This window comes from Sediminihabitans luteus (assembly GCF_002797595.1).
Classification (GTDB): domain Bacteria; phylum Actinomycetota; class Actinomycetes; order Actinomycetales; family Cellulomonadaceae; genus Paraoerskovia; species Paraoerskovia lutea.
In genome coordinates, this window is the sequence record NZ_PGFE01000006.1 from 57,672 (window position 1) to 173,014 (window position 115,343).

The 115,343-nt window shown below is 73.9% G+C and carries 103 protein-coding genes (2 of these 103 cut by a window edge); 73 read left to right on the plus strand and 30 right to left on the minus strand.

Annotation, left to right across the window (positions count from 1 at the left end; all coding sequences use genetic code 11):
• Positions 1–2,374, plus strand: the 3' portion of a protein-coding gene (gene infB / locus CLV28_RS14060) for a translation initiation factor IF-2 (protein WP_100423968.1). It extends 473 nt beyond the left edge of the window; the window shows 2,374 of its 2,847 coding nt (coding positions 474–2,847); its start codon lies beyond the left edge, outside the window; the stop codon is at positions 2,372–2,374.
• A gap of 178 nt (positions 2,375–2,552) precedes the next feature.
• On the plus strand, positions 2,553–2,993 hold the full coding sequence (gene rbfA, locus CLV28_RS14065) for a 30S ribosome-binding factor RbfA (protein ID WP_100423969.1): 441 nt from the start codon (positions 2,553–2,555) through the stop codon (positions 2,991–2,993).
• A gap of 190 nt (positions 2,994–3,183) precedes the next feature.
• Here rbfA and CLV28_RS14070 read toward each other — a convergent pair whose 3' ends face one another.
• The gene (locus CLV28_RS14070; RefSeq protein WP_100423970.1) at positions 3,184–4,656 is read right to left on the minus strand and encodes a DHA2 family efflux MFS transporter permease subunit; all 1,473 of its coding nucleotides are present in this window, start codon (positions 4,654–4,656) and stop codon (positions 3,184–3,186) included.
• Positions 4,657–4,730: 74 nt separating this feature from the next.
• Between CLV28_RS14070 and CLV28_RS14075 the strand changes: the two genes are divergently transcribed.
• From CLV28_RS14075 to CLV28_RS14115, 9 genes are all read left to right on the plus strand, one after another.
• On the plus strand, positions 4,731–5,372 hold the full coding sequence (locus CLV28_RS14075; protein WP_239073244.1) for a TetR/AcrR family transcriptional regulator: 642 nt from the start codon (positions 4,731–4,733) through the stop codon (positions 5,370–5,372).
• Positions 5,369–6,427, plus strand: coding sequence for a tRNA pseudouridine(55) synthase TruB (truB, locus tag CLV28_RS14080; protein WP_100423972.1), 1,059 nt, complete (start codon positions 5,369–5,371; stop codon positions 6,425–6,427). Before CLV28_RS14075 ends, truB begins: the two co-directional genes overlap by 4 nt.
• Before the next feature lie 103 nt (positions 6,428–6,530).
• The gene (locus tag CLV28_RS14085) at positions 6,531–7,514 is read left to right on the plus strand and encodes a bifunctional riboflavin kinase/FAD synthetase (protein ID WP_100423973.1); all 984 of its coding nucleotides are present in this window, start codon (positions 6,531–6,533) and stop codon (positions 7,512–7,514) included.
• 177 nt (positions 7,515–7,691) lie between these two features.
• Positions 7,692–9,227 carry a chitinase gene (locus CLV28_RS14090; protein ID WP_100423974.1) on the plus strand — a complete coding sequence of 512 codons (1,536 nt, stop codon included), beginning with the start codon at positions 7,692–7,694 and terminating at the stop codon, positions 9,225–9,227.
• Between the two features lie 223 nt (positions 9,228–9,450).
• Positions 9,451–9,720, plus strand: coding sequence for a 30S ribosomal protein S15 (gene rpsO / locus CLV28_RS14095; protein ID WP_100423975.1), 270 nt, complete (start codon positions 9,451–9,453; stop codon positions 9,718–9,720).
• A gap of 201 nt (positions 9,721–9,921) precedes the next feature.
• Positions 9,922–12,171 (plus strand): polyribonucleotide nucleotidyltransferase, encoded by a 2,250-nt coding sequence (locus CLV28_RS14100; protein ID WP_100423976.1) that lies wholly within the window; start codon positions 9,922–9,924, stop codon positions 12,169–12,171.
• A gap of 1 nt (position 12,172) precedes the next feature.
• Complete coding sequence (locus tag CLV28_RS14105) at positions 12,173–13,495, plus strand: M16 family metallopeptidase (protein ID WP_100423977.1); 1,323 nt, start codon at positions 12,173–12,175, stop codon at positions 13,493–13,495.
• A gap of 178 nt (positions 13,496–13,673) precedes the next feature.
• Positions 13,674–14,432 (plus strand): 4-hydroxy-tetrahydrodipicolinate reductase, encoded by a 759-nt coding sequence (gene dapB / locus CLV28_RS14110; RefSeq protein WP_100424075.1) that lies wholly within the window; start codon positions 13,674–13,676, stop codon positions 14,430–14,432.
• Positions 14,429–14,923 carry a hypothetical protein gene (locus tag CLV28_RS14115; RefSeq protein ID WP_100423978.1) on the plus strand — a complete coding sequence of 165 codons (495 nt, stop codon included), beginning with the start codon at positions 14,429–14,431 and terminating at the stop codon, positions 14,921–14,923. Before dapB ends, CLV28_RS14115 begins: the two co-directional genes overlap by 4 nt.
• Before the next feature lie 150 nt (positions 14,924–15,073).
• Here the strand turns inward: CLV28_RS14115 and CLV28_RS14120 are convergent, their stop codons facing one another.
• The 3 genes from CLV28_RS14120 to CLV28_RS14130 are packed head-to-tail and all read right to left on the minus strand — an operon-like array spanning position 15,074 to position 16,655.
• The gene (locus CLV28_RS14120; RefSeq protein WP_100423979.1) at positions 15,074–15,583 is read right to left on the minus strand and encodes a GNAT family N-acetyltransferase; all 510 of its coding nucleotides are present in this window, start codon (positions 15,581–15,583) and stop codon (positions 15,074–15,076) included.
• Between the two features lie 26 nt (positions 15,584–15,609).
• A complete protein-coding gene (locus CLV28_RS14125) occupies positions 15,610–15,930 on the minus strand; it encodes an AzlD domain-containing protein (RefSeq protein WP_100423980.1) in 321 nt (106 codons plus the stop codon).
• Entirely contained in the window at positions 15,927–16,655 is a 729-nt protein-coding gene (locus tag CLV28_RS14130) for an AzlC family ABC transporter permease (RefSeq protein WP_100423981.1), read from the minus strand. The genes CLV28_RS14125 and CLV28_RS14130 overlap by 4 nt, the downstream gene beginning before the upstream one ends.
• A 104-nt stretch (positions 16,656–16,759) precedes the next feature.
• Here CLV28_RS14130 and dapA point away from each other — a divergent pair, with 104 nt between their 5' ends.
• From dapA to CLV28_RS14150, 4 genes are all read left to right on the plus strand, one after another.
• The gene (dapA, locus tag CLV28_RS14135; protein ID WP_100423982.1) at positions 16,760–17,695 is read left to right on the plus strand and encodes a 4-hydroxy-tetrahydrodipicolinate synthase; all 936 of its coding nucleotides are present in this window, start codon (positions 16,760–16,762) and stop codon (positions 17,693–17,695) included.
• A gap of 20 nt (positions 17,696–17,715) precedes the next feature.
• Entirely contained in the window at positions 17,716–19,401 is a 1,686-nt protein-coding gene (locus tag CLV28_RS14140; protein ID WP_100423983.1) for a ribonuclease J, read from the plus strand.
• Positions 19,402–19,549: 148 nt separating this feature from the next.
• Complete coding sequence (locus tag CLV28_RS14145; protein ID WP_100423984.1) at positions 19,550–20,473, plus strand: DUF4328 domain-containing protein; 924 nt, start codon at positions 19,550–19,552, stop codon at positions 20,471–20,473.
• A 73-nt stretch (positions 20,474–20,546) separates the two neighbouring features.
• Entirely contained in the window at positions 20,547–23,273 is a 2,727-nt protein-coding gene (locus CLV28_RS14150) for an FtsK/SpoIIIE family DNA translocase (protein ID WP_100423985.1), read from the plus strand.
• Positions 23,274–23,293: 20 nt separating this feature from the next.
• Here the strand turns inward: CLV28_RS14150 and CLV28_RS14155 are convergent, their stop codons facing one another.
• On the minus strand, positions 23,294–24,637 hold the full coding sequence (locus tag CLV28_RS14155) for a CapA family protein (protein ID WP_100423986.1): 1,344 nt from the start codon (positions 24,635–24,637) through the stop codon (positions 23,294–23,296).
• Positions 24,638–24,741: 104 nt separating this feature from the next.
• On the opposite strand from CLV28_RS14155, the gene pgsA reads away from it, so the two are divergent.
• The 3 genes from pgsA to CLV28_RS14170 all read left to right on the plus strand — a co-directional run bounded on the left by pgsA (position 24,742) and on the right by CLV28_RS14170 (position 26,433).
• Complete coding sequence (pgsA, locus tag CLV28_RS14160) at positions 24,742–25,368, plus strand: CDP-diacylglycerol--glycerol-3-phosphate 3-phosphatidyltransferase (RefSeq protein ID WP_100423987.1); 627 nt, start codon at positions 24,742–24,744, stop codon at positions 25,366–25,368.
• Entirely contained in the window at positions 25,368–25,907 is a 540-nt protein-coding gene (locus CLV28_RS14165) for a CinA family protein (RefSeq protein WP_100423988.1), read from the plus strand. Before pgsA ends, CLV28_RS14165 begins: the two co-directional genes overlap by 1 nt.
• A 190-nt stretch (positions 25,908–26,097) precedes the next feature.
• Positions 26,098–26,433 carry a helix-turn-helix domain-containing protein gene (locus tag CLV28_RS14170; protein WP_100423989.1) on the plus strand — a complete coding sequence of 112 codons (336 nt, stop codon included), beginning with the start codon at positions 26,098–26,100 and terminating at the stop codon, positions 26,431–26,433.
• Between the two features lie 177 nt (positions 26,434–26,610).
• Here CLV28_RS14170 and CLV28_RS14175 read toward each other — a convergent pair whose 3' ends face one another.
• On the minus strand, positions 26,611–31,404 hold the full coding sequence (locus CLV28_RS14175; RefSeq protein WP_100423990.1) for an ATP-dependent helicase: 4,794 nt from the start codon (positions 31,402–31,404) through the stop codon (positions 26,611–26,613).
• A gap of 84 nt (positions 31,405–31,488) precedes the next feature.
• Between CLV28_RS14175 and CLV28_RS14180 the strand changes: the two genes are divergently transcribed.
• The 5 genes from CLV28_RS14180 (at position 31,489) to CLV28_RS14200 (ending at position 36,812) form a co-directional block, all read left to right on the plus strand.
• Complete coding sequence (locus CLV28_RS14180) at positions 31,489–31,737, plus strand: DUF3046 domain-containing protein (protein WP_100423991.1); 249 nt, start codon at positions 31,489–31,491, stop codon at positions 31,735–31,737.
• A 4-nt stretch (positions 31,738–31,741) separates the two neighbouring features.
• A complete protein-coding gene (locus CLV28_RS14185) occupies positions 31,742–33,910 on the plus strand; it encodes an alkaline phosphatase family protein (RefSeq protein ID WP_100423992.1) in 2,169 nt (722 codons plus the stop codon).
• Positions 33,907–34,707, plus strand: coding sequence for an MBL fold metallo-hydrolase (locus tag CLV28_RS14190; RefSeq protein WP_239073246.1), 801 nt, complete (start codon positions 33,907–33,909; stop codon positions 34,705–34,707). Before CLV28_RS14185 ends, CLV28_RS14190 begins: the two co-directional genes overlap by 4 nt.
• 231 nt (positions 34,708–34,938) lie before the next feature.
• Complete coding sequence (gene recA / locus CLV28_RS14195; RefSeq protein WP_100424077.1) at positions 34,939–36,054, plus strand: recombinase RecA; 1,116 nt, start codon at positions 34,939–34,941, stop codon at positions 36,052–36,054.
• 164 nt (positions 36,055–36,218) lie between these two features.
• Positions 36,219–36,812, plus strand: a complete 594-nt coding sequence (locus tag CLV28_RS14200) for a regulatory protein RecX (protein WP_100423993.1) — start codon at positions 36,219–36,221, stop codon at positions 36,810–36,812.
• A 135-nt stretch (positions 36,813–36,947) separates the two neighbouring features.
• Here CLV28_RS14200 and CLV28_RS14205 read toward each other — a convergent pair whose 3' ends face one another.
• From CLV28_RS14205 to CLV28_RS14220, 4 genes are all read right to left on the minus strand, one after another.
• Entirely contained in the window at positions 36,948–37,895 is a 948-nt protein-coding gene (locus CLV28_RS14205; protein ID WP_100423994.1) for an amino acid ABC transporter permease, read from the minus strand.
• Positions 37,892–38,581 carry an amino acid ABC transporter permease gene (locus CLV28_RS14210; protein ID WP_100423995.1) on the minus strand — a complete coding sequence of 230 codons (690 nt, stop codon included), beginning with the start codon at positions 38,579–38,581 and terminating at the stop codon, positions 37,892–37,894. The genes CLV28_RS14205 and CLV28_RS14210 overlap by 4 nt, the downstream gene beginning before the upstream one ends.
• A 90-nt stretch (positions 38,582–38,671) precedes the next feature.
• The gene (locus CLV28_RS14215; RefSeq protein WP_100423996.1) at positions 38,672–39,517 is read right to left on the minus strand and encodes a glutamate ABC transporter substrate-binding protein; all 846 of its coding nucleotides are present in this window, start codon (positions 39,515–39,517) and stop codon (positions 38,672–38,674) included.
• A 41-nt stretch (positions 39,518–39,558) separates the two neighbouring features.
• The gene (locus CLV28_RS14220) at positions 39,559–40,287 is read right to left on the minus strand and encodes an amino acid ABC transporter ATP-binding protein (protein ID WP_203968187.1); all 729 of its coding nucleotides are present in this window, start codon (positions 40,285–40,287) and stop codon (positions 39,559–39,561) included.
• 266 nt (positions 40,288–40,553) lie between these two features.
• Here CLV28_RS14220 and miaB point away from each other — a divergent pair, with 266 nt between their 5' ends.
• Positions 40,554–42,182: a tRNA (N6-isopentenyl adenosine(37)-C2)-methylthiotransferase MiaB gene (miaB, locus tag CLV28_RS14225; RefSeq protein WP_100423998.1), complete on the plus strand. Its 1,629-nt coding sequence runs from the start codon at positions 40,554–40,556 to the stop codon at positions 42,180–42,182.
• A gap of 36 nt (positions 42,183–42,218) precedes the next feature.
• On the opposite strand, the gene CLV28_RS14230 is transcribed toward miaB, so the two are convergent.
• Positions 42,219–42,728 carry a type III secretion system chaperone family protein gene (locus CLV28_RS14230; RefSeq protein ID WP_100423999.1) on the minus strand — a complete coding sequence of 170 codons (510 nt, stop codon included), beginning with the start codon at positions 42,726–42,728 and terminating at the stop codon, positions 42,219–42,221.
• Positions 42,725–43,330 (minus strand): type III secretion system chaperone family protein, encoded by a 606-nt coding sequence (locus CLV28_RS14235; protein WP_239073247.1) that lies wholly within the window; start codon positions 43,328–43,330, stop codon positions 42,725–42,727. Before CLV28_RS14235 ends, CLV28_RS14230 begins: the two co-directional genes overlap by 4 nt.
• Before the next feature lie 53 nt (positions 43,331–43,383).
• Here CLV28_RS14235 and CLV28_RS14240 point away from each other — a divergent pair, with 53 nt between their 5' ends.
• The 3 genes from CLV28_RS14240 to dapF are packed head-to-tail and all read left to right on the plus strand — an operon-like array spanning position 43,384 to position 46,225.
• Positions 43,384–44,295 (plus strand): hypothetical protein, encoded by a 912-nt coding sequence (locus CLV28_RS14240; protein WP_100424000.1) that lies wholly within the window; start codon positions 43,384–43,386, stop codon positions 44,293–44,295.
• Positions 44,292–45,242 (plus strand): tRNA (adenosine(37)-N6)-dimethylallyltransferase MiaA, encoded by a 951-nt coding sequence (gene miaA, locus CLV28_RS14245; protein ID WP_100424001.1) that lies wholly within the window; start codon positions 44,292–44,294, stop codon positions 45,240–45,242. The genes CLV28_RS14240 and miaA overlap by 4 nt, the downstream gene beginning before the upstream one ends.
• Positions 45,239–46,225 carry a diaminopimelate epimerase gene (dapF, locus tag CLV28_RS14250; protein ID WP_100424002.1) on the plus strand — a complete coding sequence of 329 codons (987 nt, stop codon included), beginning with the start codon at positions 45,239–45,241 and terminating at the stop codon, positions 46,223–46,225. The genes miaA and dapF overlap by 4 nt, the downstream gene beginning before the upstream one ends.
• Positions 46,226–46,285: 60 nt before the next feature.
• Here the strand turns inward: dapF and CLV28_RS14255 are convergent, their stop codons facing one another.
• Complete coding sequence (locus CLV28_RS14255) at positions 46,286–46,930, minus strand: class I SAM-dependent methyltransferase (RefSeq protein WP_100424003.1); 645 nt, start codon at positions 46,928–46,930, stop codon at positions 46,286–46,288.
• A gap of 179 nt (positions 46,931–47,109) precedes the next feature.
• Here CLV28_RS14255 and hflX point away from each other — a divergent pair, with 179 nt between their 5' ends.
• The 3 genes from hflX to CLV28_RS14270 all read left to right on the plus strand — a co-directional run bounded on the left by hflX (position 47,110) and on the right by CLV28_RS14270 (position 51,944).
• Positions 47,110–48,621, plus strand: a complete 1,512-nt coding sequence (gene hflX / locus CLV28_RS14260) for a GTPase HflX (protein WP_100424004.1) — start codon at positions 47,110–47,112, stop codon at positions 48,619–48,621.
• Between the two features lie 335 nt (positions 48,622–48,956).
• Positions 48,957–50,930, plus strand: a complete 1,974-nt coding sequence (locus CLV28_RS14265) for an ATP-dependent DNA helicase (protein WP_100424079.1) — start codon at positions 48,957–48,959, stop codon at positions 50,928–50,930.
• A gap of 30 nt (positions 50,931–50,960) precedes the next feature.
• Positions 50,961–51,944, plus strand: coding sequence for an L-lactate dehydrogenase (locus CLV28_RS14270; RefSeq protein WP_239073248.1), 984 nt, complete (start codon positions 50,961–50,963; stop codon positions 51,942–51,944).
• Positions 51,945–51,990: 46 nt separating this feature from the next.
• Here the strand turns inward: CLV28_RS14270 and lexA are convergent, their stop codons facing one another.
• On the minus strand, positions 51,991–52,710 hold the full coding sequence (lexA, locus tag CLV28_RS14275; RefSeq protein ID WP_100424005.1) for a transcriptional repressor LexA: 720 nt from the start codon (positions 52,708–52,710) through the stop codon (positions 51,991–51,993).
• A 466-nt stretch (positions 52,711–53,176) separates the two neighbouring features.
• Between lexA and CLV28_RS16145 the strand changes: the two genes are divergently transcribed.
• The 3 genes from CLV28_RS16145 to CLV28_RS14290 all read left to right on the plus strand — a co-directional run bounded on the left by CLV28_RS16145 (position 53,177) and on the right by CLV28_RS14290 (position 55,040).
• A complete protein-coding gene (locus CLV28_RS16145) occupies positions 53,177–53,755 on the plus strand; it encodes a hypothetical protein (protein ID WP_239073249.1) in 579 nt (192 codons plus the stop codon).
• 502 nt (positions 53,756–54,257) lie between these two features.
• Positions 54,258–54,755: a transcriptional regulator NrdR gene (gene nrdR / locus CLV28_RS14285; protein ID WP_100424006.1), complete on the plus strand. Its 498-nt coding sequence runs from the start codon at positions 54,258–54,260 to the stop codon at positions 54,753–54,755.
• A gap of 99 nt (positions 54,756–54,854) precedes the next feature.
• Positions 54,855–55,040 (plus strand): DUF5302 domain-containing protein, encoded by a 186-nt coding sequence (locus CLV28_RS14290; RefSeq protein ID WP_100424007.1) that lies wholly within the window; start codon positions 54,855–54,857, stop codon positions 55,038–55,040.
• Between the two features lie 141 nt (positions 55,041–55,181).
• Here the strand turns inward: CLV28_RS14290 and serA are convergent, their stop codons facing one another.
• Positions 55,182–56,381, minus strand: a complete 1,200-nt coding sequence (gene serA / locus CLV28_RS14295; protein ID WP_100424008.1) for a phosphoglycerate dehydrogenase — start codon at positions 56,379–56,381, stop codon at positions 55,182–55,184.
• 64 nt (positions 56,382–56,445) lie between these two features.
• Positions 56,446–58,704, minus strand: a complete 2,259-nt coding sequence (locus CLV28_RS14300) for a HelD family protein (protein WP_100424009.1) — start codon at positions 58,702–58,704, stop codon at positions 56,446–56,448.
• Positions 58,705–58,913: 209 nt separating this feature from the next.
• Between CLV28_RS14300 and CLV28_RS14305 the strand changes: the two genes are divergently transcribed.
• From CLV28_RS14305 to CLV28_RS14325, 5 genes are all read left to right on the plus strand, one after another.
• Positions 58,914–60,182, plus strand: coding sequence for a PP2C family protein-serine/threonine phosphatase (locus CLV28_RS14305; RefSeq protein WP_239073250.1), 1,269 nt, complete (start codon positions 58,914–58,916; stop codon positions 60,180–60,182).
• Positions 60,179–61,762: a sensor histidine kinase gene (locus CLV28_RS14310; RefSeq protein ID WP_239073251.1), complete on the plus strand. Its 1,584-nt coding sequence runs from the start codon at positions 60,179–60,181 to the stop codon at positions 61,760–61,762. The genes CLV28_RS14305 and CLV28_RS14310 overlap by 4 nt, the downstream gene beginning before the upstream one ends.
• Positions 61,763–61,795: 33 nt before the next feature.
• A complete protein-coding gene (locus tag CLV28_RS14315) occupies positions 61,796–62,236 on the plus strand; it encodes a response regulator (RefSeq protein WP_100424010.1) in 441 nt (146 codons plus the stop codon).
• A gap of 110 nt (positions 62,237–62,346) precedes the next feature.
• A complete protein-coding gene (locus tag CLV28_RS14320; protein ID WP_100424084.1) occupies positions 62,347–63,279 on the plus strand; it encodes a proteasome assembly chaperone family protein in 933 nt (310 codons plus the stop codon).
• A 193-nt stretch (positions 63,280–63,472) separates the two neighbouring features.
• A complete protein-coding gene (locus CLV28_RS14325; protein WP_100424085.1) occupies positions 63,473–63,676 on the plus strand; it encodes a cold-shock protein in 204 nt (67 codons plus the stop codon).
• 93 nt (positions 63,677–63,769) lie between these two features.
• On the opposite strand, the gene CLV28_RS14330 is transcribed toward CLV28_RS14325, so the two are convergent.
• Positions 63,770–64,708: a spermidine synthase gene (locus CLV28_RS14330; RefSeq protein ID WP_157802662.1), complete on the minus strand. Its 939-nt coding sequence runs from the start codon at positions 64,706–64,708 to the stop codon at positions 63,770–63,772.
• 103 nt (positions 64,709–64,811) lie between these two features.
• Here CLV28_RS14330 and CLV28_RS14335 point away from each other — a divergent pair, with 103 nt between their 5' ends.
• Together CLV28_RS14335 and CLV28_RS14340 are read left to right on the plus strand one after the other, a co-directional pair.
• The gene (locus CLV28_RS14335) at positions 64,812–65,279 is read left to right on the plus strand and encodes an SAV_6107 family HEPN domain-containing protein (protein WP_100424012.1); all 468 of its coding nucleotides are present in this window, start codon (positions 64,812–64,814) and stop codon (positions 65,277–65,279) included.
• A 122-nt stretch (positions 65,280–65,401) separates the two neighbouring features.
• Positions 65,402–65,797 (plus strand): DUF3040 domain-containing protein, encoded by a 396-nt coding sequence (locus tag CLV28_RS14340; protein WP_100424013.1) that lies wholly within the window; start codon positions 65,402–65,404, stop codon positions 65,795–65,797.
• A gap of 214 nt (positions 65,798–66,011) precedes the next feature.
• Here the strand turns inward: CLV28_RS14340 and CLV28_RS14345 are convergent, their stop codons facing one another.
• The 3 genes from CLV28_RS14345 to CLV28_RS14355 are packed head-to-tail and all read right to left on the minus strand — an operon-like array spanning position 66,012 to position 70,472.
• Positions 66,012–68,219, minus strand: coding sequence for a transglutaminase TgpA family protein (locus tag CLV28_RS14345; RefSeq protein ID WP_100424014.1), 2,208 nt, complete (start codon positions 68,217–68,219; stop codon positions 66,012–66,014).
• Positions 68,216–69,478, minus strand: coding sequence for a DUF58 domain-containing protein (locus CLV28_RS14350; protein ID WP_100424015.1), 1,263 nt, complete (start codon positions 69,476–69,478; stop codon positions 68,216–68,218). Before CLV28_RS14350 ends, CLV28_RS14345 begins: the two co-directional genes overlap by 4 nt.
• A gap of 1 nt (position 69,479) precedes the next feature.
• Entirely contained in the window at positions 69,480–70,472 is a 993-nt protein-coding gene (locus CLV28_RS14355; protein ID WP_170062683.1) for an AAA family ATPase, read from the minus strand.
• 348 nt (positions 70,473–70,820) lie between these two features.
• On the opposite strand from CLV28_RS14355, the gene mraZ reads away from it, so the two are divergent.
• The 22 genes from mraZ (at position 70,821) to dnaE (ending at position 96,076) form a co-directional block, all read left to right on the plus strand.
• Positions 70,821–71,264 carry a division/cell wall cluster transcriptional repressor MraZ gene (gene mraZ / locus CLV28_RS14360; protein WP_100424086.1) on the plus strand — a complete coding sequence of 148 codons (444 nt, stop codon included), beginning with the start codon at positions 70,821–70,823 and terminating at the stop codon, positions 71,262–71,264.
• Positions 71,265–71,402: 138 nt separating this feature from the next.
• Entirely contained in the window at positions 71,403–72,437 is a 1,035-nt protein-coding gene (gene rsmH, locus CLV28_RS14365) for a 16S rRNA (cytosine(1402)-N(4))-methyltransferase RsmH (RefSeq protein ID WP_100424017.1), read from the plus strand.
• Positions 72,434–72,844 (plus strand): cell division protein FtsL, encoded by a 411-nt coding sequence (gene ftsL / locus CLV28_RS14370; RefSeq protein WP_100424018.1) that lies wholly within the window; start codon positions 72,434–72,436, stop codon positions 72,842–72,844. The genes rsmH and ftsL overlap by 4 nt, the downstream gene beginning before the upstream one ends.
• A gap of 233 nt (positions 72,845–73,077) precedes the next feature.
• Positions 73,078–74,841: a peptidoglycan D,D-transpeptidase FtsI family protein gene (locus CLV28_RS14375; RefSeq protein WP_239073252.1), complete on the plus strand. Its 1,764-nt coding sequence runs from the start codon at positions 73,078–73,080 to the stop codon at positions 74,839–74,841.
• A gap of 67 nt (positions 74,842–74,908) precedes the next feature.
• A complete protein-coding gene (locus CLV28_RS14380) occupies positions 74,909–76,516 on the plus strand; it encodes a UDP-N-acetylmuramoyl-L-alanyl-D-glutamate--2,6-diaminopimelate ligase (RefSeq protein ID WP_100424020.1) in 1,608 nt (535 codons plus the stop codon).
• Positions 76,513–77,925, plus strand: a complete 1,413-nt coding sequence (locus CLV28_RS14385; protein WP_100424021.1) for a UDP-N-acetylmuramoyl-tripeptide--D-alanyl-D-alanine ligase — start codon at positions 76,513–76,515, stop codon at positions 77,923–77,925. Before CLV28_RS14380 ends, CLV28_RS14385 begins: the two co-directional genes overlap by 4 nt.
• Positions 77,922–79,004, plus strand: a complete 1,083-nt coding sequence (mraY, locus tag CLV28_RS14390) for a phospho-N-acetylmuramoyl-pentapeptide-transferase (protein ID WP_100424022.1) — start codon at positions 77,922–77,924, stop codon at positions 79,002–79,004. The genes CLV28_RS14385 and mraY overlap by 4 nt, the downstream gene beginning before the upstream one ends.
• Complete coding sequence (gene murD / locus CLV28_RS14395; RefSeq protein WP_170062684.1) at positions 79,004–80,470, plus strand: UDP-N-acetylmuramoyl-L-alanine--D-glutamate ligase; 1,467 nt, start codon at positions 79,004–79,006, stop codon at positions 80,468–80,470. Before mraY ends, murD begins: the two co-directional genes overlap by 1 nt.
• A 4-nt stretch (positions 80,471–80,474) precedes the next feature.
• Positions 80,475–81,755: a putative lipid II flippase FtsW gene (gene ftsW / locus CLV28_RS14400; protein WP_239073253.1), complete on the plus strand. Its 1,281-nt coding sequence runs from the start codon at positions 80,475–80,477 to the stop codon at positions 81,753–81,755.
• 7 nt (positions 81,756–81,762) lie between these two features.
• Positions 81,763–83,001 (plus strand): undecaprenyldiphospho-muramoylpentapeptide beta-N-acetylglucosaminyltransferase, encoded by a 1,239-nt coding sequence (murG, locus tag CLV28_RS14405; protein ID WP_100424024.1) that lies wholly within the window; start codon positions 81,763–81,765, stop codon positions 82,999–83,001.
• Positions 82,998–84,434: a UDP-N-acetylmuramate--L-alanine ligase gene (murC, locus tag CLV28_RS14410; RefSeq protein ID WP_100424025.1), complete on the plus strand. Its 1,437-nt coding sequence runs from the start codon at positions 82,998–83,000 to the stop codon at positions 84,432–84,434. The genes murG and murC overlap by 4 nt, the downstream gene beginning before the upstream one ends.
• Before the next feature lie 329 nt (positions 84,435–84,763).
• Positions 84,764–85,636 carry a cell division protein FtsQ/DivIB gene (locus CLV28_RS14415; protein WP_157802663.1) on the plus strand — a complete coding sequence of 291 codons (873 nt, stop codon included), beginning with the start codon at positions 84,764–84,766 and terminating at the stop codon, positions 85,634–85,636.
• Between the two features lie 163 nt (positions 85,637–85,799).
• Complete coding sequence (gene ftsZ / locus CLV28_RS14420; protein ID WP_100424027.1) at positions 85,800–87,053, plus strand: cell division protein FtsZ; 1,254 nt, start codon at positions 85,800–85,802, stop codon at positions 87,051–87,053.
• 5 nt (positions 87,054–87,058) lie between these two features.
• On the plus strand, positions 87,059–87,865 hold the full coding sequence (gene pgeF / locus CLV28_RS14425; RefSeq protein ID WP_239073254.1) for a peptidoglycan editing factor PgeF: 807 nt from the start codon (positions 87,059–87,061) through the stop codon (positions 87,863–87,865).
• Between the two features lie 189 nt (positions 87,866–88,054).
• Positions 88,055–88,534: a cell division protein SepF gene (locus CLV28_RS14430; protein ID WP_100424028.1), complete on the plus strand. Its 480-nt coding sequence runs from the start codon at positions 88,055–88,057 to the stop codon at positions 88,532–88,534.
• A gap of 46 nt (positions 88,535–88,580) precedes the next feature.
• Entirely contained in the window at positions 88,581–88,871 is a 291-nt protein-coding gene (locus CLV28_RS14435; RefSeq protein ID WP_100424029.1) for a YggT family protein, read from the plus strand.
• 167 nt (positions 88,872–89,038) lie between these two features.
• Positions 89,039–89,689, plus strand: a complete 651-nt coding sequence (locus tag CLV28_RS14440; protein ID WP_100424030.1) for a DivIVA domain-containing protein — start codon at positions 89,039–89,041, stop codon at positions 89,687–89,689.
• A 123-nt stretch (positions 89,690–89,812) separates the two neighbouring features.
• The gene (locus tag CLV28_RS14445) at positions 89,813–90,274 is read left to right on the plus strand and encodes a TraR/DksA family transcriptional regulator (RefSeq protein ID WP_100424031.1); all 462 of its coding nucleotides are present in this window, start codon (positions 89,813–89,815) and stop codon (positions 90,272–90,274) included.
• Positions 90,275–90,337: 63 nt separating this feature from the next.
• The gene (locus CLV28_RS14450; RefSeq protein ID WP_100424032.1) at positions 90,338–91,003 is read left to right on the plus strand and encodes a signal peptidase II; all 666 of its coding nucleotides are present in this window, start codon (positions 90,338–90,340) and stop codon (positions 91,001–91,003) included.
• Positions 91,003–91,932 carry an RluA family pseudouridine synthase gene (locus tag CLV28_RS14455; protein WP_100424033.1) on the plus strand — a complete coding sequence of 310 codons (930 nt, stop codon included), beginning with the start codon at positions 91,003–91,005 and terminating at the stop codon, positions 91,930–91,932. Before CLV28_RS14450 ends, CLV28_RS14455 begins: the two co-directional genes overlap by 1 nt.
• A complete protein-coding gene (locus tag CLV28_RS14460; RefSeq protein ID WP_239073255.1) occupies positions 91,929–92,435 on the plus strand; it encodes a GNAT family N-acetyltransferase in 507 nt (168 codons plus the stop codon). Before CLV28_RS14455 ends, CLV28_RS14460 begins: the two co-directional genes overlap by 4 nt.
• A 95-nt stretch (positions 92,436–92,530) precedes the next feature.
• The gene (gene dnaE / locus CLV28_RS14465) at positions 92,531–96,076 is read left to right on the plus strand and encodes a DNA polymerase III subunit alpha (RefSeq protein WP_100424034.1); all 3,546 of its coding nucleotides are present in this window, start codon (positions 92,531–92,533) and stop codon (positions 96,074–96,076) included.
• Between the two features lie 70 nt (positions 96,077–96,146).
• Here the strand turns inward: dnaE and CLV28_RS14470 are convergent, their stop codons facing one another.
• Positions 96,147–97,529, minus strand: coding sequence for a carbohydrate-binding protein (locus CLV28_RS14470; protein ID WP_100424035.1), 1,383 nt, complete (start codon positions 97,527–97,529; stop codon positions 96,147–96,149).
• A gap of 246 nt (positions 97,530–97,775) precedes the next feature.
• Between CLV28_RS14470 and CLV28_RS14475 the strand changes: the two genes are divergently transcribed.
• Positions 97,776–98,177, plus strand: a complete 402-nt coding sequence (locus CLV28_RS14475) for a pyridoxamine 5'-phosphate oxidase family protein (RefSeq protein ID WP_100424036.1) — start codon at positions 97,776–97,778, stop codon at positions 98,175–98,177.
• A gap of 86 nt (positions 98,178–98,263) precedes the next feature.
• Here the strand turns inward: CLV28_RS14475 and CLV28_RS14480 are convergent, their stop codons facing one another.
• Entirely contained in the window at positions 98,264–98,491 is a 228-nt protein-coding gene (locus tag CLV28_RS14480) for an RNA-binding S4 domain-containing protein (protein WP_100424037.1), read from the minus strand.
• Between the two features lie 75 nt (positions 98,492–98,566).
• Here CLV28_RS14480 and hisD point away from each other — a divergent pair, with 75 nt between their 5' ends.
• On the plus strand, positions 98,567–99,892 hold the full coding sequence (gene hisD / locus CLV28_RS14485; RefSeq protein WP_100424038.1) for a histidinol dehydrogenase: 1,326 nt from the start codon (positions 98,567–98,569) through the stop codon (positions 99,890–99,892).
• Positions 99,889–100,470 (plus strand): GNAT family N-acetyltransferase, encoded by a 582-nt coding sequence (locus CLV28_RS14490; protein WP_239073256.1) that lies wholly within the window; start codon positions 99,889–99,891, stop codon positions 100,468–100,470. Before hisD ends, CLV28_RS14490 begins: the two co-directional genes overlap by 4 nt.
• A 192-nt stretch (positions 100,471–100,662) precedes the next feature.
• Here CLV28_RS14490 and CLV28_RS14495 read toward each other — a convergent pair whose 3' ends face one another.
• Both CLV28_RS14495 and adhP read right to left on the minus strand, forming a co-directional pair.
• On the minus strand, positions 100,663–103,137 hold the full coding sequence (locus CLV28_RS14495) for a RecQ family ATP-dependent DNA helicase (protein ID WP_239073257.1): 2,475 nt from the start codon (positions 103,135–103,137) through the stop codon (positions 100,663–100,665).
• Positions 103,138–103,297: 160 nt separating this feature from the next.
• Positions 103,298–104,326 (minus strand): alcohol dehydrogenase AdhP, encoded by a 1,029-nt coding sequence (gene adhP / locus CLV28_RS14500; protein ID WP_308440387.1) that lies wholly within the window; start codon positions 104,324–104,326, stop codon positions 103,298–103,300.
• Between the two features lie 227 nt (positions 104,327–104,553).
• Here adhP and CLV28_RS14505 point away from each other — a divergent pair, with 227 nt between their 5' ends.
• The 7 genes from CLV28_RS14505 (at position 104,554) to CLV28_RS14535 (ending at position 109,619) form a co-directional block, all read left to right on the plus strand.
• The gene (locus tag CLV28_RS14505) at positions 104,554–105,033 is read left to right on the plus strand and encodes a Rieske (2Fe-2S) protein (protein ID WP_100424039.1); all 480 of its coding nucleotides are present in this window, start codon (positions 104,554–104,556) and stop codon (positions 105,031–105,033) included.
• A 124-nt stretch (positions 105,034–105,157) separates the two neighbouring features.
• A complete protein-coding gene (locus tag CLV28_RS14510; protein ID WP_100424040.1) occupies positions 105,158–106,339 on the plus strand; it encodes a histidinol-phosphate transaminase in 1,182 nt (393 codons plus the stop codon).
• On the plus strand, positions 106,336–106,950 hold the full coding sequence (hisB, locus tag CLV28_RS14515; protein WP_100424041.1) for an imidazoleglycerol-phosphate dehydratase HisB: 615 nt from the start codon (positions 106,336–106,338) through the stop codon (positions 106,948–106,950). The genes CLV28_RS14510 and hisB overlap by 4 nt, the downstream gene beginning before the upstream one ends.
• Positions 106,947–107,477, plus strand: a complete 531-nt coding sequence (locus CLV28_RS14520; RefSeq protein ID WP_100424042.1) for a hypothetical protein — start codon at positions 106,947–106,949, stop codon at positions 107,475–107,477. Before hisB ends, CLV28_RS14520 begins: the two co-directional genes overlap by 4 nt.
• A complete protein-coding gene (gene hisH / locus CLV28_RS14525) occupies positions 107,474–108,118 on the plus strand; it encodes an imidazole glycerol phosphate synthase subunit HisH (RefSeq protein ID WP_100424043.1) in 645 nt (214 codons plus the stop codon). The genes CLV28_RS14520 and hisH overlap by 4 nt, the downstream gene beginning before the upstream one ends.
• Before the next feature lie 50 nt (positions 108,119–108,168).
• Positions 108,169–108,900 (plus strand): bifunctional 1-(5-phosphoribosyl)-5-((5-phosphoribosylamino)methylideneamino)imidazole-4-carboxamide isomerase/phosphoribosylanthranilate isomerase PriA, encoded by a 732-nt coding sequence (gene priA / locus CLV28_RS14530; RefSeq protein WP_100424044.1) that lies wholly within the window; start codon positions 108,169–108,171, stop codon positions 108,898–108,900.
• A complete protein-coding gene (locus CLV28_RS14535) occupies positions 108,897–109,619 on the plus strand; it encodes an SseB family protein (RefSeq protein WP_100424045.1) in 723 nt (240 codons plus the stop codon). Before priA ends, CLV28_RS14535 begins: the two co-directional genes overlap by 4 nt.
• 93 nt (positions 109,620–109,712) lie before the next feature.
• Here CLV28_RS14535 and CLV28_RS14540 read toward each other — a convergent pair whose 3' ends face one another.
• From CLV28_RS14540 to CLV28_RS14565, 6 genes are all read right to left on the minus strand, one after another.
• On the minus strand, positions 109,713–110,354 hold the full coding sequence (locus CLV28_RS14540; RefSeq protein WP_157802664.1) for a hypothetical protein: 642 nt from the start codon (positions 110,352–110,354) through the stop codon (positions 109,713–109,715).
• A 10-nt stretch (positions 110,355–110,364) separates the two neighbouring features.
• Entirely contained in the window at positions 110,365–111,114 is a 750-nt protein-coding gene (locus CLV28_RS14545; RefSeq protein ID WP_100424047.1) for a S1C family serine protease, read from the minus strand.
• Positions 111,111–111,647: a hypothetical protein gene (locus CLV28_RS14550; protein ID WP_100424048.1), complete on the minus strand. Its 537-nt coding sequence runs from the start codon at positions 111,645–111,647 to the stop codon at positions 111,111–111,113. Before CLV28_RS14550 ends, CLV28_RS14545 begins: the two co-directional genes overlap by 4 nt.
• A gap of 101 nt (positions 111,648–111,748) precedes the next feature.
• Positions 111,749–112,141 carry a DUF1844 domain-containing protein gene (locus CLV28_RS14555; RefSeq protein WP_100424049.1) on the minus strand — a complete coding sequence of 131 codons (393 nt, stop codon included), beginning with the start codon at positions 112,139–112,141 and terminating at the stop codon, positions 111,749–111,751.
• Between the two features lie 109 nt (positions 112,142–112,250).
• Positions 112,251–113,759 carry a catalase gene (locus CLV28_RS14560; RefSeq protein ID WP_100424050.1) on the minus strand — a complete coding sequence of 503 codons (1,509 nt, stop codon included), beginning with the start codon at positions 113,757–113,759 and terminating at the stop codon, positions 112,251–112,253.
• Positions 113,760–113,925: 166 nt separating this feature from the next.
• The gene (locus CLV28_RS14565; RefSeq protein ID WP_100424051.1) at positions 113,926–114,369 is read right to left on the minus strand and encodes a Fur family transcriptional regulator; all 444 of its coding nucleotides are present in this window, start codon (positions 114,367–114,369) and stop codon (positions 113,926–113,928) included.
• Positions 114,370–114,850: 481 nt separating this feature from the next.
• Between CLV28_RS14565 and infC the strand changes: the two genes are divergently transcribed.
• Positions 114,851–115,343, plus strand: partial view of a translation initiation factor IF-3 gene (gene infC / locus CLV28_RS14570; protein WP_373314297.1) — the 5' portion only. It continues 488 nt past the right edge of the window; only the first 493 of its 981 coding nucleotides appear in the window; its start codon is at positions 114,851–114,853; its stop codon lies beyond the right edge, outside the window.

Sequence of the window (115,343 nt, forward strand, 5' to 3'; positions counted from 1 at the left end):
CCCGTTCGCCCCGAGCCAGGGCATGCCCCGTCAGGGCGGCCGTCCTGCGGCCGGCGGCGGCGCACCGCGTCCGGGCAACAACCCGTTCGCCTCGAGCCAGGGCATGCCGCGTCCGGGCCAGCGTCCCGAGCGCGCCGAGCGTCCCGAGGGCGCGGCTCCGGCCGAGCGCTCCGGCGGGCCGCGTCCGGGCGGCCCCCGTCCGGCCCCGCGTCCCGCGGGTGCCGGCCCCCGCCCGAACCCGGGCATGATGCCCGGCAAGTCGAGCATCGGTCGCCCCGGTGACCGTCCCGCCCCCGGCGGTCGTGGCGGAGGCCGCGGCGGCCAGGGCGGCCCCGGTGGCGCGCCCGGTGCCGGTGGCGGCGGTTTCGCCGGCCGTCCCGGCGGTGGCGGCGGCTTTGCCGGTCGCCCCGGCGGTCGTGGCGGTGCCGGTCGTGGATCGACCCAGGGTGCGTTCGGTCGCGCCGGCGGTCGTCCCGTGCGCGGGCGCAAGTCGAAGCGTGCGAAGCGTCAGGAGTTCGAGCAGATGCAGGCCCCCTCGCTGGGTGGCGTGCAGGTGCCCCGCGGCAACGGGTCGACCACGATCCGCCTGCGCCGCGGTGCCTCGCTCAGCGACTTCGCCGACAAGATCGACGCGAACCCCGCGAGCCTGGTCACGGTGCTGTTCCACCTCGGTGAGATGGCGACCGCGACCCAGTCGCTCGACGAGGACACGTTCGGCACGCTCGGCGCCGAGCTCGGCTACCAGATCGAGATGGTCTCGGCCGAGGACGAGGACCGCGAGCTGCTCGAGCAGTTCGACATCGACCTCGACGCCGAGCTCGAGGGCGAGGGCGACGAGGAGCTCGCGCCGCGTCCGCCGGTCGTGACCGTCATGGGTCACGTCGACCACGGAAAGACGCGACTGCTCGACGCGATCCGCTCGACCGACGTCATCTCCGGCGAGGCCGGCGGCATCACGCAGCACATCGGTGCCTACCAGGTGCGCCACGAGCACGAGGGCGTCGACCGTGCGCTGACCTTCATCGACACCCCGGGTCACGAGGCGTTCACCGCCATGCGTGCGCGTGGTGCGAAGGTCACGGACATCGCGATCCTCGTCGTGGCCGCCGACGACGGCGTCATGCCGCAGACGATCGAGGCCCTCAACCACGCGCAGTCGGCGAACGTGCCGATCGTCGTGGCGGTCAACAAGGTCGACAAGGAGGGCGCAAACCCGGCGAAGATCCGGCAGCAGCTCACCGAGTACAACCTGGTGGCCGAGGAGTACGGCGGCGACACGATGTTCGTCGACGTGTCCGCGAAGCAGAACCAGGGCATCGACAGCCTCCTCGAGGCCGTCCTGCTCACCGCGGACGCCGCGCTCGACCTCCGGGCCAACCCGGACAAGGACGCACGCGGTGTGGCCATCGAGGCCAACCTCGACAAGGGCCGCGGTGCGGTCGCGACCGTCCTGGTCCAGTCCGGCACGCTGCACGTCGGCGACGCGATCGTCGCGGGCACGGCCCACGGCCGTGTGCGCGCCATGTTCGACGAGCACGGCGAGTCGGTCGAGGCCGCGACGCCGGCCCGCCCCGTCCTCGTGCTCGGCCTGACCTCGGTGCCCCGCGCCGGCGACACGTTCATCGTGGCGCCGGACGACCGCACCGCGCGTCAGATCGCCGAGAAGCGCGAGGCCGCCGAGCGTGCCGCGACGCTGGCCAAGCGCCGCAAGCGCATCAGCCTCGAGGACTTCACGCAGGCTCTCGAGCAGGGCAAGGTCGAGACGCTCAACCTCGTCCTCAAGGGCGACGTGTCGGGTGCCGTCGAGGCGCTCGAGGACGCGCTGCTCAAGATCGACGTGGGCGACGAGGTCGACCTGCGGATCATCCACCGCGGCGTCGGTGCGATCACGCAGAACGACGTCAACCTCGCGACGGTCGACAACGCGATCATCCTCGGGTTCAACGTCAAGACGGCCGAGCGGGTCACCGAGCTCGCCGACCGCGAGGGCGTCGACATCCGGTACTACTCGGTCATCTACCAGGCGATCGACGACGTCGAGGCGGCCCTCAAGGGCATGCTCAAGCCGGAGTACGAGGAGGTCGAGCTCGGCACGGCGGAGATCCGCGAGATCTTCCGTTCGTCGAAGTTCGGCAACATCGCCGGTTCGATCGTCCGCTCGGGCGAGATCCGACGGAACACCAAGGCGCGCGTGCTGCGCAACGGGTCCGTCATCGCGGACAACCTCACGGTCGAGTCCCTCAAGCGGTTCAAGGACGACGCGACCGAGGTCCGCGAGGGCTTCGAGTGCGGTATCGGTCTCGGGTCGTACAACGACCTGCAGATCGGCGACACGATCGCGACGTTCGAGATGCGGGAGAAGCCGCGCAAGTAGCGGTCGCTCGTGAAGGCCCGCCGCCGCTCCACGTGAGGGGCGGCGGGTCTTCCCTCCGCACGACTCGTTCCTCGTCGTGCTCCCGCCAGACCCGCCACGACCCGCCGCCCCTCACGTTCCGGGCGGCTTCATCGTTCCTCGCCGCACGCCGGCGGGGGAGGCAGAGAGGACCAGAGAGATGGTCGACAGCCCCAGGGCCCGCAAGCTCGCGGACCGCATCAAGGTGATCGTCGCGCAGATGCTCGACACGCGGATCAAGGACCCGCGCCTCGGGTTCGTCACGGTGACCGACGTCCGCGTGACCGGCGACCTGCAGAACGCCTCGGTGTTCTACACGGTCTACGGCTCCGACGAGGACCGCGCGGGCACCGCGGCGGCGCTCGAGAGCGCCAAGGGCCTCATCCGCTCCGAGGTCGGCAAGCAGACCGGCATCCGCCTGACCCCGACCCTCGAGTTCCACCTCGACGCCGTCCCCGAGACGGCGGCGCACCTCGACGCCGCGCTGCTCGAGGCCGCACGTCGCGACGCCGAGCTCGAGGCGCTGCGGTCGTCCGCGACGTACGCGGGCGACGAGGACCCGTACCGCAAGCCCGCGACGCCCGAGGACGAGGACGACTGACCCTCGGCGCGCGCACGACGACGGCCGGGCACCTCCTGCGGGAGGTGCCCGGCCGTTCTCGTCCTGCGCCGCTCCTTCCTGCGCCGCTCCGTCCCGCGTCCGCCCGGCCCACGCCCGTCCGTCCCACGGTGGTCGGACGGCGCGTCGTCCGCACCCGCGTCGTCGGACGTCGCGTGGCCGGGACGCGTCGTCAGGCGGCGGGCGCCATTCTTCCGGCGGGCGCCATGCTTCCGGCGGACGCCCCGTTCCCGGCCGGCGAGCGGCGCGGGAGCCACAGGGCGCTGACCGCGCCGACGGCGACGATCGCGGCGCCGACCCACAGGGCGGCGGGGAGCCCGGTCGCGTAGTCGGCGGGCGTGAGCGCACCACCCGCGGCCTGGAACACGGCCATGAGCAGCGCGACGCCGAGGGCCACCCCGACCTCGCGCACGGTCGCATTGGTCGAGCTCGCGACCGCGTGGTCGTCCTCGGCCATGTCGGCGAGCACCGCGGTCGCGGACGGCGCGAACGTCAGGCCCATCCCGATCCCGGCGAGCACGAACGACGGGACGAGCGAGGCGTACGTGGGGTCGCCGTCGGTCACCACCGCGAGCCAGGCGAGCGCGGCGGCCTGCAGCACGAGGCCGCCCAGCAGGAGCGGCCGGATCCCGGTGCGCGGGGCCAGGGCGCCCGCCAGGGGTGCGACGACCATCGGCGCCGCGGTCCAGGGCAGCGTGCGCACGCCGGCCTCGAGCGGGCTGTAGCCCATGTCGACCTGCAGGTACTGGGTGAGCAGGAACACGGCGCCGAACATCCCGACCGCGAACGCGAGCGACGTGGTGTTGGCGACGCTGAAGCTGCGCGAGCGGAACAGCCGCAGCGGCACGAGCGGGTTCGGCACACGCCGCTCCCACGCGACGAACGCGGCGAGGAGCACGAGCGAGGCCCCGAGCATGGTCAGCACGCGGGCCGAGCCCCAGCCGTCGTCGTCCGCCCGGATGATGCCCCACACGCCCAGCAGGACTCCCACCCCCGCGAGCAGCACGCCCACGAGGTCGAGGCGCTGCGCGCGCCCGCGGGACTCGCGCAGCGCGACGAGCACGAGCGGGATCGCGACGACCGCGACGGGCACGTTGAGCCAGAAGATCCCGCGCCACGACATGCCCTCGACGACCGCGCCGCCGATGAGCGGCCCGAGCGCGATCCCGAGCCCGGAGACCCCGCCCCAGACGCCGATCGCCATGGGCCGCAGCCGCTCGGGCACCGCGCCCGCGAGCAGCGTCAGGGACAACGGCAGGATCGCGGCGCCACCGACGCCCTGCACGGCACGGGCGGCGATCAGAGAGGCCGGGTCCTGGGCGAGCGCGGCCGCCGCGGAGGCGACCGTGAACAGCGCGATGCCGATGACGAACACGCGACGACGTCCCCACCTGTCGCCGAGGGCGGCGGCGACGAGCATGAACGCCGCGAAGCTCAGCGTGTACGCGTTGACGAACCACTGGAGCTGTTCGACCGACGGGGCGAGGGAGCGCTGGATCACGGGCAGCGCCCCGGTCATGACGAGGTTGTCGAGGGTTGCCATGAACATGGGCAACGACGCCGCGACGAGGGCGAGCCAGACCGGCACCGGTCGGCGCGACCGTGGCGGGGCGGGCGGTGGATCGAGGGCGAGGGTCGTGGACATGAGGGCTCCGATTGGTAAGCATCGAATGATTACTTGCGGACCCATCGTAGGCATCGACTGATAACCTTGTCACCATGAGCAGTCCGCAGAGTGAGACGAGCGACCGTGCGGTCGCCGGGGCCGACGGGCAGCGACGCATGTCGCGCGACGAGCGCCGCGAGCAGATCGTGCGCGCCGCGCTCGGGGTGTTCGCCGCGGGCGGGTTCCACGGCACGAGCACCGACCAGGTCGCGCGCGCCGCGGGCGTCTCGCAGCCCTACGTGGTGCGCATGTTCCGCACCAAGCAGGAGCTCTTCCGCGAGGTCTTCGCGAGCGTGGGCGACCGCATCGTCGAGGTCTTCGACCAGGTGCCCGCCGGGCCGGACGCGAAGGCGCAGCTCGGTGCGGCGTACACCGGGCTGCTGAGCGACCGCGACGTGCTCAAGGTGCTCATGCACGGGTTCGTCGAGGGCGGCGACCCGCAGGTCGGGCGTCGGGCGCGCGAGGTGCTCGTTCGGGCGTTCGAGACCTACGTCGACCGCACGGGCGGCACGCCCGAGGAGGCCCGCGCGTTCGTCGCGCAGGGGATGCTCATCAACACGCTGCTGTCGGTCGGGGCACCCGAGCACACCGACGAGCCCGGGGTCGCGGCGCTCGTGGAGTGCTCGTTCGGCGACGCGCTCGGCGCGGTGGGCGTGGCCGCCTGCCGTCCCGTCGACGAGGGGAGCACCCGATGAGCGCGCCGGCGAACCGCCCGCCCCGCCGCCCGACCGCCCCCGACGGCCTGCTCGTGGTCGACAAGCCCGCGGGCTGGACGAGCCACGACGTCGTCGGGCGCGTGCGCCGGCTCGCCGGGACGCGCAAGGTCGGCCACGCCGGGACGCTCGACCCGATGGCCACCGGCGTCCTCGTGCTCGGCGTGGGCCGTGCCACGCGGCTCCTGACCTACGTCGTGGGCGCCGACAAGGACTACGACGCGACCGTCCGGCTGGGCGTGACGACCACGACCGAGGACGCCGAGGGGGAGGTCCTCGACGTGCGTGACGCCTCGCACCTGGACCGCGCGAGCATCGACGACGCCGTCGCCGCGCTCACGGGCGACCTGCAGCAGGTCCCGAGCGCGGTGAGCGCGATCAAGGTCGACGGGCAGCGCGCCTACGCGCGCGTGCGGGCGGGCGAGACCGTCGAGCTCGCGGCGCGGTCCGTCACGGTCTCGCGCTTCGAGGTGCTCGCGGTGCGCGAGGCGCGCGATGTCGGTGATGTCGGCAATGTCGGCAATGTCGGCAGCGAAAGCAGTGAAGGCAGTGAAGGCGGTGAAGGCGGTGTCGACGGTGGAGGCGCGGTCGGCGGGTCGGTCACGGTGCTCGACGTCGACGTCACGGTCACGGTCTCGTCCGGGACGTACGTCCGGGCGCTCGCGCGTGACCTGGGCGACGCGCTCGGCGTCGGGGCGCACCTGACCGCGCTGCGGCGCACGCGCGTAGGCGGGCTCGCGCTCGACCGCGCGGGGACGCTCGGCGAGCACGAGGCGCAGGCGGACCGCGACGGCGTGCTCGCGACCACCCCGCTGGCGGACGCGGCGCGCGCGATCTTCCCGGTGCGCGAGCTCACCGAGCCCGAGGCTCGGGCGCTGTCCTACGGGCAGCGCGTGGCGGCGTCCGGCACGGGCACGGGCACGGGCACGGTGACCGCGGGCATCGGGCCGGACGGCGCGCTCGTCGCGCTGCTCGAGGACGAACGGCGGAAGGGCGAGGACGTCGCCCGCCCCGCGATCGTCTTCGCCCCGGCCTGAGCGCACGGTGCGGCGCGGGGGAGCGGTTCGGTCGTCGCCCCCCGGCGTGGCACGCTTGTCCCTGCCGCCCGCCGGCGGTCCCAGCACTCCCGAGGAGCAGCACGTGCACGTGTGGAACGGCCTGGACGAGGTGCCCGAGGACTTCGGGCCGTCCGTGGTGACGATCGGCAACTTCGACGGCGTGCACCGCGGTCACGCCGCGGTGCTGCGTCGTATCGTCGACCTCGCGCACGGCTCCGACGCGCGCGCCGTCGCGGTGACGTTCGACCCGCACCCGTTGCAGGTGCACCAGCCCGGCTCGGCGCCCGAGCTCATCACGGGGCTCGCCGACCGCACGGAGCTCCTGGCCGGCACGGGTCTCGACGCCGTCCTCGTGCTCGAGTACACGCTCGACCTCGCCCGGCAGACGCCCGAGCAGTTCGTCGTCGAGTGCCTCGCGCGCGGGCTGCGCGCCCGGACCGTCGTCGTCGGCCACGACGTGCGGTTCGGCCGGGACAACTCCGGGACCATGGAGACCATGGTCGCGCTCGGGCGCGAGCACGGCTTCGACGTCGTGCCCGTCGACGACGTGGGCCAGGCGCCGGGCGCGGACGGGCCCGGCGCCGACCGCTGGTCGTCGACGCTCGTGCGCGAGCTGCTCGCTGCGGGGCGCGTCGACGAGGCCGCGGCGGTGCTCGGGCGCGACCACCGTGTGCGGGGGACCGTGGTGCACGGCGACGCCCGGGGGCGTGAGCTCGGGTTCCCCACGGCCAACCTCGGCGACGTCGTCGGGATGGTCCCTGCCGACGGCGTCTACGCGGGGCGGCTCGTGCGCCCGGGCCGGCTCGCGCGCGGCGAGGCCGACGCCGTGCTGCCGGCCGCGGTGTCGATCGGCACCAACCCGACGTTCGACGGCGACGAGCGGCGGGTCGAGGCGTACGTGCTCGACCGTACCGACCTCGACCTGTACGACGAGGAGGTCGTCCTCGAGCTCGTGCAGCGGCTGCGGCCCACGGTGCGGTTCGACGGGATCGACCCGTTGGTCGCCCAGATGCACGCGGACGTCGCACTCGCACGTGCTGTTCTCGGCCGTGCGGGGAACGCGTAGCCTCCGCGGGAATACCCGTACTTTTCGGACGATGAGTGCGCTGATCACTTATTGATCGGGGCAAGCAACGGTGGGACGTTCGACGGTGCAGGGGGCTGCCGGTCCTCTGCTGCCCGGGACGCGACGCGGACCGGGCCCGACCGTCACCCCTCGGGGTGCACCCACCGGAGGTCCATCATGTCCCGTCGATCCCGAGCGACCGCGGTGCTCGCCGCGGCCGTGCTCGCGGGCACGGCGCTCGTCGCCGCCGCCCCCGCGCAGGCCGCGCCCAAGCCGCTGCCGCCGCAGGTCTTCGCGCCCTACTTCGAGGTCTGGAACGAGCAGGACCCCGCCGTCCTCGCCCAGCAGTCCGGGGCCTCGCACCTGACGCTGTCGTTCCTGCAGACCGCCCGCAAGGGGTCCTGCGACCTCGTGTGGGACGGCGACGCCTCGCGTCCCGTGAGCCAGGCCGAGTACGGCGCGTCGATCCAGACCATCCGCGACCGCGGGGGCGACGTCATCCCCGCCCTCGGCGGGTACGGCGCCGGCTCGACCGGCACCGAGCTCGCGGACAGCTGCACCGACGTCGACAAGATCGCCGCCGCCATGCAGAAGGTCGTCACCACCTACGACGTGACGCGCATCGACATCGACGTCGAGGACGCCTCGCTCACCAACACCGCGGGCATCGACCGACGCAACAAGGCCATCAAGAAGGTCGAGGACTGGGCGGCGTCCACCGGACGCACGGTCCAGTTCGTCTACACGCTCCCGACGACCACGCGCGGGCTCGGCGAGTCCGGCATGAACGTCATGCGCAACGCCGTCTCGAACGGTGCGCGCATCGACATCGTCAACCTCATGACGTTCGACTACTACGACAACCAGCCGCACGACATGGCCGAGGACACCAAGACGGCCACGACCGGTCTCGTCGCGCAGCTCGGCCAGCTCTACCCCGGCAAGACGCAGGCCGAGCTGTGGCGCATGGTCGGCATCACCGAGATGATCGGCATCGACGACTTCGGCCCGGCCGAGACGTTCACGCAGGCGAACGCCGCCCCCGTGCTCGCCTGGGCGCAGGCCAAGGGCGTGTCGTACCTGTCGTTCTGGGCGCTGCAGCGCGACAACGGCGGGTGCCCCGGCGTCGCCGGATCGAACGACTGCTCGGGCATCAGCCAGCCGACGTGGTTCTTCACCAAGGCCTTCGAGCCGTTCACCTCGGGCACGACGCCGAGCCCCACGCCGACCGTCACCCCGACCGTGACGCCCACGGTGACGCCGACCGTCACGCCCACGGTGACGCCCACCGTGACGCCCACGAACGGGACCTGCACCGCGGCCGCGTGGTCGTCGAGCAAGGCCTACGCGGGCGGCGCGCAGGTCTCCTACGCGGGGCACGCGTGGTCCGCGCGCTGGTGGACCCAGGGCGACGTGCCGGGCGCCAGCTCGCAGGACGTGTGGACCGACAAGGGCGCCTGCTCGGGCGGCACGCCGACCGTCACGCCCACCACGACGCCCAAGCCCACCACGACGCCCACGGTCACGCCGACCGTGACGCCCACGGTGACGCCCACGAACGGGACCTGCACCGCGGCCGCGTGGTCGTCGTCGAAGGTCTACACGGGCGGCGCGCTCGCGTCGTCGGCCGGGCACACCTGGCGGGCCAAGTGGTGGACCCAGGGCGAGACGCCGGGCTCGTCGGACGTCTGGGCCGACCAGGGCGCCTGCTGACCCTCGGGTGCTCGTGCGCGGCGCCCGTCGGGCCGTCGTCCTGAACCGCCCGGCGGGTGCCTCCGCGCCCGCCGGGCGGCACGGCTGCTAGAATGGTCGAGCCGTCAGAACGGCCGCGGAGGCCCTTGCGGGTGCAGCTCATGGGAGCAGCGCCGGCAGGCCAGCCCAAGAGCCCAGGGATTTCAGCCCTGGTGCGCCGCGCAACGACACCCGAAGGAGAGCCATGCCGCTCGACTCTGCCACCAAGCAGCGCATCATGTCCGAGTACGCGACCAGCGAGGGCGACACCGGCTCGCCGGAGGTCCAGGTTGCGATGCTCACGCAGCGCATCCTCGACCTGACCGAGCACCTCAAGGAGCACAAGCACGACCACCACAGCCGTCGTGGTCTGCTGCTCCTCGTCGGTCAGCGTCGTCGTCTTCTCGGCTACCTGCAGAAGGTCGACATCAACCGCTACCGCAGCCTCATCGAGCGCCTCGGCCTGCGTCGCTGACACACCCGGTCCAGCCCGGTCCCCGTGGGGACCGGGCTGGTCTGGTTCGATAGAACCGCACCAATCCCCACGCGCCGCCGGTCGCAGCCCGTCCGGTCCTCGGTAGTGGCCCCCGGACCTCGCACGCGCGAGCAGCCGTGGACCTCGATCGAAGACCGCCGGATGCCGTGCGCGGCGCGTCGACGAGACAGGAGGGCACCCGTGGAGGGTCCCGAGATCCAGTTCGCCGAGGCCGTGATCGACAACGGTCGCTTCGGCACGCGCACCATCCGCTTCGAGACGGGCCGTCTGGCCAAGCAGGCCGCCGGCACCGCCGTCGCCTACCTCGACGGCGAGACCATGCTGCTGTCGGCCACGACGGTCGGCAAGCACCCCAAGGACCACTTCGACTTCTTCCCCCTCACGGTGGACGTCGAGGAGCGCATGTACGCCGCGGGCCGCATCCCCGGCTCGTTCTTCCGCCGCGAGGGCCGCCCCTCGACCGAGGCGATCCTCGCGTGCCGTCTGATCGACCGCCCGCTGCGCCCCCTGTTCGTCAAGGGCGTGCGCAACGAGGTCCAGGTCGTCGTGACCGTCCTCGCAAGCCACCCGGACGACGCGTACGACGTCCTCGCGATCAACGCGGCCTCGCTCTCGACGCAGCTCTCGGGCCTGCCCTTCTCGGGCCCCGCGGGCGCCGTGCGCATCGCGCTCGTCGACGGCCAGTGGGTCGCGTTCCCCAAGTACAGCGACAAGGAGCGCGCCGTCTTCGAGATGGTCGTCTCGGGTCGCATCGTGACCGACGCGCAGGGCAACCCCGACGTCGCGATCGCGATGATCGAGGCCGAGGCCACCGACGACTCGTGGAACCTCATCAGCGAGGGCGCGCAGGCGCCCACCGAGGCCGTCGTGGCCGAGGGCATCGAGGCCTCCAAGCCGTTCATCCGCGCGCTGTGCGAGGCGCAGATCGAGCTCGCCGACAAGGCCCGCAAGCCGATCAAGGAGCTCCCGCTCTTCCCCGACTACCAGGACGACGCCTACGCGGCGGTCGAGGCGCAGGCCACGGCGGCGCTCGGCGAGGCCCTGCAGATCGCGGACAAGCAGGACCGAGAGGCCCGCATCGACGAGGTCAAGGCCGAGACGGTCGAGGCGCTCGGCGCGAGCTTCGAGGGTCGCGAGAAGGAGCTCTCGGCGGCGTACCGCTCGCTGCAGAAGAAGCTCATCCGCCAGCGCATCCTGACCGACGGGTTCCGCATCGACGGCCGTGGGCTCGCCGACATCCGCACGCTGGGTGCCGAGGTCGAGGTCCTGCCGCGCGTGCACGGCTCGGCGCTGTTCGAGCGTGGCGAGACGCAGATCCTCGGCGTCACGACGCTGAACATGCTGCGCATGGAGCAGCAGATCGACTCGCTCGGTCCGGTCACGCGCAAGCGCTACATGCACAACTACAACTTCCCGCCGTACTCGACCGGCGAGACCGGCCGCGTGGGCAGCCCCAAGCGTCGCGAGATCGGCCACGGTGCGCTCGCCGAGCGTGCGCTCGTGCCCGTGCTCCCGAGCCGCGAGGAGTTCCCCTACGCGATCCGTCAGGTCTCCGAGGCCCTCGGCTCGAACGGCTCGACCTCGATGGGCTCGGTCTGCGCCTCGACGCTGTCCCTGCTCAACGCGGGCGTTCCGCTCAAGGCCGCGGTCGCGGGCATCGCGATGGGCCTCGTCTCCGACACGGTCGACGGCGAGACCCGCTACGCGGCGCTCACCGACATCCTCGGTGCCGAGGACGCGTTCGGCGACATGGACTTCAAGGTCGCCGGCACGCGCGAGTTCGTCACGGCCATCCAGCTCGACACCAAGCTCGACGGCATCCCCGCGTCGGTCCTGGCCGGTGCGCTCACGCAGGCCCGCGAGGCCCGCATGACGATCCTCGACGTGCTCGCCGAGGCGATCGACGTGCCCGACGAGATGAGCCCCAACGCGCCGCGCGTCATCGCGGTCAAGGTCCCCGTGGACAAGATCGGCGAGGTCATCGGCCCCAAGGGCAAGATGATCAACCAGATCCAGGAGGAGACCGGCGCCGACATCTCGATCGAGGACGACGGCACGGTCTACATCGGCGCGACCGACGGTCCGTCGGCCGAGGCCGCCCGGGCCGCGATCAACGCGATCGCGAACCCGCACGTCCCCGAGATCGGTGAGCGCTTCGTCGGCACGGTCGTCAAGACCACGTCGTTCGGCGCGTTCATCTCGCTCTCGCCGGGCAAGGACGGCCTGCTGCACATCAGCCAGATCCGCAAGCTCGTGGGCGGCAAGCGCGTCGAGAACGTCGACGACGTGCTGTCCATCGGGCAGAAGGTCCAGGTCCAGATCGGTGAGATCGACCCGCGCGGCAAGCTCTCGCTGCACGCGGTGACCGAGGACGAGGACAAGGCCGCCGAGGCCGCGTCGACCGAGGCCCCGGCCTCGGCCGACGCCTGAGGTGCCCTGGGACCTCCCGCTCGTCGCGGCCGGTGAGACCGGCAGCGAGCTGACCGCCGGGCAGGACGGCGCGACGATCCGTCGCTCCGTCCTGCCCGGCGGCGTTCGGGTGCTGACCGAGGCGATGCCCGGTCAGCGCTCCGCGACGGTCGGCGCCTGGGTCGGCGTCGGCTCGCGCGACGAGACGAGCGGCCACTTCGGCTCGACGCACTTCCTCGAGCACCTGCTCTTCAAGGGCACCCCGACGCGGTCCGCGATGGACATCGCCGAGGCGTTCGACGAGGTCGGTGGCGAGGCGAACGCGGCGACCGGCAAGGAGCACACGTGCTACTACGCGCGCGTGCTCGACGCCGACCTGCCCATGGCGGTCGACGTGATCTGCGACATGGTCACCTCGGCGGTCATCGACGCGGACGAGCTCGAGACCGAGCGCGGGGTCATCCTCGAAGAGCTCGCGATGAACGACGACGACCCGACCGACGTCGTCCACGAGGAGTTCGCTCAGGCGGTGCTCGACGGGCACCCGCTGGGACGCCCGATCGGCGGGACGCCCGCGACGATCACGGCCGTGCCGCGCGACGCGGTGTGGGAGCACTACACCGAGCACTACCGTCCCGAGACGCTCGTCGTCTCGGCCGCGGGCGGGGTCGACCACGACGTGCTGTGCGCCCAGGTCTCGGCCGCGCTCGCCACGGGCGGGTGGGACGTGTCCACGCCACGCGTGCCGCGCGGGCGCCGCACCGGGGTCGCCCCGGCGTCGCACACCGCCGCGGTCGAGCTCGACCTGCACCGGTCGGTCGAGCAGGCCAACGTGATCGTCGGCGGCACCGGGCTCTCGGCGACCGACGAGCGCCGCTTCGCGCTGTCGGTCCTCAACGGGGTGCTCGGCGGCTCGATGAGCTCGCGGCTCTTCCAGGAGATCCGTGAGCGCCGCGGCCTCGCGTACTCGACGTACTCGTTCGCGTCGGGGTACGGCGAGACGGGGACGTTCGGCCTGTACGCCGGGTGCGCGCCGGGCAAGATCGACGAGGTCACCAAGCTCCTCGGCGAGGAGCTCGACCGGCTCGCGCACGACGGCATCACGGCCGCCGAGCTGCGCCGCACGGTCGGCCAGCACACGGGGGGCATGGTGCTCGGCATGGAGGACTCGGGCGCCCGCATGAACCGCCTCGGCAAGTCCGAGCTGGTGCACGGTCGCCTGCTGAGCCTCGAGGACTCGATCGAGCGGATCCGCGCGGTCACGGCCCAGGAGGTCCAGGACCTCGCGGCCGATCTCGCGTCCCGCCCCCGGTCGGTCGTGCGCGTCGGACCGTTCGGCGCCTGACGACCTGCCCGCGTCCTGCACGTCGCACGACCCCCGTCCTGGTCAGGGCGGGGGTCGTGCCGTCGCGGGCCGATAGGCTGGGTGCGTGAACGCGCAGACCCCCACGTCCCCCGCCCACCCCGCCGACGCGTCGACCGCGCAGCCCGACGCCCGCTCCGGCGACACCCCCGCGGCGCCCGTGATCCGCGTCGCGGTCCTGGGGGCCGCGGGCCGCATGGGCAGCACCACGTGCGCCGCGATCGAGGCCGCCCCGGACCTCGAGCTCGTCGCGCGCGTCGACGACGGTGACGACCTCGCTGCGGTGCTCGCGGGGTCGGGCGCGCAGGTCGCGGTCGACTTCACCGTGCCGTCGGTCACGGAGGCCAACGTGCACGCCCTGATCGACGCGGGCGTGCACGCCGTCGTCGGGACGACCGGGTGGACCGACGAGAGCCGCGCACGCCTGCGCGAGCACCTCGCGCGGCGCGCGGCCGAGGGCGTCGAGGTGGGTGTGCTGATCGCCCCGAACTTCGGTCTCTCGGCGGTGCTCGCGATGACGTTCGCGGCGAAGGCCGCACGCTACTTCGAGTCGGCCGAGGTCGTCGAGCTGCACCACCCGACCAAGGTCGACGCGCCCTCGGGCACGGCCACGCACACCGCCACGGCGATCGCCCGCGCCCGCCGGGAGGCGGGTCTCGGCCCCTCGCCCGACGCGACCGAGCAGGGCTGGGAGGCGCGCGGCGCCGACGTCGACGGCGTGCGCGTGCACGCGGTGCGGCTGCGCGGCCTGGTCGCGCACGAGGAGATCCTGCTCGGCAACGAGGGCGAGCAGCTCGTGATCCGCCAGGACTCGTTCGACCGCGTCTCGTTCATGCCGGGCGTGCTGCTCGGGGTGCGCGAGGTCGCGTCGCGGCCCGGCCTCACGGTCGGCCTCGAGAACGTCATGGACCTGTCGTGAGGAAGGGCCTGCTCGGCGCGGTCCTCGTCACGGCGCTGCTCGCGCTGTACGTGTGGCAGATCGGCGGGCGGGCCCTCGCGCTCGTGCGGACGGGCGAGCCACTCGCGGTCGGGATCGGCGTCGGGGTCGCGGTGATCCCCGTGGTCGCGGTGTGGCTGATCGCCAAGGAGTTCCTGCTCGCGCGCACGGTGCAGCGCATGGCCGACGAGCTCGCGGGGGCGGGTGAGCTCCCGGTCGACGACCTGCCGCGCTCGCCCGGCGGCCGGATCGACCGGGCGGCCGCCGACGCCGCGTTCGGTCCCTACCGGGACGCGGTCGACGCGGCGCCCGAGAGCTGGCGCGCCTGGTACCACCTGGCGTTCGCGTACGACGCCTCGGGCGACCGCAAGCGCGCCCGGGGTGCGTTGCGCCGGGCGGGCGCGCTCTACCGGTCGAGGTCGGACGACGCGCCGGCGGCCCCGCGCGACGGCGGCGGCCCGGCCGAGGCGTAGTCAGGGCCGGTCGTGGCGTCGACCGGTCGTGGCGTCGACCGGCGGTGGCGTCGACCGGCGGTGGCGTCGACCGGGTTCGGTGGCGACGTGCTCGGCTCGGCCCCGGGGTCGGTGAGGACGCGGGGTCGGTGAGGACCCGGGGACGCCGCCTCAGATCGTGGCGGACCAGCGGCGCTCGACGACGTCGCGCACCCCGGTCGCGAGCGTGCGCTCCCGGCCGTCGGGGCCGAGGCCCGCGCCCGCGAGGAACTCCTCGCGCGCGGAGTCCTGGTCGAGCACCCAGGCGACCACCTCGTCGGCGCCGTCACGGCGCAGCCGGTCGACGGCCGCGCCGAGCAGCCGTGATCCGTGCCCGTGGCGCTGGTGCGCGGGCAGCACCTCGAGCGCGAGCACCTGGCCGGGGGACAGCGCGACGAACCCGACGACGTCCGCGGCGTCGAGCGCGACGAGCACCGCGAAGCCGGGGCCGGGCGGGGAGTCGATCGCGTCGGCCCACTGGCCGCGCATGCGCTCGGTGTCGAGCAGGTCGAGCACGTCCTCGCCGAGCGTCGTCGCGTGCGCGACGCGCCACGCGGCGACCTGGACCGCGGCCACCGCAGCGTCGTCCCCCGCGACGGCGGGGCGCACGGAGACGTCGGCGGTATCGGTGAACAGTGCCATGCGGCGGACCCTACCGGACGCCGCGCTCAGCCCCACCCGAGCGCGCGGAGCCCCGCCGCGGTCGCCGCGGCGAGCACCACCACGACGAGGAACGGCGCCCGCAGCGCGAGCGCGAGCGCCGCGACCGCGAGCGCGGGCAGGCGGGCGTCGACGCTGATGGAGCGCCCGCCGTCGACGGTCTGGACCACCACGAGCGCGGCGAGCAGCGCCGCGGTGACGAGCGTCGCGGTGCGCACCACGCGCGGCGAGGAGGCCCAGTGCTCGGGCGCGTACTGCCCGACGAGCTTGATCGCGAGGCTCACGAGCGACGCGACCACGACGGTCACCCACAGCGCGGCGTCGCTCATGCGGCCACCCCCGGCCCGGCGTCGTCCGCGGCCGGACGCCGGCCCGCCGGGGTCCGCGAGATCACGACCGCGAGCGCGGCCGCGGCGAGCACGGGAACGCCGGGCGGGGCGAGCGGCACGAGGACGAGCGCGAGCGTGCCCGCGGCGAGCACGACGAGGCGCACCTCGCGCGTGCTCAGGCGCGGCCAGAGCAGGCCCAGGAACGCGGCTGCGGCGGCGGCGTCGAGGCCCCAGCGGCCGGGGTCGGCGAGCGCGTCGCCCGCGAGCGCACCCGCGAGGACGAACGCGTTCCACAGCACGAACACCCCGACGCCGGTCCACCAGAACCCCGCGCGGGCCGCGCGGCGGGTGGACTGCGCGGTCGCGACCGCGGTCGACTCGTCGATCGTCAGGTGGGCCGCCAGCACGCGTCGCCACCCGTGCAGCGCGAGCAGGGGCCCGAGCCGGATCCCGTACAGCGCGTTGCGCACCCCGAGGAAGCTCGCGCTGAGGATCGCCGAGACCGGTGCGCCGCCGCCGCCGACCACGCCCACGAGCGCGAACTGGGACCCGCCCGAGAACATCAGCAGGCTCAGCACGGCCGTCTGGGCCAGGCTCAGGCCCGCGACCGTCGACAGCGCCCCGAACGACACGCCGTACAGCCCGGTCGCGAACGAGACCGACAGGGCCTGCCGGACGGCGTCGCGCACCCCGGGGTCCGGGGGAGGGGAGCCGTCGTCCGTCACCGCGTCAGGCTACCCGCCGCGTCGGTCGTCGGCCGTCGTGCCGGCGTGGTTCCGTCGGCGGTCTCGCCGCACGTCGGAGCCCCTCGGCACGGTAGGTTGGACCCATGGCTTCCCCTGCTTCTCCGGCGCGCCCGTTCGGGGCCGTGCTCACGGCGATGATCACCCCCATGACCGCGGACGGCGCGGTCGACCTCGACGCCGCGGCACGCCTCGCGACGTACCTCGTGGACCAGGGCAACGACGGTCTCGTCGTGAGCGGGACGACGGGCGAGTCGGGCGCGACGCACGCCCCCGAGAAGGCCGACCTGGTGCGTGCCGTCGTCGCGGCCGTGGGCGACCGTGCCCGCGTCGTCGCGGGCGCCGGGTCGAACGACACCGACCACGCGGTCCGGATGGCCGAGCAGGCCGCCGAGGCCGGGGCGCACGGGCTCCTCGTCGTCACGCCGTACTACACGCGACCGACCCAGGACGGCCTGTACCAGCACTTCGCCGCCGTCGCGGGCTCGACCGACCTGCCCGTCATGCTCTACGACGTGCCGGGCCGCACGGGCCTGCGCATCGGCGCCGGCACGCTCGACCGCATCGCGGCGCACGACAACGTCGTCGCGGTCAAGGACGCCACGGGCGACGTCGCGACGGTCGCCGCGGCCTCGGCCCGGACCGGCCTCGCGTGGTACTGCGGCGACGACTCGCTCTACCTCGCGATGCTCGCGCAGGGCGCCGTCGGCCTCGTCGGCGTCGCCACGCACGCCCTCGCGCCGCAGTACGCCGCGCTGACCGCCGCCTGGGACGCCGCCGACCACGCGCGCGCGCTCGAGATCATGCGGTCCGTGCTCCCCGTGGTCGACGCCTTCAACGGCGCCGGCGCGCAGGCCGTCATGGCCAAGGCCGCCGCCGAGGTGCTCGGCGTCATCAGCAGCCGCGCCATGCGGCTGCCCAACGTTCCTGCGAGCGACGCCGAGACGGCGGCCATGCGCGACGCGCTGGCCGCCGCGGGCGTCCTCGACCCCGCACGGCCCCTCAGCGGGGCCGCGCACTGACATCAAGGCCAGGAGGCCCTGTGAGCCACCCTCACCCCGAACTCTCCCTCCCTCCCGCGCTGCCCGACGGCGGTCTGCGGATCGTCGCCCTCGGCGGCCTCGGGGAGGTGGGCCGCAACATGGCGGTCCTGGAGCACGCCGGCCGGCTGCTCGTCATCGACTGCGGCGTCCTCTTCCCCGAGGACAACCAGCCCGGCGTCGACCTGATCCTGCCGGACTTCGACTACATCAAGGACCGTCTCGACGACATCGAGGCGATCGTCCTCACGCACGGCCACGAGGACCACATCGGTGCCGTGCCGTACCTGCTGCGCCTGCGCCGCGACATCCCGATCCTCGGGTCGCGGCTCACGCTCGCGTTCGTCGAGGCCAAGCTCAAGGAGCACCGCATCACGCCGGTGACGCGCGTGGTCGTCGAGGACGAGACGCTCCAGGCGGGCGTGTTCGGCCTCGAGTTCGTCGCGGTCAACCACTCGATCCCGGACGCGCTCGCGGTCGCCGTGACGACCGCCGCGGGCACGGTGCTGCACACCGGTGACTTCAAGATGGACCAGCTCCCGCTCGACGGGCGCATCACCGACCTGCGCGCGTTCGCGCGCCTCGGCGAGAAGGGCGTCGACCTGTTCATGGTCGACTCGACCAACGCCGAGGTCCCCGGGTTCGTGACGCCCGAGGTCGAGATCGGCCCCGTGCTCGACCAGACGTTCGGCCAGTCCGACAAGCGCATCATCGTCGCGTCGTTCTCGTCGCACGTGCACCGCGTGCAGCAGGTCCTCAACGCCGCCGCGAACCACGGCCGCCGCGTCGCGCTCGTGGGGCGCTCGATGATCCGCAACATGGGCATTGCCGCCGAGCTCGGCTACCTCAAGGTGCCGGACGGCGTCCTGATCGACCTCAAGAAGGTCGACTCGCTGCCCGACCACGAGGTCGTGCTCATGTGCACCGGCTCGCAGGGCGAGCCCATGGCGGCCCTGAGCCGCATGGCCAACGGCGACCACAAGATCTCCGTCAGCATGGGCGACACCGTGATCCTCGCGTCGTCGCTCATCCCGGGCAACGAGAACGCCGTGTTCCGCATCATCAACGGGCTCATGCGCCTGGGTGCGCGCGTCGTGCACGGCGGCAACGCCAAGGTGCACGTCTCGGGGCACGCCAGCGCGGGCGAGCTCGTCTACTGCTACAACATCCTCAAGCCCAAGAACGTCATGCCCGTGCACGGCGAGGTCCGCCACCTGCTCGCCAACGCGGCGCTCGCGGTCAAGACCGGCGTGCCGGCCGACCGCGTCGTGCTCGCCGAGGACGGCGTCGTGGTCGACCTCGTCGACGGCAAGGCCTCGGTCGTGGGCGCCGTGCCGTGCGGGTACGTGTACGTCGACGGCTCGAGCGTCGGCGAGATCACCGACGCCGAGCTCAAGGACCGCGTCGTGCTCGGCGAGGAGGGCTTCGTGTCCATCTTCGCGGTCGTCGACTCGGCGACCGGCAAGGTCATCGCGGGTCCGCAGATCCTCGCCCGCGGCATCGCGGAGGACGCGAAGGTGTTCGACGACGTGCGCCCGCAGGTCGTGCAGGCCCTCGAGGACGCGATCGCCGGCGGTGCGACCGACATGCACCAGCTCCAGCAGATCATGCGCCGCGTCGTCGGCCGCTGGGTCGCGACGCGCCTGCGTCGCCGCCCGATGATCGTCCCGGTCGTCGTCGGCGCCTGATCCCGGCGTCCGATCCCGGCGCGGGCCCCACGGGGCCCGCGCTCGGCGATCCTCCGCGGACGCAGGGGTCGACTCCGAGGGGTGGACACCGCCGTCGGCGGGCGGCGGCCCGCCCCTACGCTGGCGGTCCACCCGACGAGGAGGCCGAGTGTCCACGAACGACCCCGCGCACCACCCTGCCGTGCCCGTGCCGCCGCAGTCCGGCGCCACGCCCGCGCCCTCCGGCGAACCCACGACGTCGCCCTACGGCAGCGCGCCCGTGCCGCCGCCCTACGGCGCACCCGGAGGTGCGCCCTACGGCACGGCGCCCTACGGCACGGCGCCCTACGGCACGGCGCCCTACGGCACGGCGGCCTACGGGCAGCAGGCCCCGCCTGCCCCGACGTACGGATCGCCGCACCCGGCACCGCCCGGGTGGCACGCGCCCTGGGGGGCCAGGCTCCCGAGCGTGCCGCGGTCCCTCGGCACCGTCTCGGTCGCGCTGTGCGCGCTGGTCGCCGCGATCCAGGTGATCGCCGCGATCCTCTCCGTCGGGGCCGTCAGCGAGGTCGAGGACTACGTCGCGGGACGCTCGGACTCGCTCGCGACGGTCAACGCCTACGACGCGGTGAACGCGTTCTACGTCCTGGCCCTGATCGCGGCGGGCGTCGTGAGCATCGTCTGGCTCTGGAAGAGCCGTCGCTTCGCGGAGGCACACTCGCCCGGGTGGCACCATGCACGGTCGCGCGTGTGGGTGTGGCTCGGTTGGTTCGTGCCGGTCGTGTCGTTCTGGTTCCCGCTGCAGGTCGTGCGGGACGTGCGCGCGGCGAGCGTCGAGCGGCGCAGTGCCCCGCTCGGGCTCTGGTGGGCCGGGTGGCTCGGCCTCGGCGTCTCGGCGAACCTCTCGCGGAACCTGCTCCGGTCCGCCGATCTCGACTCCTGGTCCGCCCTCCCGCTCTTCGAGACGCTCGGCGCGCTTGCGAGCCTCGCCGCGCTCGTCGGGTGGGCGCTGCTCGTCCGGGAGATCGGCCGGGGACAGCTCGACGCATCCCTCGCCGCGCGCGGCGCCGGGCCGGGCCCCGCGCCGTACTGACCCTCGGGCGTGGCGAGGGACACGGCCCGGCCTCCCGGGGCTCCCCGGCGTCGGCGGGTACGGTGAAGCCACTATGGCGACTCGACCGTCCTCCTCCGCCCGGTCCACCACGGCACGGGCGTCGGCCTCGCGCGTCGGCGGGCGGTCGACGACGGCCAAGCCCCGCACCTCCGGCGCGTCCGGGCGGACGTCGTCGGGCCGGGCCCAGGCGCAGCGGACCACCGCGGCCCGCAAGCCCGCCGCCCGCAAGCCTGCCGCCCGCGCGCAGCGACCCTGGCCGGTGCGTGCGGTGTCGGGCCTCTGGCTGGGGGCCGCGCACGCCGTGGGCGGCACGACTCGAGCGATCGGCAAGGGAGCGAAGGACCTGGACCCCGCACATCGGCGCGACGGCGTCGCGTTCCTGCTGATCGGCCTCGCGGTCGTCGTCGCCGCGCGCGAGTGGTGGGGCATCGAGGGCGTGTTCGGCGACGTCGTGCACGCGGTCTTCGCGGGCACGTTCGGCGTGGTCGCGGTCGCGCTGCCCGTGCTGCTGATCTGGCTCGCGGTGCGCGTCATGCGTCACCCGGAGCGCTCGCAGGCGAACTCGCGCGTCGCGATCGGCCTGGGGTTCCTCACGGTCGCGGTCTGCGGCCTCGTGCACGTCTCGGCGGACCTCCCGGCGCCGCGCGACGGCTTCGCGGCGGTCCAGGACGCGGGCGGGATCGTCGGCTACCTGAGCGCCACGCCCCTCGTGGCGGCGCTGACCGTCTGGTTCGCGGTGCCGATCCTCGCGCTCGTCGGCTTCTTCGGCCTGCTGGTCGTGACCGCGACGCCCGTGCACGCGATCCCGTCGCGGCTCGGGGCCCTGTACGAGCGGCTCACGGGCGGCCACGCGTCGTCCGACGTCGTGGACGACGACGACCTGCAGCTCGCCGAGGGCGTCTCGCGCCACGACGGCTCGGAGGACGTGACCGAGAAGGTCCGCCGCCCGCGCCGCCGCCGCAAGACCCCCGAGCGTGCCGAGGCGCCGGCCGCGGTCGACTGGCCGGGCGGGTTCTCGGGCGACGAGGCGTTCGAGCGTGCGGCCGAGATCGAGCGGGTCGCGCAGGAGGAGCAGGACGCGGCCGAGGCCGCCGCGACCGAGGTCCTCGAGGCGGACGACGCGACGCGGGCCGTCCCGCGTCCTGACGGCCCGGCCGGGGCCGAGGTCGTCGTCGGCGCCGGCACCGCCGTGCGGCCCGCCGGGGCACCCGAGCACCAGCCCGTGCCGCAGGGCGTGCAGGGCGTGCTCGAGGGCGACATCGTGTACCTGCTGCCGAGCGAGGACTCGCTCGTCAAGGGGGCCCCGCACAAGGTGCGCTCGGCCGCGAACGACCGCGTCGTGGAGTCGCTCACGCGGGTCTTCGAGCAGTTCACGATCGACGCGAAGGTCTCGGGCTTCACGCGGGGGCCGACGGTCACGCGCTACGAGGTCGAGGTCGGTCCGGCCGTCAAGGTCGAGCGGATCACCTCGCTGTCCAAGAACATCGCGTACGCGGTCGCGAGCGCCGACGTGCGCATCCTGTCGCCCATCCCGGGAAAGTCGGCGATCGGCATCGAGATCCCGAACTCGGACCGCGAGACCGTGGTGCTGGGCGACGTGCTGCGCTCGTCGGCCGCGCGCCGCACCGAGCACCCGCTCGTCATGGGCGTCGGCAAGGACGTCGAGGGCGGCTACGTCGTGGCGAACCTCGCCAAGATGCCGCACATCCTGGTCGCGGGAGCCACCGGCGCCGGCAAGTCGAGCTTCATCAACTCGATGATCACGTCGATCCTCATGCGTTCGACCCCCGAGCAGGTGCGCCTCGTGCTCGTCGACCCCAAGCGCGTCGAGCTCACGATCTACGAGGGCATCCCGCACCTGATCACGCCCATCATCACGAGCCCGAAGAAGGCCGCGGAGGCGCTCGAGTGGGTCGTGCGCGAGATGGACGCGCGCTACGACGACCTCGCGATGTTCGGGTACAAGCACGTCGACGACTTCAACACCGCGGTGCGTGCGGGCAAGGTCACGCCGCTGCCCGGGTCGGAGCGCAAGATCGCCCCCTACCCGTACCTCCTGGTCGTCGTCGACGAGCTCGCGGACCTCATGATGGTCGCCCCGCGCGACGTCGAGGCGTCGATCCAGCGCATCACGCAGCTCGCCCGTGCCGCCGGGATCCACCTGGTGCTCGCGACGCAGCGCCCGTCGGTCGACGTCGTCACGGGCCTCATCAAGGCCAACGTGCCGTCGCGGCTCGCGTTCGCGACCTCGTCGCTCGCGGACTCGCGCGTCGTGCTCGACCAGCCGGGCGCCGAGAAGCTCATCGGTCAGGGCGACGCGCTGTTCCTGCCGATGGGCGCCGCCAAGCCGATGCGCGTGCAGGGCGCCTGGGTGTCCGAGCGCGAGGTGCACGCCGTCGTCGAGCACGTCAAGGCCCAGCTCAAGCCCGTCTACCGGGAGGACGTCGCGGTCGCGGCGGGCGCCAAGAAGCAGGTCGACGAGGACATCGGCGACGACCTCGACCTGCTGCTGCAGGCCGCGGAGCTCGTCGTGACGAGCCAGTTCGGCTCGACCTCGATGCTGCAGCGCAAGCTGCGCGTCGGGTTCGCCAAGGCGGGACGGCTCATGGACCTGCTCGAGTCCCGCGAGATCGTCGGTCCCTCCGAGGGGTCGAAGGCGCGCGAGGTGCTCGTGCAGCCCGACGACCTGCCGGGCACGCTCGCGATGCTGCGCGGGGAGCCCGGCGCGGAGGTCTACGACCAGGCCGCCCCGGCCGACGGGGACGACCCGCTCGCCTGACCGGTGAGCGCCCGATCGCCTCAGGCGTCGGGCGAGGCGGAGTCGGGCGAGGTGGGCACCGACGGTGCCGTCGCCGTCGGGACGGGGGTCTCCTCGCGGGGGACGACGACGGGCGGCGGGCCCGTGGGTGTCGGCGGCGTCGTGCGCTCGGGCGCGTCGGTGCCGACCACGGAGCGCACCGCGGCCAGACGGTCCGCGACGGTGGCCGCGCTGAGCGTCCCGACGCCGCCCGCGACGTCCTCGAGCACGTGCACGTGGTGGTGGTCGGCCGTGTCGACGGTCGTCGCCGACCACTCGACGCCCGTGACGTGGGCAGGAGCCCCCGGCTCCTGGACCACGGTCGCGGTCATCAGGATCCCGTTCGACGTCGCGGGCGAGCAGCAGCTCGCGTCCTGGTTCGAGACGTAGTTGCCGAGCCCGTACGCGACCCACAGACCGGCGCCGTCGGGGCCACCGTCGAGGCGCTCGATCGCCTGGGGCACGTGCGCGTGGTGCCCGATCACGAGGTCCACGGCCCCCGAGGCGGCGAGGTCGTGCGTGACCTGCACCTGCTGGTCGGTCAGCGTCGTCGTGTACTCGACGCCCGCGTGCAGGCTCACGACCACGAGGTCGGCCCCGGCGGCGCGCGCGGCGGTCGCCTGCTGGACGATGGCGGCCGTGTCGATGAGGTTCACCGACCACGGCTGCTCGGCGGGGACGGGCAGGCCGTTGGTGCCGTACGCGGCCGAGATGTGCGCGACGGTGAGCGTGCGCCCGGCCCGCTCGAGCCGGTACAGCTGGGGGAGCGCGGCCTCGGCCGCGGTCCGCGCCGTCCCGGTGTGCCCCAGGCCAGCGGCGTCGAACGTGTCGAGGGTGGCCTCGACGCCCGCGAACCCGCGGTCGACCGAGTGGTTCGACGCGGTCGAGCACCCGTCCCACCCCTGCTCGGCGAGGTCGCCGACGATCTGGGGGAGGGCGGCGAAGCGGGGGTAGCCGCTGGCCTGCTCGCCCGCCGGGGTCACGGGGACCTCCATGTGGCACAGCGCCAGGTCGGCGCCGGAGACCCACGGGTCGGCCCCGGCGAGGAGGTCCGAGAAGTCGTACCCGCCGTCGGCCGTGCGCGCGGACGCGTTGACCGGGGTGTGCGGCAGGACGTCGCCCGTCGCGACGATCGTGAAGGTCGCGGCCTGCGGCGTCGGCGTCGGGCTCGGCTCCTGGGTCGCGGCGACCGCGACCTGCGGCGACCCGGACGCCTGCACGCTCGCGGGCGGCTCGTCGAACAGGACCGTGCCGAGCGCGCCCCCGACGACGAGGGCGAACGTCGCGACGACGGTGCCGGCGACGAGACGTCGCGGCCGACGACGGCGACGGAAGTGACGGGTCATCCGCGCAGGATAGTGGCGGCAGGCGCCGATCCGGCACCTGCGGCCGAGGGGCGGGACGTCGCGCGCGGTCCTCGGCACGCCCCTGCTGGCCCTAGGGTGGTGCTGTGGTCGTCGCACTCAAGTCCTCCTGGAACGCCGCCAACGCCGTCACGGTCGTGCGGATCGCCCTCGTGCCGTTCTTCGCCTGGGCGCTGCTCGCCGACGGAGGGCACGAGGCAGGATGGCGCTGGTGCGCCGCCACGATCTTCCTGCTCGCCGCGGCGACCGACCGGCTCGACGGCTGGCTCGCGCGCCGGTCGGGCCAGGTCACCGACCTCGGCAAGCTGCTCGACCCGATCGCCGACAAGCTCCTCGTCGGGACGGCGCTCGTGCTGCTCTCGTGGCTGGGCGACCTGTGGTGGTGGGTCACGGCCCTGATCCTCGTGCGCGAGCTCGGGATCACGCTGATGCGGTTCGCGGTGCTCAAGTACGCCGTCATGCCCGCGTCGCGCGGCGGCAAGCTCAAGACCGTGCTGCAGGCGGCCGCGATCGGCCTCTACCTCCTGCCCCTGGACACCCTGCCCGGCTGGATCGCGGTGCTCGCCGCGATCACCATGGGTGCGGCGCTGGTGGTCACGGTGGTCACGGGGGTCGAGTACGCGTACCAGGGGTGGCGCCTGCGCCGCGCGGGGAAGCGCGAGCAGCGGCGCGAGCGCGCGGCCGACCCCGACGCCGGGCCCTCCGGCGCCTGATGTCGACGGCCGCGCGAGCCACGGACCTCGGTCCTGTGCCCTCCGCCCCGGCACCGGCCGCCGCCGAGCTCCTGGAGCTCGCGCGGCGCTCCGGGACCACGATCGGGGTCGCCGAGTCGCTCACGGGCGGCCTGGTCACGGCCGCGCTCGTCGCGGTCCCCGGCGCGTCGGACGTGCTGCGCGGCGGCGTGACGGCCTACGCGACCGACCTCAAGACCGAGCTGCTCGGTGTCGACCGCGCACTGCTCGCCGAGCACGGCCCGGTGCACCCCGACGTCGCGCGCGCCATGGCCGAGGGCGTCGCGCTGCGCACGGGGGCGCTCGCGGGGCTCGCGACCACGGGCGTCGCCGGACCGGGCCCGCAGGACGGGCACCCCGCGGGCACCGTCCATGTCGCGGTGAGCACCGCGGCACGGACCGTCGTCCGGTCGCTGCGGCTGGACGGCGGGCGCGACGACGTGCGGCTCGGTGCCGTGCGGGCGGTGCTGGCGCTCGCGGTCGAGGAGCTGCGGGAACAAAGTGCGCCGGACGACCGTTGAACCGCACGTGAACTCCACCCGCCCGAAGAATCGGACTCTGCACGTCGGCCCGCGACCCGCGGGGTACGGTAGGAGCACCCCCGACCGGGGCACGGATTCGAGAGCAGCTGCTACGAGAAGCATGGATACGAGAACTGTCGTCGGTACGGCTCCGGCACCGACGGCCACAGACACGGGAAGGGGGCGCCAGATGATTGTTCTTCGTCGTGAGATCGGTGATGTGCTGCGGGATGCTCGCCAGCGTCAGGGGCGCACCCTGCGTGAGGTGTCGTCCGACGCGCGCGTCTCGCTCGGGTACCTGAGCGAGGTCGAGCGCGGCCAGAAGGAAGCGTCGTCCGAGCTGCTGGCCTCGATCTGCGAGGCCCTGGACACGCCGATGTCCCTCGTCCTGCGCGAGGTGAGCGACCGGATCGCCGTGAGCGAGGGGCTCGCGATCCCGGACACCATCCCTGCGGACTTCGCGATGACGAGCCTGGGTCGCCCCGGGCCGTCGCGCGCACCGGAGGATCTCCAGCCGGTCGGCTGAGCCTCAGGGACCCACGACGAAGGGCGCGCCGCACGAGCGGCGCGCCCTTCGCGCGTCCCGGCTCCCCGGCAGTCCCGGCTCCCGGCATCCCCGGTATCCCCGCCGTGCTGGCGTGCGCGCGGGCCTGTGCAGCGCGGGCGGGCCCGGTCAGCGCGGGCCCGGTCAGCGCGGGCCTGTTCAACGCGGTGCGCGCACCCCGCGCGGGGTGATCGTGAACCCGGCGTCGAGCAGCGCCGCGACCGCGCCCTCGCGGGGCATCCGGCCCGCGGCGGCGAGCGTGTCGAGGCCGTCGACCCGCGTGATCACGCTCGACGGCAGTCGTCCGGCACGGCCCGCGGCGGCGAGCTCGGCGCAGGCCGCGGCGAGCTCGCCCGCGTCGCCCGACGTCAGCAGCGATCGCCCGCCGCGCTCGAGGTAGAGCACGAGCGCACCGTCCACGAGCACGACGACGGCGCCGGCCTTGCGGCCGGGGCGGTGCCCGCCGTCGCGGGTGCGGTCGGGCCACGGCAGCGCCGCGCCGTAGGGGTTGGCGGGGTCGGTCGCGGCGAGCAGCAGCGCACGCCGTCGCGGTGCGGCCCCGTCCTGCCGGGAGTCGTCGCGCGACCGGGCACGGTCGGCCGCCCCGGAGCGGAGCTGGTCGACGGCCCCCGGCAGCGCGAACTGTGAGGCGCCCAGGTGCTCGACGAAGTAGCCGCGGCGCACGGTCCCCGTCCCCTCGAGCTCGCCCAACGCGCGGTACACGCCCCGGAAGTAGTCGGGCACGCCTTCGGCGTGCGCGGTGCCGCGCGTCAGCAGCCCGTGCCGGTCGAGCAGCACGCGCGTGAGCGCGGCGGTGCGGCGGGTCGGGTCCGGCTCGACGGCGGGCAGCGCCGACCACCGCCCCCCGCCCGCCGGGAGGGTCTCGTCGGGGCGGCCGGGCCGGCCGAGGTGCGCGAAGCGGGCTCGCGCGAGCGGCCGTGGCCGGGCTCCGGGGCGGGGTGCGCGGTGGCCGCCACCGCGGACGCCGAGCCGGTCGCGCAGCGCGCCGAACCCGTCGTTGGTCACGCGACCCGCCCAGACCAGGTCCCAGAGCGCGTCGAGCGTGCTCGCGGCGTCGGACCCTGCGAGCGAGGCGAGGCGCGGGAGGAAGTACCCGCCGGTGCCGGTCAGGAGGTCGAGCACGACGCGGTGCAGGTCCGAGTCGAGCGGTCCGCCCTCCTCGATCGGTGCGGGAGCGGGCAGCGTGAGGTCGGCGCCGTCGGCGAGGTGCAGGCTCACCAGTCCGTCACCCGCGCCCGGGAGCGGCCCGTGGCCGGCCCAGAGCACCTCGCCCGCGGTCGTGAGGCTGTCGAGCATGGTCGGCGCGTAGTCGCTCACGCGGGCGGGCAGCACGAGCGTCTCGATCGCCGAGGCCGGCAACGCCAGGCCGGCGAGCTGCTCGACGGCCTCGAGCAGGCCGTCGGTCCCGCGCAGCGTCCCGAGGCGGTGCCAGCGTGGGGCGAACACCCCCAGGGCCTCCTGCTCGACGGGCTCGATCTCGGAGCGCAGGGCGGCGAGCGAGCGGCGCCGCAGCACGCGCAGCACCTCCGCGTCGCACCACTCGTCTCCCGTGCCGCCGAGCGGTTCGGGGCGCAGGCGGCCGTGCACCACGGTGCGCGACCGTTCGAGCCGGCGCAGCACCTCGGCGACGGGGTGCACGCCGAGCCCGAGCCTCGCGGCGAGGTCGGTCGCGGCGAACGGCCCGTGCGTGCGCGCGTGGCGGCGCACGAGGTCGCCGAGCGGGTCATCGACGGGCGCGGTCAGCGCGGCGGGCAACCCGGCGGGGAGGGCCACGCCCAGGGCGTCGCGCAGGCGTCCGGCGTCCTCGACGACGGCCCAGGCCGGACGGCCGGCGACGCGCACCTCGATCACGCGGCGGGCGTCGACCATCGCGGTCAGCCAGGCCGTGACGTCGGGGGCGTGCTCGGGGTCGGTGCGCGCCGCGGCCTCGTCGAGCGTGAGCGGCCCGGTGCGGCGCAGCACGTCGACCATGCCCTCGGCGTCGCGGGCGCGCCGCCCCGGCGCGCGCAGGGCGATCTCGGCCTCGGTGCGCTCCACGACGTCGGGGTCGAGCAGGTCCGCGAGCTGCGACGCGCCGTCGGCGGTGCCGAGCAGCTCGGCGAGCAGCGTGGGGTCGAGCGTGAGCGCGGCGGCTCGTCGCTCCGCGAGCGGCGAGTCGCCGTCGTAGAGGAACTGCGCGGTGTACCCGAACAGCAGCGACCGGGCGAACGGCGACGGCGTGGGCGTCTCGACCTCGACGACCCGCACGCGCCCCGCGGCGAGGTCGGTCATGAGGGTGCGCAGCGCGTCGACGTCGAAGTCGTCCTGGAGGCACTCGCGCACCGCCTCGAGCACGACCGGGAAGTCGTCGTGCTGCGCCGCGACCGCGAGCAGCTGCGCGGACCGGTGCCGTTGCTGCCACAGGGGCTGACGCCGGTCGGGGCGCCGGCGCGGCAGCAGCAGCGAACGGGCGGCCGCCTCGCGGAACCGGGCGGCGAACAGCGCCGACCCGGCGATCTCGGCGCGCACCGCGTCGAGCACGTCGTCGGGGTCGATCAGGAGGTCGGCGGCCGTGACGGTCGTCGTCCCGCCGCCCGACTCCCAGTCCTCCGCGGTGTCCGGCAGCCGCAGCACGATCCCGTCGTCGGCGTGCACCGCGGCGGCGTCGAACCCGAACCGCTCACGCAGCCGCCCGGCCAGCACGAGCGCCCACGGCGCGTGCACGCGCGCGCCCCACGGGGAGTGGATCACGACGCGCCAGTCGCCGAGCTCGTCGCGGAACCGCTCGACCACGACCGTGCGGTCGTCGGGCAGCCGGCCCGTGGCCGTGCGCTGCTCACGCAGGTACGCCGCGACGTTCTGCGCGGCCCACGGGTCCAGGCCGCCCGCGGCGAGCCGGCGAAGGACGGCGCCGGGCTCTGCCGGGTCGTCGGCCGCGGAGGTCTCCCGCACCCACGTGCCCACGGCGCGGCCGAGCTCGGCAGGCCGTCCGGGCTGGTCGCCCTTCCAGAACGGCAGCCTCCCGGGCGCGCCGGGCGAGGGCGTCACGAGCACGCGGTCGGGCGTGATGTCCTCGATCCGCCAGGTGGAGGACCCGAGCGTGAACGTGTCGCCCACGCGCGACTCGTAGACCATCTCCTCGTCGAGCTCGCCCACCCGGCGCCCGCCGCGCGGTCCGGGCACGCGGTCGCCCGCGGCGTCCGCCCCGGGCTCGTCCTGCGCCCCGGCGAGGAACACGCCGTACTGGCCGCGGTCGGGGATCGTCCCGCCGCTCGTGACCGCGAGGCGCAGCGCGCCGGGCCGCGCGCTCAGCACGTCGTGCGCGCGGTCCCAGACCACGCGCGGGCGCAGCTCGGCGAAGTCCTCGCCGGGGTAGCGGCCCGCGAGCATGTCGAGCACCGCGTGCAGGGTCGCGTCGCCGAGGTGCTCGTACGGGGCCGCGCGACGCACGAGGGCGGCGAGGTCGGCGACCGACCAGTCGTCGAGCGCGACCATCGCGACGACCTGCTGCGCGAGCACGTCGAGCGGGTTGCTCAGCACCCGCACGTGCTCGATGAGCCCCGCGCGCATGCGCTCGGCCACGACCGCGGCGGGCACGAGCTCGCCGCGGAACGTGGGCAGCACGACGCCGTGCGAGACCGCGCCGACCTGGTGCCCCGCACGGCCGATCCGCTGCATCGCGCTCGCGACCGACGGCGGCGCGCCGACCTGGACCACGAGGTCGATCGCGCCCATGTCGATGCCGAGCTCGAGCGACGAGGTCGCGACGACCGCGGGCAGCCGCCCGGCCTTGAGCTCGTCCTCGGTGCGGGTGCGCTCGGCCCGGCTCATCGAGCCGTGGTGCGCGCGCGCGAGCACGGGAGCGACGCCCGCGCCCACCCCCGACTGGCCCGGGACGAGGGCGGCCTGGACCGACCCGACGTCGACGGGCTCGCCGCGCCGGGCGGAGGCGACCTCGTTGACCCGGGCGGTCAGGCGCTCTGCGCTGCGCCGGGCGTTGGTGAACACGAGCGTCGACCGGTGCTGCTCGACGAGGTCGACCACGCGCTCCTCGACGTGCGGCCAGACCGACGCGGCCCGCCGGCCGTCGTCCGCCCCACCGTCGGGCGTCGGGGGCGCCGGCGCCGACGCGAGGTCGGTCAGGTCGGGCACCGGCACGGCGATCTCGACCTCGATGCGCTTGGTCGCGGGCGGCTGGACCACCACGACCTCGCGCCCGCCGTCGGCGGGCGACCGGGTACCGGCGAGGAACCGCGCGACGTCCTCGACCGGGCGCACGGTCGCCGACAGGCCGACCCGCTGGGCCGGTGCGGGCAGCATCGCGTCGAGCCGTTCGAGCGAGAGCGCGAGGTGCGCCCCGCGCTTGGTGCCCGCGACCGCGTGGATCTCGTCGACGATGACCGTGCGCACGCCCGCGAGCCCGGCGCGCGCGGCCGACGTCAGCACCAGGTAGAGGGACTCGGGCGTCGTGATGAGGACGTCGGGCGGACGCCGACCGAGCTGCCGGCGCTCGGACGCGGGCGTGTCCCCGGTGCGCGTGCCGACCACGACGTCGGGGGTCGTCGCGCCCAGGCGCTGCGCGGCGTGCCGGATCCCGGCGAGCGGCGCGCGCAGGTTGCGGTCGACGTCCGCCGCGAGGGCCTTGAGCGGCGAGACGTACAGCACGCGGCAGCGTGCGAGCGGGTCCTCGGGCGTCGGGGTGCTCGTGAGGTCGTCGATCGCCGAGAGGAACGCGGCGAGGGTCTTGCCCGACCCGGTCGGCGCCACGACGAGCGCGTGCCGCCCGCTGCGCACCGCGTCCCACGTGCCGCTCTGCGCGGGCGTCGGCGCCTCGAACGCGCTCGCGAACCAGGCGCGCGTGGGCTCCGCGAAGCCGCCGAGACCCGCAGGGACGCCGTCCGGACCCGCAGGGACGGCCTCGTGGCTCGCGGGCTCGTCGCGGTCGGGTGACATGCTGGCATCGTCGCAGGCGCCACCGACGCGCGCAGCCGAGCGCGCTGGTCGCCCGGGGCGTCCCGGGCGTGGGAAGGTGGGGGAGTGCGACACCGCGAGTTCTGGCTGCTGGTCGAGGAGGTCCTCGGCACCGGGTACGGGCGCGTCCTCGCGCACGACCTGTCCCTGACCGAGCTCGGGAGCCGGACGGCGGCGCAGGCCCTCGACGACGGCGTCGAGCCGCGCGTCGTCTGGCACGCGCTGTGCGACGCGATGGACGTGCCCGACGAGCGGCGCTGGGGACACGACCACCGCCGTCCTGCCCCGCCCCGGCGAGGTTCTGCGGCATCATGACCGCATGAGCGCAGCCGACCGCTGGATCGTCCCGACGGTGCGTGACCTTACGGGGGTCCTGTGGTCCCTGCTCGTGACCGCGCTCGGGGTCGGGGTCGCGCTGCTCGTCGTCCCGCGCACGGGGGCGGACGGCCCGCAGTGGGTCCTGCTCGTCGCGGCCGTCGTCGCCCTGGGCGACGCGCTCCTGCGCCCGCTCCTGCGTCTCGTCGCTGCCCGCGTCGGCGCGGTCGTCGCGATCGTGCTCGCCCTCGCCGCACAGCTCGTCGTGGCGCTCGCGGCCCTGCGCCTGCTGCCCGGGATCGACAGCGGCGGCTGGGGCCGCACGCTCGTGGTGCTGCTCGTCGCGGCCGTGGTCATGGCGGTCGGCCAGGCCCTCGTGGGGGCGGACGACGAGGAGTACGTCGTCGCGGACGTGCTGCGTCGCGCCCGCCGGGCCGAGCGGGCGCGCGTGCGGCGCGGCGGCGAAGGTGCCCCCGAGGGCGCACGCCCGGGCCTGCTCGTCGTGCAGCTCGACGGCGTCTCCCGCTCGACGTTCGACCACGCCGTGCAGGCCGGTCTCGTCCCGCACGTCGCGTCGTGGCTCGAGGCGGGCACGCACACCGCGGGGTCGTGGTGGGCGCGCGTGCCGTGCACGACCCCGGCCAGCCAGGCGGGCCTCCTGCACGGCGAGAGCCGCGAGGTGCCCGCGTTCCGCTGGTGGGACCGCGGCGAGCGCCGGCTCGTGGTCACGAACCGGCCGGCCGACGCGGCCCTGGTCGAGGCGCGGGTGTCGGACGGCGCGGGCCTCCTCGCGCACGACGGCGTCGCGGTCTCCACGATGTTCTCGGGCGACGCCCCCACGAGCCTGCTCGTGATGTCCCGCACCGCGGGCCGCGGCGGCCTCGGCCCGGGTCACCTGTTCGTGCACTTCTTCTCCTCGCCCTTCGTGCTCGCGCGCGCGATGGTCGGCACGGTCGGCGAGACCCTCAAGGAGTACTACCAGGGCTGGAAGCAGGCCGTGCGGGGCGTGCGGCCGCGCGTGCGGCGGCTCGGCTGGTTCCCCGTGCTGCGCGGTGTGTCCAACGTCGTGCTGCGCGACCTGAACGTCTCGCTCGTCGCCGAGCAGCTCGTGCACGGCGCGCCGGTCGTGTTCGTGGACCTCGTCGACTACGACGAGATCGCCCACCACGCGGGGCCGCTGCGCCCCGAGTCGCTGCGTGCGCTCGAGGGCCTCGACCGTGTCGTCGGGCTCTGGGAGCGCGTCGCGCAGGCCGCGCCCCGGGACTACCGGATCGTCGTGCTCTCGGACCACGGCCAGTCGCTCGGAGAGACGTTCGCGACCGTCGTCGGGCGGACGTTCGGCGAGGAGGTTCGACGGCTCGTGGCGGACGCGCCGGGCCCGGCGCCGTCCGACGTCCTGTCCGCCGACCTGGGGTCCGCCGAACTGCCGTCCGCCGACCTCGCTCCGGCCGCAGACGTCGCCGGGCGCCGTCCGAGGCCCGCGGACGACGAGGCCTGGGGTGCGGTCAACACCGCGCTCAACGCGTTCTCGCGCGCGCCCGAGGGGCGCGTCGTGGTCGGTCGGGAGAGCCGGCACCGGTCCGGGGACGCGGACGGCACCGAGGTCCCCGAGGTCGTGGTCGTCGGCTCGGGGAACCTCGGCCTCGTGTGGTTCCCCCGGCTCGACGCCCGGCCGCGCGGCGACGAGATCCGCGGCAGGTGGCCCCGGCTCCTGCCGGGCCTGCTCGCGAACCCGACCGTCGGCGTCGTGGTGACCCGCGAGGCCCCGACGCACGTCGAGCGCGGCGACGAGCCCGTCGACGTCGTCGCCCACGGACCCGCGGGTCGGCACAACCTGACCACGGGCGTCGTCGTCGGGGTCGACCCGCTCGCACGGTACGGCGCGCGCGCCGCGCCCGACCTGCTGCGCGCCGCGCACCTCGAGCACGCGGGCGACGTCCTGCTCGTCTCGGCGGTCGACGGCGCCGGGCTCGTGCACGCGTTCGAGGGCCTCGTCGGGTCGCACGGCGGGCTCGGCGGCGCGCAGAACGAGGCCCTGCTCGTGCGTCCGGTCGACCTCGAGGTGCCCGCCGCGCTGCTCGAGGACGTCGACGGCACGCCCATGCTCGTCGGCGCCGAGGCCGTGCACGAGCGGCTCGTCGCCTGGTCGCGCGAGCTCGGGCTGCGGCCGTGAGCGAGACGCTGCGGGTAACCTGGGTCGGGCACTCGACCGTCGTGATCGACGTCGCCGGCGTGCGGCTGGTCACCGACCCGCTCCTGCGCCGCCACGCCGGCCTGCTGCGACGCCGCGGCGGCGCGCCCTCCGGGGCCTGGCGGGGGAGCGACGCCGTCCTGCTCTCCCACCTGCACCTCGACCACGCCGAGGTCGCGTCGCTGCGCATGCTGCCCGACGCCCCCGTGCTCGCCGCGCCCGAGAACGTCCCGTGGCTCGAGCGCCACGGGCTGCGGGGCGTCGCGCTCGCCCCGGACGAGTGGACGAGCGTCGGCGACGCCACCGGCGCGGGTCGCGTCGAGGTGCGGTCCGTCCCGGCCGTGCACGGCGACCGACCCATGCCGCACCGGCCCAACGGGACGATCGGCCACCTCGTGCGCTGGAGCCGTGGCGACGACCGTGCGGTCGTGTGGGCCCTCGGCGACACCGAGGCCTACCCCGCGATGGCGGACGTCGCGGCGCTCGCGGGCGCGCCCGTCGACCTCGCGCTCGTGCCGGTCTCGGGGTGGGGCCCGCGGCTCTCGGGCGGGCACCTGGGCCCGGCGCAGGCCGCCCAGGTGTGCGCGGACGCGGGGGTGCGCGCCGCGGTGCCCGTGCACTGGGGGACGCTGCACGTGCCCGGCGGCCGGTGGCTGCCGCGCGGGTGGATGGACGTGCCCGGGCTCGCGTTCGGCGTCGCGCTCGCCGACCGGGCGCCGGGCTGCCGCCCGGTCGTGCTCGCGCCGGGGCAGGCGTGGGAGGTTCCCGTCGGGCGGTGACGTCACCTGCCCGTGCGGTCCCGTCGACGGGGCCGGGGCGCGACACGCCGCAGGTGCTCGTGGTCGAACACGTGTTCGGGTATCGTCGTGCACAGGAGCCGGTGAGGGGGGCTCCTCCACCGTGCGGGGCACGGCGGGCCCGCGTGTCGGTGGCCCGTCGTAGCGTCGGACACGACACAGGACAGCACGACTTCTCGGCACACGACGTGCCCCGTAGCAAAGGTGACCGACATGCCCGCACCGGCAGACCGCGAGAAGGCGCTCGAAGCAGCGCTCGCCCAGATCGACCGCAACTTCGGCAAGGGTTCCGTGATGCGTCTGGGCGACGAGGGGCGTGCCCCGGTCGACGTGATCCCCACGGGGTCGATCGCGCTCGACGTCGCGCTCGGGATCGGCGGACTCCCGCGCGGCCGCGTGGTCGAGATCTACGGCCCCGAGTCGAGCGGCAAGACGACCGTCGCCCTGCACGCGGTCGCGAGCGCGCAGCGTGCCGGCGGCATCGCCGCGTTCATCGACGCCGAGCACGCGCTCGACCCCGAGTACGCGAAGAAGCTCGGCGTCGACACCGACGCCTTGCTCGTCTCGCAGCCGGACACCGGCGAGCAGGCGCTCGAGATCATGGACATGCTGATCCGCTCGGGCGCGCTCGACATCATCGTCATCGACTCGGTCGCGGCGCTCGTGCCCAAGGCCGAGATCGAGGGCGAGATGGGCGACAGCCACGTCGGTCTCCAGGCGCGCCTGATGTCCCAGGCGCTGCGCAAGATCACCGGTGCGCTCAGCCAGTCCGGGACCACCGCGATCTTCATCAACCAGCTCCGCGAGAAGATCGGCGTGTTCTTCGGCTCGCCCGAGACCACGACCGGTGGCAAGGCGCTCAAGTTCTACGCCTCGGTCCGTATGGACATCCGCCGCATCGAGACCCTCAAGGAGGGCACGGACGCGGTCGGCAACCGGACCCGCGTCAAGGTCGTCAAGAACAAGATGGCGCCGCCGTTCAAGCAGGCCGAGTTCGACATCCTGTACGGCGTGGGCATCTCGCGCGAGGGCGGACTCATCGACATGGGCGTCGAGCACGGGTTCGTGCGCAAGTCCGGCTCGTGGTTCACCTACGGCGGCGACCAGCTCGGCCAGGGCAAGGAGAACTCGCGCGCGTTCCTGCGTGACAACCCGGACCTCGCGAACGAGCTCGAGAAGCGCATCAAGGAGAAGCTCGGCGTCGGTGCGAAGCTCGACGCACCGGCCGACGAGGTCGCCGCCGGCGCCACGCCCGCACCCGCGCCCGCGGCGGCTGCCCCTCCCGCGGCCAAGGGCCGTGCCACGAAGTCGGCGAAGGTCGACTTCTGATCCGGTCGAGCAGCGCTGAGGGCTCGCGGCCCGGTCGACGTGACCGGGCCGCGAGCCCTGCTCGCGACGGCGACGGCGACAGCGCCGTCAAGGTCACCGTCGACGCCGCCCTCGATCCCGCCGCTGAACCTGCCGCCGAGGACTCAGCCCGCACCGGCGGTGACGTGGAGCGCGGTCGGCGCCGCGCACCTCGGCCCACCGTCCGGGAGCGGCTCGAGGCGGGGGAGATCACCCTCGACGAGGCGACCGAGAAGGCCCGCGAGCACGTGCTGCGCTCGCTGACGGCGGCGCCACGCACGAGGGCGCAGCTGACCGAGTCGCTCGCGCGCAAGGACTACCCGCACGAGGTCGTCGACCCGCTGCTCGACCGTCTCGAGGAGGTCGGCCTGATCGACGACGCCGCCTACGCGGCGATGCTCGTGCGCACCCGGCACGCCGAGCGTGGCGCCTCGCGCCGCCTCCTCGCGCAGGAGCTGCGACGCAAGGGCATCGACGAGGGCACGGCCGCCGACGCCCTCGCGCAGGTCGACGACGACGACGAGCGCGAGGCCGCCCGCGAGCTCGCCGTGCGTCGCGTCGCACGCACGCGCGGGCTCGACCGGGACGTCCGGATCCGTCGGGCGGTCGGTGCGCTCGCGCGCAAGGGCTACGCGCCGGGGCTCGCGTTCGAGCTCGTGCGCGAGGCGCTGGATCGCGAGGCCTCCGACGACGGAGTCTCCGACGGCGAGCTGTTCGACGGGGAGCCATTCGACGCGTAGGCGTTTGACGGGTAGGCGTTCGACAGCGACGCGCTGGGCCCCGAGGAGTTCGACGGCGTGAACGTTCGACGGCGTGAACGTTCGACCGCGTGACGTTCGACCGCGTGACGTTCGACGGCGATATGCCCTGGACGCTCAGCCCAGGCGTGGTCCGGCGCCGTGCTCGTGCGGGTGGTCCGTGACGTCGGGGTCCCCGGCGGGAAGGTCCGCCTGGAGGGTCGACCCACCGCCCGCGGTGTTCTCGAGGCCCGCGGCGAAAGTCGTGGTCGACCCGGCGGTGCGAGAGCTCAGCGTGCGCGCGAGGAGCTCGGCGATCTTGGTGAGCGTGTAGTTGACGACGATGAAGATGACCGCCGCGACGGTGAGCGCCTGGAGGATGTTCACGTTCGCGGATCCCAGGCGGCGCGACTCCTGCAGCAGCTCGGTGTACGTGATGATGTAGCCGAGCGCGGAGTCCTTGAGCACCACGACGAGCTGGGACACGAGCGCGGGGAGCATCGCGACGAGGGCCTGCGGCACCTCGACCGAGCGCAACGACTGACCGCGCGTGAGACCCACGGCGAGCGCGGCCTCGCGCTGCCCGCTGGGCAGGCCGTGGACGCCGGAGCGCACGAGCTCCGCGACGACCGACCCGTTGTAGAGCACGAGCGCGAGCACGACGGCCCAGAACGGTGCGTCGGGCACGTTCTGCTGCGCCATGAGCAGCCAGAAGAAGATCATCATGAGCAGCACGGGCACGGCGCGGAAGAACTCGACGACGACGGTGCAGATCGCGCGGAGCCACCAGGCGTGCGCGACCCGTCCGATGCCGAGCAGGATCCCGAGCACGAGGGCTCCGACGATCGCGAGCGCGGCGGCGCGCAGCGTGTCCACGAGCCCGGGCAGCAGGTAGTTGGTCCACGCGTCGGCCGTGAAGATCGGCGCCCACTTGTCGGCGTCGAGCTGCCCTTCGGCGTCGAGCCGCATCAGGAGCAGGACGACGAGCGCGGCGACGAGGATCGCGGCGACGACGTTCCCGATCGCGATGCGTCGGCGGGCGACGGGGCCCGGGGCGTCGAACAGGACGCTGCGGCGGGCGCTCATCGGCGCACCGCCAGCCGGCGCGAGAGCGCGGTGGTCGCGACGCCGACGGGGATCACGAGGATCACGTACCCGATCGCGAAGGTCAGGAAGATCGCGTAGATCAGGCTCGAGTTGAACTCGATCATGTTCTTCATCAGGGTCGAGGTCTCCGTCGCGACGCCCGCTGCCGCGGCCACCGTCGAGTTCTTGATGAGGGCGATGAGCGTGTTGCCGAGCGGTGCGACCGCACCGCGGAACGCCTGGGGAAGGATCACGATGCGCGCCGCGGGCAGGAACGACAGCCCGATCGCGCGGGCCGCCTCGGCCTGGCCGAGGGGCACGGTGTTGACGCCGCTGCGGATCGCCTCGCACACGAACGCCGCGTGGTAGACGGCGAGGGCGACGACGGCGAGCCGGAAGAAGTTGCTCGCGAAGTCCTGCGAGAGCTCGAACTTGAGCTGGCCCCAGACCCCGAGGGTCATGAAGACCATGATGATCGTCAGGGGGGTGTTGCGGAAGATCGTCACGTACGCGGTGCCGACCCACGCGAGGCTCGGGATCGGCGAGATCCGCATGAGCGCCAGCACGGTGCCGATCACGAGCGCGAGCAGCGCCGCCCAGAACGTGAGCTGGATGTTGACCCAGAACGCGCCGAGCACGTCGTAGTTCTCGAACAGGGTGGCGAACTGGGAGAAGAAGTCACCCACGGGGTCAGGTCCTTCCTGGGCGTCTCGTGCGGCGGGCGGTCGCGGGCGGTGTCACGGCCGGGGGCGCCGTCCGACGCCCCCGGCACGCGATCACGCGCAGGCGTCGAGCTTCGGCGGGTTCTCGTCCCCGTTCGGGGTGTACCCGGTGCCCTCGGTGTTCGCCTTGATCGCGGCGTCCCACGAGCCGTCGTCGAACATCTCCTGCAGCGCGGTGTTGATGTCCTCGCACTTGTCGGAGTCCTTCGGGATCCCGACGCCGTACCGCTCGGTCGAGAACGGGTTGCCGACGACCTTGACCTTGCCCTGGTTGGCGGGCTGCGCGGCGAGGCCGGCGAGGATGATGTCGTCGGTCGTCACGGCGTCGACCTGACCGGCGACCAGGGTCGTGACGCACTCGGCGTACCCGGGCTGCTCGAGCAGGTTGACGTCCGCGGCCTGCTCGTCCTTGATGCGCTGGGCGGACGTCGAGCCGCTCACCGAGCACAGGTTCTTGCCGTTGAGCGAGTCGGGCCCGGTGATGTCGCTGTTGTCCTCGGCGACCAGGAGGTCCTGCCCGGCCACGAAGTACGGTCCGGCGAAGGAGACGGTCTCCTTGCGCTCGTCCGTGATCGAGTACGTCGCGAAGATCATGTCGACCTGGTTGGAGCTCAGGAGCGTCTCGCGCTGGGCGGAGGGCGCCTCCTTCCACTCGATCTGGTCGGCCGAGTAGCCGAGCTTCTCCGCGACGTACGTCGCGACGTCGACGTCGAAGCCCGTGTAGGTGTCGCCGTCCTTGAAGCCGAGCCCGGGCTGGTCGAACTTGATGCCGATGGTGATGGTGTCCCCGCCGCCGTCGGTCGAGCCCCCGTCACCGCCGTCGGAGTCGTCGCTGCAGGCGGTCAGGGACAGGGCGAGCACCGCTGCGCCCGCGAGGAGTGCCGTGGATCGTGTCCGCATGGTCGTTCCCTTCGTCGGTCGTGCTGGGTTCCGTGGGTGGGTCAGTGGGTGAGGATCTTCGACAGGAAGTCCTTGGCGCGGTCGCTGCGCGGGTTCGTGAAGAACTCCTCGGGCGTGGCCTGCTCGACGATCTGGCCGTCAGCCATGAACACGACGCGGTGCGCGGCCTTGCGCGCGAACCCCATCTCGTGGGTCACCACGATCATCGTCATGCCCTCGCGGGCGAGCTCGACCATGACGTCGAGGACCTCGTTGATCATCTCGGGGTCGAGGGCCGACGTCGGCTCGTCGAACAGCATGACCTTCGGGTGCATGGCCAGCGCGCGGGCGATCGCGACGCGCTGCTGCTGACCGCCCGAGAGCTGCGCGGGCATCTTCTCGGCCTGGTTCGCGACCCCGACGCGCTCGAGCAGCCCCATGGCCTCCTTGCGCGCCTCGGCGCGCGAGCGGCCGCGCACCTTGACGGGGCCGAGCGTCACGTTGTCGAGCACCGACTTGTGCGCGAACAGGTTGAACGACTGGAACACCATGCCGACCTCGGAGCGCAGCCGCGCGAGCGCCCGCCCCTCGGCGGGCAGCGGCTGCCCGTCGACCGTGATCTCGCCCTCGTCGATGGTCTCGAGCCGGTTGATCGCCCGGCACAGCGTCGACTTGCCCGAGCCGGACGGGCCGATGACGACGAGCACCTCGCCGGGCGCGACCGCCAGGTCGATGTCGCGCAGCACGTGCAGGTCGCCGAAGTGCTTCTGCACGCCCGTCAGGCGCACCACGGGCTCGGCGTCGGTGTCGGGCCGGTGGTCGACGGCCCGCTCGTGCGGGGCGCCCTGGCCGGTCGGTGGAGTGGTCGGGTCCGCAGCAGCGGTCGGGTCGGTGCGAGGGTCCTCCATCTGTCGAACCTAGGGTGCGACGGTGATGTACGCCACCGACCGGTGTAACGGTCTGGCAACGGCTGTGACCTGCGGCGTCCCCCCGGAGGGCGGGCGGACGCCGCCGGGCGGCGTCCGGCGTGGCCGGGACGGGGCCTAAACTGGGGGCGATGTCCACTCCGCTCGCCCCCGCCGCGCCCTCGACCGTCACCACGGCTGCGCCCTCGACCGTGACCCGCACGTACGCCGTGCGCACGCTGGGCTGCCAGATGAACGTCCACGACTCCGAGCACATGGCCGGCATGCTCGAGCAGGCCGGGTACACCAAGGCCTCGGCGGCCGACGCCGCGGCCGACCGCGCCGACGTCGTCGTCATCAACACGTGCGCGGTGCGCGAGAACGCCGCGAACAAGCTCTACGGCAACCTCGGGCGCCTCGCGTCGGTCAAGGCCGAGCGGCCCGGCATGCAGATCGCCGTCGGGGGGTGCCTCGCGCAGAAGGACCGCGGCACGATCGTCTCCAAGGCCCCGTGGGTCGACGTGGTGTTCGGCACGCACAACCTCGACGCGCTGCCCGTGCTGCTCGAGCGCGCGCGCCACAACGAGGCCGCGCAGGTCGAGATCGCGGAGACGCTCCAGGTGTTCCCCTCGACGCTGCCCACGCGGCGCGAGTCGGTCTACGCCGGGTGGGTCTCGATCAGCGTCGGCTGCAACAACACGTGCACCTTCTGCATCGTGCCGCACCTGCGCGGCAAGGAGCGCGACCGGCGCCCGGGGGCGGTGCTCGCCGAGGTCGAGGCGCTCGTCGCGCAGGGCGCGGTCGAGGTCACCCTGCTCGGGCAGAACGTGAACTCCTACGGCGTCGAGTTCGGCGACCGCGGCGCGTTCGCGAAGCTCCTGCGGGCGTGCGGCACGATCGACGGGCTCGAGCGCGTGCGGTTCACGTCCCCGCACCCCGCGGCGTTCACCGACGACGTGATCGCCGCGATGGCCGAGACCCCGAACGTCATGCCGCAGCTGCACATGCCGCTGCAGTCCGGCTCGGACCGCGTGCTGCGCGCGATGCGGCGCTCGTACCGCTCCGACAAGTTCCTCGGGATCCTCGAGCGGGTGCGGGCCGCGATGCCCGACGCGTCGATCACGACCGACCTCATCGTCGGGTTCCCGGGCGAGACCGAGGAGGACTTCGCCGAGACGCTGCGCGTCGTCGAGGAGTCGCGGTTCTCGAGCGCCTTCACGTTCCAGTACTCCCCGCGCCCCGGCACGCCCGCCTTCGACCTGCCCGAGCTGCCGAAGGAGGTCGTGCAGGAGCGCTTCGAGCGGCTCCTCGCGCTCCAGGACCGCGTCTCGGGGCAGGAGTCCGCGCGGCAGGTCGGGCGCACCGTCCAGGTGCTCGTGACCGAGGGCGCCGGCCGCAAGGACGGCGCGACGCACCGGCTCACCGGTCGGGCCGAGGACAACCGCCTCGTGCACCTCGCGGTACCCGCACCCGTCGCCGCGACGCTCGCGACGACGTCCGAGGTCCCCGTCGAGGGCGACCCCCGCCTCGCGGACGACCTCGCCGCGGACGTCCCTCGCCCCGGCGACGTCGTCACGGTGCAGGTCACGCAGTCGGCGCCGTACCACCTGATCGCCGACTCGGCGCTCGCGGGCGGGGAGTACCGGGTGCGCCGCACGCGCTCGGGCGACGCCTGGGCGGCGCGCGAGGTCGCCCGGCTCGGCGGCGGGGACGACCACGGGCACGGCGCGCCCGCCGCGCCGGGGCCGGTCGTGCTCGGGCTGCCGACGCTGCGGGCCTGACCAGTCGCGGGCCCGACGGCGCGCCGCGCGCCGCCGTCAGTCCGTCGGCAGTGGCCCGAGCAACCGGTCGACCGACCGGAACAGCCCGATCGCCGACGACAGGCCCGTCGTGACCACGTCGGCGAGCTGCGCGTCCGTGACGCCGTGCTCGAGGTCGACGCTGATCTCGGCGTACAGAGAGAGCACGCCGTCGTCGGTGTCCTCGCGCACGTACGCCGTGGGCCACACCGCGTCCCGGTTCCAGTCGTTGATCGCCCGCAGGACGAGCCCGCGGTGCTCGCCCGGCAGCGTGCGCGACCAGCGCCCCCGCACGCAGAGGATCTCCTGACGTTCGCCGAGCAGGAGGAACCACATGCGGTGCCCGTCCCACGTCCCCGTGAGCTCGCCGTCGCCGCTGCGGTAGTGGTAGCCGCGCCGGGTGAGGTCGTCGCCGACGCGCGCCGCCGTCAGGGGGGACGGCACGTCGAGCGCGGGCGCGGGGCGTTCGCCGCCGCCGCGCAGCGAGTCCAGGAGCCGCGAGATCCAGCGGGTCGGTGTCCGGCTCACGGCGCGCTCCCGGCGGGGTCGGGGTAGACGTCGTCGACGGTGTCGAAGAACGCTGTCGAGGTGTGCAGCGCGACCCCCACGAGCTGGTCGAGCTGGTCGTCGGTCACGCCGTGGTGCAGAGGGACGGTCACGCGCGCGAACACGTGCACGGCGCCGGTGTCGAGCACGCGGGCGAAGGCGCGCGGCCACAGCCGGCTCGCGTTCCACTCGTTGCACAGCTCGAGGACCTCCGCGAGGCGCTCGATCGCGATCACCCGGTTCCACTCGCCGCGCACCTCGAGCACGTCGCGCTCGTCTCCGAGGGTCAGCACCGCGAAGCGGCGCTGCCGCCAGAGCCAGCCGAGGTCGCCGTCCGAGTCGACGAAGTGGTGGAGGCCGACCTCCTTGGCCCAGTCCACGAGCCGCGCCTGGCTCAGAGGCCGGGGGATCGCGTCGTCCGGGTCGTCGAGCGCCCCGGCCGCGAGCTCGCGCAGCAGGACCTCCTCGACGGTCGACCGGAGCGCGGCGTCGTCGGTCCCGGCCCTGTCGTGCTCGAGCCCGTCGTGCCCGCTCGCGCGGGACCCGTCGTCCGGTCCGTGCCGTCCTCTGCCGAAGAGCCTCACGTCGACAACACTACCCGCGCCCGCCGACGCTGCTCCTCGGCTAGGTTGGCCACGTGCCCGACCACGCCACCCCGCCGTCCGCGTCGGCCGCCGCCGCCGGGCCGACGTCCACCCTCCCCGACGTGACCACCGTCCTCGACGTGACCACCGACCCCGACGTGACAGCAGCGCCCGACACGGTTGTGTCCACGACGGCAGCGGTGCCCATCACGGGAACGGCGACCCTCGTGCCCTGGTACGTCGTCGTCCCCGCGACACCCCTGCTCGTCCCCGGCGCGGCGGGACGGGCCGACCCGGCGGCGTCCGCCCGCGCGCTCGTGGCGTCGATCCTGCGGGCGGCGCCCCCGGGTCCGGTGCTGGTGGTCGCGGACGCCGCGTGGTCCGGGCCCGTCGTCCCCGTGCCGGACGTCGGCGCGCTGGGTCTGGTCCCACCGCCGGGCCAGACCCCGGCGGGCTCGACCCCGTCGGGCCAGACCCTGTCGGGCTCGACCGCGCGCCCGCGCGGGGAGCGCGCGCCCGGGGTCGCCGCGACCGTCGCGCTGGTGCTGCTCGACGCAGCCGGCCGCGAGGAGCGGGACGCGGTCGAGGTCGTGACCGAGCAGGACGTCGTCGCCGCGCTGACCGCGCGCCCGGGCGTCGTCCTCGTCCTCGTCGCGGACGACGGCGGCCCGGCCGCCCGCGTCGTCGGGCGGCTGGCACAGCGGGCGGGTCAGGTACGCACCGCGCGCCGCGCCGGGCAGGACGCGATCACGAGCCGCGGTGCCCGCGATTCCCACGACATCGGCAGTGCGGACGACACCGAACTCCTTCACGCGAGCGACGGCGGCCACGCGAGTGATGGCGGCCACGCGACCGGACGCGGCGGCGAGGGCTTCCCACTCGACGTCGAGGTGTGGGCGCCCAGCACCCCGGGGAGGACCCCGGAGGCTCCCGACGCTGCCCCGCCAGGTACGGTCGTGCCGTGATCATCGCAGTCGTCGGCCCGACCGCCACGGGCAAGTCCGACCTCGCCCTCGACCTCGCGCAGGCGCTCGCCCCCGCCGAGATCGTCAACGCCGACGCCTACCAGACCTACCGCGGCATGGACGTCGGCACGGCCAAGGTGCCCTTCGACGAGCGTCGTGGCATCGAGCACCACCTGCTCGACGTGCTCGACCCGGCGCAGGACTCCTCGGTCGCCGACTACCAGCGCGACGCCCGGGCGGTGGTCGCGGACGTGCAGGCCCGGGGCGCGCGCGCCGTCGTGGTCGGCGGGTCCGGGCTGTACGTGCGCGCCCTGCTCGACCACATGGACTTCCCCGGGACCGACCCGGCGGTCCGCGCGGCACTCGAGCAGCGCGCCGAGGACGAGGGCCTGCACGTGCTTTTCGCTGAGCTCGAGGCCGCCGACCCGGACGCCGCCCGCTCGATCGGGCCACGCAACGCCCGCCGGGTCGTGCGCGCGCTCGAGGTCATCGCCCTGACCGGGCAGCCCTACACCGCGAACCTGCCGAGGCAGGAGTACGTGACACCGGCGGTGCAGATCGGGCTCGACTGCGACCGCGAGACCCTCGACGCGCGCGTCGCCTCACGCGTGGCGCGCATGTGGGACGAGGGGCTCGTCGACGAGGTCGCGGCGCTGCGCGGCCGGCTCGGGCGCACCGCGGCGCGGGCGGTCGGTTACGCCGAGGTGCTCGAGCTCCTCGACGGCGCGTGCACGCCCGAGCAGGCGCGCGACGCCGTGACCGCCAACACGCGGCGCCTGGCCCGCAAGCAGATGGGCTGGTTCGGGCGCGACCCGCGCGTGCACTGGCTCGACGCGCAGTCGCCGACCCTCCTGGCCGACGCCCTCGCGATCGTCGCCGCGGCCGACGAGGGGCGCCTGGTCGAGCGCACCGCGACAGGTCCCGTGCGCCGTAGTCTGGGCTCATGACGACATCCGGCGCCACGAGCCCCGACGCCACGATCTCCGACGGCACGATCTCTGACGGCACGACCGCGCCGCGCACGCTCGCGTTCACCAAGGGCCACGGCACCCACAACGACTTCGTGCTCGTCGACGACCGGGACGGCGTGCTCGACCTCGGCCCCGCCGCCGTGCGGGCGCTCGCGGACCGCCGGGGCGGCATCGGCGCCGACGGCGTGATCCGGCTCGCGCCGAGCGCCGCGCTGCCCGAGGGGCGTGCACTGCTCGAGAGCGAGCCCGCGGCGCGCTGGTTCATGGACTACCGCAACGGCGACGGCTCGGTCGCCGAGATGTGCGGCAACGGCGTGCGCGTGTTCGCGGCCTTCGCCGAGTCCCTCGGCCTCGCCGACCTCGGTGCGGGCGAGCTCGTGCTCGGCACGCGCGCCGGGGTGCGCCGCGTGCGCAAGGAGCCTGACGGCTGGTACGCGGTCGACATGGGTCGATGGACCTTCCCGGGCGGTGACGCCGCGGTCGCGGCAGGCCTCGACGCGAGCGTGCAGGTGCGCGGCTGGACAGGTGCGCGGCCCGCGCTCAGCGTCGACCTGGGCAACCCGCACACCGTCGTGGCCCTCGGTACCGACGACGAGCTCGACGCGCTCGACCTGACCGTCGCCCCCGACGTCCGCCCGGTGCCCCCGCACGGGACCAACGTCGAGCTCGTGGTCCCGCTCGGGGAGTCCGTCGACGAGCACGGCACCTCGGTCGGGCGCGTGCGCATGCGCGTGCACGAGCGTGGCGTGGGCGAGACCCGGTCGTGCGGCACGGGCGCGTGCGCCGCCGCACTCGCCGTGCGCGCGTGGGCGGGTGGGGGAGCGCCCGACGTCTGGTTCGTCGAGGTCCCCGGCGGGACGGTCCGCGTCACCGCGCTCGCGGACGGGCACGTCGAGCTCGCCGGACCGGCCGAGCTCGTCTTCGCGGGGACGTTCCCGCTGGTCGACGGTTCGCGCTGACGCCGCACTCCGACGTCGCGTCGTGTCGCCGCGTCCTGACCGCGCGGCGCGGCGGGACCGTCAGCGGGTCGGGACGACCTCGAGCACCCGGAACCCCTTGGCGCTCGCGAGCTTCGCGGTCGCGAGCCCGTCGAGGTTCTCGTTCATCCAGCGTGCCAGGGAGTCCGCACCGAGGTTGCGCTGCACCACCAGGTACGCCGCGCCGTCGGGCATGAGCCGGGGGAGCCAGTGCCGCAGCATGTCGTGCAGCACGTCCTTGCCCACGCGGATCGGCGGGTTGGACCAGATCGTGTCGAACCGGACGTCGCCCGGGACGTCCTCGGGGCGGACGGCGCGCACGCCGTCGGCGCCCAGGCGCGCGGCGTTGCGCCGCGTGAGGTCGAGCGAACGCTCGTTGACGTCGACCGCCCACACCCGGGCCTCGGGGGCGCGGCGGGCGAGGGTGAGCGCGACCGGACCCCAGCCGCAGCCCAGGTCGAGGACCTCCCGGGCCGCGCCGTCCGCCCGTGAGCCCGACGGCGGAGCGGGCACCGAACGCAGCAGCACCTGGGTGCCGAGGTCGAGCCGGCCGGGGGAGAAGATCCCCGAGGCGACCTCGACCCTCACGTCGTCGCCGTCGAGCCGCACGTCGATCTCGCGCCGCTCGGCGGCCGAGGCCGGCTCGGCCGTGAAGTAGTGGTCGTTGCGTGCCTCGGTCTCGTCCACGAGGTCGGATCCTACCGTCGGGCGCTGCGCCCTGAGCGATCACGGGCCCCCGGGCCGGGAAAACGGTGGCCCCGGGACGAATTCCCGTGCCACGCTTGTTGTCTGAGAGTCGGGGCGGCGTGGCCGTGCCCGGCACCGCGACGCGAACCGCGCGCCGCGACCCGGCACGAGAGGCACCCATGACGCAGACCCCGGCGAACGACACCCCGCACGACCTGGACACCCAGGGCACGGAGCGTGACATCGCCGGCGACGTCGTCGCCCGGGTCCTCGCCCGTGCCGGCACCGCGCGCGCCGAGGGCGGCACGGTCCACACCGCGCACGACGGCGAGCAGATCGACCTCGCCGAGCGTGCCGCGCTGCGGCGCGTCGCGGGCCTCTCGACCGAGCTCGAGGACGTCACCGAGGTCGAGTACCGGCAGCTGCGGCTCGAGCGCGTCGTGCTCGTGGGCCTCTGGTACGGCAGCGCGACCGACGCGGAGGTCTCGCTGCGCGAGCTCGCCGCGCTCGCCGAGACCGCCGGCTCCCAGGTGCTCGACGGCCTGCTGCAGCGACGCCAGAAGCCCGACCCGGGCACGTTCCTCGGCTCGGGCAAGGCCGCCGAGCTCGCCGGGATCGTCGCGGCGACGGGCGCCGACACGGTCGTCATCGACTCCGAGCTCGCTCCCTCGCAGCGCCGCGCGCTCGAGGACATCGTCAAGGTCAAGGTCGTCGACCGCACCGCGCTGATCCTCGACATCTTCGCGCAGCACGCCAAGTCCCGGGAGGGCAAGGCGCAGGTCGAGCTCGCGCAGCTCGAGTACCTGCTCCCGCGGCTTCGCGGGTGGGGCGAGTCGATGTCGCGGCAGGCCGGTGGGCAGGTCGGCGGCGCCGGGGCGGGCATGGGCTCGCGCGGTCCCGGCGAGACGAAGATCGAGCTCGACCGTCGACGGATCCGCAACCGCATGGCCAAGCTGCGGCGCGAGATCGCCGCGATGGCCCCCGCCCGCGCGACCAAGCGCGCGTCGCGCCACCGCGGCGCGATCCCCTCGGTCGCGATCGCCGGGTACACCAACGCGGGCAAGTCCTCGCTGCTCAACGCGCTCACCGGGGCGGGCGTGCTCGTCGAGAACGCGCTCTTCGCGACCCTCGACCCGACGATCCGGCGGGCGCAGACCGAGGACGGGCGCGTCTACACGCTCGCCGACACGGTCGGGTTCGTGCGCCACCTGCCGCACCAGCTCGTCGAGGCGTTCCGCTCGACGCTCGAGGAGGTAGGCGAGGCCGACCTGCTGCTGCACGTGGTCGACGTCTCGCACCCCGACCCCGAGGGGCAGATCGCGGCGGTGCGTGAGGTGCTCGCCGACGTCCCGGGCGCGAGCGACGTGCCCGAGGTGATCGTGCTCAACAAGGCCGACGTCGCCGACCCCGAGGTCGTCGCGCGCGTCCGGCTCAAGGAGCGCCGCACGATCCTCGTCTCGGCGCACACCGGGCTCGGCATCGACAGCCTGCTCGAGCTCGTCACCGCCGAGCTGCCGCGGCCCGCGGTCGAGATCGACCTCGTCGTGCCGTACTCGCGCGGCGACCTCGTGCACCGTGTGCACGAGTCGGGCGAGATCACGCACGAGGAGCACACCGGGGCGGGCACGCTGCTGCGCGGGCGCGTCGACGAGACGCTCGCGGCCGAGCTGGCGGCGGTCGCCGTCGGCTGACCCGGGTCCCGCGCGGGCCCACGCGGTCCCACGCGGGACCGTCGCTGGGGGCGTCCGTGGAGAACCTTCCTGCAGGACCGTCGTGCAGGACCGTCGTGCAGGACCTTCGTGCAGGACCTTCGTGCAGGACCTCGTGCGGGAGCTTCGTGCCTGGTCCCCGGGCGGGACGTCCGCGGCGGCGTCCGCGCGTTAGCGTCCACAGGACCGGGTGCGGCGGTCCGACCGTCGCACCCGACCCGTAGGATCGTCCGGTGGACGCGCCGAGCACCGACCAGACCCCTGCGGGACCCGGCGACGGGGTCGCCACCGACGACGCGACCGCCGAGATCGAGGCGATGCTCGACGCAGCCGTGGGCGTGCTGGGCGGTCGTCGCCGCGACGGGCAGGCCCGCATGGCGCGCGCCGTGCACGAGGCGGTCGACTCGGGGGAGCACCTGCTCGTGCAGGCCGGCACGGGGACGGGAAAGTCCCTCGGCTACCTCGTGCCCGCGGTGCGCCACGCGGTGACGGCCGACGAGCGCGTCGTGGTCTCGACCGCGACCCTCGCGCTGCAGCGTCAGGTCATCACGCGCGACCTCCCTCTCGTGGTCGAGGCGGTCGCCCCGATGCTGCCGCGCCGTCCGGAGATCGCGCTGCTCAAGGGCTGGCACAACTACGCGTGCGCGCACAAGGTCGCCGGCGGCTACCCCGACGAGGAGCCCACGCTGTTCGACATGCCCGGCGCCGAGCACGCGGGAGCCGCCGACCACCCGCGCGAGTCGCGGTCGGACGACGCGTCGCTGGGTGCGCAGGTCGTGCGCGCCCGCGAGTGGGCCGCCACGACCGACACGGGAGACCGGGACGACCTCGTCCCCGGCGTCTCGGACAAGGCGTGGCGTCAGATCTCCGTGACGGCGCTCGAGTGCCTGGGTCAGCGCTGCCCGATGCTCGACGGCTGCTTCCCCGAGGCCGCGCGTGCCACCGCCCGCGAGGCGGACGTCGTGGTGACCAACCACGCCATGCTCGGCATCGCCGCCTCGGGCTCGCCCGTGGTGCTGCCCGAGCACTCCGTGGTCGTGGTCGACGAGGCGCACGAGCTCAGCGACCGGGTCACGGCCGCCGCGACGGTCGACCTGTCGGTCCCCACGATCGAGCACGCGGCGCGTCTCGCCCGTCGGCACGGGGGCGTCGCGACCGACGACCTCGACGCGGCGTCCAGGCTCCTGGGCACCATGCTCCAGCAGCTCCCCGCCGAGCGGTTCCCCGCGGGGCTGCCCGACGAGGCGCGGGTCGTCGTCGCCGCGGTGCGGGACGCGGCACGGACGCTGGTGAGCGCGCTCAAGCCGGACACGTCGCCCGGTGCCCAGCCCGAGCCCGGGGTCAAGATGGCGCAGGCCGCGATGCTCGCGCTCGTCGAGATCGCCGAGCGCATGGCGGCCGACCCCACGGGCCACGACGTCCTGTGGTGCACGCACCCCAGCGAGTCGTGGGGCCAGGACACCACGACGCGCCTGCACGCGGCCCCGTTGGCCGTCAACGGGCTGATCCGCGAGAACCTGCTCGCGGAGCGTACGGGCGTGCTCACCTCGGCGACCCTCGCGCTCGGCGGCAGCTTCGAGCACGTCGCTCGGACCGTCGGCCTCGGTGGCGACGAGGGCGGCGCGTGGGAGGCGATGGACGTCGGCAGCCCCTTCGACTACCCGCGTCAGGGAATCCTCTACGTCGCCAAGCACCTGCCGACCCCGGGCAGGGAGGCCGCCACCGAGGGGCAGCTCGACGAGATCGAGTCGCTCGTGCGCGCCGCCGGTGGCAGGACGCTCGGGCTGTTCTCGTCGCGACGTGCCGCGCAGGCGGCGGCCGAGGCGATGCGCGAACGGCTCGACGTCCCGGTCCTGTGCCAGGGCGACGACCAGCTGCCGACGCTCGTCGCGCAGTTCGCGGAGGACCCCGAGACGTGCCTGTTCGGCACGCTCTCGCTCTGGCAGGGCGTCGACGTCCCGGGCCCGAGCTGCCAGCTCGTGCTCATCGACCGGATCCCGTTCCCGCGCCCGGACGACCCGGTCAAGTCGGCGCGCGCCCGCGTGATCGAGCAGTCCGGCGGCAACGGGTTCATGCAGGTCTCGGCCGCGCACGCCGCGCTCCTGCTCGCCCAGGGGGCCGGGCGCCTCGTCCGCTCGGTCGACGACCGCGGCGTGGTCGCGGTGCTCGACCCGCGGCTCGAGACGGCCCGGTACGGGCAGTTCCTCGCACGGTCGATGCCACCGTTCTGGCGAACCACCGACAGGCCGACGGTCCTGGCCGCCCTCGCGAGGCTCGCGGCCCTAGGCTGACGGCCAGACAGTCGAACCCCTGGAGGACCAGTGAACGCCCCCGTCGCCGCACCGCCCGCGTCCAGCCGCAGCACGACCAAGCTCGCGATCGTGGGTGCGGGCGCCGTCGGGTCGACCATGGCGTACGCGGCGCTCATGCGCGGCGCTGCGCGGACCGTGGCGCTGCTCGACATCAACCGTGCGAAGGTCCAGGCCGAGGTCCTCGACCTGCGGCACGGGCTCGAGTTCATGCCTCCCGCGACGGTCGAGGGGTCCGACGACGTCGCCGTGTGCGCGGGCGCCGACGTGGTCGTCTTCACGGCCGGGGCCAAGCAGAAGCCCGGGCAGAGCCGGCTCGACCTCGCCGAGTCGACCATCGGACTGGTGCGGACTATCCTCCCGGGGCTGCTCGACGTCGCCCCGGACGCGACGTACGTCATGGTGACGAACCCCGTCGACATCGTGACGTACGCGGCCCTCAAGGTCTCCGGCCTGCCACCGCACCAGCTCTTCGGCTCGGGCACGGTGCTCGACTCGTCGCGGCTGCGTCACCTCGTCGCCGAGCACTGCGGCGTCGCGGTCCAGAACGTGCACGCCTACATCGCGGGCGAGCACGGCGACTCCGAGATCCCGCTGTGGTCGAGCGCGTCGATCGGCGGCGTCCCCCTGCTCGAGTGGCAGGGGAGGCCCGGGTTCGGCCCCCTCACCGCCTCGGTGCGCGAGGCGATCGCGCACGACGTCGTCCGCTCCGCCTACACGATCATCGAGGGCAAGGGGGCGACGAACTACGCGGTCGGCCTCGCCGGGTCACGGATCGTCGAGGCGATCCTCGGCGACGAGCGCCGCGTGCTCCCGGTCTCGACGCTGCTCGAGAACTTCTACGGGATCGACGACGTGTGCCTGTCGGTGCCGGCGCTCGTGGACCGTCGTGGCTGCGACGGTCGCATCGACGTGCCGCTCTCGAACGACGAGTACGACGGGCTCAAGCGGTCGGCGACCGCGCTCAAGGAGGCGGCTCGCGGGTTCGGCTTCTGACCGGTCGGTGCCGGTCACCGCGGCCGGCGGTCGCGGTGACCTCGCGTCACAGGCTCCGCAGCACGCTCACGACACGCCCGAGCACCTGCGCGTCGTCACCTGCGATGGGTGAGTAGGCGTCGTTGCGCGGGACGAGCCACACGTGGCCGTCCTGGCGCTGGAACACCTTGACCGTCGCGTCGCCGTCGATCATCGCAGCGACGATCTCGCCGTTCTCCGCGACGGGCTGACGGCGCACGACGACCCAGTCGCCGTCGCAGATCGCCGCGTCGAGCATCGAGTCGCCGACGACCTTGAGCAGGAACAGCTCGCCGTCCCCGACGAGCTGGCGGGGCAGCGGGAAGACGTCCTCCACGAGCTGCTCGGCGAGGATCGGGCCACCGGCGGCGATCCGACCCACCACGGGCACGTACGACGCCGCAGGACGCTCCGGCGTGCCCAGGTCGTCGACGCGAGCGGCCCGCTCCTCGGCGGGCGGTGCGGTGCGGCCCGGACGGACCACCTCGATGGCGCGGGGACGGTTCGGGTCGCGGCGCAGGAAGCCCTTGCGCTCGAGCGTCGTGAGCTGGTGCTTCACGCTCGACGGGCTCGTGAGGCCGACCGCGAGGCCGATCTCTCGCATGCTCGGCGGGTAGCCGCGGGCCGCGATCGAGGACTCGATCGTCTCGAGCACGAGGCGCTGCCGCTGCGTGAGCGCATCGTCGCCGTGCGCCGGCAGGGTGTGCACCTCTGCGAGCTCTGCCGTTCCGTCTGCCCGTCGAGCCATCGTGGTCTCCTGGTCGTCGCCGCTGCGCTCGTCCTCGATCGTGCCGGGGCGGCCACCGCGTCGTCCGCCACGACCTCCGTCGTCAGCGTCCTTCGCGGCTGCACCATCCGTCGCTGCTTCCTCGGCCGATCCAGCCACGGCCGTCGCAGCAACTGCGAGTTGCAGAGAGCGGAGCTCGAAAGCTGCGAGCTCACAACTCCGAGCTCACAACTGCGAGCCCATCAACTGCGAAGTACGGGTGGAACCGTCCCTCCGTCCAGGTTAGGGGAAACGTCCCTCGGTTTCAAACACACGTTCGATCATGTCTCGACTTCGGCTGCTCCTCGTGCTAGAAATCGTACAGGCGTTCGACGAACAGGTGTTCGATCAGACCAGCACCCGTCCGGAACGTTGCTCGGCACCGCGGGCCCGCGATCGGGCGGGCGGTGCGACGGCCAGTCGGTAGCAGCAGAGGCGGGAGCGGGTCATGACGGTGATTTCGGTGGACGTGCCGCAGTGGCGCAAGCAGGCCGAGGCTGTTCGCGGCGAGCGTGTCGAGGTGCGCGAGGGTGCTCGGCAGCACGGCGCGGGCGCGCACCCGCACGGCAGCGTCGTTTCCCGCCCCCACGTCGCGTCGCCGGGGAGTGCTTCGCTCGCCAGGCCAGCCGCCGCGTCCGGAGGTTCCGCGCGGGCCGCTGGCGGCTCCGAGCCCGAGGTCGGCCGCTCTCGTCCGGTCGGCGGTGCTCCTGCTCCCGGGTCGGCGCCCGGTCGCCTGCGCCTGACCCGCCGAGGGCGCCTGGTGTTCTCCGCGATCGCGATCGTAGTTCTGGCGCTCGCGTTCCTCGGCGCCGGGCGCGCGGTGGCCGGGGACGTTCCGGAGCCCACCGAGGTGCGGCAGGTGCTCGTCGAGCCCGGGCAGACGCTCTGGGGGCTCGCGTCGGGCGTGACGCGCCCGGGGGCGGACGTGCGCGACACGGTCGCGTACCTCCTCGAGCTCAACGCGCTGCAGGGAGCCGAGTTGCAGGTCGGGCAGAGCGTGCTCGTTCCTGCCGGCCTCGTCGGGTAGCGCAAGGTGGTGTGCAGGTTCGGCAGTGAGGCGGGTTCGGCGGTGTGCGCGTTCAGCGGTGCGGGGGGTTGGCGGTGTGCGCTTTCAGCGGTGAGGCAGGGTGCGCGTCCGCACGTGCTGCACTGCGCACGTGTGCCAGCGCTGCACTGTGATGAGGGTCACCGACGCTCAGTGCGCCCTGCACCTTGCCGTGCGGCTTAGGTGCGCCTAAGTTAGTACTACCTCACACGGAGCCGGTCGGGGGGCCGGAGCGTGTGTGCGAGGACGGTACGCGCGAGGCGAGTCGCGCACGTTCGGTGGGGCGGGGGCGCCCCGCGAAGGGCGGTCACCCACGGTGGCCGCCCTTCGTCGTCCGCGGCGTTCGTCAGGGGTTCGGCCGTGGGTCTCGTCGCGCGGTGCCCACCCGACCACGGACCCGCGCGGGGTGGCTGTTTGCAGCGTGGGGCACCCGGCACGTACGTTCGGCTCGCACGCGCCGAGCCCGCCGCACCGAGGAGCACCGATGCACTGTCCGTTCTGCCGTCACTCGGACTCGCGGGTCGTCGACTCGCGCACGTCGGACGACGGGTCGGCGATCCGTCGTCGGCGGCAGTGCCCTGCGTGCCAGCGCCGCTTCTCGACCATCGAGACCGCGAGCCTCGCCGTCGTCAAGCGGTCGGGGGCGACCGAGCCGTTCAGCCGGGACAAGGTCGTGGGCGGCGTGCGCAAGGCGTGCCAGGGTCGCCCGGTCAACGAGGACGACCTCGCGATCCTCGCGCAGCGCGTCGAGGAGGCGATCCGGAGCGCCGGGAGCGCCGAGATCGACGCCTACGAGATCGGGCTCGCGATCCTCGGCCCGTTGCGTGAGCTCGACGAGGTCGCCTACCTGCGGTTCGCGAGCGTCTACCAGGCGTTCGACTCGCTCGAGGACTTCGAGTCGGCGATCGTCTCGCTGCGCGACGAGCGGCGCGCGCGTGCGGACGGCCGCGAGGCCGACGAGGTCGTGACCACCGAGGAGTAGCCCGGGGGTATCAGGTTGGCAAGCGTCCCCGCGTGCGGCAGGCTGGCGGCAGTGGTCGGGGTCCGTCCGGGATCCCGACGCGCACGGCAGGAGGTCGACATGACCAAGGACGAGAGCCCGGCGCAGCCGGCGAAGGACGACGCGAAGGCGAAGTTCCGCGCCGCGCTCGACCGCAAGAACGCAGGGCAGCACCGCAGCGTCGACGGGGACCGCAACACGGGCTCGGTGCACGGCTCCGAGACGGCAGGTCCGGTCCAGCGCACGTTCCGCCGCAAGTCCGGCTGACGGAGCCGGGCAGGACGAAAAGAAGCACGACGACTCGCACAGCACGGCGTCGTGAACAGGCGGCGGACGTCGCTGGACGAGAGTCGACGCAGGGCCCGCACCGATCCCGGTGCGGGCCCTGCGTCGTGCCGGCGTGCCGCGTCAGCCCAGGACGCGCAGGCGAACGGTCTGGTCCATCGCACGCAGCGCGTCGACGACCTCCTGGGTGACCTCGTCGCTGACGTCGGTCACGACGTACCCGAGGTCGCCGCGCGTCGCGAGGAGCTGGCCCTCGATGTTGGTCCCGTGCGCGGCGAGCGTCTGGTTGACCGCGGCGAGCACGCCGGGGGTGTTGCGGTGCAGGTGAGCGACGCGGCCCACGCCCGAGGTCTGCTCGAGAGCGAGGTTCGGCAGGTTGACGCTGAGCGTGGTCGACCCGGTCGAGAGGTAGTCGCGCAGCTTGTTCGCCACGAAGTGCCCGATGGCCTCCTGCGCCTCCTCGGTCGAGCCGCCCGTGTGCGGGGTCAGGATGACGTTCGGCAGACCGCGCAGGTCCGACTCGAACGAGTCGCCGCGCTTCTTCGGCTCGGTCGGGAAGACGTCGATCGCGGCGCCCGAGATGTGGCCCGAGGTGATGTTCGCCCGCAGGGCGTCCACGTCGACCACGAAGCCGCGCGAGAGGTTCAGCAGCACGGCGCCGGGCTTCATCCGTGCCATCTGCTCGGCCCCGAAGAGGCCCGCGTTGCCGCTGCGCCCGTCGACGTGGAGCGTGACCACGTCGGCGGTCTCGAGGAGCTCGTCGAGCGTGGCCATGCGGCGCGCGTTGCCGAGCGCGAGCTTCTCCGCGGTGTCGTAGAAGACGACCGACATGCCCAGGTTCTCGGCGAGGACCGACAGCTGCGTGCCGATGTTGCCGTACCCGATGATGCCGAGCGTGCGGCCGCGGATCTCGTGGGCGCCCGTCGCGCTCTTGTTCCACACGCCGTCGTGCATCGACCGGTCGAACTCGGTGAGGCGGCGCGTGAGCGCGATGATGTCGGCGATCGCGATCTCGACGACCGACCGCGTGTTGGAGAACGGCGCGTTGAACACCGCGACGCCGTGCTGCGCGGCCGACGCGAGGTCGATCTGGTTCGTGCCGATGCAGAACGCGCCGATCGCGACGAGGTCCGGGGCGGACTCGACCACGCGCGCGGTGACGTTCGTCTTGGAGCGGATCCCGAGGATCTGGACGCCGTCGAGCGCGGCGATCAGCTCGTCCTCGTCCATCGCGCCCGTGCGCGTGACGACGTCGATGCCCGCGGCGGCGAAGATCTCGCGGGCGGCAGGGTGAAGGTTCTCAAGGAAGAGGGCTCGTAGCACGACCCCATGGTGCGCCCCGCCGTCGGCCGCTGACAAACGGGTCTTGCCGTGCGGACGCCCGCCCTCAGGCGACGAGGCCCGCGGGGATCTCCTCGGCGTGCACGACGACGAGCCGCCGGGTCGGGCGGGTCGCGGCGACGTAGAGGTCGGACGCGCCGCCGTCGCCGTGCGCGATCGCGGCGGGCTCGACGAGCACCACCGCGTCGTACTCGAGGCCCTTGACCTCCTGCGGCGTCAGGACCACGAGCTGCGCGTCGTCCTGCGGCTGCGCGGCGAGCGTGGCGGCGAGGTCGGCACCGAGCCGTCCCGGGGTCGCGGCGGCCAGCGCGTCACGGAGCCCAGCCACGCGCGAGGGCACCGCGACGAGTGCGACCCGGCCGGCGCCGTCCGACCCCACGAACGTGGACGCGAGCGTGAGCGCCTGGTCGACCGCGGAATCGACGAGCGTGCCCTGGGTCGCGGGGACGACGGCGAGGGCGTCGTCGACGTCGCGCGCCGAGACGAGGGGCGAGACGGGCAGGCCCGAGGCGTGCGCGAAGCGCTGCGCGGCGTCGGCGACGAGCGACGGGGTGCGGTAGTTCACGGTGAGCTCGTCGATGCGCCACGAGTCGCGGAACACCGGTTCGAGCGCGCGCGCCCAGGAGCGGGTGCCGGCGGGGGAGGAGGTCTGCGCGACGTCCCCCACGATCGTGAACGACCGCGTCGGGCAGCGGCGGGCCAGGGCGCGCCAGGCCATCGCCGAGAGCTCCTGCGCCTCGTCGACCACGACGTGCCCGTAGGTCCACGCGCGGTCGGCCTGCGCACGCTCGGCGGTCGTGAGCCGGGGGCCGGTCGTCGCGAACCGTTCGGCGAGCTGCTCCGCGTCGACCATGCCGCCGCCCGCCCCGGTCGAGGCCAGCACCTGGCGCGCGTGCTCGAGAGCCTCGGCGCGCTCCGCGGTCTCCGCGCGGGCCTGGGCCCGGGCGACCTGGTCGTCCTCGCCCAGGAGCTCGGCCGCCTCGTCGAGCAGCGGGACGTCGGCCGGGGTCCACGGGCTTCCCTTGGGGCGGACGATCGCCGCGCGCTCGCGCGCCGAGAGCTCGGGTGCGAGCTCGGCGATCCGATGCGGCTTGGCGAGCAGGTCCTCCAGCAGCCACTGGGGCGACATGGGCAGCCAGGCGAGGTTGAGCGCGACCTGCACGTCGCGGTGCACGCGCAGGTCCTCGACGACGTCCGCGCGGTCCTGGTCGACGAGCCGCTCGCCCAGGTGCGTGCCGTACTGGTCGGCGAGGCGGCCGAGCATCTCGCGCACGAACGTCGCCCGGGCGAGGTTGTGCGCCTTGTTGGTGCGGCGGGCGCGCGCGATCGCCTCGCGCACGTCGTGCCGGCGGATCGTCAGCGCCCGGCCGTCGAGCCGGATCGGGACGTCGCGCGCCGGGACCCGCTCGCGCGTGCGCACCGCGCGGCGGACCACGCGCTGCATGAGGGCCAGCCCCTTGACCCGGGCGGCCTCGGGGGAGTCCACGCCCCGGGCGCGGATGCCCGGGACGAGGTCGGCGATCGTGGTGGCGACGACACCGGTCTCGCCGAGGGACGGCAGCACCTGGTCGATGTACCGCAGGAACGAGGTGCTCGGCCCGACGAGCAGCACGCCCGAGCGCTCGAGCACACGCCGGTGCGCGTACAGCAGGTAGGCCGCGCGGTGCAGCGCGACCGCGGTCTTGCCCGTGCCCGGACCGCCCTGGACGACGAGCGCGCCCGTGAGGGACGACCGGATGATCGCGTCCTGCTCCGCCTGGATCGTCGCCACGATGTCACCCATGCGACCCGTGCGCCCCTGGGCGAGCGACGCGAGCAGCGCGCCCTCGCCCGAGAGGGTCGACGCGTCGGGGGCGTCGGCGCCCGCGAGGTCGAGCAGCTCGTCCTCGATGCCCGTCACGGTGCGCCGGCGGGTCACCAGGTGCCGGCGGCGCACGACGCCGTCCGGCCGGGCCGAGGTCGCGCGGTAGAAGGCCTGCGCGGCGGGGGCACGCCAGTCGGTGAGGATCGAGGCGTGCGCGTCGTCGGTCAGGCCGATGCGGCCGACGTACCGGCTGCTGCCGTCGGTCGCGTCGAGGCGCCCGAAGACCAGCCGCTCCTCGACCGACTCGAGCTGCGCGAGCCGGTCGCCGTAGAGCGTCGCGAACGCGTCGCGCTCGCTCCGGTTCTGCGGCGACCCGGACGGCCCGGCCCGTCGGACGTCGCCGAGGCGGCCTCGCGCGGTGCTGCGCAGCACGTCGAGACGGGCGTAGAGCGCGTCGACCACCGCCTGCTCGGACCGCAGCTCGTCCCCGAAACCTGACACACGTCTCCCTCGTCCACGCCCCGACCCGCGTCGTGCGCGGGTCGCGTCGGCGCGACCTGCGCCGCGCGACCGTCCATTATGGCGCACCCGGGCACCTGCGCACCGCCGTCCGAGGTCCCGGCTAGTATCCAGCGGGGGCCGTCGACGAGGACGGCGCGACGAGGACGGTGCCGCGAGGTCCGCGACCACGACGACGGGAGACGTGCACGGTGTCGACACCGGGAGTACCTCTGCTGTCGAGCTCGGACGAGCTGCGGATCCTGCTCGTGGAGGACGACGAGGGCGACGCCGTGATCGTCGAGGAGCTCCTGCACGACACGGGCCTGGCGGTCGACCTCGTGCGGGCCCGCACGCTCGACGAGGCGATCTCCGTGCTCGAGTCGGGGCCGGTGACCTGCGTCCTGCTCGACCTCGGGCTGCCCGACTCGGTCGGGCTCGGGGGGCTCGCGCGCGTCAACGCGACGCCAGCCGCGCCGGCGCTCGTCGTCCTGACGGGTCTCGGCGGGACCGACGCGGGCGTGCAGGCCGTCGCCGCGGGTGCCGACGACTACCTCGTCAAGGGCGAGGTCGACGGCGAGCTGCTCGGGCGCTCCGTCCGTTACGCGGTGCAGCGCCGCCGCTCCGAGGTGCAGCAGCGCGAGCTCTTCCGCAGCCAGCTCCGCGCAGCCGAGACGACGCGCCTCGAGCGGGCGCTCCTGCCGCGCCCCCTCGTGCACGACGGCGGCGTCTCGGTGCTCGTCGGGTACGTGCCGGGTGGCAACGGCCTGCTCGGCGGCGACTTCTACGACGCGATCGAGCGCCCGGACGGCTCCGTGGTGTGCGTCATCGGCGACGTCGCGGGCCACGGCCCCGACGAGGCCGCTCTGGGGGCGACGCTGCGCACCGCGTGGCGCACGCTCGTGCTCGCGGGCACACCGGCGCACGACGTCGTGGGGCTCGTCGAGCGCGTGCTCCTCGTCGAGCGTCCGCGGCCGGAGATCTTCGCGACGCTGTGCCAGGTCGTGATCGCGGCGGACCGCACGCGTGCGCAGGTCTACATCGCGGGTCACCTCGCGCCCCTGCACCTGGGTGCCGGACCGTGCGTCGAGGTTTCCGCCTCCCGCCGCGGGCGCGCGCTCGGGGTCCCGGTCGCGGGCGGCTGGGAGTCCGTCGAGGTCGAGCTCGCCGCGCCGTGGGCGCTCATGCTCTACACCGACGGCCTCGTGGAGGCGACGGTCGAGGACTCGCTCCCCGTGGCGCCCGACGGACCGCGCCCGCGCCGCCGTCGCATCGGCGTCGACGGACTGCGCCAGGTCGTCGACGCGACCAGGGGCGCGGGCGAGCACGGCCTGGTCGACCGCGTGCTGCACGAGGTACGCCGTGTGCACGGCGGGGACCTCGTCGACGACGCCGCCGCGCTCGTCGTCGGGTGGAACGGCACCGAGCAGGGCGGCGAACGGGCCTCGACGCACGCCGACTCGGCGGGGTGGGCACGATGAGGGCCGACCGCACGCTGCACGGCACCCTCGGGCGGGCGTTCCTCGCCGCCGGGACGGTGCTGCTCGTCGTCCTCGGTCTCGCCGCCTACGTCGTGGTGCGTGTGGGGTCCCTGCAGGACGACGTGACGGTCGAGCTCTACGACGCCATCACCGAGGTCTCCACGGTCTCGCAGCAGCTCGACGGGACGGTCGACCTCCTGGACGCATTCGCCGAGAGCGGTGACACGGGGACGTCGCTCGTGCTCGCGACGGGCGTGCTCGCCCAGGACGGCGCCCCGCTGCCGGCGGGGAAGGTCGTCGTCGACGGGCACGACGACCCGGACCTCCGGTCGCTGCACGACGACGCGGAGTCCGCGGTCACGACGTGGCTCGACGACTCGGTCGAGCCCCGCGTGGACGCCGTGCCCCCCGGCGGCACCACGGAGCCGGTCCCCTCGGCACGGGCCGACGAGGAGTTCACGGCGGCCGTCGAGGCGACCGACGCGTACGCCGACGAGCTCGACGCGCTCCGCACGCAGGAGCTCGCGGCTCTCGAGCGCTGGATGAGCGCGCTCTACGGGCTCGTCGTCCTGCTCGTCCTCACGGTGGTCGCGGCGTCCTGGTGGCTGTGGCGGACGGTCGAGCGGCGCTTCTCCGGGCCCGTCGCGGCGCTCGCGGCGGACGTGCGGCGGGCCGGGACGGGCGACCACGAGGGAGCGATCGAGGTGGTGGGGTCGGGCGAGGTCGCCGACCTCGCGCGCGACGTCGAGGCACTGCGGTCCGAGCTGGTCCACCAGGCCGCCCAGATCCAGCGCTCGAGCCGCGAGGTCGAACGGTCCCACGCCCTGCTCACCCGTCAGACGGCCGAGCTCGAACGCTCGAACCGGGACCTCGAGCAGTTCGCGTACGTCGCCTCGCACGACCTCCAGGAGCCGCTGCGCAAGGTCGCGAGCTTCACGCAGCTGCTCAAGAAGCGGTACGGCGGGCAGCTCGACGACCGTGCCGACCAGTACATCGAGTTCGCGGTCGACGGCGCCAAGCGCATGCAGCGGCTCATCCAGGACCTGCTCGGCTTCTCCCGGGTGGGGCGCTCCGGGGGTGCGCGCGAGGACGTCGACCTCGAGGTCGCGCTCGCCGCGGCGCTCGAGGTCCTCGACGACAGGGTGCGCGAGTGCGGCGCGGTCGTGACCCACGACCCGCTGCCGGTGGTGCACGGCGAGCGGGCCCTGCTCGAGCAGCTGCTCGTGAACGTCGTGGGCAACGCGGTGAAGTTCCGCAGCCCCGACCGTGCGCCGCGGGTCCACCTCGCGGTCGTGTCGGGCGACACGCACTGGGAGCTCGTCTGCACCGACAACGGGATCGGGATCGACCCGCAGTACGCCGAGCGCGTCTTCGTGATCTTCCAGAGGCTGCACGCCAAGGAGGTCTACGGGGGCACCGGGATCGGGCTCGCGATGTGCAAGCGCATCGTCGAGTACCACGGGGGTCGGATCTGGATCGACGGCGTCGAGGGGGGCGGCACGGCGGTGCACTGGACGCTCGCGCACCGCTACGTCACGGCCGCCGAGGAGTGGGGACGCGAACCCGGCGACGTCGGCTAGGCTCGGCCCGTCCCACGAGCGGAGGAGCACGAAGTGACAGGTTCGCACAAGGTCGTCGACGTCCTGCTCGTCGAGGACGACCCGGGTGACGTGCTCATGACGCGTGAGGCGTTCGAGGAGCACAAGGTCACCAACCGGCTCTCCGTCGTCTCGGACGGCGTGAGCGCGATGGAGTTCCTGCGCAAGACCGGCGACTTCGCCGACGCCCCGACGCCCGACCTGATCCTGCTGGACCTCAACCTCCCGCGCATGGACGGGCGGGAGGTCCTGGCCGAGCTCAAGGGCGACCCGGAGCTGCGGCAGATCCCGGTCGTCGTGCTGACCACGTCCGAGGCCGAGGAGGACGTCGTGCGCAGTTACGCGCTGCACGCGAACGCCTACGTCACCAAGCCCGTCGACTTCGACCGGTTCATCGACGTCGTCCGGCAGATCGACGACTTCTTCGTCTCGGTGGTCCGGCTGCCCGGTCACTGACCCGTGGCGGCGGGCCGCGCGCGGGAAGCATTTCGGACGCGGCGACGTTCTCCCGACGTCGGGCCGTGCGCCCGGCACGCGAGCGACGACGAATCACGATGGAGGACCTGGTGCTGGATCCGCACGACATCTACACGGTCGACGAGGCGGCCGTGGCCGCCGAGCTCGGGCCCCTCGCCGAGGCGGCCGAGGGTGCGGTCGGACCGGTGCTGATCCACGCGCTGCGCGGGTTCGTCGACGCGGGCAGCACGGGTGAGCTCGTGCTCGACCACCTCCAGGGCACGCTGCGCAGCGTGCGGCTCGTGACGTTCGACGTCGACCAGCTGCTGGACTACCGCTCCAAGCGGTCCACGATGACGTTCGCGACGGACACCTGGAGCGACTACGACGAGCCGGTGCTCGCGATCGACCACGTCCGTGACGCCGAGGGGACGGGGTTCCTCGTCCTCCACGGGTTCGAGCCCGACCTCCAGTGGGAGCGGTTCGTCGCAGCCGTCGCCGGTCTCGTGGAGCGGTTCGGGGTGTCCCTGACCGTCACGGCGCACGGCGTCCCCATGGGGGTGCCGCACACCCGGCCGATGTCCGTCACCGCGCACGGCACGCGTCCCGAGCTCGTCGGTGACAGGACCTCGTGGTTCGGCACGGTCAAGGTGCCCGCGAGCGCTGCGGCCCTGCTCGAGCTGCGACTCGGCCAGCGGGGGCGCGACGCGCTCGGCTACGCGGTGCACGTGCCGCACTACCTCGCGCAGTCGCCGTACCCGCCCGCGGCCGCGGTCGCGCTCGACCACGTGCAACGTGCGACCGGCCTCGACCTCGCGCTGGGCGAGCTCGACGAGGACGTGCGGGAGGCGCAGGTCGAGGTCGAGCGGCAGGTCGCGGAGTCCGACGAGGTCGCCGCCGTCGTGCACGCGCTCGAGGAGCAGTACGACGCGTTCAGCCGCTCGGTGGGCCGCACGAGCCTGCTCGCGGACTCGGCGCCGATCCCCACGGCCGACGAGCTGGGCGCGGAGTTCGAGCGCTACCTCCAGCAGCGCGGCGACTGATCCTCGGGCCCGACGACGGCCTGCCGTGAGCGTCGCGTGACCGAATAGTGACGATCTGGTGCGTGTCTGGCATGGCGTACGTCACGCCAGCGTGCAAAACTGTGGCCGTCGTCGCAGGTCGACGACCTGACGAACGAGCGCAGGGCACGTTCGCGAACGTCCGTTGGTCGGGCAGAAGGACATGAGGGACAGCATGGCGCAGGGTTCTGTGAAGTGGTTCAACGCGGAGAAGGGTTTTGGGTTCATCGCCCAGGACGGTGGCGGCGCTGACGTGTTCGTCCACTACTCCGCGATCGAGACGCAGGGATACCGCACGCTCGAGGAGGCCCAGCGGGTCGAGTTCGAGATCACCCAGGGGCCGAAGGGTCCGCAGGCGGAGCAGGTTCGTCCGCTCTGATCCAGGCCCGGCGCTCGCCGGACCGCACGAAGGGCCGCGCCTGGTGCGCGGCCCTTCGCGCGTCCCGTCGCTGGTCTCGCGGGGACGTGCCGGTCAGGCCGGTGGCGCCGGGTCGACGCGCGGACGTGCTCCCGCGCACAGCGCGACGGCCTCGGTCCCGCTGACGAGGCGTGCGGGCACGGGCAACGACCGCAGGGCGCGGGCGAGCCCGGTGTCGGCGAGCCCACCGGCCTCGCCGCTCTCGGCGGTGCCGTCATCGCCGGCCGCGCGTGCCCGGGCCACCAGCACGAAGTTCCCGTAGCGGCGGCTCTTGAAGAGCGCGGGTTCGGCGACGACGCCCACGTCCTGCGGCCTGAAGACCGGCGCGCCCGCGTCGTCCTGCGCCGCGAGGAGGCTCGCGATCTCGGTGCGCAACCCCGTCAGCGGAGGTCGGTCCGCGCAGTTCGCCAGGTAGAGGCCGCCCGGTCGCAGGGTGCGGGCGACCTCCTGGACGAACTCGACCGTCGTGACGTGCTCGGGGGTGACGTCGCCCGCGAACACGTCCCGCACGACGACGTCGGTGCTGCCCGGGCGCAAGGTCGTCACCGCGGCGCGGGCGTCGGCCTCGCGCAGGCGGAGCCGAGGGGCACGGGGGAGGGCGAACCACTCGCGCACGAGCGTGAGCAGGCGACCGTCGATGTCGACCGCGAGCTGTCGCGAGCCGGGACGCTCGTGGTCGATCCACCGCGCGAGCGTGCATCCCGCCGCCCCGAGGTGCACCGCGTGCAGCGGACCGTCGACGAGGTCGATCGCCGCGGCCATCTGCTGCATGTACTCGAACGCCAGGAACCCGGGGTCGTCCAGGTCGAGGTGCGAGCTCGGCACGCCGTTGACCACGAGCGTCACCGCGGAGTCGCGGTCCGGGTCGCGGTCGACCCGGACCCGTCCGGTCGAGGTCTCGACCTCGTCCTGCGGGAGTGTCGGTGGTCGGGTGTTTGCTGGCCCTGACGCCGACGATCGTCGGGCCGGGGCGCGCCGGGAGCTTCGGGCCATGGGCTCACGGTAGTGGGCGATCGGACGTCGGGGGGTGGGACGACCTTCCTGGCACGGACGCCGCACCGGGTGCGGCTCGAGCGACGAGTGGGGTGGAGAGACGATGAGCGCACACGACGCCGTCCACGCGGTGGCGCGCCTGCGGCCCGACGAGACCGGTGCCACGCTCCGACGGGCCGCGGTGCGCGGGCTCGCGCGGGCCGACGCCGAGCTCGTCGCGGCGATCGGCGCCGAGCGTCCGGGGGAGAGGTTCGTCCACGCGCACCTGGCGGCGCTCCGTGCCGCGGCGGCGCTCGTCTCGGCCCGCGGCACGACCGCGCGTCGGGGTCGTCCGCGCACGGTCTGGGAGCTCCTCGCGGTCGCGGCCCCCGAGCTGGCGCCGTGGTCGTCGTACTTCGCCGGCGGTGCCCGCGAACGGTCGGCCGTCGAGTCGGGGCGGGACGACGCCGTCGACGCCGAGCGTGCGGACGAGCTGCTCGCGTGCGCCGAGGACTTTCGCGACGAGGTCGCGCTCGCCCTCGACCCGCGGGCCGGGTTCGTCGAGGTCCCGCTGCGCGTGGCCGCGTCCTGACACGTCGTCAGGAGCGACTAGAGTCATCCGCACGACGAGACCGCCCGTTCGACTTCCACCTGCGGTGATGTCGAACTATCCTGACTCGTATATGACCGCTGCGGGAAGAACCGGGGGTTCTGATGCCTCTCTCTGAGTACGAACAACGCGTGCTGGAGCAGATGGAGCGAGCGCTGACCTCGGACGATCCGCGGCTGGCGAACACGATGCAGTCCGCTGCGCCCCGGTCCGGGCTGCGCTGGGCGATCGCGGCCGCCGGTGTGGTGGTCGGGCTCCTCGTGCTCGTGCTCGGCGTCTACCAGAACATGATCTGGCTGGGCGTCGGTGGATTCGTGGTGATGTTCGTCGGCGTCGCGTTCGCGTTCGCCGCGCCCAAGCGCCGCACGGGCCCGACGGGCGTCGTCGAGGAGGACGGCAGCACGAGGCCGCGACCGAGCAGCACTTCGACGTCGCGCAAGGGCTTCATGAACCGCATGGAGGAGCGCTGGGACCGCCGACGGGGTGAGAACGGCCGCTGACTCAGCGGCTTCTCCACCGGGGCGGCGTTCCGGCGTCGACGTCGCAGCGGGGGTCGACCCCTCGGATCGACGCTCTCTCCTGCGTCTCACGTCTGGATGTGTCGCACACCTGGACGCGTCTCAGACGGTGGTGCGATGGTGATGCACCTCAGACGGTGATGCGTTCAACTCCTCGGCAACAGTCACCTGCGCGATCCGTGTCACGAGATCGACGTCACACCTCGACGCGTGCGCGTCGGTCGTCGCGCAGCCGAGTCGTGCCGGCGACGACGCGGGCGGCCAGCGCGTCGGCCTCGGCCACGGGCCGCTGTGAGCCCTCGCGGGCGTAGCGCGCCCCCTCGACGAGGGTGGCGAGCTCTCGAAGGGCGTCGGCGGCGTCGTCCGCGATCGTCACGGTCCCGTCGCGGGACGCCGCCCGCAGGACGTGGTCGGGGACCTGACGTGGCGTGGTCGCCGCACTCCATCCCACCCCGAGGCGTGCGAGGTCGCCGCCCAGCGCGTCCCAGACGTCCTCGACGTCGCGGTCGGCGGTGGCCCGGCGACGAGAGCGCAGCACGGCGACGAGGGCGAGGCCGGCCCCGACCGTGAGCGTGCTCGCCAGGACGAGACACAGCAGCCACGGCGTCTCGTCCCGCCCGCCGGCCGCGGGAGCGGCGACCGGTGCGGAGGTCGCGGTCGCGACCGGCGCGGGCGCGGGCTGCTGCGCGAGGTCGGGAACCTCCTGCGGGGCGGCCGTCGCGGGCGTCGTCCCCGTCGTCTGCTCGAGCGTGTACTCCGGCGCGGCGCCGGTCCGCTGGGACGGGGTGGGCTCGAACCGTACCCACCCGCTGCCGGGGAAGTAGAGCTCGGGCCACGCGTGCGCGCGCTGCGCGCTCACGAGGTAGCTCCCGTCGCGCTGCACCTGCCCGGGCAGGTACCCGACGCCGACGCGGGCGGGGATCCCCAGGGCGCGAGCCATGACCGTCATGCTCGTGGCGTACTGCACGCAGTACCCGGAGCGGTCGGTGAGGAAGTCCCACACCGCGTCGTCGGACGCGGCCGGCGCGACTGCCGTGTCGTAGCGGAACCGCGAGGTGTCGCGGAAGTACTCCTGGAGCGCGACGGCCTGCTCGAACCGGGTGGTCGCGCCGGCGGTCACGGCGAGGGCCTCGGCCGCGACGTCCTCGGTGTGCGACGTCTGCGGGACGTCGAGGTAGCGCGACTCGGACAGGTCGTCGCCGCGCGTGCGGCCGAGGCTCTCGGGCGTGAGGTCCCGGGGCGAGACCTCCACGGTGTAGCCCATGCCCGGGTCGGTCGTGTCGTCGCCGCGCAGCTCGTCGGAGCGCGGCTCGTAGGACCAGGTGCCCGCGATGTCGACCGCACGCGGCTCGATCGGGATCGGGACGATCGAGTCCCGGTAGCCCGCGAGCGTGACCGCCATGGTCGTGCTCTGCCCCTTGTCCGGCGATGCCTGGGGCCACAGCACCTCGTCGGCGGCGAACGACGTGCCCTCGGCACGGTCGTCGCGGTGCCAGCGCGTGCCGTCGAACGAGGTGAGGGTGTAGACGCGGAGTACGCCGTCGTACGCGTCGGAGTCCTCGAGCGTGTAGGAGAGCACGGGGTAGGTCGAGCGCGACTCGAGGTCCTGCTGCATGTCGAGGTCGTCGGAGAGCTGCATGCCGGGACCCGGGTCGGTGAACGCGTCCGACCACGAGGCCGCGACGAACCGGGGGAGTGTCGCGCTCGCCCCGCCGGCGGCCAGCGCGAGGGCCGTCACCGCGGCGGTGGCCGCGACCGCGGAGCCGGCGGCGACCGCGCGGGCCGAGCGCGTCCCGGACCTCGTGCCGCGGTCGGCGGCGAGCACGAGCACGAGGCAGGCGACGGTCCCGACGAAGGTGGCGGTCGGGACCCGCTCGGCGAGCACGAGCGAGGGGATCCACAGCACGAGCACGGGAACGCTCGCGAGCGCGGGTCGGCGCCCGGGGACGGCGATCAGGTCGGCGACGAGGAACAGCGCGACGCTCGCCGCCACGACGAGCATCGCGACGGGGAGGGTGCCCTGCACGGGCGCGACGGACCCCGCGATCGCGTCCAGAGCCGCCCCGAACCGGTCGCTCGCGCGACCGAAAGACTCGAGCCCGACGAAGAGGTCGGTCCGGCCGGTCGGGCCGGCGAAGCGGGCGAGCACGATCCAGGCGCCGACGAGCGCGCCCACGAGGGTCGGTGTGACGGACCGGAGCCGTGACGTGGTGTCCGCGCGGCCGACCGCGAGGGCGCGGGTCGCCGCCACCGCGACCGCGACCAGCACGAGGGCCGCGGCGGTGTCGCGCGGCCACGAGCGGGTCGTCACGACGGGGGAGAGTCCCCAGGTGGCGGCGAACGTGGCGAGGGCGAGGAGCGCGGTGACGGGCCAGGTGGCCCGCCGGCGCGTGCGGTCGGTCATGGGGTCTCCTCGTGCACGGCGGTCCAGACCTGCTCGACCGCCTCGTGCGGGTGCGTGCGGATCACGTGCCACCCGTGGGCGCGGAGCCGGCCCACGCCGTCCTCGGCAGGTGACTGCGGCGGGCGGACGAGCACGAGGGTGCGTCGCGTCGCGCCGACGCGGCCCAGCGCCGTCACGACCTCGGCGGTCACCATGCCCGCGACGACGACGACGGACCGGACCTCCTGGTGCTGCAGGGCACGTGCCGTCGCGACGAGGTCCGTCACGGCCTCGTCCTGCGTGGCGCCGTGCACCCGGGCCGCGGAGTCGAGCACGGCCTGGGCGGAGCCGGAGGACGACGTCGGGACGGTCGCCGACCCCGAGGGCAGCAGGTGCGTGGGCCGTCCCGAGCGCAGCATCGCGACCGCGAGCGAGGCGGCGAGCTCGACCGCCCACTCGCCGGCGTCCACGCGCGCGGCGGGTCCGTGCTCGACGACGAGGCCCCGGTCGAGGACGACGACCGAGGGCGGCAGGCCCGAGCCCTCCTCGGCGCGGACCATGAGGCGTCCGCGGCGGGCCACGCTGCGCCAGTGGACGCGGCGCGGGTCGTCGCCGGTGACGTACTCGCGCACGAGGGAGTCCTCCCACGACGCGATCGCGGCGCCTGAGGAGACGGTCGCGCCCGCCTCCGCCGACGTGTGCCGGGTCGTCCCGAGCGGCGTCGTCCGGGGACGCACGACGACGGACGCGAGCCCGCCGAGAGGGCGTGTGGTGCGGACGAGGCCGAACGCGTCGGTGCGCGCCGCGAGCGCCGGGCCGAGGGCGTGCACGCCGCGGCGTGCGGGCGTGAGCCGGTACGTCACCACGAGCCGGGAAGGTTCACGGCGCACGGTCGCGCGCAGCGACCGCTCGGTGCACAGCTCTCGAGATGCCTGCTCGCTCACGTCGAGCGTCGCGAGCCGGTGGCGCGTCGCAGGGGTCGGGACGACCGGCTCGACGACGAGGGTTACCTCGGCCGCCCGGCCGCGCGTGGTCGGGTTGGGCTCGACCCGGCGCACGACGCGCAGGGCGCCACGACCGCGGTCGTACCGTTCGAGCGCGAGCCGGAGCACGCTGACGACGACGAGGAGCACGGCTGCCGCGCCGATCCCGACCACGTCGCGCAGCGAGAGGGCCGCGCCGACCACGACGAGGAGCCCGCCCACGACCAGCAGGACCGTCCCGCGGCGCGTGAGACGCGTCGTGCCCGGACGACGCGCGCGGTGCGGGGTCCGTGCCACGTCAGCGCGTCGTCGTGCCGGGCTGGACGGGGACGGCGGCGACGAGCCGTCGGATCACGGCCTCCCCGTCGACGCCGTCGAGCCGTGCGTCGGTCGACGTCACGACACGGTGCGCGAGCACGGGGACGGCGAGGTTCTGCACGTCGTCCGGCAGCACGTGGTCGCGGCCCTCGACCGCGGCGACCGCCTTGGCGACGCGCAGGAGCTGGAGCGAGGCCCGGGGCGACGCGCCGAGGCGCAGCGCCGCGTCGGTGCGGGTCGCCGAGACGAGGTCCACGACGTACCGCTTGACGGCGGGCGAGGCGTGCACGGATCGTGCAGCGGTCGCGGCCCGGCGCACGGCCGCGGCGTCGGTCACGGGGGACAGGGCGTCGAGCGGGTCGGACGCGTCCCGGTCGTCGAGCATCCGCTGCTCCGCGGCGGCGTCGGGGTAGCCGACGGTGAGGCGCGCCGTGAACCGGTCGCGCTGCGCCTCGGGGAGCGGGTAGGTGCCCTCCATCTCGACGGGGTTCTGCGTCGCGACCACGAGGAACGGGCGCGGGAGCTGGTACGTCGTGCCGTCGACCGTCACGCGCCCCTCCTCCATGCACTCCAGCAGCGCGGACTGCGTCTTGGGCGACGCACGGTTGATCTCGTCGCCGATGACAATGTTCGCGAACACCGGTCCCGGCCGGAACTCGAACTCGTGCTTCTCCGCGCGGTAGATGCTCACGCCCGTGAGGTCGCTCGGCAGGAGGTCGGGCGTGAACTGCACGCGGCCCGTGGTCGCGTCGATCGCGCGGGCGAGCGCCCGCGCGAGCGTGGTCTTGCCGACGCCGGGGACGTCCTCGATCAGCAGGTGCCCCTCGGCGAGGAGGACGGCGACGGCGGTGCGGACGAGGTCGTCCCCGCCGGACACGACCCGGCCGACCGCCTCGCGGACGCGCTGCGCGACGGCGGACACCTCGGCGAGGTCGGGAGCCCCCACGGGCGGGGCGACGGTGCTCTCAGACAACAACGGTGACCTCCGGTGGCACGGGTTCTCGTCAGGCTCGGCGCCGAGCGTAGTGGACGCACGGTCCTGCCGTGACCGTGTCCACCACTGTGCTCCACCTCGGCCCCGTCCGCGCGTCACCGGGGCCGTCGGGGGCGCTCCGCACGGCCGGGCGGACGTCCGTGGGGGCCAGGGGCGCGCCGGCGGAGCGAATCCCTCCACCCTCGCTCCACGGCTGTGACCTGCGGAGATTTGGCGAAGACGGGTGAACCGAGGTCGTTTGAGCGCGCCTGGTGGAGGAGAGTGGAGTACCGTGGAGGGACCGGGAGCCGGAGGGCGGTGCGACCGATGGACGAGACGTTCACGGGGATGTCTGGCCTCCTCCTGGGCACGTTCACCCCACGCCTCGACGAGAAGGGACGGCTCATCCTCCCCGCGAAGTTCCGCCCGCAGCTCGCTCCGGGTCTCGTGATGACGCGGGGGCACGACCGGTGCCTCTTCCTGCTTCCCATGGACGAGTTCCGGCGCACCTACGAGCAGATCCGGCAGGCGCCGGTCGCGAGCCGGCAGGCACGCGACTACCTGCGGGTCTTCCTCTCGGGAGCGAGCGACGAGATCCCGGACAAGCAGGGCCGCATCTCCATCCCGGCTCGGCTGCGCGAGTACGCCGGTCTCGGCAGGGACGTGGCCGTCGTCGGCGCGGCGACCCGGGTCGAGGTCTGGGACCTCACGACGTGGGAGGAGTACCTGGCGGAGAAGGAGGCGGCCTACGCCGACATCGCCGAGGAGGTGCTCCCGCCCATGCAGTTCTGACGCACGACACGAGACGAAGGACGGTACCGCCCGTAGGACGAGGCCTCCTCCCGCCCGATCTGACGCACTTCCCCGGCGTCAGAAGGTCGCGGAGGGAGACCTGGTCGGACGGCCGGTCGCAAGGACCCAGGAGGTCGGATGAGCACCAACGACGCACCCGAGGCGCGCGAGCCCCGCAGCGACGCCGCCGGGCGGCATCTGCCGGTGCTGCGCCAGCGGTGCGTCGACCTGCTCGCTCCCGCGCTGCAGGAGCCCGGCGCGGTTCTCGTGGACTGCACCCTCGGCATGGGGGGCCACACCGAGGCGGTGCTTGAGCAGATCCCCACGGCACGCGTCGTGGGGATCGACCGTGACCCGGAGGCGATCCGGCTCGCGTCGGAGCGGCTCGCGCGGTTCGGCGACAGGTTCACCCCGGTGCGCGCGGTGTACGACGAGATCGGCGACGTCGTGTCCGGACTCGGCCTCGACGGCGTCCAGGGGGTCCTCATGGACCTCGGCGTCTCGTCCCTGCAGATCGACGAGACCGACCGCGGCTTCTCCTACGCGAGCGACGCCCCTCTCGACATGCGCATGGACCAGAGCACCGGGGCGACCGCGGCCGACGTGCTGAACACGTACGACGTGCGCGAGCTCACCCGGATCCTGCGCGACTACGGCGAGGAGCGGTTCGCCCAGCGCATCGCCGAGGGCGTCGTGCGGCTGCGCGCCGAGGAGCCGTGGGAGCGCAGCGCCCGGCTCGTCGACCTCGTCCGGGCGTGCGTGCCCGCGGCGACCCGCAAGAACGCCGGCAACCCCGCGAAGCGCACGTTCCAGGCGCTGCGCATCGAGGTCAACGGCGAGCTCGAGGTGCTCGAGCGCGCCGTGCCCGCGGCCGTCGAGGCGCTCGCGGTCGACGGTCGCATCGTCGTCGAGTCGTACCACTCGCTCGAGGACCGCGTCGTCAAGCGCGAGCTCGCCCGGGGGGCCGTCTCGAGCGCACCCGCCGGGCTGCCGGTCGAGCCGGAGACCCACCGCCCGTACCTCACGCTCCTGACCCGGGGCGCCGAGGAGGCCGACCCCGACGAGGTCGCCCAGAACCCGCGGTCCGCCTCGGTGCGGCTGCGTGCCGCACAGCGGGTCCGCCCCACGCCAGACCACCTCCGTCGTCCCGAAGCAGGGGAGAAGCACCGATGAGCGCTCGAGCCGCCGCCACGGCACCACGCCCCGCCGTCCGCCGTTCCGACGCCGCTCCGGCACGTCGCCAGAGGCCGTCCCTCCAGGTCGTCCGTGCGCCCGAGGAGTCCCGCTCCCGGCTCGGGTTCCTCGTGCTCTGCATGTCGATCCTCGCCGGGGCGCTGCTGTGTGCTTTGCTGCTCAACACGGCCATGGCCAACGGGTCGTACTCGATGTCGTCCTACCAGGTGGAGCTCGGGCGAGTGGCGCAGGACACCCAGACGTTGCAGACCCAGGTCGAGCAGGCGCGCTCGGCCCTCCCGGCGAGCGCGCGCGCGCTCGGCATGGTCGAGGCGCAGCACCCGGCGATGCTGAGCCTCGCCGACGGCACGCTCCTCGGGGTGGGTGAGGGAGAGACCACGCCGTGACGACGCCGCGTCAGGCAGGGCGCACCCCGTCCCGGGCGAAGACCTCGGGCAAGGGGGGCGCCCGGCCGACGTCCGCGCGACGTCCGGCGGCGTCGTCACGCGGGACCGCGGTCTCCTCGCGCTCGGGCGGGTCTCGGCCAGCGGCACCGCGGACGGTTGCCCGTCCCGCCGCAGCACGTCCTGCGGCGACGCGTGCGCCGCGACCTGCCGGGTCACCCCGCCGCCGTCAGCGCGTGCTCGGTGTGATCGCCGCGCTCGTCGTCGCGGTGTTCGCCGCGCGCCTGGTCCAGGTGCAGGGCATCAACGGCCCGGCCGTCGCGGCCGAGGCGCTCGAGAGCCGTCTGGGCACGGTCACCGAGCTCGCGCACCGGGGGGACATCACGGACGCGGACGGCGTCGTGCTGGCCACCTCGGTCGAGCGGTACGAGGTCTTCGCCGACCAGAAGGTCATCGCGGAGTTCGTGCCGGCCGACTGGCAGAAGGTGGACGGCAAGACGGTCGAGGGCAGGGGCGCGGTCGCGGTCGCGCGGCTGCTCGCCCCGGCGCTCGGTCGTGACCCGCTCGAGCTCGCGGCCGAGCTCGTGCCCGCGGACGGCGCGTCGTTCAACCGGCACAAGGTGCTCGCGAAGGACGTCGTGCCCGAGGTGCAGCGCGTCATCGCGGGCCTGGGGCTGTCGTCGATGATCGGCACGACGCTGACCGCCGAGCGCCTGTACCCGGCCGGTACCGTCGCCGGGAACCTCGTGGGCTACACGGGACGGGAGGACGACGGGTCGCTCGTCGGCCGCGGGGGCGCGGAGTCGATGTTCGAGTCCGACCTCGCGGGCACCGCCGGGACCTTCACGTACGAGCGCGGCCTGGGCGGGCAGCAGATCCCCACGGGCGAGGAGGAGCGCGTCGACGCCGTCCCCGGCAAGGACGTCGCGCTGACGATCCTGAACGACGTGCAGTGGAAGGCCGAGGACTCGCTCAACGACGCCGTGCGCTCGACCGGCGCGTCGTACGGCATCGCCGTGGTGATGGACGTGCGCACGGGCCAGCTCGTCGCGCTCGCCGACTCTGGTGCGGTCGACCCGAACGACCGCAGCACCTCGGCCGTCGCGAACGGCAGCCGCGCGGTCTCGAACGTGTTCGAGCCGGGCTCGACGGGCAAGGTCGTGACGATGGCCGCGCTCCTGGAGTCGGGTCTCGCGAAGGCCGACAGCGAGTTCTCGGTGCCCGACACCTACACGACGTCGAACGGCGAGACGTTCCACGACTCGCACGACCACCCGACGGAGCGCCTCACGCTCGCCGGGATCCTCGCCGCGTCGTCCAACACCGGGACGGTCATGGCGGGCCAGGAGCTGCCGAACCAGGTCCGGTACGACTACCTGCGCAAGTTCGGGTTCGGGCAGAAGACCGGCCTGGGCATGCCGGGCGAGTCGGCGGGCCTGCTCGCCGACGTCGACGACTGGGACGGGCGCACGCAGTACACCGTGCTGTTCGGGCAGGGGCTCGCGGTCAACGCGATCCAGGCGACGGACGTGTTCGCGACCATCGCGAACGGCGGGGTCCGGGTCGAGCCGTCGATCGTGCGTGGCACGACCGACGAGGACGGGACGTTCACGCCCGCGCCCGCACCGACGAGCACGCGCGTCGTGTCGGAGAAGACCGCGGAGACGGTGCTGCACATGATGGAGGGCGTCGTCGACGGCGACGGCGGCACGGGCAAGGCTGCGGCCGTCCCCGGGTACCGGGTCGCGGGCAAGACCGGCACGGCGCAGATGGCCGGTGCCGGGGGCGCGCTGAGCTCGTACATGTCGTCGTTCATCGGCGTCGCCCCGGTCGACGACCCGCGCTACGCGGTCGCGGTGTTCCTCAAGGACCCGCGCACGTCCATCTACGGCGGCGACGTCGCAGCCCCGGTCTTCGCCGACGTGATGGGCTTCACGTTGCAGCACACGGGCGTCGCGCCGAGCACCGAGGCGGCCGAACCGCTGCCGCAGGAATGGTGACGCACGGCGCGTGCCGACGCCCGTGCGGCGTCCTGCGAGCGCGTGGGCACAAGGTAGGTTTTGGCACGTGAGTTCCCCGATCGAGCGCATCCGACCGACCACGACGTCCGGGCGACCGGTCCGTGACCTGGTCGCCCAGTTCGACCTCGAGGTCCGGGCCGAGCCCGTCGACCTCGGGGCGACCGTGCGGTCGGTGTCCTCCGACAACCGTGTGGTCGACGCGGGCGACCTGTTCGTCGCACTCCCCGGCGAGCGGGTGCACGGAGCCCGGTTCGCGCCCGACGCGGTCGGGCGCGGCGCGAGCGCGGTGCTGACCGACGCCGAGGGTGCGGACCTGCTCGAGGGCCCGCTGGGGGTCCCGGTGCTCGTGTGCGACGACCCGCGCGCGGTGCTGGGGCACGTGGCCGCCTGGGTCTACGGCCGCCCGGCGAACGACCTGACGACGTTCGCGGTCACCGGCACGAACGGCAAGACCACGACGACCTACATGATCGACCACGTGCTGCGCGCGATGGGGTTCCGCGGCGGTCTCGTGGGCACGATCGAGATGCGCTCGGGCGACCGCGTGCTCCCGAGCCGCCTGACGACGCCCGAGGCGGCCGACCTGCAGGCCATGCTCGCCGCGATGCGCGAGGACGAGGTGCGCACCCTCGCGATGGAGGTGTCGTCGCACGCGCTCGCGCTGCACCGCGTCGACGGCGTGGTGTTCGACGTCGCGGGCTTCTCCAACCTGAGCCAGGACCACCTCGACTTCCACGGCGACCTGCAGAGCTACTTCGAGGCCAAGGCTCAGCTCTTCACGCCCGCGCACGCACGCCGAGGCGTCGTCGTCGTCGACGACGCGTGGGGCGAGCGGATGCTCGCGGCCGCGCAGGTCCCGGTCGCGTCGTTGCGGACGGTCCCCGGTCCTGACGGCGACGGGGCGGCCGACGGCGGCGCGGACGACGTCGACTGGTCCGTGACAGACGTCGACGCGGGCCCGACGGGCACGCGCTTCACGCTGCGGCACCGCGACGGTCGCGCCCTGCGCACCTCGACGGACCTGCCGGGAGCCTTCAACGTCGCGAACGCGGCGCTCGCGCTGACGATGGTGCTCGAGGCGGGCACGGACGTGCGCGACCTGGCCGAGGCGCTCGAGGCGGCGGACGGCGTGTCGCCGGCCGTCCCCGGACGCATGGAGCTCGTGGGCACGCGCCCGCGCACCGTGGTCGACTTCGCGCACAACCCCGACGCGCTCGAGCTCGCGCTGGGCGCGCTGCGACCGACCACCGCGGGACGCCTGGTCGTCGTGTTCGGCGCGACGGGCGAGCGTGACGTGGGCAAGCGGCCCCTCATGGGAGCGGTCGCCGTCCGCGGTGCCGACGTCGTCGTCGTGACGGACGACGACCCGCACGGCGAGGACGCCGCGGCCGTGCGCGCCGAGGTCGTCGCGGGCGCGCGCGCGGCGCGCGACGCCGACCCGGCGTCGGTGGTCGAGGTCGTCGAGGTCGCACCGCGTGCGGACGCGATCCGCCGGGCGGTCCTCGACGCCGGCGAGGACGACACCGTGCTCGTCGCCGGGCGCGGGCACGAGGTGTTCCAGGAGGTCGACGGCGTCGACCTGCCGCTGGACGACAGGGTGGAGGCGCGCGCAGCGCTGCGCCTCAGGGACGACGAGAAGGAGCACCACGCATGATCGAGCTGTCTGCGGCGCAGGTCGCCGCAGCGACCGGAGGTCGGCTCGTCGCCGGCCCGGAGGTCCGGGTGACCGGTTCGGTCGTGATCGACTCCCGCGAGGTCGTCGCCGGCGGCCTGTTCGTCGCGATCGCCGGCGAGCACGTCGACGGGCACGAGTACGCGGCCCAGGCGGTCGCCGCGGGCGCGGCGCTCGTGCTCGCCGAGCGCGAGCTCGACGTGCCGTGCGTCGTCGTCGCCGACGTCCAGGACGCCCTCGGGCGCCTCGCCGCCCACGTGCTGGCCGCGCTCCGGGCGGCGGGCGACCTGCGCGTGGTCGCCGTCACCGGCTCGGTCGGCAAGACGACCACCAAGGACCTCCTGGGCGCGCTCCTGCGCCCCGAGGGGCCGACGGTCGTGCCCGCCGGGTCGTTCAACAACGAGATCGGCCTGCCGCTCACGGTGCTGCGCGCGGACGCCGCGACGCGGTACCTCGTGCTCGAGATGGGCGCGAGCGGGATCGGTCACCTGACCTACCTGACGCAGATCGCCCCGCCCGACGTCGCGGCGGTGCTCGTGGTGGGTCACGCCCACCTCGGCGAGTTCGGCGGGATCGAGGGCGTCGCGCAGGCCAAGGGCGAGATCGTCTCGGGCCTCGTGCCCGGGGGCACCGCGGTGCTCAACGCCGACGACCTGCGCGTCGTGGCGATGCGCGACCTCACCGACGGCCCCGTCGTGACGTACGGGACGATCCCGGCCGCCGACGTGCGTGCCGAGGACGTCGCGACCGGCCGCGAGGGCCACGCGTCGATGACGCTGCGCCTGCGTGAGGCCGACGGCACCGAGCGGCGCGCGCCGCTCACGCTGGGCCTCGTGGGCGAGCACCACGTGACGAACGCGCTCGCGGCGGCGTCGGTCGCGCTCCAGGTGGGCGTGAGCTTCGAGGACGTCGTGGCGCGGCTCGACGGCGTCGGCGCGGCCAGCCCGCACCGCATGCACGTGGTCGAGCGCCCCGACGGCGTGACCGTGATCGACGACTCCTACAACGCGAACCCGGACTCGATGCGCGCCGCGCTGCGCTCGCTCGCCGTGATGGCGGGCCGGGACCGGCGCTCGGTCGCGGTCCTGGGCGAGATGCGCGAGCTCGGTGACGACTCGCGCGTCGAGCACGACGCGCTCGGTCGGCTCGCCGTCCGGCTCAACGTCAAGCTGCTCGTCGTCGTCGGCGAGGGCGCCTACCACGTGCACGAGGGCGCCCAGCAGGAGGGCTCCTGGGGTGACGAGGTCGTCTTCGTGCCCGACGTCGAGACCGCCTCCGCGCTCCTGCGCGACGAGCTGCGCGCGGGCGACGTCGTCCTGGTCAAGGCCTCGAACGGCTCGGGCCTGTGGCGGCTCGGCGACGAGCTCGTCGGGGCGGGGGCCGGCGCATGATCGCGATCCTCGTCGCCGCGGCCGTGGGCCTGCTCGTCGCGCTGCTCGGCACGCCCCTGTTCATCCGGTTCCTCGTGCACCGCAACTACGGACAGTTCGTCCGCCAGGACGGACCGACCGCGCACTTCACCAAGCGCGGAACGCCCACCATGGGCGGCGTCGTCATCATCGGCGCGACCCTCGTCGGGTGGATCGCCTCGGCGATCGTGACGCAGCGCGTGCCGAGCGTGAGCGCGGTGCTGGTGCTGTTCCTCATGACGGGTCTCGGCGTGGTCGGGTTCCTCGACGACTTCACCAAGATCCGCAAGCAGCGCAGCCTCGGGCTGTCGGCCCGCGGCAAGATCATCGGCCAGGGCGTCGTGGGCATCACGTTCGCGGTGCTCGCGCTGCAGTTCCCGAACGAGAACTTCCGTACACCCGCCTCGACGCGCATCTCGTTCCTGCGCGACACCAACCTCGACCTGGCCTTCGCGGGCGCGACCATAGGGCTCGTGCTGTTCGTGGTGTGGGCGAACTTCCTCATCACGGCGTGGTCCAACGCGGTCAACCTGACCGACGGCCTCGACGGGCTCGCGACGGGCGTCTCGCTCATGGTCTTCGGCGGCTACGTGCTCATCAACCTGTGGCAGCTCAACCAGTGGTGCCAGCGCCTGAGCAGCGCGGGACCGCGCTGCTACGAGGTGCGCGACCCGCAGGACCTCGCGATCGTGGCCGCGGCCATCGCGGGCGCGTGCGTCGGGTTCCTCTGGTGGAACGCGAGCCCCGCGAAGATCTTCATGGGCGACACGGGGTCGCTCGCGCTCGGCGGCGCGCTCGCCGGCATCTCGATCCTGTCGCGCACCGAGATACTCGCCGCGATCGTCGGCGGCCTGTTCGTGATCATCGTGATGTCCGACGTCATCCAGATCGGGTTCTTCAAGATGACGGGCCGGCGCGTGTTCAAGATGGCGCCGCTGCACCACCACTTCGAGCTCTCGGGCTGGGGCGAGGTCACGATCGTGATCCGCTTCTGGCTCATCGCGGGCATGTTCGCGGCGGTCGGCACGGGGCTGTTCTACGCCGAGTGGGTGGTCGGCTAGTGGCGGACGCCGCGGGCGACGTCCGTCTCGACACGGCCCGCGTGGTCGTGGCCGGGTACGGCGTCTCGGGACGGGCCGCGGCCGCCGCGCTGCGACCGCGCGTCGCGTCGCTCGTGACCGTCGACCGGTCGGCGCCCGACGCGGACGTCGCCGACACCGCCGACGTCGACCTGGGGGCGGTCGACCTCGTCGTGGCGAGCCCCGGCTGGCCGCCCACGAGCCCGCTGCTCGCGGAGGCCGTGGCGCGCGGGGTGCCCGTGTGGAGCGAGGTCGAGCTCGCGTGGCGGCTGCGCGTCGACCGTGCCGCGGGCGGCGGGCCGGCACCCTGGGTCGCGGTCACGGGGACGAACGGCAAGACCACGACGGTCGAGATGCTCGCCGCGATCCTGGCGGCCGACGGTCGTCGGGTGCTCGCGGTCGGCAACGTCGGCACGCCCGTGGTCGAGGCGGCGCTCGACCCGGGCCTCGACGTGCTCGCCGTCGAGCTCTCGAGCTTCCAGCTGCACTTCACGCACACCGTCTCGCTCGTCGCGGGCGCCGTGCTCAACGTCGCCGCGGACCACCTCGACTGGCACGGGTCGATGGACGCGTACGCCGCGGCCAAGGGCAGGATCTTCGAGCGCGCGCAGGTCGCGTGCGTCTACCCGGCCCACGACGAACGCATCGAGGCGCTCGTCGCCGCGGCCGACGTCGTCGAGGGCGCTCGGGCGGTCCCGTTCTCGCTCGGCGTGCCGGGTCGCGGCGGGCTTGGCGTGGTCGAGGACGTGCTCGTCGACCGCGCCTTCCACGCCGCGCAGGACGACCGTGACCGGCACGCCTCGGCCGCGGAGCTCGCGACCCTGGGCGACCTCGCGCACCTCGCCGGCCCGGACGGGCACGTCCCCGCGCACGTGCTCGCCGACGCCCTCGCGGCGGCGGCCCTCGCGCGTGCGGCGGGCGTGTCCGCGGTCGCGGTGCGGGACGGGTTGCGCGCGTTCCGCACGGGGGCGCACCGGATCGAGCACGTCGCGACGCTCGACGGCGTGACGTACGTCGACGACTCCAAGGCGACCAACCCGCACGCCGCCGCCGCCTCGCTGGGTGCCTTCGGGACGGGCACGGTCGTGTGGCTCGCCGGCGGGCTCGCCAAGGGCGCGACGTACGACGACCTCGTGCGCGCCCGCGGCGGTGCGCTGCGCGCGGCCGTCGTGATCGGCGTCGACGAGACGCCCGTCACGGGGGCGCTCGCGCGACACGCGCCCGAGGTCCGCGTCGTGCGGGTCGACCCCGGTGACACTGGGACCGTGATGCGGCGCGCGGTGGCGGCGGCCCGGGACCTGGCACGGCCGGGCGACACGGTCCTCCTGGCACCCGCGAGCGCGTCGATGGACCAGTTCCGCTCGTACGCCGAGCGCGGTGAGTCGTTCGTGCGCGAGGTGCGCGCCCTCGGCGCCGGGCAGGACGGCGGGCACGACGCTCGGAGGTGAACGCGTGGCCCAGGTGACCGAGGCACGGGGCTCGAGGGCCCCCGCCCGCCGGCGCGGCTGGCTCGGCGACTGGAACAGCGCGGTCACGAGCTACTACCTCCTCGTGGGGGCGACCACGATCCTCGTGATCCTGGGCCTCGTCATGGTGCTCTCGGCGTCGTCGGTCGACTCGATCCACGACAGCGGCAACGCGTACAAGAAGTTCCTCCCGCAGCTCGTCTACGCGATCGCGGGGCTCGTCGTCGTCATCGTCGCGAGCCGGCTCCCCGTGTCGTTCTACCGTCGGGCCGCGTGGCCCGTGTTCGTCGGGTCGCTCCTGCTGGCGTGCCTGGTGTTCCTGCCCGGCTTCGGCCTCGACGCGGAGGGCGGCAACCGCGCCTGGATCAAGCTCGGCCCGGTCCGCGGCCAGCCGTCGGAGTTCGTCAAGCTCGGGCTCGCGCTCTGGCTCGGCCTCGTGCTGGGTCGCAAGCAGCGGTTGCTCGGCCAGCTCCGGCACGTGCTCGTGCCGGGCGTGATCGGCGTCGGCCTCGCTGTCGGGCTCGTCCTGGCGGGCAAGGACCTCGGCACGGCCCTCGTGCTGCTGCTGATCGTCGCGGGCGCCTACTGGGTTGCGGGCACGGACTGGCGGATCTTCGCCGTCGCGGGGGCGGGTGCCGTGGCCGTCGTGGCCGTCGCCGTGCTCGGCCAGGCGAGCGGCGACCGCGTGGGCCGCATCCGCGACACCTACGGGCCCTGCGTCGACACGCTGAACGACTGCTACCAGTCGCTGCACGGCATGTACGGCCTGGCGACGGGCGGGTGGACGGGTGTCGGGCTCGGGGCGAGCCGCGAGAAGTGGCGCTACCTGCCGGCCGCGGACAACGACTACATCTTCTCGGTGACCGGCGAGGAGCTGGGGCTGCTCGGCACGCTCGTCGTGCTCGGGCTCTACACCGTGCTCGGTGTCGCGATGCTGCGGATCGTGCGCAACCACCTCGACCCGTTCGTCCAGATCGCGACCGCGGGGATCGCGTGCTGGATCGTCGGGCAGGCGTTCATCAACATCGGTGTCGTGATCGGGCTGCTCCCCGTGATCGGCGTCCCGCTGCCGCTCATGTCGTCGGGAGGGTCGGCGCTCGTGGCCGCCATGGCCGCGCTCGGCGTCGTGATCTCGTTCGCACGCTCCGAGCCGGGAGCCGCCGAGGCGCTCGCCGCGCGCCCCAGCGTCGCCCGCCGGTCGTTCTCGGTCATGTCGGGTGCCGTGAGGCGGGTACCGTTGCGGCGCAGCCGCAGGTCACGGGCGTGACCTCGGCATGACGCACACCACCGAGTTCGAGGAGCGCAGGAGAGTCGTGGGAAGCACATCAGGGTCGGACGCGCAGGCACGGTCGGCCGAGGGGACGCCGACGCCGGCGGCCGCACGGGTCGGCTCGGTCGTCCTCGCGGGCGGCGGGACCGCGGGCCACGTCAACCCACTGCTCGCCGTCGCGGACGAGCTGCGCGCGCGTGACGCCGGGGTCGTGGTGACGGTGCTGGGCACCGCGCAGGGCCTCGAGGCGGACCTCGTCCCCCGCCGCGGCTACCCGCTCGTGACGCTGCCGCGGGTGCCGATGCCGCGACGTCCGAGCCTCGACTGGTTCCGTCTGCCCGGCCGCTTCGCGGCCGCGGTGCGCGCGGCGGGCGCCGCGATCGACGAGTCCGGGGCCCGCGCGGTCGTCGGCTTCGGGGGGTACGTCTCGACCCCGGCCTATGTCGCGGCACGACGTCGGCGGGTGCCGATCGTGGTCCACGAGGGCAACGCACGTCCCGGCCTCGCGAACCGGGTGGGCGCCCGGTGGGCGTCGTCGGTCGCGCTGACGTTCCCCGGCACGGGGCTGCGCGACGGCGTCGTGACCGGGCTGCCGCTGCGCCACGAGGTCGCGTCGCTCGTCGCGGCACGGGCCTCGGACGCCGCGGGCGAGCGGGTACGTGCCGCCGAGGCCCTGGGGCTCGACCCCGCGCTCCCGACATTGCTCGTCACGGGCGGGTCGCTCGGGGCGCTCAGCCTCAACACCGCCGTCTCGGGCGCGGCGGGCGCCCTCGTCGACGCGGGCGTCCAGGTGCTGCACCTGACCGGCCGGGGCAAGGACGCCGCGGTGCGCGAGGCCGTCGACGCGGCGCTCGCGCAGCGCCCGGCGGCGGCGTCCCGGTACGCGGTGCGCGAGTACCTCGCCGAGATGCACCTCGCCTACGCGGTCGCCGACCTCGTGGTCTGCCGCTCGGGCGCGGGCTCGGTGTGCGAGCTCGCCGCGCTCGGCATCCCCGGGGTCTACGTCCCGCTGCCGATCGGCAACGGCGAGCAGCGCCTCAACGCGACGCCGCTCGTGGAGGCCGGCGGCGGGATCCTGGTGGACGACGCCGAGCTGACCACGGCCTGGGTCGAGCGCGAGATCGTTGCGCTGCTGGCCGACGCGTCCCGGCTCGGCGAGATGTCGCGCGCCGCCACGGCGGCGGGCATCCGGGACGGCGCCGCGCGGGTCGCGGACCTCGTGGCGCGGGCGGTCGTGCGATGACGACCGAGCACGTGGCGACCGGGCGGCGGGATCCGCGCGAGCTCGGGACGGTCCACCTCGTGGGCGTCGGGGGCGCCGGCATGTCGGTCGTCGCACGGCTGCTCGCCGCGCGCGGCGTCGACGTGCAGGGCTCGGACGCGCGACGGTCGCCCACGCTCGACGACCTGGCGTCCGCGGGCGTGCGTACCTGGGTGGGGCACGACGCGGCGCACGTGGCCGGCGCGGACGTCCTCGTGGTCTCGAGCGCGGTGCGCGCCGACAACCCCGAGCTGGTCGCCGCGCGTGCCGCGGGCCTGCGGGTGCTGCACCGTTCCGAGGCCCTCGCCTGGCTCATGGAGGGCGTGCGCGCGGTCGCGGTCGCCGGGGCCCACGGCAAGACCACGACGTCGGCGATGATCGCGACCCTGCTCGGCGCGCTGGGGATGGACCCCTCGTTCGCGGTGGGCGGCACGGTCATGACCCCGGAGGGGCCCGTCGCCGGAGGGCGCCTCGGCGCCGGGGACGTCCTCGTCGCGGAGGCGGACGAGTCGGACGGCTCGTTCCTCAACTACGCGCCGACCGTCGCGGTCGTGACCAACGTCGAGCCCGACCACCTCGACCACTACGGGTCGCGCGCCGCGTTCGAGCAGGCGTTCGTCGACTTCGCGGCCCGCATCCGTCCCGGCGGCACGCTCGTCGCGTGCTGGGACGACCCCGGGTCGCGCGCGCTCGCGCTCGCGCACCGCGCGGCCGGCGGCACCGTCCTGACCTACGGCACGCAGGTGGACGACGCGGGCCCGGGCCTCGTGGTGTCGGACGTCGAGGCCGCGGGCGGCGCCATGCGTGCGGTCCTCACGGGCGACGACGGGACGCGCGTCCCGCTTGAGGTCGCGGCCCCGGGAGCCCACAACGTGCTCAACGCGACCGCGGCGGTCGGAGCGGCGACGGCGCTCGGGGTCGACCTCGCGGACGCCGCGCGCGCGGTCACGGCGTTCCGGGGGACCGGACGCCGGTTCGAGCTCCGGGGCGACGCCGCGGGCGTGCGCGTCGTCGACGACTACGCGCACCACCCGACCGAGGTCGCGGCCCTGCTCGCGGGCGCCCGCGAGGTCGCGGCCGGCGGTCGCGTCGTCGTGCTCTTCCAGCCGCACCTGTACTCGCGCACGCGGATCTTCGCGCAGGAGTTCGCGACGGCGCTCGGTCTCGCGGACCAGGTCGTGGTCGCCGGGATCTACGGGGCGCGCGAGGAGCCGGATGGCGTGACGGACGCGTCGACGATCGTGCAGCACATGGACCCCGCACGGGCGGTCGCCGTCGAGGAGCGCCGCGCCGCGACCGAGCGCGCGGTCGCCGCCTGCGCCCCGGGGGACCTCCTGCTGACCGTGGGTGCGGGCGACGTGACCGAGCTGGGTGCGTTCGCGCTCGACCTGCTGACGGCGCGCGAGGCCGGCTGATGCGCCCGCCCGCGCGTCCGCGCCCCCCGGCCCGCCCCCCGACGGGGAAGGGGTCGGGTGGCGTCGGCGCGTCGGGCGCGCGGTCGGAGGATCCACGCAAGGATCCTGCACGCAAGGACGCTGCACCCAAGGATCCTGCACGGACGAAGCGCGGCCGCGCGGACGCCGAGGGGACGCAGGGCGCTTCTCCCTCGACGCCCCGACGGCGCCCGGCGCCTGCGGCGCCCGCCGGTGGACGGCGGACGGCCCCGACGCGCGCGGAGACCGGGCCCGTCACGACCCCGGTGGGCACGGCGGTGGGCACGGCGGTGGGCACGACGACGGGCACGGTGGACCTCGCAGCCGCGCGGGCGCGCCGGGAGTCGGTGACCGAGGGTGCGGGCGGGCGGCAGGGCGCGGCGACCGCCGAGCGTCCGGTCGTCTCGCACGGCGTGCAGGAGCGGCTCGCCGAGAAGCGCGCCATGCGCCGTCGGCGGGCGTGGACGCGTGCCCTGGTGTGGATCGTGTCGCTCGCGGCGCTGGGCGGCCTCGTGTGGGTCGCGTTCTTCTCCGACGTCCTGGCGCTCGACCCCGACCAGGTCGAGGTCGTCGGGGTGGGGGAGTACGTCGACGCCGAGCAGGTCGACGCCGTCGTGTCGTCGGCCGCGGGGGTGCCTCTGCCGCGGGTCGCGACGGGCGACCTGCGCGAGCAGGTGCTCGCGCTTCGGGGGGTCGGCGACGTCGAGGTGTCGCGCGAGTGGCCGCGCGGGCTGCGGGTCGAGGTGACGCCGCGCACGCCCGCGGCCGCGGTGCCGGACGACGGCGGGTTCGCCCTCCTGGACGCGGACGGCGTCGAGGTCGCGAGCGTGAAGCGCGCACCGGCGGGCCTCCCGCAGATCGACCTGCCGCTCGCGGAGGTGCGCGAGGAGTCGTCGGGGGGTGGTCGTCGCACGCTCAACTCCGCGCTCGTCGTCCTCAACGCGATGCCCGAGGCACTGCGCGAGCGCGTGCGGCACGTGGGCGCGGAGACGCAGGACGACGTCATGGTGACGCTCGACGACGGGACGGTCGTGGAGTGGGGCGGCGCGGACGACGTCGCGCTCAAGGTCCGGGTGCTCGAGCTCCTGATGGCGGCGCCCGAGAGCGCGGGCGCGGCGACGTACGACGTCTCGGCGCCCCGGATGCCGATCACCCGGGGCACGCTCGCGCCGTCCGACGGCTGACGACGTCGGGGCGTTCTCAGGACGCGTGGCGCGACACGCGGGCGGGGTCGTTGATCGTTCGGATCGCGGCACCTACCGTCGAACCCGACAGAACCTGACATAACTATAACCCTCTAGTTGAGGGTGAAGGTTCAGCAGGTCGACGAGATCGAGAGGCATCGACGTGGCAACTCCGCAGAACTACCTGGCAGTCATCAAGGTGGTCGGTATCGGCGGTGGCGGCGTGAACGCCGTGAACCGCATGATCGAGGTCGGCCTCAAGGGCGTCGAGTTCATCGCGATCAACACCGACGCCCAGGCCCTGCTGATGTCGGACGCCGACGTCAAGCTCGACGTCGGGCGCGAGCTCACGCGCGGGCTCGGCGCCGGCGCGGACCCGGAGGTGGGCAAGAAGGCCGCCGAGGACCACCAGGAGGAGATCGAGGACGTCCTGCGGGGCGCCGACATGGTCTTCGTCACCGCGGGCGAGGGCGGCGGCACCGGGACGGGTGGCGCACCCGTCGTCGCACGGATCGCCCGCTCGCTCGGCGCGCTCACCGTCGGCGTCGTGACGCGTCCCTTCACGTTCGAGGGACGTCGCCGCTCCAACCAGGCCGACCAGGGCATCGAGGCGCTCCGCAACGAGGTCGACACGCTCATCGTCATCCCGAACGACCGCCTGCTGTCGATGTCGGACCAGTCGGTCTCGGCGCTCGACGCGTTCCACTCGGCCGACCAGGTCCTGCTCTCCGGCGTCCAGGGCATCACCGACCTCATCACGACGCCGGGTCTGATCAACCTCGACTTCGCGGACGTCAAGTCCGTCATGCAGGGTGCGGGCTCGGCGCTCATGGGCATCGGCTCGGCCCGGGGTGACGACCGGTCGGTGCAGGCCGCCGAGGGCGCGATCTCCTCGCCGCTGCTCGAGGCCAGCATCGACGGCGCGCACGGCGTGCTCCTGTCGATCCAGGGCGGCTCCGACCTCGGCCTGTTCGAGATCAACGAGGCCGCACGGCTCGTGCACGAGGCCGCGCACCCCGAGGCGAACATCATCTTCGGCGCCGTCATCGACGACGCCCTGGGCGACGAGGTCCGCGTGACCGTCATCGCCGCGGGCTTCGACGGCGGTACGCCGCAGGTCCGCAAGGACGGCCGTGCGCTGGGTCAGGTCGCCGCCCCGAAGACGACGTCGATCCCGGCCGTGCCGACGACGACGGGCGCGCACGCGCTGCCGCGCACGCTCACGCCCATCGCGTCGGACGCGGACGACGTGCCCGCCTCGCTCAACCCGACGCAGCCGCGCCCGGTCCCGGCCCTCGCGGTCGCCGAGACGAACGAGGCCCCGGCGCCCGCGCCCGCCGTCGAGGTGCCCCGGATCTTCGGCGAGGAGCCGAGCAACCGGTACGAGGACCTCGACGTCCCCGACTTCCTCAAATAGGCGGCGTGGGCGCACCGTCGGGGCGCGCTGTCGTGATCGACGTCGACCTCGGTGTCGGCGTGCGCGCCGGTTTCAGCACGCGTGACGGCGGGGTGTCGCGCGCGCCGTGGGACTCGCTCGACCTGGGCCTCGGCACGGGGGACGATCCCGAGGACGTCGCGCGCAATCGTGAGCGGGCGTCCTCGTGGGTCGGTGCCGAGGTCCGGTTCGCGCGCCAGGTGCACGGCACCCGGGTCGAGCTCGTCGGGCAGCGCGACGGCGCTTCGCCTGGGGCGGTGCCTGCCGCCGACCCGGCCGCGGGCGCGGAGCCCGAGTGCGACGCGATGGTCGCGGGGGCGGGTGTCGGGCTGGGCGTGCTCGTCGCGGACTGCGTGCCCGTGCTCCTCGCGGACCCGGTCGCGGGCGTCGTCGGCGTCGCGCACGCCGGGCGTCGCGGTCTCACGGACGGGGTGGTCGCGCGGGTCGTCGAGACGCTCGCGGCGCAGGGCGCGAGCCCGGCGCGGCTACGTGCCGCGGTGGGTCCCTGCGTGTGCGAGAGGTGCTACGAGGTGCCGGCCGCGTTGCGCGACGAGGTCGCCGCGGTGCTGCCCGCGACCCGCGCGACGACCGCCTGGGGCACGCCCTCTCTCGACCTGCGGGCCGGGGTCGAGGCCGAGCTCCGGGCCGCCGGTGTCGTGTCGGTCACGCACGTGCGTGCGTGCACGAGGACCGACGAGCGGTTCTTCTCACACCGCAGGGCGACCGAGCAGGGTGCGACCACGGGCCGGTTCGCCGGGCTGGTCGCGATCCCCGGCCCGCGACCCGCGGGCTGACGGCGCCCCGTCCGGACCCGCCTGCCCGTGCCCCTCCGGCCGGGGCCACGTGCCCGGGGCCTTCGTCGCGCGTCCGGCGCGCCGGGCGTGTCGTGCCCGGGATCGCGCAGGGCCCTGGGTTAGCGTCGACGCATCGGGACGTTCGGTTCGTGACCAGATCACGGCTCGTGACCAGGATGGAGTCAGGCGATGGCAGGTTCGATGCGCAAGGCCATGTTGTACCTGGGTCTCGCTGATGACCAGGGCGAGAACCGCGACGACGAGTACGTCGACGACTACGACGAGACGGAGACGGACGTGTCCCACGACTTCCCCGCGGAGGTGACGCCGTTGCACCGCGCGGTGACGACGCAGGAGCGGACCGCCCACGGGCTCGGTGCCGACCTGCGACGGATCACGACCGTGCACCCGCGGTCCTACAACGACGCGCGCATCATCGGCGAGGCGTTCCGGGGCGGGACGCCCGTGATCATGAACCTCTCGGACATGGACGACGCCGACGCGAAGCGGCTCGTCGACTTCTCCGCGGGCCTCATCTTCGGTCTGCACGGCGCGCTCGAGCGGGTCACCAACAAGGTGTTCCTGCTCTCGCCCGAGCACGTCGAGGTCACGGGCGAGGAGAAGGCCGCACCGCCGAAGGGCCAGGGTGCGTTCTACAACCAGAGCTGACGGCCGCACGCACCTGCACGCGCTCCCGATCTGGCAGAGTTGACCCGTGACCCTCTTCTTCCAGCTCGTGGGCGTGCTGCTCTGGGCCTACTGGATCGTCCTGCTCGGCCGGCTCGTGCTCGACCTGGTGCAGCAGTTCGCGCGCCAGTGGCGACCGACCGGCGTGATGCTCGTCCTCGCCGAGCTCCTGTACACCGTGACCGACCCGCCGCTGCGCGCGATCCGCAAGATCGTCCCGCCGCTGCGGATCGGCGGGGTGGCGATCGACCTCGCGTTCCTGATCCTGTTCATCGTCGTCTCGTTCGGGTCGAACATCGCGCTGAACATCGCACGGTGAACGGACCTGGCCCCGGACCGCGGTGTGCGCCCCGCCACGTCGCCCCGGAGTGACGCAGGCCCCATCGGACGTCGTCCCGACGCCCCCACGACGAATCTCCGCTAGTTTGGTCCGTGGTGATCGCCAGATCTTCCTGACCGACAGCGCAACCGCATTGAGGTGACACGATGGCACTGCTGACTGCCGAAGACATCCTGAAGAAGAAGTTCTCCGCGACGAAGTTCCGCGAGGGGTACGACATCGAGGAGGTCGACGACTTCCTGGACGAGGTCGGCCTGACCATCACGGCGGTGCAGGAGGAGAACGACGACCTCAAGTCGAAGCTCGCCGCTGCCGAGCGTCGTGTCGCCGAGCTGAGCCGGGCCGGTGCGGCCGCCGACTCGCCGGTCGAGAAGCCAGAGCCGAAGGCCGTCGAGCCCGCGCCGTCGATGACGCAGGCGATGAGCCAGTCGAGCCCGGCCGAGCCGGCGTCCGCGACGGGCATGCTCCAGATGGCCCAGAAGCTGCACGACGACTACGTGCGCTCGGGCCAGGAGGAGAGCGACCGCCTCATCAACGAGGCCAAGGAGGAGGGCTCGCGCATCGTCTCCGAGGCCGAGGAGACCTCGCACCGCACGCTGTCGCAGCTCGAGCAGGAGCGTTCGCTCCTCGAGCGCAAGATCGACGAGCTGCGGCTGTTCGAGCGCGACTACCGCACGCGTCTCAAGAGCTACCTGCAGAACCTGCTGGGCGACCTCGACAACCGGGGCAGCGCGCTCCCGCCGCGCGGCAACGTGTCGGCCGGCAGCCGGTCCGGGGACCTTCCTCCCGGCATCTGATCCTTCGCCCTCGCGGCAGCGCGTCACCACTCGACGGCCGGTGCGCGCGACACACCACGGCGTGGTGTGTTGTGCGCACCGGCCGTCGCGTCTACTCTCGCGTCACTCGGACCAGGAGGCTCCATGACCAAGCTCAGCACCGCGGCCCGCTCGGCCGTCAAGCAGCAGTTTCCGAACCTCGCACGTGACGTCAAGAAGTTCCCGGTGCGTGACGGGGAGGAGCCGTGGACGGTGCGCGAGGTCGAGGAGCTCGCGTCCGAGCTGCTCGAGGACCGCTCACGGCTCGAGTCCGAGCTTGCCGACGCGGACGCCGAGCTGACCGACCTCCTGCGCCACTCGGGCGAGGGCTCGGGCGACGACCAGGCCGACTCGGGGGCGAGCGCGCTCGAGCGCGAGCAGAACCTCACGTTCGTCAACAACGTGCGGGACCTGCTCGAGCAGACGAACCGCGCGCTCGAGCGCATCCGCACCGGCACCTACGCGACGTGCGAGGCCACGGGCCTGCCCATCGGCAAGGCGCGCCTGCAGGCGTACCCGCGCGCGATCCTCTCGGTCGAGGCGAAGCAGCGCGAGGAGCGTCGCTGACGTCGCCGTGCGGCCCCCGGCCGGGGTGCCGATCCTACGCGGGGTCGTGGGAGACTTGCCGCTGTGCCCACGCCTGCGCCTGACGACCGAAGCCCCTCGACGACCCGTGGGGCCGGACCCCGCCGCGCCCTGATCGTCTGGACCGCGGTCCTCGCGGTCCTGGTGATCGTCCTCGACCAGCTCACGAAGGTGTGGGCCGAGGACGCGCTCGCGGACCGCGACCGCATCCCCGTGATCGGCGACCTCCTGGGCCTGGACCTCGTCTTCAACCCGGGTGCCGCGCTCGGCATCGGCAACGGCATGACCTGGATCCTGACGATCGTCGTGGTCGCCGTGGTCGTCGTCGTGGTCCGCATGACCTCGCGCATCGGCTCGCGCGGGTGGGCGATCGCCTTCGGGCTCCTGCTCGGCGGCGCGATCGGCAACCTCATCGACCGCCTGACGAACGAGCCCGGGTTCGGACGCGGCCACGTCGTGGACTTCATCGACTACGGCGTGTTCATCGGCAACGTCGCGGACGTCGCGATCGTCGCCGCGGCCGTGATGATCGCGCTGCTCGCGATCCTCGGCATCGGGATCGACGGCAGCCGCGTGTCGTCCGACGAAGCCCGTACCGGCGACGCGACCGCGGACGACGGCGCTCCCCGGGTCGCGGCGTCCGACGCCCGGCCGGACGACGCGAGCGCGGACGACACAGCGTCCGCGGACGACGCGGGCGGGCGGGCCTGATGGCCGCCCGGACGCTGCCGGTCCCGGACGGGCTCGCGGGCGAGCGGGTCGACGCCGCGCTCGCGAAGATGCTCGGTCTCTCGCGCACGCGCACGGCCGAGCTCGCCGTCGCGGGCCTCGTGCTCATGGACGGCCGCACGGTCGGCAAGTCGGACCGCGTGCTGCCCGGCTCGTGGCTCGAGGTCGACCTGCAGGAGCCGCAGACCGCACCGGTCGCGCCGCCCGAGCCCGTGCCCGGCATGACGATCGCGTACGAGGACGACGACGTGGTCGTCGTCATGAAGCCCGTGGGCGTCGCCGCGCACGGGTCGCCCGGGTGGACCGGGCCGACCGTCGTGGGTGCGCTGTCGGCCGCGGGCTACCGGATCTCGACGTCGGGGGCCGCGGAGCGGCAGGGGATCGTGCACCGGCTCGACGTGGGCACGTCGGGTCTCATGGCCGTCGCCAAGAGCGAGCTCGCGTACACCGGGCTCAAGCGGGCGTTCAAGGAGCGCACGGTCGAGAAGGTCTACCACGCGCTCGCGCAGGGGCACCCCGAGCCGACGACGGGCACGATCGACGCACCCATCGGCCGACACCCGAGCTCGGACTGGAAGTTCGCCGTCACGGCCGACGGCAAGCCGTCCGTCACGCACTACGAGGTGCTCGAGATGCTTCCGGCGGCCTCGCTCGTCGAGGTGCACCTCGAGACGGGGCGCACGCACCAGATCCGCGTGCACTTCTCGGCGCTGCGGCACCCGCTCGTGGGCGACCTCACCTACGGTGCCGACCCGAAGCTCGCGCAGCGCACCGGCCTGACCCGGCAGTGGCTGCACGCGATGCGGCTCGCGTTCGACCACCCGGTCACGGGGGCGCGCGTCGAGGTGACGAGCGAGTACCCGGACGACCTGGCGCACGCGCTCGAGGTGGTCCGCGGGAGCCAAGTGTGAGCGGGGCCGGGCGCGCGACGTCGGGCGGTCCGCTGGCGGTCGAGCGCGTGCACGACGCCGCGGGGCTGGCCGAGGCGCACGGGTTGCGGTTCGAGGTGTTCGTCGACGAGCAGGACGTCCCGGCCGAGGAGGAGGTCGACGCGCTCGACACCCACCCCACGACCACGCACGTGCTGGTGCGGGACGCGGGCGGCGTCGTCGTCGGCACGGGCCGGCTGCTCACGGACGCGGCGCACCCGGGCGAGGTCCACGTCGGTCGGGTCGCGGTCGCGCGCTCCGCGCGCGGGCTCGGCGTCGGTGCGGTGGTCATGGCCGCGCTCGAGCGGATCGCGCTCGACGAGCACGCGGTGGACGTCGCCGGCGCGCACCGGGTGCGGGTCCTGCTCAGCGCCCAGGTGCAGGCCGCGGGCTTCTACGAGCGGCAGGGGTACGAGGTCTTCGGGCCGGTCTACCTCGACGCCGACATCGACCACCGCGACGCGGTCAAGGTGCTCGAGCGCTGACCGTTCCGGGCCTGCGCCGGGGGGCCGCGGGGTCGTGAGATTGTGCACGAGCGTGGCGCGCCGGACGTGTCGGCGCCGCCACCTAGACTCGACGCATGCCGTCAGCGACCTCCTCCTCCACGGACGACTTCGTCCACCTGCACGTGCACACCGAGTACTCGATGCTCGACGGCGCAGCACGCCTGGGCGACCTGTTCGCGGAGACGTCGCGGCTGGGGCAGAAGGCCATCGGGACGACCGACCACGGCTACGTGTTCGGTGCGTTCGAGTTCTGGTCGAAGGCCACCGCGGCGAACATCAAGCCGATCATCGGCGTCGAGGCGTACATCACGCCCGGCACGAGCCGGCACGACCAGACGCGCGTGCGCTTCGGGGACAAGGGCCAGGAGTCGGACGACGTCTCGGCCCGCGGCGCGTACACGCACATGACGATGTGGGCCCGCAACAACACGGGCCTGCAGAACCTCTTCCGGGCGAGCTCGCTGGCCTCGCTCGAGGGGCAGATGGGCAAGTGGCCCCGCATGGACCGGGACCTGCTCGAGACGTACTCCGAGGGCATGATCGCCTCGAGCGGCTGCCCGTCGGGCGAGATCCAGACGCGGCTGCGCCTCGGCCAGTGGGACGAGGCCGTGCGGGTCGCGGGCGAGCTGCAGGACGTCTTCGGCAAGGAGAACTTCTACATCGAGCTCATGGACCACGGGCTCGACATCGAGACGCGCGTGATCAAGGACCTCCTGCGGCTCTCGGAGACCGTCGGCGCGCCGCTCGTGGCGACGAACGACCTGCACTACGTGACGCGCGAGGACGCCGCCTCGCAGGAGGCGCTGCTGTGCATCAACTCGGGCTCGACGCTCGCCGACCCGGACCGTTTCAAGTTCGACGGCGACGGCTACTACGTCAAGTCGGCGGCCGAGATGCGCCGCACCTGGGCCGAGCTCCCCGAGGCGTGCGACAACACGCTGCTCATCGCCGAGCAGTGCGAGGTGTCGTTCAACACCAAGGCGAACTACATGCCGAACTTCCCGTGCCCGCCCGGGGAGGACGAGACGAGCTGGTTCGTCAAGGAGATCGAGAACGGGCTGCGGCGCCGCTACCCGAACGGCTACTCGCCCGAGGTGCGCAAGCAGGCGGACTACGAGACCGAGGTCATCATCCAGATGGGCTTCCCGGGGTACTTCCTCGTGGTCGCCGACTTCATCAACTGGGCCAAGGCGCAGGGCATCCGCGTCGGGCCGGGCCGTGGCTCGGCAGCGGGCTCGATGGCGTCGTACCTCATGGGCATCACCGAGCTCGACCCGCTCGAGCACGGCCTGATCTTCGAGCGGTTCCTCAACCCCGAGCGCGTGTCGATGCCCGACGTCGACGTCGACTTCGACGAGCGTCGGCGCTCCGAGGTCATCCGGTACGTGACCGAGAAGTACGGCGACGACCGCGTCGCGCAGATCGTCACCTACGGCACGATCAAGGCCAAGCAGGCCCTCAAGGACTCCTCGCGCCTGCTCGGCTTCCCGTTCGCGATGGGGGAGAAGCTCACCAAGGCGATGCCGCCCGCGGTCATGGGCAAGGACATCTCCCTCGGCGGGATCTTCGACGAGAAGGACCCGCGCTACGCCGAGGCGGGCGAGTTCCGCGCGGTGCACCAGGCCGACCCCGAGGCCCAGCGCGTCGTCGAGCTCGCCCGCGGCATCGAGGGCCTCAAGCGGCAGTGGGGCGTGCACGCGGCCGGCGTCATCATGTCGAGCCACCCCCTGATCGACATCATCCCGATCATGCGGCGTCCGCAGGACGGCGCGGTCATCACGCAGTTCGACTACCCGACCTGCGAGGGCCTCGGCCTGATCAAGATGGACTTCCTCGGCCTGCGCAACCTCACGATCCTCGACGACGCGCTCGAGAACATCGTGATGAACGGCAAGGACCCGGTCGAGATCGAGACGCTCACGCTCGACGACCCGGCGACGTACGCGCTCCTGTCGCGCGGCGACACCCTCGGCGTGTTCCAGCTCGACGGCGGGCCGATGCGCGCCCTGCTGCGCCAGATGCGCCCCGACAACTTCGAGGACGTCTCGGCCGTCATCGCGCTGTACCGCCCGGGCCCGATGGGCATGAACTCGCACACCAACTACGCGCTGCGCAAGAACGGTCTGCAGGAGGTCACGCCGATCCACCCCGAGCTCGCCGAGCCGCTGTCGGTGATCCTCGACGAGACGCACGGCCTGATCGTCTACCAGGAGCAGGTCCAGCGTGCCGCGCAGATCCTCGCCGGGTACTCGCTCGGCCAGGCGGACCTCCTGCGTCGCGCGATGGGCAAGAAGAAGAAGGAGATCCTCGACAAGGAGTTCATCCCCTTCCAGGCGGGCATGCGCGAGCGCGGCTACTCCGACGCCGCGATCCAGGCGGTGTGGGACGTGCTGGTCCCGTTCGCGGGCTACGCGTTCAACAAGGCGCACTCGGCGGGGTACGGGCTCGTCTCGTACTGGACGGCGTACCTCAAGGCGAACTACCCGACCGAGTACATGGCGGGCCTGCTCACGAGCGTGCGCGACGACAAGGACAAGTCGGCGCTCTACCTCAACGAGTGCCGGCGCATGCACATCACGGTGCTGCCGCCCGACGTCAACTCCTCGGCCGCGAACTTCACGGCCGTCGGCAGCGACATCCGGTTCGGCCTGACGGCGGTGCGCAACGTCGGCGCGAACGTGGTCGACGCGATCGTCGCGACGCGCGAGGCCAAGGGCGCGTTCACGTCGTTCACCGACTTCCTCGACAAGGTGCCGGCCGTCGTGTGCAACAAGCGCACGATCGAGTCGCTGATCAAGGCCGGGGCGTTCGACTCGCTGGGCCACCCGCGCCGCGCGCTGCTCGTGGTGCACGAGCAAGCCGTCGACTCGGTGATCGGCGTCAAGCGCAAGGAGGCCGAGGGCCAGTTCGACCTGTTCGCCGACCTCGGCGCGGAGGCGGACGACGCGATGACCTTCAGCGTCGACGTGCCCCAGATCCCGGACTGGGACAAGAAGCAGCGGCTCGCGTTCGAGCGCGAGATGCTCGGGCTGTACGTCTCGGACCACCCGCTCTCGGGCCTCGAGCACGTGCTGAGCCGTGCGGCGGACACCTCGGTCGCGACGCTCATGGCGGACGAGGACCGGCAGGACGGCTCGACCGTGACCATCGCGGGTCTCGTGACCTCGCTCCAGCGCAAGATGAGCAAGAACGGCAACCCGTGGGCGGCCGTGACGATCGAGGACCTCGAGGGCGCGGTCGAGGTCATGTTCTTCGGCGAGACGTACCTCGCCTACTCGACGATCCTCGCCGAGGACCAGGTGGTCGTGCTGCGCGGCCGGGTGCGGCGCCGCGACGACACCATGCAGCTGCAGGCCATGGAGGTCTCGCTGCCCGACGTCTCGAACGTCGCGGAGACGCCGGTCTCGGTCACGCTCGCGGCGTCGCGCTGCACGCAGCCCCTCGTCGAGCGCCTGCGCGAGATCCTGTCGACGCACCCCGGGGTGACCGACGTCCAGCTGCGGCTGCAGCAGCCGGGACGCACCACGGTCGTCCAGCTCGAGCCCGCGCTGCGCGTCGAGAAGTCGCCCGCGCTGTTCGGCGACCTCAAGGCCCTGCTCGGGCCGAGCTGCCTCGGCTGAGCCCCGTCGACCGCACGGCTCGGGCCGGGCCACCCGTGGGTGACCCGGCCCGAGCCGGAGGCGGTGCGCGTCAGCGACCCTGGAGGGCCTTGACGTTGTCGCCGAAGGTCCAGCCCTTGGAGCCGTCCCAGTTGATCGACCAGGTCATGAGGCCCTTGAGCTTGCCGTTGTAGCTGCCGTACGCCTGGCTCACCAGGGACGGCGACATGTAGCCGCCGCCGGCGCCGACCTGCGCGGGCAGCCCCGGTACCTGCTTGTCGTAGGGCACCGTGATGGTCGTGCCCTGGATCACGAGGCCGTTCGCGAGGCAGTCCGTCTGCTTCTGGAAGCCCTGGACGGTCCCGGCGGCGTACGAGTCGCCCGAGCAGCCGTACATGCTGCCGTTGTAGTACTGCATGTTGAGCCACCACAGGCGGCCGTTGTCGGCGTACTTCTTGATGATCGGCAGGTAGGAGCCCCAGATCGAGCCGTACACCACGCTGCCGCCGGTCACGTAGGCGGTCTCGGGCGCCATGGTCAGGCCGAACCCGGCGGGCATCTGCGCGAGCACGCCGTCGATGATCCGGATCAGGTTGGCCTGCGACGCCGAGAGCTGGTTGATGTTGCCGCTGCCCGTGAGGCCCGTCTCGATGTCGATGTCGATGCCGTCGAAGTGGTTGGCCTTGAGGATCGGGACGATGGTGGCGACGAACCGGTCGGCGACCTGCGCCGAGCTCAGGTCGATGCCCGCGGTCGCGCCGCCGATCGACATCAGCAGCGTCGTGCCCTGCGCCTTGGCCGCGCACATCTCGGCGGGGGTCGGCACCTTGACGCCGCTGTCCATGCCGTTCTCCCACAGGACCGTGCCGTCGGAGCGGATCACGGGGAACGCGAGGTTGACGACGTTGTAGCCGTGCTGGGCGATGCGCGCGTCGGTGATCGGGATCCAGCCGAGGCCCGGGTGGACGCCGTTGCTCGCGCCGTCCCAGTTCTCCCAGTACCCCTGGACGACCTTGCCGGCGGGCTTGCCGCGCAGGCCGCAGCCGGCCGGGTCCGTCGGCGTGACCGTGGGCGTCGGTGTCACGGTCGGGGTCACCGTCGGCGTGACGGTGGGCGTCGGCGTGACCGTGGGGGTCACCGTCGGCGTGACCGTCGGGGTGACGGTGGGCGTCACGGTGGGGGTGGGCGTGGGGCCCGTGCAGGCCCCGCCGTCGCGCCACAGCGACGGGGTCGAGGACGGGGTCCATCCGGCGCCCACGTACGCGGTGTGGGTCACGAGCGAGGTGTAGGTGCGGCCCGAGTAGGTGACCTGGGTACCGGCCGGGTAGGTCTGGCCCTCGGCCCAGCCGGGCGCGGTACAGGTGGCTGCCGCGGCGGGCGGCGCGACGGAGGCCTGCGTCGCGGTCAGGCCGGTCGTCAGGACCGTCCCGATCAGCGCCAGGCCGAGCACGGACGAGTGGAGCTTGAGCTTCATGGGACCATCCCGCATCGTCGAAGGAGTGGCGCAGGACGCCGACGGTCGTCCGACGGCGCTCGGCGGCCCGTCGAACGGCGGGCCTCGTCTCGGAACGTAGCAGCGGGCGTGGGCGGGTCGTCAGGCTCCGGGGCGCATTGACGTGATTCCCCGTACCACCCGTGCGGCGGTCCCGTACGACGACCCGTAGGCGCCCGTCGTCGGCGCGGAGCGAGCAGGGGACGGGCGGTCCCGTAGGCTCGCACGGTGATCCGACTCAACCCCGAGCAGCGCGTCTTCGTCACCGAGCGCCACCTGGCCACGCTCACGACCCTGCGGCGCGACGGCTCGCCGCACGTCGTGCCCGTCGCGTTCACGTGGGACGACGACGCGGGGGTGGCCCGGGTCACGACGAACCGCCGGTCCGCGAAGGCGCGCAACGTCGCGACGAGCGACGGGCCCGCGACCGCCGTGCTGTGCCAGGTCGACGGCGGGCGCTGGCTCACGCTCGAGGGCACCGCGGAGATGGTCGAGGACCCGGACGAGGTCGCGGACGCCGTCCGCCGCTACGCGCGCCGCTACCGCGAGCTGAGCGAGAACCCCGAGCGCGTGGTGCTGCGCATCCGACCGCACAAGATCATGTGCTCGCCGTACATGCGGGCCGACTGACCCGGCCGACTGACCGGGCCGACGGCCCCGGCGGAGAGGTCCGCCGGCCCCGGCAGACGGCGGGGTCGTCCGGCGGCCGGGCCGGCTCAGCCGACGACGGCGGAGCGCTCGCCCTGCGGCGTGGCGACCGCGACGACGTCGCCGCGCTCGAGCTGGCGACCGCGCCGCTCCTCGGGCTCGCCGTTGACCGTCACCTCGCCGTCGGCCACGAGCTCGCGCGCCTGCGCCCCGGACTCGGCGAGGTCGGCGAGCTTGAGGAACTGCCCGAGCCGGATGACGTCGCCGGTGATCTCCACGGTGTGCGCTGCGCTCATGGGCACCAGTATGCCGGGCGTCCGTGACCTGGAATTCACTCCACCGCCCCGGGGTGGGCGCCCTAGACTCGCAGGGTGATCTCCCGCATCGATCTTCGTGGCCGCACCCTCACCCGACGCGAGCTCGTCGACGTCCTGCCGCGCGCCGAGCTCGGCGTCGAGGACGCCGCCGCGCGCGTGGCACCCGTGATCCGGGACGTCCGGCAGCACGGTGCGGCGGCGCTGCGCGACCTCGCCGAGCGGTTCGACGGCGTGCGGCCCACCCACCTGCGGGTACCGGCCGAGGCGATCACGGGGGCGCTCGAGTTGCTCGCGCCGGCGGTGCGCGCAGGGCTCGAGGAGGCGATCGTGCGCGTGCGCACGGTGCACGCGGCGCAGCGTCCCGAGGACTTCTCGGTCGACCTGGCCCGTGGCGCGCGCGTGCGCCAGCGCTGGGTGCCCGTGCAGCGCGTGGGCCTCTACGCGCCCGGCGGCCTCGCGGTCTACCCGTCGTCGGTGATCATGAACGTCGTCGCCGCGCAGGAGGCGGGCGTGCCCGAGCTCGCGGTCGCGTCGCCGCCGCAGAAGGACAACGACGGGCTGCCGCACCCCACGATCCTCGCCGCGTGCGCGCTCCTCGGGGTCGAGGAGGTCTACGCCGTCGGCGGTGCGCAGGCCGTGGCGATGTTCGCCTACGGTGCGGACGGCACGGAGCCGCAGGACGGCGACGTGCTGTGCGAGCCGGTCGACGTCGTGACCGGGCCGGGCAACGTGTACGTCGCCGCCGCGAAGCGTCTCGTGCGCGGCGTGGTGGGCATCGACGCCGAGGCCGGGCCGACCGAGATCGCGGTCCTCGCCGACGCCGGGGCCGACGCGGGGCACGTCGCGTCCGACCTCATCAGCCAGGCCGAGCACGACCCGCTCGCCGCGGCCGTGCTCGTGACCGACTCGGTCGAGCTCGCCTCGGCCGTCGCCGCGCGCGTGCAGGACCTCGCGACCGCGACCAAGCACTCGTCCCGCGTGCAGCAGGCGCTCGCGGGCAGCCAGTCCGCGATCGTGCTGGTCGACGACGTCGAGCAGGGCCTGGCCGTGGTCGACGCCTACGGTGCCGAGCACCTCGAGATCCAGACGGCCGACGCCGCCGCGGTCGCCGACCGCGTGCGCAGCGCGGGCGCGATCTTCGTGGGCCCGTACTCGCCCGTGTCGCTCGGCGACTACATGGCCGGGTCCAACCACGTGCTGCCCACGGGCGGCTGCGCGCACTTCGCGAGCGGGCTCGGCGTGCACTCGTTCCTCAAGGCCGTGCAGGTCATCGAGTACGACCGCGAGGCGCTCGCGGTGCTCGCCGACCGGATCGTGGCGGTCGCGAACGACGAGGACCTGCCCGCGCACGGCGAGGCGGTGCGGGCGCGCTTCCTGTGACCGCGGGGCGTGTCCTGCCGGTCGTGGGCGAGCGCTGCGTGCTGCGCGCCGGTCGCGAGGACGACGAGGCGATGCTGCGCGAGTGGCTCCGCCCGCACCATGAATGGAACCGGTGGGACGCGCCCTACCTGCCGCGCGCGACCGACGCCGAGGCCGCGCGGTACGCGCACGCCGTGGCCCACCCGCCCGCGGACGACGGCACCGGCCTGCCGCCGTCGCGCGCGGTCGTCGCCGACCCGGCGTCGGGCGAGCTGCTCGGCGTGGTGTCCTGGTACTGGGAGTCGGAGCCCACGGGCTGGGCGCGCCTGGGCGTCGTGCTGTACGACCCCGCGGTGCGCGGCCAAGGCATCGGGCGCGAGGCGCTCGCGCTGTGGACCTCGCTGCTGTTCGACCGCACCGACTGGGTGCGCCTCGACCTCGCGACGTGGTCCGGCAACACGGCGATGTGCGCGACCGCGCGGTCCCTCGGGTTCGTCGAGGAGGCACGGTTCCGCGACGCCCGCGTCGTCGGCGGCGTGCGGTACGACTCGGTCGCCTACGGCGTGCTGCGCGACGAGTGGGCGCGTTCGGGCGGCTAGACGGATCCCGGCCAGGAGGTCCGCGCCCCCGGCGGGGCCCTCACCGCACCGTGGACAGCACAGCACCGTGGACAGCACCGCTCCGTGGACGACACCGCGGAGTGGTCGGCGGCTGCGCCGGCCACTCCGCGGCCCCGTCGATCAACCGGCCCCGTCGATCAACCGGCCCCGTCGATCAGCCAGCCTCCTCGATCAGCCGACCCCGAGCACGAACGGGTGCACGGCGCTCGCCCCGGCGCGCCGCAGGAGGCGCGCCGCGACCGCGAGCGTCCAGCCCGAGTCGGTCGAGTCGTCCACGAGGAGCACGGCACGTCCGGGCAGGCCCGCGGTCGCGGCGTCCGACAGCTCGAGCCCGAGCCGGCCCGCGACGCCGGCGAGGCGCATGGCCGAGTTCACGTCGTGGCGTCCGGGCTCCTCGCGGCCGGGAACCGGGCCGATCGTGCCCACGAGCGGGACCTTGAGGTACCGCGCAAGACCCGTCGACAGGTGCTCGACGAGCTGCGGGCGCGTGGTCGAGCGCACCGCGACGACCCCCTGCACGAGCAGCGTGCGCTCGCCCTCGGCGTCGGGCTCGGACCACAGCGCGTCCCAGTCGTCGAGCACGCGCGCGGCGGCGGCGCGCAGGGGGACGGGCGTCTCGCCGTCGGCCGGCCGGCCGTCGGGCGTGCGCGCGCCGAACAGCCCGCGCAGCGCGCCCGACCAGCCGAGGCCGTCCATGCGCGCGACCGCGCGCCCTGGCTCGGCCTGCTCGGTCGCGGGGATGCGGCCCTTGAGGTCGACGCCGAGCGCGTCCATGCCGCTCGGCCACTGGCGGCGTGCGACGACGTCGACGCCCGGCCGGTCCATGTCCTGGCGGGCCGAGGCGACGGCCTCCGGGTCGGGTGCGCCGGGCAGGCCGACGCCGCCGCAGCGGTCGCAGCGCCCGCAGCGCCAGCCGGGCTCGAGCGCGGGGTCGTCGAGCACCGCGCGCAGGTACGCCATGCGGCAGCCGTCGGTCGCGACGTAGTCGAGCATCGAGCGCTGCTCGGCCGCGCGGGTCTCGGCGACGCGCGCGTAGCGCTCGGCGTCGTAGACCCACGGCTCGCCGGTCGTGACCCAGCCGCCCTTGACGCGGCGCACCGCCCCGTCGACGTCGAGCACCTTGAGCATGGCCTCGAGGCGTGACCGCTTGAGGTCGACCTGCGTCTCGAGCGCTGCCGTCGACCACGTGCGCCCGTCGGCCATCGCGGCGAGCGTGGTGCGCACCTGCGGCTCGGCGGGGAACGCCTGCGACCCGAACCAGTCCCAGATCGCGCGATCCTCCTGGCCGGGCAGCAGCACGACGACGGCCTGGTCGACCCCGCGGCCCGCGCGACCCACCTGCTGGTAGTACGCGATCGGCGACGACGGGGCGCCGAGGTGCACGACGAACGCGAGGTCCGGCTTGTCGAACCCCATCCCGAGGGCCGAGGTCGCGACGAGCGCCTTGACCCGGTTGTCCTTGAGGTCGGCCTCGAGCTGCTCGCGCTCGGCCGGGTCGGTCTGGCCCGTGTACGCCTGGACGGCGAGCCCCGCGCCGCGCAGCTGCGACGCGACCTGCTCGGCCGCCGAGACGGTCAGGCAGTAGACGATGCCCGACCCGTCGACGTCCTGCAGGGTCTCGGCGAGCCACGCGATCCTGGTCGGCTGGTCGGGCAGCGGCAGCACCGCCAGGTGCAGCGACTCGCGGTCGAGCGCGCCGCGCAGCACGAGCACGTCGGCGGGGACCCCACCCAGGGCGGAGGCCTGCGAGACGCCCAGCTGCTCGGCGACGTCCGCGGTGACGCGCTCGTTCGCGGTGGCGGTGGTCGCGAGCACCGGGATCCCCGCGGGGAGCTCGGCGAGCAGCGTGCGGATGCGTCGGTAGTCAGGACGGAAGTCGTGCCCCCAGTCCGAGATGCAGTGCGCCTCGTCGATCACGACGAGCCCCGCGTCGGCCGCGAGCCGGGGGAGGACCTCGTCGCGGAACCCCGGGTTGTTGAGCCGCTCGGGCGAGCACAGCAGCACGTCGACCTCGCCCGCGGCGATCGCCGCGTGCACCGCGTCCCACTCGGTCATGTTGGACGAGTTGATCGTCACGGCGCGGATCCCGGCGCGCGCGGCCGCCGCGACCTGGTCGCGCATGAGCGCCAGCAGGGGGGAGACGATCACGGTCGGGCCGGCGCCGCGCGCCCGCAGCAGCGCGGTCGACACGAAGTACACGGCGGACTTGCCCCAGCCGGTGCGCTGCACCACGAGGGCACGCTGCTGCCGGGCGACGAGGGCCTCGATCGCGGTCCACTGGTCCTCGCGCAGCTCCGCGTCCTCGCGCCCCACGAGTGCGCGCAGCGCGGTCTCGGCGTCCTCGCGCAGGTCGGCCGTCGACAGCGCGGGGCCGACCAGGGCCGGGGCGGCGAGCGGGGGGAGGGGGACCTGCGGGACGTCGGCGCCCCGCCCGCCACGCCCGCGCGGGCGTCCGCCCGTCGCGTCGTCCGCGGGGACCGCGTCCCACAGGTCCTCGGGCGGGGGCGCGTCCCACAGGTCGTCCGGCGGCGGCTCGTCGGGCCAGTGCTCGTCGGTGGTTTGCTCGTCGGTGGGGTGCTCGTCGGTGGGTTGCTCGTCGGTGGGTTCCGGGGCGGACGACGCCGGGTCGGGGTGCGCGGAGCTCATGGGCCGATCCTAGGCGCGCCCACCGACGGATCCTCGCGGCCGGCGTGCCCCGTCGGGACGGGCCGGGCGTGGACGCACGCGACGGGCGGACGACGCGTGCGCCGTCCGCCCGTCGGCGGGGGTGGCCGCGCCCGGCGGCCCCGTGGTCAGTGCTGGCCGATCACTGCATCTGCATGACGACGCGGCCGTCGATCGCGCCCTTCTCCATCTCGCCGAAGATCTCGTTGATGTCGTCGAGCGGGCGGACCGTGTAGGTCGGCGTGACGAGGCCGCGGGCGAAGAAGTCGAGCGCCTCGGTCATGTCCTTGCGGGTGCCGACGATCGAGCCGCGCACCGTGAGGCCGAACAGGACGGTCGTGAAGATGTCGAGCGGGAACTGCTCGGGCGGCAGGCCCACGAGCGAGACCGTGCCGCCGCGACGCAGCGAACCGACGGCCTGCGGGAACGCGTGCGCGTTGACCGCGGTGACCAGCGCGCCGTGCACGCCGCCGCCGGTCGCCGCCTGGATCTCGGCGGCCGCGTCGGGGCTGGTCGCCGCGTTGACGGTGACCTCCGCGCCGTGCTTGCGCGCGAGCTCGAGCTTCGCGTCGTCGACGTCGACCGCGGCCACGCGGCGGCCCATGGCGACCGCGTACTGCACGGCGATGTGGCCGAGTCCGCCGATGCCCGAGATCAGGACCCACTCGCCCGGCTTGGTGTCGGTCTGCTTGAGGCCCTTGTAGACGGTGACGCCGGCGCACAGGATCGGGCCGACCGCCGAGAGCTCGACGCCGTCGGGGATGATCGGGCAGTAGCGCGAGTCGACGACCATGTACTGGCCGAACGACCCGTCGACCGAGTAGCCGCCGTTCTGCTGGTTGGGGCAGAGCGTCTCCCAGCCGGTCTCGCAGTACTCGCACTCGCCGCAGGCGCTCGCGAGCCACGCGTTGCCGACGGTGTCGCCGACCTTGACGCGCGTGACGCCCTCGCCGACGGCGACGACGGTGCCGACGCCCTCGTGGCCGGGGATGAACGGCGCCGTGGGCTTGACCGGCCAGTCGCCGTGCGCGGCGTGCAGGTCGGTGTGGCACACGCCGGTGTACTCGACCTTGACCAGGGCCTCGTTCGGTCCGGGGGTCGGGATCGACGTCTCGGTGACGTCGAGCGGCTCGGTGAAGCTGGTGACGACGGCTGCGCGCATGGTGCTCACGGTTCCTCCTCGGCAGGAGGGCTCATGGCCTCCCGCGGTCTGTCGGTGGCGTCGCCGGGCGGTTCTCCCGGTGCGTCGTGGTGATGTGTTCCACGGTAGGCGCGCTCGTGCGCCGGCGCTGTGGCAGAGCAGACAGAACGCTTGTGAAACTCTTCACATTCGCAGGACGTCCACTCGGCGTGCACACAGGGTTCGCAGAGAGCCCCCTGACAGGATTGGATGTGCGCATGAGCGAACGACACCTCACCCCGGCCACCGTCCAGCCCGGCGGCTGCGCCGCGCACGGCACCCCGCGCGGGCTCACGCGCCGCACGCTGCTCGCGACGTCCGGCGCCGGGGCGGGGGCGCTCGTGCTCGCCGCGTGCGCGGGGACCTCGGGCGAGAGCGCCGACCAGGTCACGCAGGCCTCGGACGACGCGCCGCTCGTGGCCGTCGCCGACGTGCCTGTCGGCGGGGCCGTCTCGGTGCGCACCGCGCAGGGCGCCCCGCTGCTCGTCACGCAGCCCGCGGACGGCGAGATCCACGTGTTCGGTGCGATCTGCCCGCACCAGGGGTGCACCGTGCTGCCCGACGACGCGCAGCTGCGCTGCCCCTGCCACGCCTCGCTGTTCGCGCTGACCGACGGCGCGGTGCTCGAGGGCCCGTCGCCCGAGCCGCTGCCCGAGGTCGAGGTCGAGGTGGTCGACGGGCAGGTGCGCCTGCCCTGACGCCGACGGGCGGCCCTGACCCTGCCCGACGGCGCCCGGTGGCCTGCCGTCTTGACGCACGTCACACCCGCCCGCGGTACGGACGCCCCCGCAAACGACGTGACGGCGTCCGTAGACTGGAGCGGTGACGTCCCCCACCGAACCGCAGACCGCCGCGCGCGTGCCGTCCGCCGTCCGGCTCCCCGTGCGCCCCGAGCACGCGGGTCTCGAGCCGTACGGAGCCCCCCAGCTCGACGTGCCCGTGCTGCTCAACGTCAACGAGAACCCGTACGCGCCCAGCGACGAGGTCGTCGCCACGATCGCGGCCGAGGTCGCGGCCGCCGCACGCGGCCTGAACCGCTACCCCGACCGCGACTTCCTCGACCTGCGCGCGGACCTCGCCGACTTCCTCGCGGTCGAGTCCGGCGTGCGCGTGCCCGCCGAGCAGGTCTGGGCCGCGAACGGCTCGAACGAGGTCATGCTGCACCTGCTGCAGGCGTTCGGCGGCCCTGGTCGCACCGCGCTGTCGTTCGCCCCGACGTACTCGATGTACCCCGAGTACGCGCGCGACACCGCGACCCGCTGGGTCGAGGGACGACGCGAGGACGACTTCACGCTCGACGCCGACGCCGCGGTCGCGACCGTGCGCGAGCACGCGCCGTCGGTGATCCTGCTCGCGAGCCCCAACAACCCGACCGGCACGGCCCTCCCGCCCGAGACCGTCGCCGCGATCTGCGAGGCCGCGCTCGAGATCGAGGTGCCCGTCCCCGGCGCCGAGCCCGGGTGCGCCGTCGTCGTGGTCGACGAGGCCTACGGCGAGTTCCGCCGGGCCGGGACCCCCTCGGCGCTCGAGCTCCTCGACCGCTACCCGAACCTCGCGGTCAGCCGCACGATGTCCAAGGCGTTCGCGCTCGCGGGCGCGCGCCTGGGCTACCTCGCGGCCTCGCGCGAGATCGTCGACGCCCTGCGCGTGGTGCGTCTGCCGTACCACCTGTCGGCCGTCACGCAGGCCGTCGCCCGCGCGGCGCTCGCGCACTCGGCGTCGCTGCTCGCGCAGGTCGACGCGCTGCGCGCCGAGCGCGACGCGACGGTCGACTGGCTGCGCGCGCGCCGGTACCAGGGCCGTCCGCTCGAGGTCGCCGCGTCGGACGCGAACTTCGTGCTGTTCGGTCGCTTCGACGACCGCACCGCGATCTGGCAGGGTCTGCTCGACCGGGGCGTGCTCGTGCGCGTGGTCGGGCCCGACGGTTGGCTCCGGGTGTCGATCGGCACCCCGGAGGAGATGACGGCGTTCAAGGACGCCCTCGTGGAGGTGGCAGGACTGTGACATCCCCCGCAGGCAGGCGCGTCGCGCGCATCGAGCGCGCGACGTCCGAGTCGAGCGTGCTCGTCGAGATCGACCTCGACGGGACCGGACGCACCGACGTCTCGACCTCGGTGCCGTTCTACGACCACATGCTCACGGCGCTCGGCAAGCACTCGCTGATCGACCTCACGGTGCGCTCGACGGGCGACACGCACATCGACGTCCACCACACGGTCGAGGACACCGCGATCGTGCTCGGCCAGGCGCTGCGCCAGGCGCTCGGCGATAAGTCGGGCATCGCGCGCTTCGGCGACGCGTTCGTCCCGCTCGACGAGGCGCTCGCGCACGCGGTCGTCGACGTCTCGGGCCGTCCGTACCTGGTCCACTCGGGCGAGCCCGCGGGGCAGGAGTACCACCTGATCGGCGGCCACTTCACGGGGTCGCTCACGCGGCACGTGCTCGAGTCGATCGCGCACCACGCGGGCATCTGCCTGCACGTGCGCGTGCTCGCGGGCCGCGACCCGCACCACGTCGTCGAAGCCCAGTTCAAGGCCCTCGCGCGTGCCCTGCGGGCCGCGGTCGCCCTCGACCCGCGCGTCGACGGCATCCCCTCGACCAAGGGCGCGCTGTGAGCGGCGTCGGCCCCGACGGCGTCGCGGGCGAGCCGGACGACCTGGGCGACATCACGATCCCCGACGACCTGTCGAGCCTCGGGGGAGCGGACGCCGCCCCCGACCTCGCGGTCGTGCTGACCCAGATCGCCGAGGCCACGCCGCTCGCGGCCCTGTGCTCGGCGGCGCAGGTCGTGGCCGACGCGGTGCCGACCAAGGTCGGCGCGTTCGCGGTGCTCGCCGAGCGCGCCGACGGCGCGCCGCAGGAGGCCGTGGCCGCCCTCTCGACGCTCATCCGCGGCGTGCCGTTCGTGCTCGTCGAGAAGCGCGGCGAGCAGCTCGCCGCCCGGCGCTGGCAGGACGGCCTGCCCGAGGACGAGCTCGCTCCCGGCCTCGTGCTCGGTGGCGCGCCCGAGGCGATCGAGGACGTCCTGATCGGCCACGCCTCGGTCGACGAGCTCGAGGGCGTCGTCGCGTCGTCGTCGATCTCGCGCCTCAAGGCCATGCGCATGCTGACCTCCGCCGCGCGCAAGGCGCGCAAGAAGTGAGCGCGCCCCGCGTCGTCGTCCTCGACTACGGGTTCGGCAACGTGCGCTCGGCCGTGCGCGCGCTCGAGCGCGTCGGCGCCCAGGTCGAGCTCACCGCCGACCGCACGGCGGCCGCCGAGGCCGACGGGCTCGTCGTGCCCGGTGTCGGGGCCTTCGCGGCGTGCATGGCCGGCCTGCGCGAGGTGCGCGGCGACCAGGTCGTCGAGCGTCGCGTCGCGGGCGGGCGCCCCGTGCTCGGCATCTGCGTGGGCATGCAGATCATGTTCGACCAGGGCGTCGAGCACGGCGTCGAGACCGAGGGCCTCGGCCAGTGGCCGGGCGTCGTCGACCGCCTCGAGGCGCCCGTCGTGCCGCACATGGGCTGGGCCACGGTCCGCGCGCCCGAGGGCAGTCGCCTCCTCGCCGGCATCGAGGACGAGCGCTTCTACTTCGTGCACTCCTACGCCGCGCGCACGTTCGCGCTCGGCACCGACGAGCCTGCCGACTCGGTGTTCCGCCCGCCCCTGGTGACGTGGGCCGACCACGGCTCGCCGTTCGTCGCCGCGGTCGAGAACGGCCCCCTGTGCGCGACCCAGTTCCACCCCGAGAAGTCCGGCGACGCCGGGGCCGCGCTCCTGCAGAACTGGCTCGGCACGCTCTGACCCGCACGCGGCCACGACCGCGGCGCACCACCACCCGAAAGGCACCACCCATGACTGACCGCCTCGTGCTGCTCCCCGCCGTCGACGTCGCCGACGGCCAGGCCGTCCGCCTCGTCCAGGGCGAGGCCGGCTCGGAGACCTCGTACGGCGACCCGCTGAGCGCGGCGCTCGACTGGCAGGCCGGGGGCGCCGAGTGGATCCACCTCGTCGACCTCGACGCCGCGTTCGGCCGCGGGTCGAACGCCGAGCTCCTCGCCGACGTCGTCGGTCGCCTCGACGTGGCTGTCGAGCTCTCGGGCGGGATCCGTGACGACGCCTCGCTCGAGCGTGCGCTCGCGACGGGCTGCACGCGCGTCAACCTCGGCACCGCGGCGCTCGAGAACCCCGAGTGGACCGCGCGCGTGATCGCCGAGCACGGCGACAAGATCGCGGTGGGCCTCGACGTGCGCGGCACGACGCTCGCCGCCCGTGGCTGGACCAAGGACGGCGGCGACCTGTGGGAGGTGCTCGGGCGCCTCGAGGAGGCCGGCTGCCCCCGCTACGTCGTGACCGACGTGACCAAGGACGGCACGCTGCGCGGCCCGAACGTCGAGCTGCTGCGCGAGGTCGCCTCCCGCACCGACGCACCCGTGGTGGCCTCCGGCGGGATCTCGAGCCTCGACGACCTGGTCGCGCTGCGCGCCGTCGTCGGCGAGGGCGTCGAGGGAGCGATCGTCGGCAAGGCGCTGTACGCCGGGGCGTTCACGCTCCCCGAGGCGCTCGACGTCGCGGGCCGTCCGTGACCGGGCGCGCGCTGCCGCCGTCCTCGACGTTCGCGGGCGACGACGGGTCAGCCGACCCTGCGCTCGCCGCGGCGCTGGCCGGACACGTCGCGGGCACCGTCCCGATGCGGGACGTCGTGGCCGCGCTGGCGCCGGCGCGCGTGCTGGTCCCCGTGCTGGCCGAGGCCGAGGCGACCGAGACCGGTGAGCACGGCCACACAGTCGACCGTGAGGCGTCGTCGGGCGTCGTCGCGCTCGAGTCGCCCGACGGCCGGCGCGCGCTGCCCGTGTTCACGTCGGTCGAGACCATGGCCCGCTGGCGCACGGACGCGCGGCCCGTCCCCGTCGAGGCGCCGCGTGCCGCACAGTCGGCCGTGAGCGAGAACTGGTCGCTCCTGGTCGTCGACCCTGCCGGCCCGGCGACCGTGCTCGTGCCACGCCCCGCCGTGTGGGCGCTCGGGCAGGGCAAGGTGTGGGCCCCCGCCGTCGAGGACGGTCGGGTCGACCCGGAGGTCGCCGAGTCGATCCGCGCGGCGGTGGAACCGATCATGCACGTCAAGACGGCGCGGGCCGAGCCCGGGCGCACCGCCGAGATCGCGGTCGCGCTCGCCATCCACGCGGGCCTCGACCGCAAGGGGCTCGACCTCGTGCTGAGCCAGGTCAACGCGGCGCTCGCCCGCAACGCGGTCGTGGGGGAGAGGGTCGACTCCCTCGAGCTGCGGATCGGTCGCGCGGACTGAGCCCGTGCGCGCCTGCCCGGCCCGTCGTCCCGGGGCCGGGCGAGCGGTGCCGGTCAGTGCCGGTCAGTGCCGGTCAGTGCTGCTCGGTGCCGGTCAGTGCCGGCGTCGGCGGCCGAGGGCCCAGCCGAGCGCCAGCGCGCCGGTCGCGAGCACGATCTGACCGCCGAGCACCACCCGGTTGAGGTCGAGCGCGGGCTGCCAGCGCACGGCGCCGTCGGGGCCCACGACGTAGGCGCCGAGCGCCTTGACGCGCACGCCGTACGCGCCCCCGCCGCCGCCGCCCTCGCCGTGCGCCTCGCCGTTGGCCTCGCCCCGGGCCTCGCCCTTGGCCTCCCCGGTCGCCTCGCCGTTGGCCTCGCCGCGGGTGCCGTCGGAGCTGCTCGTGCCGACGTGCCGACCGTCCGAGGCGGTCGCGAGGTCCTGGCCCGGCTCGGCGTCGTCGGCCGTGACGGCCGGTCCGCGGCGCGGGAACCGGAACGACGCGGAGCCGCTCCCGCTGCCCGTGCTGCGCCCCGTGCCGCCGCCCGACCCCTGGCCCGTGCCGGAGCCCGTGCCCGCGCCCGCGCCGCCGCCCGAGCCGGTGCCCGTCAGGCCCCACACCTTCGCGACAGGCACGACCAGGGAGCCGGCGTGCTCGTAGGGTTCTCCGAACGCTCTGCGCACCGAGAACGAGTCGTCCGCGGCCTGCGTGAGCCGCGACAGATCTGGGCTGAATGACCGCGTGTCGTCCGTCATGGACGACACGCTACGAGCACGGGGCGACGGGCGCGAACGCTCCGGTGTCGTCGAGCATCGAGCGCAGGGTGCTGACCGGGACGAGCAGGCTGCGACCGTCGCCGGTCTTGGCGTACACGACCCCGATCACGCGCCCGGACGCGTCGAGCGCCGCCGAGCCCGAGCTGCCCGGCTCGACCTTCGCGTTGGTGATCAGGACCTCGCCGAGCGTCGAGTGCAAGGGATCCTGCGTCGTGCCGATCACGGTGCCCTGGGTGACCGTGAGCGCACCGCCCTCGGGATAGCCGACGACGGTCACCTCGTCGCCCTCGCGAGGGTCCGCCGAGGCGAGCTCGGGGTGCGCGGGGAGCTCCTCGGTCGTGCGGAGGATCGCGAGGTCTGCGAGGCCGGCCGACGTCGCCTGCTCGACCGTGACGTCCCGGCCGTCGTAGGTGAGCAGCTGGAGGCTCTTCGCGCCCTCGACGACGTGCCTGTTGGTGATGAGCGTGTGCGCGTCGATCGCGAAGCCCGAACCCGTCGCGAGCCCGCTGCACTGCACGTTGCGCACGCGCAGCGCCATGCGGCGCACGGCGTCCGAGCCGTCGGGCGTGAGGTCCTGGACCGCGCTCAGGTCGTCCCGGGGCGCGACCGACGGCACGAGCGAGTCGGCCGGCGGGACGTCGTCCGGCAGGTCGGGGATCGCCCCGCACCCGGCGAGCAGCACGCCCGCGAGCACGGCGACCACCGCGGCCGCGGCACGCCCCGGCCGCGGGCCGCTCACTTCTCGAGCTCCTTCTGCAGCGCGTCGTTCGCGTCGAGCGCGCTCTGGCACAGCGCGTCGACCTCGCTCGAGAAGCGCTCCAGGTCGGCCGCGTCGTACGCGTCGGGCGTGGCGAGGTAGCCGATGAGCTCCGACTGGCCGTCGGTGCAGCTCTCGAGCGCCGCGGCCACCGAGCCGGCAGCCGTCGAGACCCGCTCCTGGTAGTCGAGGTACTGCTGCGACGCGACGTTCTCGTCGCCGAGCTGGGCCTTCTCGTTCGCGAGGTCGGTGATCCGCGACTGCGCGGTCGTGAGCTGCTCGCGCACCGCCGTCAGCTCGCCCGTCGCGCCGTCGAGATCCTCCTGCAGGTTCGCGACCCGCTCGCCGAGGTCGCGCGACGACCGCTCCCAGCCGGCGCTCGACTCCTGCCAGCGCGAGGTGGTCACCCACAGGTAGGTCGCCGCGACGAGCGCCGCGGCGAGGAGCAGCGCGAGCACGACCACCGCGACCGTGCGGCCACGTCCGGCGGGTCGCGGGTCGTGCGGACCGACCACGCCGCCGGCCCCCGTGGGCCGGAGGTGGTCGGCGAGGGGCGCGTCAGGTCCGGCGGGGACCCGGTCGGGCTCCCGCCGGTCGGACGGCGCGCCCCACCCGCTCAACTGACCGGACCCGTGAACTTCTCGCCCGGGCCCTCGCCCAACGCGTCCGGGACGACCGACGCCTCGCGGAACGCGAGCTGCAGGGACCGCAGCCCGTCCCGCAGCGAGCGGGCGTGCTGGTTGCCGATGTCGGGGGCGCTCGCGGTCACGAGCGCGGCGAGCGCGGTGATGAGCTTGCGCGCCTCGTCGAGGTCGAGGTGGCCCTCGGCGTCGGCGTCGTCGGCGAGGCCGCACTTGACCGCGGCGGCGCTCATGAGGTGGACGGCGGCGGTCGTGATGACCTCGACGGCCGCGACGTCGGCGATGTCGCGCGCGGCGGAGCCCGCGCTCTCGGCGCCCTCGGCCGCGCGCTGCTCCTCGGGACGGTAGGTGAAGCTGTCGTTGCTCATGGGCACATCCTTCCAGAGCGTGCGCCGTGCCGGGAGCGGTGCCACGGGCCAGGAGCCCCGGGCGGGCTCGCGAGGTGCGCGAGCCCGCCCCCCGGGGGACCGGTCGGCGTCAGACCTGCACGGGCTCCGACGCGGTCCCCGGCTCGCCGTTCTCGGCCGGCGCCGTGCGCGCGAGCGCGGCGCGCAGCGACGCGCCGAGGTCGGCGTCGACCTGCGTCCAGTACCCGATCGCGCGCTCACGGATGCCCGCGTCGCGCACCGCGCCGACGTGGCCCGTGATCGTCTCGAGGAACCGCGCGCGGGCGGCGTCGTCGAAGACCTCGCGGTACAGCGTGCCGGCCTGGCCGAAGTCGTCGTCCTCGGGGTGCAACGTGGCCGCGGAGCGCGTCAGCTCGCCGTCGGCCTCCCAGCCCGGGGACTCGGCCGCACGGGCCGGGTCGGCGTGCGCCCCGCCGCGCGAGTTCGGCGCGTAGACCGGGGTCGAGGCGTCCGCGTGCGCGAACCGCATCGCACCGTCCTTGGCGTACGAGTGACCGCCCTCGGCGGCCCGCGGCGCGTTGACGGGGAGCTGCGCGTGGTTGGTGCCCACGCGGTACCGGTGCGCGTCGGCGTACGAGAAGATCCGCGCGAGCAGCATCTTGTCCGGGCTCGCGGCGATGCCGGGCACGAAGTTCGACGGCGCGAACGTCGCCTGCTCGATCTGCGCGAAGTAGTTCTCGGGGTTGCGGTTCAGCTCCATCATGCCGACCTCGACCAGCGGGTGGTCCGCGTGCGGCCAGACCTTCGTGAGGTCGAACGGGTTGAAGCGGTAGGTCTTCGCGTCCTCGTAGGGCATGACCTGGACCGAGAGCTTCCAGCGCGGGTGGTCGCCGGCCTCGATGTGCTCGTGGAGGTCGCGCACGTGGTGGTCGGCGTCCGAGCCGGCGAGCTGGGCCGCCTCGTCGGCGGACATCGTGTGCACGCCCTGCTCGGCGATGAAGTGGTACTTGACCCAGAACCGCTCGCCCGCGGCGTTGATCCACTGGTAGGTGTGCGACCCGTAGCCGTTCATCTCGCGCCACGAGCGCGGCAGGCCGCGGTCGCCCATGAGCCACGTGACCTGGTGGGCGGACTCGGGCGAGAGCGACCAGAAGTCCCACTGCATGTCGTTGTCGCGCAGGTTCGACCCGGGCAGGCGCTTCTGCGAACGGATGAAGTCGGGGAACTTGATGCCGTCGCGCAGGAAGAACACGGGCGTGTTGTTCCCGACGAGGTCGTAGTTGCCCTCCGAGGTGTAGAACTTCAGCGCGAACCCGCGCGGGTCGCGCCACGTGTCCGGCGAGCCGTGCTCCCCGGCGACCGACGAGAAGCGCGCGAGCATGTCCGTGCTGGTCCCGGGCTGGAACAGCGCGGCCCGCGTGTAGGCGCTCACGTCGCCGGTCACGGTGAACGTGCCGAACGCGCCACCGCCCTTGGCGTGCACGACCCGCTCGGGCACCCGCTCGCGGTTGAACTGGGCGAGCTTCTCGACGAGGTAGTGGTCGTGCAGCACGATCGGGCCGTCGGCGCCGACCGTCTGCGCGTGGGCGTCCGAGGCGACCGGCGCGCCGGCGTTCGTCGTGGTGAAGGGGGTCGTCATGGTGCTCCCTGGGTGTCGGGGTGTGTGCTGCCGGTGGTCGTGGCAGCTGTTCGGTCGGTCAGCAAGTCAGTCAGTCAGTAGATCCGTGGTCCGGTGGTGCGGCGTCGCGCTGGGGCAGCGGCGCAGCAGGTCCCTGGCGGTACGGGCGGTGCCGGACGGCGTCCGCTCACCCTGCGCAGCGAGGGCACAGTCCCCAGTAGGTGACCTCGGCGGTCTCGATGCGGAACCCGTGCGTCGCGCTGGGGACGAGGCACGGGGCGTGGCCGACCGCGCAGTCGACGTCGGCCACGGCGCCGCACCCGCGGCACACGACGTGGTGGTGGTTGTCACCCACGCGGCGCTCGTAGCGCGCGGGGTGACCGGCGGGCTCGATCCGGTGGACGAGGCCGTGCTCGGTCAGGACGCGCAGGACGTCGTAGACGGCCTGGACCGAGACCGTGCCCAGCCGCTCGCGCACGACCCGCACGAGCGTGTCCGTGTCGGCGTGGGGGTTCGCCTCGAGAGCGTCGAGGGCCGCGGTGCGTGCGGCCGTGACGCGGAGTCCGCGGCCACGCAGCAGGTCGGTCGCGGACGGCGTCGCCGCGGCTGCGTGGTCGGGGGTCGTCGTCATGGGAGCACTCAACCACATGATCTGGAATGATTCCAGTGATGGAACTGATCCGGAAACGAACTGATCCGGAATGAACTGATCCGGTCTCCGGTGGCGTTCGGGGCGCCGACTGGGCCGGGCCGCGGTCCGCCCGTGCTAGACTCGATGGCTGACCGACCATCACGTCGACGATGGCCTCTCACGGGAGACCGCGCCGCCGATGATGGTGTGCAAGTGGATCCGTCCCACCTGGGTCTCGACCGTCGGCTCGTCCGCGAACAGAGACCGGGTTCCGTCAACGGTGCGTCGTCCTGCGGGACGAGTTGCTCCGGTGCTGCACGTCCCCTGCGGGGAGTGCTGCGCGCGACGTCGTCGGGCCCCCACCTGTACCCAGGCACGGGGGCCTTTCCCGTGCCCGGCGGACTACCGACGACTGCCTAGGAGCATCAACATCAGCGAGCCTCGTATCAACGATCGGATCCGTGTCCCCGAGGTCCGACTCATCGGACCCGGCGGGGAGCAGGTCGGTGTCGTGCGCACCGAGGTCGCCCTGAGCCTGGCCCAGGACGCGGACCTCGACCTCGTCGAGGTCGCGCCCGACGCACGTCCCCCGGTCTGCAAGCTCATGGACTTCGGCAAGTTCAAGTACGAGTCGGACATGAAGGCGCGTGAGGCGCGACGCAACCAGGCGAACACGATCCTCAAGGAGATCCGTTTCCGCCTGAAGATCGACCCGCACGACTACGGCACCAAGAAGGGCCACGTCGAGCGCTTCCTCAAGGCCGGCGACAAGGTCAAGGTCATGATCATGTTCCGCGGTCGCGAGCAGTCGCGCCCGGAGATGGGCGTGCGCCTGCTCCAGCGCCTGGCCGAGGACGTCGCGGAGATCGGCTTCGTCGAGTCGATGCCCAAGCAGGACGGCCGCAACATGACCATGGTCATCGGGCCGGTCAAGAAGAAGGCCGAGGCCAAGGTCGAGCAGCGCAAGAAGCAGG

Bases quoted from the DNA above. Each gene is read 5' to 3' on its own strand.
- lexA (WP_100424005.1), bottom strand. From the start codon at position 52,710: ATGGCTCGACGGGCAGACGGAACGGCAGAGCTCGCAGAGGTGCACACC.
- CLV28_RS14175 (WP_100423990.1), bottom strand. From the start codon at position 31,404: ATGTCACCCGACCGCGACGAGCCCGCGAGCCACGAGGCCGTCCCTGCG.
- CLV28_RS14165 (WP_100423988.1), top strand. From the start codon at position 25,368: ATGTCGACGGCCGCGCGAGCCACGGACCTCGGTCCTGTGCCCTCCGCC.
- CLV28_RS14170 (WP_100423989.1), top strand. From the start codon at position 26,098: ATGATTGTTCTTCGTCGTGAGATCGGTGATGTGCTGCGGGATGCTCGC.
- miaB (WP_100423998.1), top strand. From the start codon at position 40,554: ATGTCCACTCCGCTCGCCCCCGCCGCGCCCTCGACCGTCACCACGGCT.
- CLV28_RS14440 (WP_100424030.1), top strand. From the start codon at position 89,039: ATGGCACTGCTGACTGCCGAAGACATCCTGAAGAAGAAGTTCTCCGCG.
- CLV28_RS14565 (WP_100424051.1), bottom strand. From the start codon at position 114,369: ATGACGACGACCCCCGACCACGCAGCCGCGGCGACGCCGTCCGCGACC.
- ftsL (WP_100424018.1), top strand. From the start codon at position 72,434: ATGAGCGCTCGAGCCGCCGCCACGGCACCACGCCCCGCCGTCCGCCGT.
- CLV28_RS14075 (WP_239073244.1), top strand. From the start codon at position 4,731: ATGAGCAGTCCGCAGAGTGAGACGAGCGACCGTGCGGTCGCCGGGGCC.
- CLV28_RS14070 (WP_100423970.1), bottom strand. From the start codon at position 4,656: ATGTCCACGACCCTCGCCCTCGATCCACCGCCCGCCCCGCCACGGTCG.
- nrdR (WP_100424006.1), top strand. From the start codon at position 54,258: ATGCACTGTCCGTTCTGCCGTCACTCGGACTCGCGGGTCGTCGACTCG.
- CLV28_RS14430 (WP_100424028.1), top strand. From the start codon at position 88,055: ATGGCAGGTTCGATGCGCAAGGCCATGTTGTACCTGGGTCTCGCTGAT.
- priA (WP_100424044.1), top strand. From the start codon at position 108,169: ATGACTGACCGCCTCGTGCTGCTCCCCGCCGTCGACGTCGCCGACGGC.
- rbfA (WP_100423969.1), top strand. From the start codon at position 2,553: ATGGTCGACAGCCCCAGGGCCCGCAAGCTCGCGGACCGCATCAAGGTG.
- hflX (WP_100424004.1), top strand. From the start codon at position 47,110: ATGACGCAGACCCCGGCGAACGACACCCCGCACGACCTGGACACCCAG.
- murG (WP_100424024.1), top strand. From the start codon at position 81,763: ATGACGCACACCACCGAGTTCGAGGAGCGCAGGAGAGTCGTGGGAAGC.
- murC (WP_100424025.1), top strand. From the start codon at position 82,998: ATGACGACCGAGCACGTGGCGACCGGGCGGCGGGATCCGCGCGAGCTC.
- dnaE (WP_100424034.1), top strand. From the start codon at position 92,531: ATGCCGTCAGCGACCTCCTCCTCCACGGACGACTTCGTCCACCTGCAC.
- CLV28_RS14335 (WP_100424012.1), top strand. From the start codon at position 64,812: ATGAGCGCACACGACGCCGTCCACGCGGTGGCGCGCCTGCGGCCCGAC.
- CLV28_RS14150 (WP_100423985.1), top strand. From the start codon at position 20,547: ATGGCGACTCGACCGTCCTCCTCCGCCCGGTCCACCACGGCACGGGCG.
- recA (WP_100424077.1), top strand. From the start codon at position 34,939: ATGCCCGCACCGGCAGACCGCGAGAAGGCGCTCGAAGCAGCGCTCGCC.
- CLV28_RS16145 (WP_239073249.1), top strand. From the start codon at position 53,177: ATGACGGTGATTTCGGTGGACGTGCCGCAGTGGCGCAAGCAGGCCGAG.
- CLV28_RS14215 (WP_100423996.1), bottom strand. From the start codon at position 39,517: ATGCGGACACGATCCACGGCACTCCTCGCGGGCGCAGCGGTGCTCGCC.
- mraY (WP_100424022.1), top strand. From the start codon at position 77,922: ATGATCGCGATCCTCGTCGCCGCGGCCGTGGGCCTGCTCGTCGCGCTG.
- CLV28_RS14445 (WP_100424031.1), top strand. From the start codon at position 89,813: ATGACCAAGCTCAGCACCGCGGCCCGCTCGGCCGTCAAGCAGCAGTTT.
- CLV28_RS14340 (WP_100424013.1), top strand. From the start codon at position 65,402: ATGCCTCTCTCTGAGTACGAACAACGCGTGCTGGAGCAGATGGAGCGA.
- truB (WP_100423972.1), top strand. From the start codon at position 5,369: ATGAGCGCGCCGGCGAACCGCCCGCCCCGCCGCCCGACCGCCCCCGAC.
- CLV28_RS14505 (WP_100424039.1), top strand. From the start codon at position 104,554: ATGAGCGAACGACACCTCACCCCGGCCACCGTCCAGCCCGGCGGCTGC.
- rpsO (WP_100423975.1), top strand. From the start codon at position 9,451: ATGCCGCTCGACTCTGCCACCAAGCAGCGCATCATGTCCGAGTACGCG.
- CLV28_RS14265 (WP_100424079.1), top strand. From the start codon at position 48,957: ATGCTCGACGCAGCCGTGGGCGTGCTGGGCGGTCGTCGCCGCGACGGG.
- CLV28_RS14290 (WP_100424007.1), top strand. From the start codon at position 54,855: ATGACCAAGGACGAGAGCCCGGCGCAGCCGGCGAAGGACGACGCGAAG.
- CLV28_RS14125 (WP_100423980.1), bottom strand. From the start codon at position 15,930: ATGAGCGACGCCGCGCTGTGGGTGACCGTCGTGGTCGCGTCGCTCGTG.
- CLV28_RS14090 (WP_100423974.1), top strand. From the start codon at position 7,692: ATGTCCCGTCGATCCCGAGCGACCGCGGTGCTCGCCGCGGCCGTGCTC.
- CLV28_RS14310 (WP_239073251.1), top strand. From the start codon at position 60,179: ATGAGGGCCGACCGCACGCTGCACGGCACCCTCGGGCGGGCGTTCCTC.
- CLV28_RS14325 (WP_100424085.1), top strand. From the start codon at position 63,473: ATGGCGCAGGGTTCTGTGAAGTGGTTCAACGCGGAGAAGGGTTTTGGG.
- CLV28_RS14185 (WP_100423992.1), top strand. From the start codon at position 31,742: ATGAGCGCAGCCGACCGCTGGATCGTCCCGACGGTGCGTGACCTTACG.
- CLV28_RS14540 (WP_157802664.1), bottom strand. From the start codon at position 110,354: ATGACGGACGACACGCGGTCATTCAGCCCAGATCTGTCGCGGCTCACG.
- mraZ (WP_100424086.1), top strand. From the start codon at position 70,821: ATGTCTGGCCTCCTCCTGGGCACGTTCACCCCACGCCTCGACGAGAAG.
- CLV28_RS14155 (WP_100423986.1), bottom strand. From the start codon at position 24,637: ATGACCCGTCACTTCCGTCGCCGTCGTCGGCCGCGACGTCTCGTCGCC.
- CLV28_RS14480 (WP_100424037.1), bottom strand. From the start codon at position 98,491: ATGAGCGCAGCGCACACCGTGGAGATCACCGGCGACGTCATCCGGCTC.
- dapF (WP_100424002.1), top strand. From the start codon at position 45,239: ATGACGACATCCGGCGCCACGAGCCCCGACGCCACGATCTCCGACGGC.
- CLV28_RS14470 (WP_100424035.1), bottom strand. From the start codon at position 97,529: ATGAAGCTCAAGCTCCACTCGTCCGTGCTCGGCCTGGCGCTGATCGGG.
- CLV28_RS14330 (WP_157802662.1), bottom strand. From the start codon at position 64,708: ATGGCCCGAAGCTCCCGGCGCGCCCCGGCCCGACGATCGTCGGCGTCA.
- CLV28_RS14455 (WP_100424033.1), top strand. From the start codon at position 91,003: ATGGCCGCCCGGACGCTGCCGGTCCCGGACGGGCTCGCGGGCGAGCGG.
- rsmH (WP_100424017.1), top strand. From the start codon at position 71,403: ATGAGCACCAACGACGCACCCGAGGCGCGCGAGCCCCGCAGCGACGCC.
- dapA (WP_100423982.1), top strand. From the start codon at position 16,760: ATGGCTTCCCCTGCTTCTCCGGCGCGCCCGTTCGGGGCCGTGCTCACG.
- CLV28_RS14495 (WP_239073257.1), bottom strand. From the start codon at position 103,137: ATGAGCTCCGCGCACCCCGACCCGGCGTCGTCCGCCCCGGAACCCACC.
- CLV28_RS14345 (WP_100424014.1), bottom strand. From the start codon at position 68,219: ATGACCGACCGCACGCGCCGGCGGGCCACCTGGCCCGTCACCGCGCTC.
- CLV28_RS14120 (WP_100423979.1), bottom strand. From the start codon at position 15,583: ATGGCACTGTTCACCGATACCGCCGACGTCTCCGTGCGCCCCGCCGTC.
- CLV28_RS14385 (WP_100424021.1), top strand. From the start codon at position 76,513: ATGATCGAGCTGTCTGCGGCGCAGGTCGCCGCAGCGACCGGAGGTCGG.
- CLV28_RS14555 (WP_100424049.1), bottom strand. From the start codon at position 112,141: ATGAGCAACGACAGCTTCACCTACCGTCCCGAGGAGCAGCGCGCGGCC.
- CLV28_RS14205 (WP_100423994.1), bottom strand. From the start codon at position 37,895: ATGAGCGCCCGCCGCAGCGTCCTGTTCGACGCCCCGGGCCCCGTCGCC.
- CLV28_RS14560 (WP_100424050.1), bottom strand. From the start codon at position 113,759: ATGACGACCCCCTTCACCACGACGAACGCCGGCGCGCCGGTCGCCTCG.